A 115,343-nucleotide genomic window follows, 5' to 3' on the forward strand; every position below is an offset into this window, starting at 1 on the left:
GCATTCATGCGTTCCATCCGGCTTCTTTTTTGCATCGAAATAGGCCAGGAAGTGGATTAAGGGTGGTTTTAATACTAGGTTAGTTTTCAACCTAGTTATTTCGATCCCAGGAGAGCACGTGGCCTCGGCAGAACCCAATGACATCATCGAGCTCTACCCTGAAAGCGACCGCGAATGGGCGCAGGACTTCAACATCGCCATGTGGTGGAAAGACCTGAACGATTCCCAGTGCGCAGCAGAACTGGGCAAAGCGCTGGATGCCATCCGCGACAGCGGTCAGAGCGCAGAAGATCTCCTTGGCGATCCCGCTGAATTCGGCGAAGGCCGGGCTTATGCACGCCTGACCCCGCAGCAGCTAGCGGATTCGGAGATGTCGATCAGCAACAGCATGCTGCTCCTGGCTGGCTTCGGGCTCGTTGTTGGCCTGCTGTGCACCGGTTTTGGCACGTGGGTCGGATTACGTGACGGATGGACGTCGAACTCGTGGCGCTTCTGGCAGCTAGCGGCCTTGAGTGCAGGCACGGGAATCGCCTTGTCCGGGCACCTGTGGTGGTTCTACCGGCTGAAGGGCAAATTCACCCGGTCCTGGGTACTTGGCCTGGTCGGAATCGCGGTTTCCATCACCGTGGCCGTGCTCATCGCGGTACCAGGCGGTGAAGAAGCCCTGCCGCTGCCCAACTGGCTAGCACCGATCCTCGGCATTGCCATGGCTGCCGGCGTCTTTTGGCTGCCATTCGCGCGAGAGCCTGCAAAGAGACCCGAGCCTGTCCCCGCTTTCATGGATCCAAAGGCCTGGTTTGCCGAAGCCACGCGATTGCTGCGCGGGCGCTACGGGATGCGAAGCAAGGAAGCGGTGTCCGCTCTGGAACCTGCCCGCGAACACTGGTCGAATATGAGCATGGAGAACGGCGAGGCCAGGATAGCGCATGAGTTCGGCACGCCGAGCGAATTCGTCATCGGCCTGTCAGTGAACACCGGCAAAGCGCTGAAGCGACGCTGGTTGCTGCGTCGCCTGCTGCCGCTAGCCGTGGCGGGCCTGTACAGCATCAGCCTCGTGCCGGAGGTGATTGCCCCGGACCGCAGCGGCTGGGATATGTTCTTCGCAGTATGTCTTCTAATTTTTGCAGCGGTGACCCTCTACGAGTTGCGCCCTGCAAACCGCGCAGAATACGTGGAGTCCAAGCTTGCCGAAAGGCGTGCCCAGGCCCGCGGGCTGGAAGAAGGCCGCGATGAGTGAGCAAGCACCATTCCCCGGCAGCTGGCAGCGTGCGATGCTGCCAATGCTCCTGCTCGCAGAACTCTCCAGCGGCCAGGCCCACGGCTACGCGCTGTCCAAATCCCTGCAGGAACGTGGTTTCGGACCGATCAAGGGAGCCACGCTCTATCCCGCATTGGCCAAGCTGGAAGCCGCGGGCTTCGTGGAAACCCGGTGGCAAGAAGGCCAGGGCGGGCCGGGCCGGAAGGTCTACGAACTAGCCGCTGCCGGCCGCGCAGAACTGGCCGGCCAGCGCGACAGCTTCAGCAAGCTGGCCGCACTCGTGCAATCCACCGGCTCCTAGGCCAGATCGGCCGAATCGACGATCACCGTGAACGGGCCGGAGTTCACCAGCGAGACGTTCATCATCGCGCCGAACTTCCCGGTCTGGACCTGGGCGCCCAGCTCCCGCAGGTAATCCACGAAGTATTCGTAGAGCGGCTGGCTGACCGGGCCGGGTGCCGCATCGGACCACGACGGGCGACGGCCCTTGCGCACCGAGCCGTAGAGGGTGAACTGGCTGATTACCAGCAGCGGGGCCTCGTTGCCCGCGGCTGAGGTTTCGTCCTGCATAATCCGCAGTTGCCAGATCTTCTCGGCGACCTTGCGCGCGGCAGCGTGGTCGTCGTCGTGGGTAACGCCCAGCAGGATCACCAGCCCGGGGGAGTCGAGCCGGCCGGCGATCTCCCCTTCGACTTCGACGTGGGCGGAGCTGGCGACCTGGACGACGGCGCGCATGGAGCAAGTCCTTTCAAAGGCAATGTGTGAGGGCGGCGACGTGTTGGCGTGCACCGCGCGACTACCAGAGTATCGGTAGGCTTAGGGGGTGAGCGATTTGTTCGATTCCCTGTCCGAAGATCCGCAAGATGCGCGTGCCTCCCAAGTCAACCGGCCGCGCCCGCCTCTTGCGGTGCGCATGCGTCCAAAGTCCCTGGATGAGCTCGTCGGCCAGCAGCACCTCCTGGGCCCGGGCTCCCCGCTGCGCCAGCTCGCCGAGAATCCGGAAACCGGCCTGGCTGGCCCGGCCAGCGTAATCCTCTACGGCCCCCCGGGCATCGGCAAGACCACCATCGCCCACGTCATCGCACGCGCCACCGACCGCAAATTCGTCGAACTCTCCGCGATCACCGCCGGTGTCAAGGACGTGCGCCGCGTCATCGAGCAGGCGAAGGATGACCGCGATCTGCGCGGGATCACCACCGTCTTGTTCCTCGATGAGATCCACCGCTTCAACAAGGCCCAGCAGGACGCCTTGCTGCCCGGCGTGGAAAACCGTGTCGTAGTCCTGGTAGCTGCCACCACGGAAAATCCTTCCTTCTCCGTGATCTCTCCGCTGCTTTCACGGTCGCTGCTGCTGACCTTGCGCCCGCTGACCGACGGCGACCTGTCCACCTTGCTCGAGCGTGCCGTGGCCGACGAGCGGGGCTTCAACGACCAGGTGATCCTGGAGGACGAACAGCGCGACGCCATTGTCCGCCTGGCGCAGGGCGATGCCCGCCGCTCGCTGACCGTGCTGGAAGCAGCCGGTGCGGTGGCTTGGAACGCCGCGGGCGCCGGCGTCGAACCGCCGGTGCGAATCACCGCCGACCATGTGCAGCTGGCCATGGACCAGGCGGTGCAGCGCTATGACAAGGACGGCGACCAGCACTACGACATCATCTCCGCGTTCATCAAGTCCATCCGCGGCTCGGACGTGGACGCGGCCCTGCACTATCTGGCTCGCATGCTATCCGCCGGGGAGGACCCCCGCTTCATTGCCCGTCGCCTGATGATCTCGGCCTCGGAGGATATCGGCATGGCCGATCCCACCGCACTGCCCGTTGCGGTAGCTGCCGCCCAATCGGTGCAGCTGACTGGCATGCCCGAAGCGCGGATCATGCTCGGGCAGGCGACGGTTCACTTGGCCACCGCCCCGAAGTCCAACGCTTCCTATAACGCGATCAACGCCGCCCTGGCCGATGTATCCGAAGGCAAGGGAGCGCTGGTTCCCGACCACCTGCGCGACGCGCACTACCCGGGCGCCAAGCAGCTGGGTCATGGCGTGGGCTATATCTACGCCCATGACGCACCGCACTCCATCGCAACCCAGCAGTACCTGCCCGATGATCTGGTGGGCACCAACTACTACACGCCGACCAATAACGGTGCGGAAAAAACCATAGGGTCCCGCCTGTCCCGTTTGCGTGAAATCATCCGAGGCAAGGATCCGCAGCGCTCCAAGGACAAGCGCTAATTGTGCGCTAGGCCTCAGCGAAAGCTGCAGTGGTTTCGTGTAAACTTGATCTTTGGCTGGCAAGCTCTGCCCAGCATTCGATGCGTCGGATGTGGTGGCAGGGTTGAAGTGAAGCAGGGACGCGACGCCCACACACTCTCCCACCTGGAGGCCAGTAGATACCGTCGCTAATCGAAAGGGACACACTATGGCTAACGCCCGTGCCCGCCGCACCGTACGCCTTTCGCGTGCGCTCGGCCTTGCATTGACTCCAAAAGCTGAAAAGTACATGGAGCGCCGTCCATACGGTCCAGGCCAGCACGGCCGCGCCCGTAAGAAGCAGGACAGCGATTACGCAGTACGTCTGCGCGAAAAGCAGCGTTTGCGTGCCCAGTACGGCATCCGCGAAGCTCAGATGCTGAGCGCCTTCAAGGAAGCCAAGCGCCTCGGCGGCCAGACCGGTGACAACCTGTTGGCACTGCTCGAGTCCCGTCTGGATGCCCTGGTTCTGCGTGCAGGCTTCGCCCGCACCATCCAGCAGGCACGCCAGATGGTTGTACACCGCCACATCCTGGTCAACGGCCAGCGTGTAGACCGTCCGTCCTTCAAGGTACAGCCGGGTCAGCTGATCCACGTGCACGAGAAGAGCGAAAAGATGGTTCCATTCCAGATGGCTGCAGCAGGTGAGCACTCCAAGGTGCTGCCAGCCGCTCCTGCCTACCTGGACGTAAAGCTGGAAGCCCTTCAGGCTACCTACCTGCGCGCTCCTGAGCGTGCAGAGATCCCAGTGACTTGCGAAGAGAACCTCGTGGTCGAGTACTACGCACGCTAAATCCGTGCGCTAGTTCCAAGCCCGCAACCGGAAACGGTTGCGGGCTTGTCGCTTAACTACCTATCTTGGCTCTGACTTCGATAAGGTGGACTGGCACCAAAAACCCAAAGCAGAAGAGGAAGCACATGTCGGGTTCGGATATTGCAGGGCTCATCGCCGCCGGCGCGTTTGTCGTACTAGTTGTGCTGCTGGCAGTGCCGATCATTAAGTTGGGCAAGGTGTTCGACGAGCTGCGCAAATCGATCAAGGACCTGGCTGACGGAACCACTCCGTTGATCGGTGAAGTCGCGAACACCGTTGCGACCACCAACGACCAGCTCAAGAAGGTCGATGCCATCACCAGCAACGTTTCTGACACCACCGCCAACGTGTCCGCGCTGTCCTCGCTGGTAGCAGCCACCGTTGGCAAACCGCTGATCAAGGTTGCCGCGTTCACCGAAGGCGTGAAGGTCGCGATGAACACCAAGCCGAGCGGCAAGGCACGTCGCAGCCGCTAGGCAAGCAACGCTGTTTGATCGAACACGTATCGGCGCGCTGAATAGGATACGGCCAACTGGTGGCCGCCAAGGAGACTAGAATGAAAAAGCTCTTGTGGGTTTCGATTGGAGTGGGCGTTGGTGTGCTCGCGTCCAAGAAATACGCTGAAGTTTCATCCGGGGCGGCGCTAAACCGCCAGGTCGGTAAGTACACCGACCGCGCCTCGGAATATTGGGAAGCCTTCCGCCAAGGAATGAGCTCCCGCGAAGAAGAATTACGTTCCGCCTTGGGCGTGGACGCCGCTAAGTGAAGGGATCATCCGTAACACGATGAAAACGCAGGAAATTGCCCGTCGTTGGGTCGACTTTTTCGTCTCGAAGGGCCATACGGCGGTACCTAGTGCCTCGCTGGTCTCGGCCGACCCTTCGCTGTTGTTCACGGTGGCCGGCATGGTCCCGTTCATCCCTTACCTCACCGCGCGCGAAGAGCCCCCGTACTCCCGTGCGACCTCGGTGCAGAAGTGCATCCGCACCGGTGACATCGAAGAAGTTGGCAAGACCGCCCGTCACGGCACCTTCTTCCAGATGTGCGGCAACTTCTCCTTCGGCGACTACTTCAAGAACGAAGCCATCCACTTCGCCTGGGAGCTGCTGACCAGCTCTGTCGAAGACGGAGGCTACGGCTTGGACAAGGAGCGCCTGTGGGTCACCGTCTACGAAGACGGAGACGAGAAGGACCTTGAGGCACGCCGCATCTGGGAAGAAGAGATCGGCATGCCTGCCGAGCGCGTTGTGGGTACCGGCAAGGAAGACAACTACTGGAACACCGGCCAGCCCGGCCCCGGCGGACCATGCTCCGAGATCTACTACGACCGCGGCCCAGCCTACGGTGTCGAAGGCGGCCCCGCGGTCGACGAGACCCGCTACGTGGAAATCTGGAACCTCGTGTTCATGCAGTACCGCCTCTCGGCGGTGCGCTCCAAGACCGACTTCGACGTTGCCGGCGAACTGCCGAAGCGCAACATCGATACCGGCCTGGGCCTGGAACGCCTGGCCATGATCCTGCAGGGCGTCGAGAACATGTACGAGACCGACCAGGTCCGTCCGGTGCTCGACAAGGCCGCCGAGCTGGCCGGCGCCACCTACACTTCCACCGAGGATCCAGCTAACCCGAACCACGCCACCGACGTGCGCCTGCGCATGATCGCTGACCACATCCGCTCCTCGCTGATGCTGATCTCCGACCAGGTCACCCCGGGCAATGAAGGCCGCGGCTATGTGCTGCGCCGGCTGATCCGCCGCGCCGTGCGCGCGATGCGCCTGATGGGCGTGGACACCGAGGTGCTCCCTGAGCTGCTCCCGGTCTCGCGCGACGCCATGAAGGGTGTCTACCCCGAGGTCGAAGCCGATTTCGAGCGCATCGCCCGCATCGCCTACGCCGAGGAGCGCGCCTTCCGCCGCACCATCGCTTCGGGCACCACCCGCCTGGACGAGGCACTGGGCCACGCCAAGGAAGAAGGCAAGAACCTCTCGGGCGACGACGCCTTCGCCCTGCACGACACCTACGGGTTCCCGATCGACCTCACCTTGGAGATCGCTGCCGAAGCCGGGCTGTCCGTTGACGAGCCGCGTTTCCGCGAGCTGATGAACGAGCAGCGCACCCGCGCCCAGAAGGATGCCAAGGCCAAGAAGGCCGGCCACGCCGACCTGTCGGTGTACACCGCGCTGGCCGAAGCCGGCAACGTGCACTTCACCGGCTACGACACCCTTGAAGGCGAATCCTCCATCCGCGGCATCATCCGCGATGGCCAGGTCGTGCCATTCGCTGAGCAGGGCCAGGAAATCGATCTGGTGCTCAACGAGACCCCGTTCTACGCCGAGTCCGGCGGACAGGCAGGCGACAGCGGCCTGATCACCGGTGACGGCTTCGTGCTGGAAGTCACCGACGTGCAGGCCCCGGTCAAGGGCCTGAACGTGCACAAGGTCATCGTGCGCGAAGGCGAACTGCCGGCCGAGGCATTGGTCCGCACCCAGGTTGACGCGGTGCGCCGCCGCTCGGGCGAGCAGGCGCACTCCGCCACCCACCTGGTGCACGCCGCGCTGCGCGAGCTGCTTGGCCCAACGGTCACCCAGGCCGGTTCCTTCAACAAGGCCGGCTACCTGCGCTTCGACTTCTCCTGGGCCGAGGCGCTCTCCGCCGGGGCACGCAGCGAAGTCGAGGAGGTCGTTAACCTGGCCATCGCCGCCAACCACCAGGTCGTCACCAACGAGATGGCACTGTCCGAGGCGAAGAAGCTGGGCGCCATGAGCCTGTTCGGCGAGAAGTACTCCAACGACGTGCGCGTGGTCGAGATGAACGGCGACTGGTCGCGCGAGCTCTGCGGCGGCACCCACGTGGACACCACCGCACGTATCGGCCAGCTGACCCTGCTCTCGGAGGCTTCGGTCGGTTCGGGCAACCGCCGCGTCGAGGCCCTGGTCGGCATGGAAGCCTTCCGCCACGGAGCCGCCGAGCGCGCCCTGGTTTCCGAGCTCTCGGGCCTGTTCCGCGTTCCTTCCAGCCAGGTTTCCGAGCGCGTCAACGACACCGTTGCCAAGCTCAAGGCCGCAGAGAAGCAGATCGCCGAGCTCAAGAGCCAGGCAATGCTGGCCCAGTCCGCAGCGCTGCTGCAGAAGGTCGCCACCATTGGCAGCACCCGCCTGCTGGCCCACAATGCCGGGCAGGTCGACTCGGCTGATGCCCTGCGCACCATGGCCCTGGATCTGCGCGCCAAGCTGGGTTCCGGAGCCGCAGTCATCGTGCTGATCGGCGTGGCCAACAGCCGCCCGCTGGTGCTGGCTGTGACCAACGACGAGGCCCGCGCCAACGGCTTCAAGGCCGGAGCCCTGGTCCGCACCGCAACCGGCGTGCTCGGTGGCGGCGGCGGCGGCAAGGACGATATGGCTCAGGGCGGTGGCCAGGACGCATCGAAGATCGATGACGCGCTGGCTGCAATCCAGGCGGCACTGGCCAATGGCTAATGCCGCTCTCGGCGTCGACGTGGGCCTGGCCCGCGTCGGCGTCGCCGCATCTGATCCCTCGGGAATCCTCGCCACCCCGGTGATGACCCTGCGCCGGGATGCGAAGAAGAACTCTGATCTGCGGATGCTTTTGCGCATCATCGCTGATCGCGGTGTCACCGAGGTATTCATCGGGGAGCCGAAATCCCTGGCTGGCAACTCGACCGAATCCACTAAAATGGCACGTGACTACGCGATTGCCTTGGCTGAAGAAGCTGCAAGCGCTAATATCGAGCTTGAGGTTTTCATGGTCGACGAACGCCTGAGCACCGTCAACGCGCATCGCTCGTTGCACGCTTCGGGCAAGAAGATGGAAGATCACCGCAAGGTGGTCGACCAGGTCGCGGCCACCGAGATCTTGCAGCAAGTGCTGGAAATGCGACGCAACAATGTCCGCGTACAAGCCAGCCGGATTGTGCTGCGCTAGCCCACAACCGCTAGGGCACCACAAAGACCCGAGAGATGAGAGTTGATGCGAGAAGAAGCCCGCCATGAACGGCAACGCGAAACGCATCGCGCGCTATATGAACGCTTTGCCGCCGGCACTGGCTTGCCGATCGAACAACCCTCTGAACCGGAACTGACCGGCACCGAGCACTACCGCCAATCGCTAGCGGCGGCCCCGGAAGGCTGGCAGGCCCCCGCGGAGCTGGACGCTTCGGACGGGGAAGGAACCGACACCAGGTTCCTCCCCGCCCAAGCGTCCGCGGCCTCTGATGCGCAGGCATTTGCCGGGCATGAGGATTCCGCCCAGGAGCACTACCCGCAAGAGCCGCAAGCTGCGCAGCAGGCTGCGGTATTCAGCGGCGAACCCCAAGATGCTCACGCGGCCGCCCACAAGGCCCAGCGGCGCAAGCGCACCAAGCGCAAGCGCAACCTGGTGATGCTGGCCACCGTGCTGATCTTCGCACTGGTGGTCGCCGGCTCGGTCTACTTCGTCAAATCCGTGCTCAAGCAGTTCAACCCGGACGACTATCCGGGCCCAGGCGGCGCCGCGGTGGAGTTCACCGTGGAAGATGGCTGGGGCTTGAAGATCATTTCGCGCAAGCTCGAAGAGCTCGACGTCGTCTCCAGCGATGGCCTCTTCTCCGACGCCGTGGCCGACTCCGAAGCGCAGAACAAGCTGATCCACCCCGGCACCTACCTGCTCAAGAAGCAGATGCCAGCGGCCGATGCGGCAGATATCCTCATCAACCAGCGCCCGGACAAGGTCTTCTACATCGGACTGAAGGCCAATATGCGCCTGGACGCCGCGATCAAGGAGATTGCCAAGGGCTCGGGCCTGAAGGAAAAGGACCTCCAGGCGCTGGCCAAGAAGCCGCAGCAGTTCGGCCTGCCCGCCTCGGTGCCAAGCCTGGAAGGCTGGCTGCACCCGGGGGAGTACCGCTTCCCGCTGAACACCGACGCCGAAGAAGTCCTGGGCGAACTGGTCAAGGCCACCAAGGTTTCCCTGGAGCAGGCGGGCATCACCGGCCTCGAAGAGGGCTACCGCATCCTGAAGGTCGCCTCGATCCTGCAGGCCGAGGCGCGCACCCCGGACTACGCCACGGTCGCCGGCGCGATCGAAAACCGCCTGGACCCGGGCAACCGCGAGACCCACGGGCTGCTGCAGGTCGATTCCTCGGTGATCTACGGGCTGGACCGCTACTCGCTGCAATTCAGCGCGCAGGAGAAGCAGGACGCGTCGAACAAGTACAACACCTATGTGCACACGGGCCTGCCGCCAACCCCCTTGGGCTCGCCGGCAAATTCTGCGATCGAGGCTGCCGCCCATCCGGAAAGCAACGGCTACTACTACTGGGTGACGGTCAACATCGAAACCGGCGAAACCAAGTTCGCCTCGACCTACGCTGAGCACCGGCAGAACCAAGCCGAATTCCGTGCCTGGTGCAACGAGAATCCAGGAGTCTGCTAGCACGGGTTCCCGTGATTGCCAGACGCGTTGCTGCCCCTGTGCGGGCAGCCACAAGCAGAAAGTCCATGAAGCCATGAAGCAGGCAGCCGTTCTCGGCCACCCCATCAGCCACTCCAAGTCGCCGGTGCTGCACCGCGCCGCCTACCAGCTGCTCGGCGCACCGATCAGCTATAGCGCTATCGATCTGGAACCGGGGAAGGTTGCCGGGCATGCGGCCGAATTGCGCGCGGGAAACTGGGCGGGCTGCTCGGTCACCATGCCGCTGAAGGATGCGTTCGTGCCGCAGATGGACGAGTTGTCCGCACGCGTGCAACGCCTCGGTGCGCTGAACACCGTCGTGGTCCGTGAAGACGGCACCCTCTACGGAGAAAACACCGACATCGACGGCCTGGTGCAGGCACTGGCGGATTTCGGGCTCGCCCGCAGCGCGCAGGCGATGGTCCTGGGTTCGGGCAACACCGCGCTGGCAGCCATCGAGGCCGCCGCAGAAGTCGGCGCCAGGCAGCTGACGCTGGTAGTGCGCGCAGCCTCCCGTGCTACCCGCGCCGTCGAATTGGCCCGCGAGCTCGGGATGGAAACGTTCGTCCACGAGATTTCGGGCATCGACGATGCGCTGGCCGCTACGCTCAACGAGATCCCGCTGGTATTCTCCACCCTGCCGCCGCACGCGGCCGATGACTGGGTGCCGGCTATCGGCGCGGGCACCGGATTCCTGCTGGATGTCGCCTACGACCCGTGGCCCTCCGCCTTGGCCCGGGCCTGGCGCGGAACCGTGATCTGCGGGCTGCACATGCTGGTGCACCAAGCGGTGGAACAAGTGCGCCTATTCAGCGCCGAAGCATGGGACGAATCGCGTCGCATGGACGTCACAAATGCGATGTATGACTCTCTGGGTCTGGCCCGACACCAGTAATCAGTTCGTGTCATGGCAAAATAGATGACATGTTGCGTTGGTTGACCGCGGGCGAATCGCATGGCCCGGCACTCGTTGGAATTCTCGAAGGACTACCCGCCGGAGTATCGGTGGATAGCGAAGCAGTGCGAGAGGCACTGGCGCGCCGCCGCCTCGGCTATGGCCGCGGCGCGCGCATGAAGTTTGAAAAGGACCAAGTCACCTTCCTCGGTGGCGTCCGCCACGGCAAGACCCAGGGCGGCCCGGTAGCCATTGAAATCGGCAACACCGAATGGCCCAAGTGGGAACGCGTGATGAACGCGGACCCGGTGGATCTGGATGAGCTGGCCTCGATGGCGCGCAATGCGCCACTGACCCGGCCGCGTCCGGGGCACGCCGATTTCACGGGCATGCAGAAGTACGGCTTCGAGGACGCCCGCCCGATCCTGGAGCGCGCCAGCGCCCGCGAAACCGCGGCCCGCGTCGCCTTGGGCACCGTGGCCTCCCGTTTCCTGAACGACCTGGGCATCCAGCTCGTTTCGCACACCACCGCCGTCGGCGCCGTGTCGGCCCCTGCCGATGCGCCGCTTCCCACCGCCGCCGACGTCGCGGCACTGGATGCCGACCCGCTGCGCTGCTTCCACAAGGAAACCAGCGACGCGATGGTCGCTGAAGTCGATGACGCGCACAAGGCAGGGGAGACCCTGGGCGGCGTCGTCGAGGTGCTGGCCTACAACCTGCCTCCGGGCATCGGCTCCTACGTGCACTGGGACCGCCGCCTGGACGCGCGCCTGGCCGCAGCCCTGATGGGCATCCAGGCAATCAAGGGCGTGGAAGTCGGCGACGGCTTCGCCACTGCCGCCCGCCGCGGCTCGGCAGCCCACGACGAGATCGTGCACGCCGAAGACGGCAGCATCAAGCGCAACTCGAACCGCGCCGGCGGCATCGAGGGCGGCATGAGCATCGGCGAGGTGCTGCGCGTGCGCGCCGGCATGAAGCCGATCGCCACCGTGCCCCGCGCCCTGCGCACCGTGGATACCGCCACCGGCGAGGACACCACCGCGCACCACCAGCGTTCGGATGTCTGTGCGGTGCCGGCTGCCGGCGTCGTGGCAGAAGCGATGGTCGCCCTGGTGCTCGCCCAGTCCCTGCTGGAGAAGTTCGGCGGCGACTCGGTGGCGGAAACCAAGCGCAATATCGAGTCCTACCTGGCGAATATCCCGGGCAACCTGGGTTCGACCGGCGTCTAGGAAGCGCGCTTCGATGATCTACCTCATTGGTCCGATGGCCAGTGGCAAGTCCACCGTGGGCAAGTCACTGGCCACGGCCCTTTCTACCAGCTTTGCGGACTCCGACGCGACCATCGTCGCCCACCACGGAACCATCGCGCAGATCTTCGCCGAGCACGGCGAAGCGCATTTCCGCGACCTGGAAGTCCAGGCGCTGTGCCGGCTGCGCACCGGTGTGGTCGCCACCGGGGGAGGCGCGGTGCTGCGCGAAGAGAACAAGCAGCTGCTTTCGCGCGGCACGGTGATCTACCTGGAGCTGGGCGAACAGGCCGCCGCCGAGCGCATCAAGGGCGATGGGCACCGCCCGCTGCTGGCTGGTGACACAGCCCTCAACAGCTGGATCGCCGTTTTCGAAAAACGCCGCCCCATTTACGAAATGCTCGCTGACGTGCATGTTCTCGTGGACGGAAAGTCCGTTCAGCAAATTGTCGACGAGGTTTTGCCGCAGCTGAAGCAGCTGTGATTAGCCTCACGAGATGCAACTTCTGGCTGAACGCACGCGTACGCTAGAAAAATCACCACCATCAGGAGGAACTAGACTGATGCCTATCGCACCGACCACTATGAAGGTCACCGGAAGCACCCCAGGGGAGTCATACCCTGTCATGGTCGGCAACGGCCTGTTGGGCCAATTGCCCGAACTGCTTGGCCCCGCGGTCAAGAAGGTTCTGGTCATCCACCCGCGAGCCTTGCGCGCCACCGGCGACGTCGTGCGCGACGAACTGGCAAAGTCCGGCCTGGAGGCATTGACCGCAGAGATTCCCGACGCCGAAGAAGGCAAGCACATCCAGGTTGCTTCCTTCTGCTGGGAAGTGCTGGGCAAGAACGACTTCACCCGTTCCGACGCCGTGATCTCCGTGGGCGGCGGCGCCGTGACCGACGTGGCAGGTTTCGTCGCAGCTACCTGGCTGCGCGGCGTGAAGGTCATCCATATCCCTACCTCGCTGCTGGCCATGGTCGACGCTGCCGTGGGCGGCAAGACCGGCATCAACACCGCCGAAGGCAAGAACCTGGTGGGCGCATTCCACCCGCCAGCAGGCGTGCTCGCCGATCTGGACGCGCTGGCCACCTTGCCGAAGAACGAGCTGGTGACCGGCATGGCCGAGATCGTCAAGTGCGGATTCATCGCCGATGAACGCATCCTGGAACTGATCGAAGAAGATCCAGCCGATGCCGTCGAGCCAACCAGCGACCGCCTGCGCGAACTGGTCGAGCGCACCATCGCCGTGAAGGTCGACGTGGTTTCCCGCGACTTGAAGGAAGCCGGCGACCGCGAATTCCTGAACTACGGACACACCCTGGCCCACGCCATCGAGCTGTCCGAGCGCTACCAGATGCGCCACGGCGCCGCCGTGTCCATCGGCCTGGCCTTCGCCGCCGAATTGGGCCGCTCGGTCGGCTACACCTCCGATGCCGTGGCCGATCGCCATGTCGCGATCCTCAAGTCCCTTGGCCTGCCGACCACCTACCGCAATGACCGTTGGGCTGCACTGCTCGATGGCATGAAGCGCGACAAGAAGGCCCGCGGCAGCCAGCTGCGCTTCGTCGTGCTGGAAGAAATCGGCAAACCGCGCATCTACGAAGTCCCCGATAATTCGCTGCTCTTCGCCGCCTACCAGGAAATCGGGGAGTAACTACATGGTCGACCACACCGCATACGCCATTGACGTCGCATCGGTAAACCGCGAAGGTGTCGGCACCGCCGTAGAGGGCGTGCTGATCGACCCGGAAACGCTGAAGCCCTACATCTCCGACGAGGCCGCGGCCGAGCAGCAGCTGCTGGTCGGTTCACCTACCGACCAGGTCATGGTGCTGCTGGCTCGTGGCGAGCTGGCGAAAGCCGGCGAGCTGATCGCCGAATCGCGTTTCGTGGATCCAACCAACGCCCACCTGCGCGTGCTGGACACCGAGCTGACCCGCATGCAGGGTGACTTTGATCGCGCGATCAATCGCCTGCGCAAGCTGGCCGAGGAATTCGCCGGCACCGCATACGAACCGCTGATCCACCACCACGCTGGCCTGTCCTTCTTCGCGAAGGGCGATTTCAAGGCGGCGGCAACCCGTTTCCGCAAAGCCCTGGATCTGCGCATCGCGCTGGACGACGACGCGTACCTGGTCAACGCGGCAAGCACCTGCATGCAAATTGCCGAGGAGCGCGCCGCGCAGTAATGCGCGCCACCGCGCAAAACCCTTTGTGCCGCATGGCGCGTAGGGTAAACTTGGAGATGGATTTTTGATAATGCCGGCGCTAGCTGGCGAAAATAGAGGATTGAGGAACCGTGGCGGATACAACTGACATCAAGAATGGACAGGTCATCAAGATCGATGGCCAGCTTTGGACCATCATTGACTTCCAGCACGTCAAGCCAGGCAAGGGCGGCGCATTCGTTCGCACCAAGATGCGCAACGTCATGACCGGCAAGGTCTTGGACAAAACCTACAACGCTGGCACCAAGATCGAGCTGGCCACCGTTGACCGCCGCGATTACCAGTACCTCTACCAGGATGGCGAAGACTACGTCTTCATGAACCTGGAAGATTACGACCAGATCACCGTTTCCGGCAACACCGTTGGCGATGCAGCAGGCTTCCTGCTGGAGAACCAGGAACTGACCATCGCAATGTACGATGGCAGCCCGCTGTACCTGGAACTGCCAGCTTCGGTCATCCTGGAAATCACCTACACCGAGCCGGGCCTGCAGGGCGACCGCTCGTCGGCCGGCACCAAGCCAGCAACCCTGGAAACCGGCAAGGAAATCCAGGTTCCGCTGTTCGTTGAGCAGAACACCAAGGTGAAGGTTGACACCCGCACCGGCGATTACCTGGGTCGTGTCAACTAGTGAGAGCCCGCGCCAAAGCCCGTCGCCGAGCCCTTGAGTTCCTGTTCGAGGCCGAAGCCCGCGATGTCAATCCGCTGGCCGTAGCCATCGCACGACGGGAAAACTCGGACATCGTACTCAACGAGTACTCGCTGACGATCATCGAAGGCGTAACCGCCCACCTGGACCGCATTGACGAAGTTCTCGAGAGCTACGTCAAGGACTGGACCATCGAGCGCATGCCAGCGGTTGACCGCAGCGCACTGCGCATCGGCGTGTGGGAGCTGCTTTACAACGATGACGTTCCCGATGCCGTAGCCGTGGCCGAAGCCGTGGTGAACGTCCGGGAATTGTCCACCGATGAATCGCCGGAGTTCGTCAATGGCGTTTTGGGTCGCATCCAGAGCGTCAAGGACACCCTGGTCGACTAATTCGATCCTCATCATTCCGAGCCCGGGCCGGAACCCCCTTTTGCGGGGTTCGGGCCCGGGCTTTTTTGCGTTCTGCCCTTGCCCGCAGCTGGCGCAGCGGCGAGGATAGGGCGCATGAACCAGATCCCCGAACGCTGGAGCGAATCCGTACTGGTGCCCGACATGTGGCTGGACCCCGCCCAGGATCCCCGGGAAGCGGGCGAAGCCGATCCGTTAGGGGAACGGGCCACCTGCCAGCGCTATCTGCGCGACTACCGGCTGACCATCGAGCTCAAATGCCAGGGGCTCGATGCCCGGCAGTTGGCCACGCGATCGGTCCCGCCCTCCACGCTCAGCCTGCTTGGGCTGCTGCGCCATCTGGGTGAAGTGGAGCGGGACTGGCGCAACTGGATAACCCGGGGCAATCTTGCAGCCAGGATCTACGGCCCGCCGGAATCCGATTTCGACGGGGCGCGCCCCGAGACCGCCCAGGTGACGCAAGCGCTGCAAATCCTGCATGAGGAGCAGCGCGCCACCGACCTGGCCCTGGACTCCTTCCCGGACCTCGGCCAGCGCGCAGGATCCGAGCAGGTAGTGGTCCGCGAACTGCTGGTGCACCGCATCGAGGAATACGCGCGGCACAGCGGGCACGCGGATCTGCTGCGCGAATGCCTGGACGGTCGCGTGGGCCAGTAATGCAGCAGAAAATCCGTGCCCATGCCACTTCGCCGGTGTGTCGATCGCAACACATCTGCGCGCGGGGCCAAGGCCAACCGTAGGGATCTGCGTGGTTCTGCCGGTCGCACGAAGCCCCCAGCGGATCCCTGTGACCGATCCCATGCTCCATTCAGTGTCATGCATAGGTTTCCGCTAGGGAATCGGCTCCCGCTCGTGATAATTTGAGTTAGCAATATTCCTTTAAATCCCGTCCCGTGAGGCGGAGAAGGGAGAGGTGCACAGCATGAATGAAAATTCAATGCCAGATGCTGCCCGCACGGTACTAACCGGCGACGACATCGAACGTGTACTCACTCGCGTAGCCTTCGAGATCATCGAGGCCAACAAAGGCACCGACGACCTGGTGCTCCTTGGCATTCCCAGCCGGGGTTTCCCGCTGGCACAGCGGTTGGCATCGCGAATCGCGGCCACCGCCCCCGGCAACCTGGACCCGGCATCCCTGGTCGGCCAGCTGGACATCACCATGTACCGTGATGATCTGCGCCACTCCACCACCCGCACCCCGTCGCCGACGCGCCTGCCAGCAGGCGGCATCGAAGGCAAGGTCGTAGTCCTGGTTGACGACGTCCTGTACTCCGGGCGCACCATCCGCGCCGCCTTGGATGCCTTGGCCGACTGGGGCCGCCCGCGCATCGTGCGGCTGGCCGTCCTGGTTGACCGCGGGCATCGGGAACTTCCCATCCGCGCCGATCATGTGGGCAAGAACCTGCCGACAGCGAAAAGCGAAAAGGTGCGCGTGCACCTGGCGGAAATCGATGGGAAAAACGAAGTCGTGATCGAGGGCGCCGCGTGAAACACCTGCTATCCACCGCGGACCTGACCCGCGAAGAAGCCATCGCCATCCTGGATATCGCCGAAGAGATGCGCGAGTCCTCGACCCGTGCCATCAAGAAGCTTCCAGCCCTGCGCGGGCGCACCGTGGTGAACCTCTTCTTCGAGGACTCCACCCGCACCCGGATTTCCTTCGAAGCCGCAGCCAAGCGATTGAGCGCCGACGTGATCAACTTCTCGGCGAAGGGATCGAGCGTTTCCAAGGGCGAGTCGCTGAAGGACACCGCCCAGACCCTGCTGGCCATTGGCGCCGACGCAGTGGTCATCCGCCACCCGGATTCCGGCGCCCCGGCCCGGCTTGCTGCCACGGACTGGATCGGCCTGCCGATCGTCAACGCCGGCGACGGCACGCACGAGCATCCCACCCAGGCGCTGCTGGACGCGTTCACCCTGCGCCGCCAGGTGGCATTGCGCGAAGGCACCAGCCCGGCAGGCCGCGGACTGGACGGGCTGAAGGTCGCGATCGTCGGGGATATCCTGCATTCGCGCGTAGCCCGCTCCAACCTGTGGCTGCTGAACACCCTCGGTGCCGAAGTCACCATGGTGGCGCCACCGACCCTGCTGCCTTTCGGCGCCGAGTCCTGGCCCTGCGCCATCAGCTACGACCTGGACGCAGTGATCGCATCGGGCGTTGACGCGCTGATGATGCTGCGCGTGCAGGGCGAGCGGATGAACGCCGCCTACTTCCCGAACCCCCGCGAATACTCGCGCTACTGGGGACTGGACGATGCGCGCCTGGCCGAATTGGACGCCGCGGGCGCCGAAACCCTGATCATGCACCCGGGCCCGATGAACCGCGGCCTGGAAATCTCCTCGGCTGCCGCGGACTCGCCGCGCTCCACCGTGCTCGACCAGGTCACCAATGGCGTGGCCGTGCGCATGGCCAGCCTCTACATGCTCCTCTCCGGCGACCTGATCTGAAGGAAGAAACCATGAACTACTTGATCCAGCAGGCCTCCATCCTCGGCGGCGAACCGGCCGACGTGCTGATCGCAGACGGCAAGATCGCCCAGCTGGGCAGCATCGCTGCCCCCGGCGATGCCCAAGTCATCGACGCGAGGAATCTCGTGCTCCTGCCCGGACTCGTCGACACCCACACGCACCTGCGCGAGCCAGGCCGCGAAGACGCCGAGACCGTGGAAACCGGCTCCCGGGCCGCGGCCCGCGGCGGCTACACCGCCGTGCACGCGATGGCCAACTCCACCCCGGTAGCCGACACCGCCGGCGTCGTCGAGCAGGTCTACGAATTGGGCCGCAAGGCAGGCTGGGTGGATGTCCGCCCGGTCGGCGCGGTGACCGTCGGGCTGGCCGGCAAGCAGCTGAGCGAGATCGGCGCGATGGCCGATTCCCGCGCCCAGGTGAAGATGTTCTCCGATGACGGCATCTGCGTCTGGGACCCGCTGCTGATGCGCCGCGCCCTGGAATACGTGAAGGCCTTCGACGGCGTCATCGCCCAGCACGCCCAGGAACCGCGCCTGACCGAAGGCGCCCAGATGAACGAGGGCGAAGTCTCCTCCATCCTGGGCATGCCCGGTTGGCCAGCGGTCGCCGAGGAATCGATCATCGCCCGCGATGTGCTCCTGGCCGAGCACGTCGGCGCCCGCCTGCACGTGTGCCACGTGTCCACGGCCGGCTCGGTGGAGATCATCCGCTGGGCCAAGGCCCGCGGCATCCAGGTCACCGCGGAGGTCACCCCGCACCACCTGCTGCTGACCGACGAGAAGGTCCGCACCTACGACCCGGTCTTCAAGGTCAACCCGCCGCTGCGCCGCGAAGAAGACGTGATGGCGCTGCGCGCCGGCGTTGCCGACGGCACCATCGACGTGATCGGCACCGACCACGCCCCGCACCCGTCCGAGGCCAAGGACTGCGAGTGGGGAGCGGCCGCCATGGGCATGACCGGGCTGGAGACCGCGCTGTCCATCGTGCAGCACACGCTGGTCGACACCGGGCTGATGGGCTGGCAGGGCGTTGCCCGCATTACCTCCGAGGTGCCCGCGCAGATCGGCCGCGTTGCCGACCAGGGCCGCCCGATCGCGATCGGCGAGCCCGCCAACCTGACCCTCGTGGACCCGGCAGCCCGCTGGATCGTTGATCCGGCCGCCATGGCCACCAAGGGGCGCAACTCGCCGTTCGCCGGCATGGAGCTGCCAGGATCGGTGCGCGCCACCTTCTTCCACGGCCACGCCACCGTGCTCGATGGCCAGCTGGCTACCCCGAGGACGGCCAATGCCTGAGGGAGCACTGACCCCGGTCATCTGGACGATCGTCGCGATCGTCGCAGGCGTGGGCCTGATCCTTCTCGGGTGGCGGAACCTCAAGGCCCGGCAGTCCGCGATTCCTGAGCCTTTCGAGGACTTCGCCGACCAGGTGGAGCACAGTTTCGCAGGCATGTACGTGGTCACCACCGGATTCGACGACTGGCTGGCCCGCATCGCGGTCCATGACCTCGGTGTGCGCACCAACGCCACCTTGGAACTGGGACGCGAAGGGCTGCACCTGATCCGTTCCGGAGCCCGCGATGTGCACATCCCATGGGAGCACTACGAGGACGTGAAGCGCAGCAACGGGATGATCGGCAAGGTCGTGGAGAAGAACGGCCTGATCGTCATCACCTGGAACAAGGACGGCTTCACCTTCGATACCGGATTCCGTCCCCGCTACCACGAGGACACCCCAAAGATTTATCAGTTGCTGGCGTCGCACAACGACGTAAGCCGAGCAGGAGACAAATAAGTGAATTCCCTGAGCAACCTACCAGCCGTGTTGGTACTTGAAGATGGTCGCATCTTCCGCGGGCGCAGCTATGGCGCCGTGGGCACCACCCTGGGTGAAGCAGTGTTCACCACCGGCATGACCGGCTACCAGGAAACCCTGACTGACCCGTCCTACGCGCACCAGATCATCGTGCAGACCTTCCCGCACATCGGCAACACCGGCGTGAACTCGGAAGACCCGGAATCCACCCGCATGTGGGCTGCCGGCTACGTGGTGCGCGACGCCGCCCGACGGCCTAGCAACTGGCGCAGCGAGCGCACCTTGGATGCAGACCTGGTCGAATACGGCATCGTCGGCATCCAGGGCGTGGACACCCGCGCGCTGACCCGCCACCTGCGCGACGCTGGCGCAATGAAGTCCGGCATCTTCTCCGGCGATGACGCCGCGAAGACCGACGCCGAACTGGTTGCCCTGGTCAAGGCGCAGCCGTCGATGGCGGGACGCAACATCTCCGCCGAGGTTTCGGTGGACACCGCCTACATCGTCGAGCCAGCCGACCACGGCTACGAGGGCGAGGCCAAGCACACCGTGGCCGCGATCGACCTGGGCATGAAGTCGATGACCCCGCACCGCCTGGCCGAGCGCGGCCTGCGCGTGCACGTGCTGCCGTACAACGCCACCCTGGAAGACATCCAGGCCACCGGCGCCGAGGGCGTCTTCTTCTCCAACGGCCCGGGTGACCCTGCCACGGCCACCACCCAGGTGGAGCTGGTCCGTTCGGTGCTCGATGCCGGCATGCCGTACTTCGGCATCTGCTTCGGCAACCAGATCCTGGGCCGCGCGCTGGGCTTCGACACCTACAAGCTGCGCTTCGGCCACCGCGGCATCAACCAGCCGGTGATGGACAAGGCCACCGGCCGCGTGGAGATCACCAGCCAGAACCACGGCTTCGCCGTCGACGCGCCGATCGAAGGCGCCGTCACCGCGCCGGTCGAGCGCTTCGGCAAGGTCGAGGTCTCGCACTACTCGCTGAACGACCACGTGGTCGAGGGCCTGTCCTGCCTGGACATCCCGGCCTTCTCCGTGCAGTACCACCCAGAGGCCGCATCCGGCCCCCACGATGCCGCCTACCTCTTTGACCGCTTCATGACCGCGTTGGATTCCGCCGCAGAAAAGGACAGCAAGTAATGCCTAAGCGCACCGATCTGAAATCAGTTCTCGTCATCGGTTCGGGTCCGATCGTCATCGGCCAGGCCGCTGAATTCGACTACTCCGGCACCCAGGCCCTGCGCGTGCTGAAGGAGGAGGGCCTGCGGGTCATCCTGGTCAACTCCAACCCGGCCACCATCATGACCGACCCGGAATTCGCCGACGCCACCTACGTCGAGCCGATCACCCCCGAGGTCGTCGAGAAGATCATCGCCAAGGAACGCCCCGATGCGATCCTGCCGACCCTGGGCGGCCAGACCGCGCTGAACACCGCCATCGCCCTGGACAAGTCCGGCGCCCTGGCCAAGTACGACGTCGAGCTGATCGGCGCGAACATCGAAGCCATCGAGCTGGGCGAGGACCGCGAGAAGTTCAAGGGCGTCGTGGAGCGCTGCGGCGCCGAATCGGCCCGCTCGGTCATCGTGCACACCCTGGACGAGGCCTTCGCCGCCGTCGAGGAACTGAACTACCCGGTGGTCGTCCGCCCGTCGTTCACCATGGGCGGCCTGGGTTCGGGCATGGCCTACAACCCGGAGGACCTGCGCCGCATCGCGGGCGCCGGCCTGCAGTACTCGCCAACCACCGAGGTGCTCCTTGAGGAGTCCATCCTGGGCTGGAAGGAATACGAGCTGGAGATGATGCGCGACAAGAACGACAACGTCGTGGTCGTCTGCTCCATCGAGAACTTCGATCCGGTCGGCGTGCACACCGGCGACTCGATCACCGTCGCCCCGGCGATGACCCTGACCGACCGCGAATACCAGAAGCTGCGCGACATCTCGATCGCGGTCATCCGCGAAGTCGGCGTGGACACCGGCGGCTGCAACATCCAGTTCGCCATCGAGCCGGATACCGGCCGCGTGGTGGTCATCGAGATGAACCCGCGCGTCTCGCGCTCCTCGGCACTGGCCTCCAAGGCCACCGGCTTCGCGATCGCCAAGATCGCCACCAAGTTGGCCGTGGGCTACACCCTGGATGAGATCCCCAACGACATCACCCAGAAGACCCCGGCCTCCTTCGAGCCGGCCCTGGACTACGTGGTCGTCAAGGTCCCGCGCTTCGCCTTCGAGAAGTTCCCGGCAGCGGACAAGACCCTGACCACCACCATGAAGTCGGTGGGCGAAGCGATGGCCCTGGGCCGCAACTTCACCGAAGCGCTGCAGAAGGCCCTGCGCTCCTTGGAGCAGAAGGGCTCCGAGCTGTCCTTCGAGCCGATCCCGGAAGCCGAGCACGAGGCCGTGCTGGCCTCGATCGTGAAGGGATCGACCGAACGCCTGTCGCTGGTCCAGCGCCTGCTGTTCTCCGGCGTGTCCATCGAGAAGCTGTTCGAAACCACCGCGATCGACCCGTGGTACCTGGACCAGCTGCAGCTGATCAACGAGGTCGCGCAGCTGGTGGCAGCGAACAAGCACCTGCCGGAGCACGTGCTGCGCGAAGCCAAGCGCCACGGCTTCTCCGATGTGCAGCTGGCCCAGCTCACCGGAAAGGCCGAAGCCGTTATCCGCGGCATCCGCCACGCCCTGGGCGTGCGCCCGGTCTACAAGACCGTGGACACCTGCGCCGCCGAGTTCGAGGCCTTCACCCCTTACATGTACTCCTCGTACGATGAAGAGACCGAGCTGGCGCAACACGAGAAGAAATCGGTCATCATCCTGGGCTCGGGCCCGAACCGCATCGGCCAGGGCATCGAGTTCGACTACTCCTGCGTCCACGCGGTGATGGCGCTGCGCGCCGAGGGCTACGAGACCGTCATGGTCAACTGCAACCCCGAGACCGTCTCCACCGACTACGACATCTCCGATCGCCTCTACTTCGAGCCGCTGACCTTGGAGGATGTCCTGGAGGTCATCCACGCTGAAGAGGAAACCGGCGGCGTGCTGGGCGTGTTCGTCCAGCTTGGCGGCCAGACCCCGCTGAAGCTCGCCGCCGAGCTGAAGGCTGCCGGCGTGCCGATCCTGGGCACCTCGCCCGAGGCCATCGACCTGGCCGAGCACCGCGGCGCCTTCCAGCAGGTGCTGGATAACGCCGGGCTGGTGGCGCCGAAGAACGGCACCGCGGTGTCCTTCGCCGATGCCAAGACCATCGCCGACTCCATCGGCTACCCGGTGCTGGTTCGCCCTTCCTACGTGCTGGGCGGGCGCGGCATGGAGATCGTGTACGACGAGGCCAACCTCGAGCGCTACATCTTGAACGCGACCGAAATCACCGTGGACCACCCGGTACTGGTGGACCGCTTCCTGGAAGACGCCATCGAGATCGATGTCGACGCCCTGTTCGACGGCACCGACCTGTACGTCGGCGGCATCATGGAGCACATCGAGGAAGCCGGCATCCACTCCGGCGACTCGGCCTGCACCCTGCCTCCGATCACCCTGGGCGCCGATGTGCGCGACCGCGTGAAGGAAGCCACCCGTGCGATCGCCGAAGGCGTGGGCGTGCGTGGCCTGATCAACATCCAGTTCGCCCTGGCCAGCGACATCCTGTACGTGATCGAAGCGAACCCGCGTGCATCGCGCACCGTGCCATTCACCTCGAAGGCTACCGGCGTGCAGCTGTCCAAGGTCGCCGCGCTGATCGGCGTGGGCCGGACCCTGGCCGAGATGCGCGGCAGCTACCTGCCAGCATCCGGCGATGGCGCGCACCTGCCGGAATCGGCGGCGATCGCGGTCAAGGAAGCAGTCATGCCGTTCGCCCGCTTCCGCACCCCGGAGGGCAAGGTCGTCGACTCGCTGCTCGGCCCTGAAATGCGCTCCACCGGCGAAGTCATGGGCATCGACAAGTACTTCGACACAGCTTTCGCCAAGTCGCAGGCCGCAGCGAATAACCCGCTGCCAACCGGCGGCAAGGTCTTCGTCTCGGTCACCAACCGCGACAAGCGTTCGATCGTCCTGCCGGTCAAGCACCTGGCAGACAACGGCTTCGAGATCATCTCCACCGGCGGCACCGCAGAAGTGCTGCGCCGCAACGGCATCCCGACCCAGGTGGTCGGCAAGCTGCACGAAGGCGGAGAGTCCATTGTCGATTTGATCGTTGCCGGGCAGATCGGCCTGATCCTGAACACCCCGTCGGGTTCGGATGCACGTGGCGATGGCTACGAAATCCGCGCCGCCGCGACTTCGGTCGGCACCCCGGTCATCACCACCGTGGCGGAGTTCAACGCTTCGGTCCAGGCGATCGATGCCCTGCGCGAGTACGAGTGGGATGTCACCAGCTTGCAGGTGCACGACGCCAACCTGAACGCGGCGCGCAATGCCTAAGCCGATCCCATTCGGGCAGCGGCTGCGTTCAGCCATGCAGGCTTCCGGCCCGCTGTGCGTGGGGATCGATCCCCACCCGGCGCTGCTGGAAGCCTGGGGGCTGGAGGATACGGCCGAGGGTGTGCGATCTTTCTCACTGACCGTCGTGGAAGCGATGGCCGGTGCGGCGGCAATCCTGAAGCCCCAGGTTGCCCTGTACGAGCGTTTCGGGTCCAAGGGATTTGCCGCGTTGGAAGAAACCTTGAGTGTGGCGAAGTCCGCTGGACTGCTCACGCTGGCCGACGCCAAGCGCGGGGATATCGGTTCGACCATGGCGGCGTACGCGACTGCATGGCTCGATGATGCTTCTCCGCTGGCTGCAGATGCGGTGACTTTGAGCCCATATCTGGGTTATGAATCGCTGCGTCCGGCACTGGATTTGGCTGCTGAAACCGGCAGGGGAGTGTTCGTTCTCGGACTGACTTCCAACCCAGAGGGGCCGTCTGTGCAGCACGTCGGTGGGGAAAACTCGGTTGCTAAATCAATTATTGACCAAGTCACTGCGGATAATGCATATGCAGAAGATTTAGGACATGTCGGGTTGGTTGTCGGTGCGACCATCGGGGACGCACCGGCCAAGCTCGGAATTGATCTGGCAGCCTCCAAGGCTCCGCTGCTCACTCCGGGACTCGGGGCCCAGGGTGCCACGGCGGCGGATATTGCCAAGTCATTCGCCTCCAGCTACGGCCAGGTATTGGGCACGAGCAGCAGGGACATCCTCAAAGAGGGGCCGAATAAGGCCGCTCTGAGGGAAAAAGCCCTGCGGGTTCGGGACGAATTGCTGGCAGCTAGCTAGCAAAAAATTTGAATAAGTGACATAGGCGCGTTGTGGCTATTAGAGTTTCTAGTAGCCACAACGCGTTTAGTCTTGCAAAAGCAGCGTTAGCTCGCTATGTTTCTCAACATAAGCCTTAGTCCACTACAACTGAAGGATGGCTGAACGATGGTACTGCGAGAACTCTCTGACGAAGATCGTATCCGCGCCCGCGCCAAGGCACTCGCCGCACGCACTCGTCGTGCAGAAATCAAGGCGGAGTTCAGTGCCGGCAAAATTTCCATCACCGAGGTACTAGACTTGGTATACGAAGATGAAGCCGTGGGACGCATGCGTGTCATGGACCTTCTGGAATCGGTACCGGGCGTAGGTGAAGTACGCGCGGCAAACTTGCTGGAGCGACTTGGCATTTCCCCTTCCCGCCGTCTGCGCGGACTGGGACGCAAGCAGCGCACCGCAATCACCGAGCACTTCAAGCAAAGCCCGCCAAAAACGAAAGTGTAGTCAATGACCGCTGCGTCGGTAACTGTTCTAGCCGGCCCCACGGCAGTAGGCAAGGGCACCGTCTCTACCTACATCCGCGATAACTATCCAGATGTCTGGCTCTCGGTGTCCGCAACGACCCGAAACGCAAGGCCAGGGGAGCAGGACGGAGTCCACTACTTCTTCGTGGGCCCCGAGCGCTTCCAGTCCCTGGTTGAGGAAGGCCAGATGCTGGAATGGGCTGTTGTCCATGGCCAGAACAGCTACGGCACGATTCGATCGACGGTTGAAGATGCAGTGGCAGAGGGCAAGAAGGTCCTGCTGGAAATCGATTTGCAGGGTGCGCGCCAGGTCAAGGAGTCGATGCCCGAGGCAAAATTCGTCTTCTTGGCCCCGCCATCATGGGACGAATTGGTGCGCCGCCTTGTGGGACGCGGCACTGAAACGGCCGAGGAACAGCAGCGCCGCCTAGAAACCGCTAAACTAGAACTTGCAGCGGAATCTGAATTCGACGTGACCATCGTCAACGACGATGTCGCACGTGCCGCCGAAGAGCTTGTAGCCCTCATGGGGCTAAAGAACGACAAATAGGGAGTCCTGTGTCCAACCCAGAGGGAATCATTAACCCATCGATCGACTCGTTGCTTGAGACCAACGACTCGAAGTACGCCATTGTGCTGAACTCGGCCAAGCGTGCACGCCAGATCAACGCCTACTACGCGCAGCTGAACGAAGGCCTGTTCGAGTACGTAGGCCCACTGGTAGAAACCAAGCTGAACGAGAAGCCGCTGACCATCGCCTTGCGCGAGCTGGACGACAACCTGCTGAAGGTTACCCCAGCCGAGGTCATCGAGGACTAATCGAAAAGTCGGCGCCCCTAAGCGGGCGCCTTCTTTTTCGTTAAGCTCCTTTTCTCCCGCACCCACCTCATCACCGCACCGAATCCTCGAGGAAGTACTTCGTGAAGCGAATTGTCCTAGGCGTTTCCGCTGGTATCGCCGCCTACAAGTCAGTACTCCTGCTGCGCTTGCTGCGCGAAGCCGGGCACCACGTCGACGTGATCCCAACCCGGAACGTCGCCAACTTCGTGGGCAACGCCACCTGGGAAGCCCTATCTGGAAATCCGGTGACCTCGAACGTGTTCGACGCGGTGGATTCGGTCAATCACGTGCGCCTCGGCCAGCAGGCCGATCTGGTGATGGTCGTGCCGGCCACCGCGGACGTCATGGCCAAGGCCGCTGCGGGAATCGCTGACGACCTTCTCACCGGGACCTTGCTGGCTACGCGGGCTCCGGTAGTGATGGCCCCTGCCATGCACACCGAAATGTGGCAGCACCAGGCCACCGTCGCGAATGTGCAGACCCTGCGGGATCGCGGCGTGCGGGTGATCGAGCCCGCTTCCGGGCGGCTGACCGGCAAGGATTCGGGTCCGGGCCGGCTTCCGGAACCCGATGAAATTTTCGCCGCAATCCAGGATCTGCTCGCCGATCCGGTGCTGGCCGGCACCAAGGTCTTGATCACCGCCGGCGGCACCCGTGAACCGCTGGATCCGGTGCGTTTCCTGGGTAACCGCTCGTCGGGCCGCCAGGGGGTCGCGCTGGCACAGGCTGCCCGTGATGCCGGGGCCGAGGTCACGTTGATCGCTACGCATCTGGAAGTGCCCGCGCCGCATGGCGTGCGGCTGGTGCACGCCTCCAGCGCGCTGGAGCTGCGCGAGGCGGTCTTCGACTGCGCTGAGGGCCAGGATGTGCTGATCATGAATGCCGCCGTCGCCGATTTCCGTCCGGCAAGAATCGAAAACTCGAAGATCAAGAAGCGCGATGAGCATTCGGCGCCGGTCATCGAACTGGTCCGCAACCCGGACATCCTCGCCGAGCTGGTCGGCGCCCGTAGCCGGAATCCGGAACTGCCGCCGTTCATTGTCGGGTTTGCCGCCGAGACCGGGGACGAGCAGGGGACCGTACTGGAATACGGCCGGGCCAAGCTGAACCGCAAGGGCTGCGAAATGCTCGTGGTCAACGAGGTGGGCGCGTCCCTGACCTTCGGGCAGGAAACCAACAGCATCCAGGTGCTTTTCGCCGGTCGCGCCGACTCGGTGCAGGCCTCGGGCAGCAAGCTCGAGGTAGCCCGCGTGGTCATCGAGCAGATTTCGAATGCAACAAAAAGTCATGCAGCTGTAACAAAGTGAGTGGCGCCATACGGTGCTTGTTCACGAAACGTACCAGATCTGCTTACCGGTCCCAGAGACCAGATAGAGTTATACGGTGACTTCAACAACCCCTGAACTTCGTCTTTTCACCTCGGAATCCGTGACCGAGGGCCACCCGGACAAGATTTGCGACCAGATTTCGGACGCGATCCTCGACGCCATGCTGGCGCAGGATCCGGACTCGAAGGTCGCCGTCGAGACCCTGACCACCACCGGGCTGGTGCACGTCGCCGGCGAGGTGACCACCAATGGCTACGTGGAGATCCCCGAGATCGTCCGCAAGACCATCCTGGACATCGGCTACGATTCCTCGGCCAACGGCTTTGACGGTGCGCGCTGCGGCGTGTCCGTGTCGATCGGCCAGCAGTCCCAGGAAATCCACGATGGCGTCTTCAACTCGCTGGAGTCGCGCGAAGGCACGGCCAAGGATCCCCGCGACATGCAGGGTGCCGGCGACCAGGGCCTGATGTTCGGCTATGCCTCGGATGAGACCGAGTCGCTGATGCCGACCCCGATTTTCCTTGCGCACCGCCTTTCCGAACGCCTGACCCAGGTCCGCAAGAACGGCCGCATGCCGCTGCTGCGCCCGGATGGCAAGACCCAGGTCACCATCGGCTACGACGGCGACAAGCCGGTCTCCGTGGACACCGTGGTCGTTTCCAGCCAGCACGCCGCCGAATACGAGCTGGCGACCCTGAAAGCCGACCTGCACGAAGAGGTCGTCACCCCGATCCTGGAGCGTTCGGGCCTGGACACCTCGAACACCAAGATCATCCTGAACCCATCGGGCCCGTTCATCATCGGCGGCCCGGTCGGCGATGCCGGCTTGACCGGCCGCAAGATCATCGTGGACACCTATGGCGGCTTCGCCCGCCACGGTGGCGGCGCCTTCTCCGGCAAGGACCCTTCTAAGGTCGACCGCTCGGCTGCCTACGCGATGCGCTGGGTGGCCAAGAACGTGGTCGCTGCTGGCCTGGCACGCCGTGCAGAGGTCCAGGTGGCCTACGCGATCGGCGTGGCCCGTCCGGTGGGCCTGTACGTGGAGACCTTCGGCACCGAGACCGTTGATCCGGCCAAGATCACCAAGGCCATCAACGAGGTGTTCGACCTGCGCCCGCTGGGCATCATCGAAGACCTGGACTTGAAGCGCCCGATCTACCGCAAGACCGCTGCCCACGGCCACTTCGGCCGCGAGGACAACGACTTCACCTGGGAGAAGCTGGACCGCGTCGACGCCCTGCGCAGCTGGTTCAACGCCTAGGATCAGAGCGTGCAGCAAGATGCCCTCATCTCAGCACCCGAGCCGGCCCGCCTCAAGCGGGTTGCCCGGGTGCTGATTGATTCTTCCCTACCGCACCTGGACCGCTTCTTCGACTACGAGATTCCGCCCTCGATGGCCCAAGACGCCGTGGCGGGGGTGCGCGTCAAGGTGCCCTTCGGGCCACAGCTGCTCTCCGGATTCATCGTTGAGGTGCTCGAGGACCACGCGCCGGAAATGAAGCTGCGGCCGCTGGCCAAACTGGTCAGCACCCAGGTGGCGCTGTACCCGGAAATTGTGTCCGCCGCGCAAGAGATTGCGACCCGCTATGCCGGAACCCTGTGGGATGTGGTGCGTCTTGCCGTGCCCGCCCGCGCGGCCAAGGTCGAAAAAGAGGAACTGGCCACCGTCGCGCCGCTGCTGCCCGAAGCACCGAACCAGCTCTCCCACTACGAGCACGGCGCCCAGGCGCTTGCCGCCTGGGGCGGTGGCGAAACCCTGCGGGCCGTTGCCACCTGGGTGCCGAATTTCTATGGTGCCTGGCCGGGGTTCTTGATGGATGCGGCCCGTCCGGTGCTTGAGCGCGGCCAGCGCGTGCTGCTGATCGTGCCCGATGCGCGCGATCTGCGATTGCTGGGCAGCTACCTCGATGAGCACTTCGGCGCCGAGTCCTATGCGCGCCTGCAGGCCGATGACGGGCCGACCCCGCGCTACCGCAACTTCCTGCGTGCCATCGGAGGTCATGTGCAGATCGTCATCGGCACCCGCTCGGCGGCGCTGTGCCACGTGCCCGGGCTGGAACTGATGATCGTGTGGCAGGACGCGGACCAGTCGCACCGCGAACAGCGCGCACCCTACCAGCACAGCCGCGAGGTGGCGTTGCTGCGCAGCCAGCAAGCCGGCATCTCCATGCTGATCGCTTCGCCATCGCGCTCGGTCGAGGCCCAGCGGCTGGTGGCGACCGGCTGGGCCACCGAGCTGAAGGTTCCCCGCGACCTGTTGCGTGCGCAAACCGCGCGCATTGTGGCCACCACCAATGATTTCGAGCTCGAGCGCGACCCGGTGCTGGCCCGGGCCCGCATCCCTTCGCTGGCCTGGCGGGAAGCCACCAAGGCGCTGGAATCCGGCCCGGTGCTGGTGCAGGTGGCGCGCACCGGGTTCATGCCGGCGCTGGCCTGCCAGGATTGCCGGACTCCGGCGCGCTGCACTGCCTGCCAAGGACCGCTGCACATCGCCGGCAAGGGCTCGCATGTGGCTTGCCGCTGGTGCGCCGAGCAATACCACGACTACCGGTGCGTGCACTGCGCCTCGCCGCGGATTCGGGCCGCCAGCATCGGCGCCGATCGCACCGCCGAAGAACTCGGGCTGGCGTTCCCCAAGGTCAACGTTATTTCTTCCACCGGAGCAAAGCCCGTGGACAAGATTCCCGGCAAACCGGCGCTGGTCGTCGCTACGCCAGGGGTCGAACCATTTGCCGAATCCGGCTACGCCGCGGTGCTGCTGCTCGATGCCGACAAGATGATGGCCCACGATTCGCTGCGCAACGCCGAAGAAGTCATCTCCCGCTGGTTCACCGCCGCCTCCATGGCCCGTTCTGGCGGTGTTGTGGTGCTCACCGGCAATCCGAGCCCTGCCGGGGCCGCGCTGGTGCGCTATGACCCGGCGAGCTTCGCCGAACGCGAATTGGCCGAGCGCCGCGAGGTGGGGTTGCCCCCGGCGGTACGCAGCGCGGTGATTTCAGGACTGGGCGCCGAACGGCTGGTCGCTAATCTTGACCCGGAAACCCGGGAGCGCGTGCAAATCCACGGCCCGACGGTGATAGACGGGCCCCCGGCCCAGCACCGCTACGTGCTCTTCTTCTCCTACGCCGATGGGCCGGCGGTGACCAAGGCGCTGCGCCACCTGCGCGCGAGCATGTCCGCGGCCAAGGACCCGGTCGTGAATATCGCTATCGACCCGGACGACGCGCTCTAGGATCCTGCCGCAGGCTTCTGAGCCCGGCCGGTTGCCAGCAGCTGCAGGAAGCCGTCGATGGCGGCGGCCGTTTCGGGCGCCTTCTCGTAGTGGATCAGGTGCCCGACGTTCTCGAGCATGACCAGTTGGGCGTTGGCGAAGCTGGCCCGCAGCGCCTCCTGGGTCTTCGCGGTGCCCAGTTCATCTTGCATGCCCCCGACCATCAGCGTCGGCATGCCCAGCGCAGGGGAGTAGTCCCCGACTGTTGCGCTGATCGAGGCGCGGTAGGACTGGGCCAATGTGGCACGCGAGTGGAAGCCGCCGAAGTAGGCGCGGTGCTGCTCGCGCACGTAGCCGCGGATTTCCGGGTCCCTGCTCTTGGTCATCACCAGGCTCATGGCGTCGCTGAACAGCTTGGAACGCAGCAGCGGTTCGCCGATGCGGGCCGGAAGCTTGGCGCACACCTCGTAGTAGGCGCTGGTGAGCTTGGCCAGCAGCGCCTGGTCGGACTCCAATGCCAGCTCGGAGATCGGGTTCAGCAAAACCAGCGCGGCAAAGCTGCGGACGGTGGCCAGCTTGGCGGCCACGATCGAGCCGAAGGAATGCCCCAGCAGGTGCACGGAGGAATCCAGCTGCAGCTCTTCGGCCAGCTGATTGAGCACGGCGGCGTACCCGTTGACGTCATGGGCCAGATCCACCATCGAGGTCGACGAGCCGAAGCCTGGAAGATCGGGAACGATCACCGTGTAGTGCTCCAGATGCGAGACGATGCGCGCCAGCCCGTGGTGGTCTCCGCGGAATCCGTGCACGGCATAGATCACCCCGCGGCAGGGCTGCTGGGCCGGGTGGGTGTAGACCCGGATTTCGGCACCGTTCAAATGGTGGGTGGTCACTAGCTGCTGTCGTGGGGCCATGGCTTTAACCCTACCCGTCCAGCAGCGCCAGGGCGGTGCCTTCGTCGATCACCAGGTCGGTGATCAGCCCGCCTTTGAGCGCACCGCGCACGGCCTGGAGCTTGCCGCGGCCGGCGATCACGCAGAAACGGGTCGGCACCTTGCGTAGGGCATCGAGGTTCGGCCCGGTGGAGCGGGCGTTGAGCGAAATGTTCGAGCTGTTCCCGTCCTTGTCGAAGAACACCGTGGCCACGTCGCCGACCACGCCGATCTCGTTGAGCTCTTGGGTCTCCGCCTTGGTCAGGTAGCCGCCGCGGTAGACCTGCGAGGCGACCGCGGAGCCGGCCGAGCCCAGGGAGAACACCGCGAGGCTCATCTCCTTCTGCACCTGCAGCACCCGGCGGATCGAAGTTTCCTCCCACATTGCTTCGCGGGTGGATGCCCGGTCGAAGAAAGCCGGGACCGGGAACTGCTCGGTGCGGGCGGTGAATGCCTGGCCGAAACGCGTGAGGATGTCGCTGGCATAGCGCACGCCGCTGGTCACGGGATTAGCGGCCCCATTGAGCTGCACGATCTTCGTGTCATGGGTCGGATGGGAGCCCAGCGCCATGGACACCGACTGCATGGTCGATCCCCAAGCAACGCCCACGGTCATCGAGGAGGAAACCATGCCACCGAGCAGGTAGGCCGCGTGCGCAGAGACGCGGGCCAGCAGCTCGGAGTCATCCATGTTGCCGTCGGTGGGCACGACGTTGAAGCTGATCCCGTAGTGCTCGGAGAGCTGGTTTCCCAGCAGCGCGGACATGTTGGCGCTGGGGGAGATGCTGATCGAAACCATGCCTGTGCGCTTGGCGTGGGTGAGCAACCGGGAAACCGTGGAACGCGAGGTTCCCAGCTCCTTGGCGATCACTTCCATCTTCATATCCTGCAGGTAATACAGCTGGGCAGCGCGCAGCGCGTCCTTGGCCTTGGGGGTGCTGTGCACAGATGTGCCAGTCGCCGCCCGCTTGTAGGTGCCCCCGGACGAGGATTTCATCATGATTCAGACCACTTCTGCACGTTTGTGCATTTTGTTTGACCGCTTTGCCGTTCAGTAACAAGACTAGCTTCAGACTCATCCATTATTTACATAAGGGGCACAAATCGTGATTCGGGAACAGCTAGCCAAACTGCGTGAACGTCCGCAGGCGCAGGTTCTGGTTGTTGGCGGTGGCATCAACGGCGTAGCGACCTTCCGCTACCTGGCCATGCAGGGGATTGATGTAGCCCTTATCGAGCGCGGCGATTACTGCCAGGGCGCTTCGGGCGCCAGCTCGCACATGATCCATGGCGGAATCCGCTACCTGGAGAACGGCGAGTTCCGCTTGGTTCACGAGTCGGTGCAGGAGCGCAACTCGCTGCTGGAGATCGCTCCGCACTACGTGAAGCCACTGCAGACCACCATCCCCATCTTCTCCACCTTCTCCGGCATCCTCAGCGCACCCATGCGCTTCCTGTCCCACAAGTCGGGCAAGCCAACCGAACGCGGCGCGGCGCTGATCAAGGCCGGGTTGATCATGTACGACGTGTTCGCAGGGATCGGCGGACGCAACACCCCTTGGCATAACTTCAAGGCCGGCAAGGCTGCCCGCCAGGACCTCCCAGCTCTGCGCGATGACGTCAAGTACACCGCCACCTACTTCGATGCCTCGGTGCACAACCCCGAGCGGCTGACGCTGGATGTGCTGCGTGAAGGCCTGAACGCCAATGACGAGGCCCGAGCCAGCAACTACGTCGAGCTGGCCGGCGTTGACGCAGGCACCGCGAAGCTGCGCGATATGCTCTCCGGCGAAGAGTTCGACTTCGAGGCCGACGTCATCATCAACGCCACCGGCGCGTGGGTGGATCTGACCAACAAGGACCTGGGCCGCGATACCAAGTGGACCGGCGGCACCAAGGGTTCGCACATCGTGCTGGATCACCCGGAACTGCTCGCCGCTACCGGCGGCCGCGAAATCTTCTTCGAGCATGAAGACGGCCGGATCGTGCTCATCTACCCGATGCTCGGCCGCGTGCTGGTCGGCACCACCGACCTCGAGCACGACATGAATGAGCCAGCGGTGTGCACCGACGAGGAGGTCGACTACTTCTTCGAGCTGGTCCACCATGTCTTCCCGGGCATCAAGGCCACCAAGGAACAGATCGTCTACAAGTTCTCCGGCGTGCGCCCCCTGCCCAGCCATGACGACACCGCGCCAGGCTTCGTTTCCCGTGATTACCAGATCAAGGAAACCCGCCTGACCGACGCGACCACCATGCTCTCGCTGATCGGCGGCAAGTGGACCACCTTCCGCGCATTGAGCGAGAACCTGGGCGGCAAGGCCTTGGAATTCCTCGGAGCCCGTGAAGTGAAGTCCACCGCCGGCGTTGCCATTGGTGGCGGAAAGAACTTCCCGGCCAACGATGGCGAACTCGCCGCCTGGTACGCGGCGCGCGAGTCCAAGGCCGGCCGCGAACGCTTGCGCGTGCTGCTGGAACGCTACGGCACCGGTGCCGATGCCCTGCTGGAAATCATCGGCGGCAACGAAACCATGCTGGAGCACACCAACGAGCTGTCCTGCCAGGAGTTGGCCTACATGGCGAACCATGAGCAGGTGGGCCGCCTGATCGATGTCTTCATCCGCCGCACCAACCTGGCCTTCCGCGGCCTGGTCACGAAGAATTTGGTAATCGAGGCAGCTAATTGCCTTGCTGAGCCGATGGGTTGGGACCAGTCCCAGATCCAAGCCGAGATCGACCATTCGCTCTCGGTACTCGCAGAAGCCCACGGAGTCACCCTGGTCTAACCTGCATCTTGGCCGGCGGCAAGTCGCCGCTGGCACTCGAAACCACTAAGAGGTCAACGTTGTCCACTCACGTGTTTCTCGCCGAATTAGCCGGCACTTTCATTCTCTTGCTGATGGGCGGCGGCGTCTGCGCGAACGTCGCCCTGAAAGGCACCCTCGGCAGCGCCGCAGGCTGGGTAGCAATCAGCTTCGGCTGGGGCCTGGGCGTCTATTGCGGCGTCTGGATAGCGGGCATCTCCGGAGCCCACCTGAACCCGGCCGTCACCCTGGGCCTGCTGGTCAACCCGGACGTCGCCGAATACGCCCCCGGGGTCGCCAAGACCATGGCCAATACGCTGCTCTACTTCGTAGCGCAGTTCATTGGCGCCTTCCTTGGTGCCGTGGGCACCTGGTTGTCCTACAAGAAGCACCTGGATGATCCGCAGAACGCGGGCAAGCAGCTCGGTGTCTTCTCCACCGGACCGGCCATCCGCTCCTACGGCTGGAACCTGGTCTCGGAGATCTTCGGCACCTTTGTCCTGGTGTTCGTGATCGCCGGCCTGGGGCACACTCCTCATGAGCTCGGCCCGCTGGCTGTCGGCCTGCTGGTTGTTGCCATCGGCCTGTCCCTGGGTGGTGCCACCGGCTACGCCATCAACCCCTTCCGCGACCTGGGTCCACGTGTTGCCCACGCCATCCTGCCGATCAAGGGCAAGGGTTCCTCCGATTGGTCCTACTCGTGGGTTCCGTTGGCTGGTCCAGCTATCGGCGGTATCCTTGGCGGACTTGCCGCCGCGCCAATGTTCTAGAAAGAGAGCAGTGAATCATGAGTGAAAAATTCGTCATCGCCATTGACCAAGGCACGACCAGCTCCCGCGCTATCGTCTTCACCCACGCCGGTGAGGTGCACTCGGTAGGCCAGAAGGAACACGAGCAGATCTTCCCGGCTGCCGGATGGGTCGAGCACGATCCAGCCGAAATCTGGAACAACGTGCGCGAAGTGATCGGCCAGGCCCTGTCCAAGGCCAACCTGACCCGCCACGACATCGAGGTCGTCGGCATCACCAACCAGCGTGAAACCGCGGTGGTATGGGACAAGAACACCGGCGAAGCCGTCTACAACGCGATCGTCTGGCAGGACACCCGCACCCAGGACATCGTCGACGAACTGGCAGCCGACGGCGGCCTGGAACGCTACAAGCAGACCGTCGGCCTGCCACTGGCAACCTACTTCTCCGGTACCAAGATCAAGTGGATCCTGGACAATGTCGAAGGCGCACGGGAGCGTGCGGAAGCAGGCGACCTGCTCTTCGGCACCACCGATAGCTGGGTGCTGTGGAACCTGACCGGCGGCGTGGACGGCGGCGTGCACGTCACCGACGTGACGAACGCCTCGCGCACCCTGTTCATGGACCTGAAGACCCTGGACTGGGACGAGAAGATCCTGGCTGACTTCGGCGTGCCGCGCTCGATGATGCCGCAGATCCGCTCCTCTTCGGAGGTCTACGGCTCCGTGCACACCAACCAGCTGCTGCGCGAGGTGCCTGTTGCAGGCATCCTGGGCGACCAGCAGGCGGCGACTTTCGGCCAGGCGGCCTTCACCGCGGGTACCGCGAAGAACACCTACGGCACCGGTTGCTTCCTGATCTTCAACACCGGCACGGAGATCGTGAATTCGACCAATGGCCTGCTGACCACCATGGCCTACAAGCTGGGCGACAACGCACCGGTGTATGCCTTGGAAGGTTCCATCGCCGTTGCCGGTTCGCTGATCCAGTGGCTGCGCGACAATATCGGCATGATCGCTACCGCTCCTGAGATCGAGGAACTGGCAGCCAAGGTGGAGGACAACGGCGGCGTGTACATCGTTCCGGCCTTCTCCGGGTTGTTCGCACCATATTGGCGCTCGGATGCCCGTGGCGCGATCGTGGGCTTGACTCGCTATGCGAACAAGAACCACATCGCCCGTGCGGCCCTCGAGTCCACCGCTTTCCAGACTCGCGAAGTCCTGGATGCGGTAAACGCCGACGCAGAGGTTCCACTGACCGAGCTGAAGGTCGACGGCGGCATGGTGGCCAATGAAGCCCTGATGCAGTTCCAAGCAGACATCCTCGGCGTGCCCGTGGTTCGCCCGCAGGTCACCGAGACCACCGCCCTGGGTGCAGCTTACGCTGCGGGCCTGGCCGTTGGCTTCTGGAAGGACCTCGGCGAGCTGGAAGACAACTGGGCCGAGGACAAGCGCTGGGAGCCAACCATGGATGAGGCTACGCGTGAGCGCAGCTTGCGCCTGTGGAAGAAGGCTGTCACCCGCACCTTCGACTGGGTCGACGAAGACACCAAGGCCTAAGCGCAACCGTGGCTTGACCGGATCCGATCTGGCCGCAACCGGCAACGCTCGAATCACCCACTGGGCTGGTTCGGGCGTTGCTGGTTTAACCCGCGGGGCGTGTCATCCACCGGACGCGGCGTCCGGGGTTTCGCCCTGGCCCGCTTGTGCAGGTTCCGGCGTGGCAGCACCCTGGCGCGCTGGGGACTCGCCAGCTTGCCGGGCACCCCAATAGGTATTGCGGCGAGGCTTCTGCTCCGGATCGACATGGGCGGGCATGACCACGTGCGGCAGCCCATCGACATCGATGACCTTGAGCTGTCCGGCGTGGCGCTTGTGGTGATCGGGCGTGCACATTCCCGTTCCGGACCAGACACTGGTTTCGCCGCCTTCGGACCAGGGCTTCTGGTAGTGGTCGGTTTCGACATGATCCGGCGGAGCGGTGCAGTCGGGCACGATGCAGCCGCGATCCCGGGCCATGATCGCTTCACGGATCTGCCCCTTGTGGTAGCGCATCTTGCGCCCCATATCCAGTACCTGGCTGTTGCCGCCCAGGACCATCGGGATGATGTTCGCCTTGGCCAGCAGCTGCCGGAGTTCTCCGGGCGGGATGTCGACACCGTTGGCGGTCATGCCGTGCGCGTCAGCCAGGTTCTGCAGATCCGCGAGCCACAGGTAGACCACGAACTTCGGGACGACGACTTTTCGCTTGCCGCCGGCGAATGGTGCGCGCAGCAGCGCCATGAACGCGTTGAGCCGGCGACGATGCAGATCGGGCTGCCCGGTGGCGGTGTCCTCCAACTGCGGCTCGTCGCCTGCCTCTGCTTGCTTTGCGGTGCGGCCGTCATCCGGATGCTCGCCATCGTGAGCTTCTGGTCCCTCTTCGGCCCACGGCGGCATGGGCTGATCGCTGCGCAGCCACGAAGGCGGCTCAGGTGCAGCCTCCCGCCCGGTACCGGTATCCTTGCCTGCTTGGGGGTCCCGACCTGCATGGGTGTCCTGGTCCTCTTGCGTGTTGCTCCCGGTGCTGGATCCCGAACCCGGCGGGCGCTCCTGCTCGGCTTGGCGATCGGCCCGGCCGGCCTTGGTGCGTGGATTGCCAGCCTGCGTGAGCACCGAATGAACCAGCTGCGCGTCGCTGGCATCGGTGCGCAGCGAGAAGAAATGCACGCCGTTTTTCACCGGGCCGATGAACATGCCCAGCCTGGGTGGCAGCTGCTTGCCGTGCAGTTCCTTGTAGGTCCTGATTGCGGAGCTGATCTGCTTCTGCGCGGCCGCAGGTCCTAGGTCTTGCAGGGATTCGGCCGCGGATTGGTCCAGGGTGCGGCCATCGGTGCCCTGAGCCAGCAACTGGACGGGCACGCCGTCAAAGGTCGTGTCCTGCGGTTCGAGCCGTTCAAGGCGCCGCGCGGTGGAAGCGATGGCCCGGCGGTTGGCAGCGCCCTGCGCGTAGAGTCCGGCCAGATGAGGGAAACGCGGCGCGCAGATGCGGCCGTCGGGGGTGCGGCGGCCAATGAGCAGGTGCGCGTCGGCAATGCGCCGTTGGGCCTCGAAGTAGCTGACCCCCAGCCATGCGGCCAGCAGCTGGGCGGTGTCCTTGTAGCAGCAGCGCCCCGTGGCAGCGTGCGGGTCCCCGGCAAAGAGCCCATCGGTGATGGCATCGGGATCATCGGCCGGCAAACGCAGGGCCGCGTAGGTGTCCAGTGCCAGTGCATGGGCGCCGGTGGCCTCGGCATGCAGCGCGCCGGCGAGTTGCTGGCAATGGACTTGCTGGGCGAACCTTTCGGTGAGCTGCAGGTGCGCCAGCACCAGGCGCGGGTCGCCGGCATCGTGCACCAGCTTGCCCAGCGCTGCATACAGGGCCAGGCAGAGGTAGCCCAGGCGCAGCAGCATGGCACCGGATAGTGCCGGTCCGAGGCGCAACGGGGCCTGGCAGGCGGTGCGCAATGCGGCGATCAGGGCTGGCGCGTTCATGGCTCCATGATCGGGCGCTGGAAGGTCCGGCCCCTGAGGGCAGCCGCGGGATGTGGATAACCGCGTGGCGCTACGTTTCCCGCTGTGTCCAATCTTGCGCTTCATCGATGCGCGCGTGGGCAGGGGATATGCGATAGAATCGCGGTATGAATCCGAAGCGCAACCTAGCCTGAGCGCGGCCCGTTGGCCGTACCCCCGAGTGGAAATTTGGGGGCTTTTGTTGTGTCTGGAACCAAGAACAAGTTTTTCCTATCGGAAATTATTCCGCAAAGCGTGTGAGAAGAGCAGCGTGACATCATCGACGAACGAACCCAGGACCTACGACTTCAAGGACATCGAGTCCAAGTGGCTTCCGGTGTGGGACGAACTACAGGTGTTCAAGCCCGCCGATGATGGCAGCCGCGAACGTCGCTACGTGCTGGACATGTTCCCGTACCCATCGGGCGACCTGCACATGGGCCACGCCGAGGCCTTCGCCATGGGCGATGTTGTCGCGCGCTACTGGCGCCTGCGCGGCTATGACGTGATGCACCCGATCGGCTGGGACTCCTTCGGCCTGCCGGCAGAGAACGCCGCGATCAAGCGCAACGCCCACCCTGCCGAGTGGACCTACAAGAACATCGACACCCAGGCCGAGAGCTTCAAGCGCTACGCGATCTCCGCGGACTGGGATCGCCGCCTGCATACCTCGGATCCGGAATACTACCGCTGGACCCAGTGGCTGTTCAACAAGTTCTACGAGAAGGGCCTGGCCTACCGCAAGGACCACCCGGTGAACTGGTGCCCGAAGGACCAGACCGTGCTGGCCAACGAGCAGGTCGTCAACGGCGCCTGCGAGCGTTGCGGCACCGCGGTGACCAAGAAGTCGCTGAACCAGTGGTACTTCAAGATCACCGAGTACGCCGACCGCCTGCTTGAGGACATGGATGCGCTCAAGGGCCACTGGCCAGAGCGCGTGCTGCTGATGCAGAAGAACTGGATCGGCCGCTCCGAAGGCGCCGAGGTGGCCTTCGAGATCGAAGCGCACGAGGACAAGCCTGCGCTGCAGATCCCGGTCTTCACCACCCGCCCGGACACCCTGTACGGCGCCACCTTCATGGTTGTCGCCGCCGACGCCGAGCTGGCCAGCGAACTGGTCACCGATGAGCACCGCGCCGCCCTGGAGGAATACCAGGAGCAGGTCAAGGCCCTGTCCGAGATCGAGCGCCAGTCCACCGAACGCGAGAAGACCGGCGTGTTCACCGGCCGCTTCGGCATCAACCCGCTCTCCGGGGAGAAGCTGCCGATCTGGGCCGCCGACTACGTGCTGGCCGACTACGGCACCGGCGCGATCATGGCCGTGCCCGCGCACGACCAGCGCGACCTGGACTTCGCCCGCGCCTTCGGCCTGCCGGTGCGCGTGGTCGTCGAGACCGGCGCCGAAGACCCGAACGAAACCGGCACCGCCACCGCGGGCGAGGGCAAGCTGGTGAACTCCGGGCAGCTGACCGGCCTGGAGAAGACCGAGGCGATCGCCAAGGCGATCGAGATCGTGGAAGCTGCCGGCACCGGCAAGCACACCATCAACTTCCGCCTGCGCGACTGGCTGCTGAGCCGCCAGCGCTTCTGGGGCACCCCGATCCCGATCATCCACTGCGCCGACTGCGGCGAGGTCCCGGTACCCGATGACCAGCTGCCGGTGCGCCTGCCCGACAACCTGCGCGGCGAACAGCTGGCCCCGAAGGGCACCAGCCCGCTGGCGGCCGTGGCGGAATGGGTCAACGTGCCCTGCCCGAAGTGCGGGGCGGACGCCAAGCGCGACACCGACACCATGGACACCTTCGTGGATTCCTCCTGGTACTTCCTGCGCTTCGTTTCCCCGCACTACACCGAGGGCCCCTTCGACCCGAAGGCCGTGCGCGACTGGATGCCGGTAGGCCAGTACGTCGGCGGGGTCGAGCATGCGATCCTGCACCTGCTGTACTCCCGCTTCTTCACCAAGGTCATCCACGACCTGGGCCTGATCGACGCGACCGAGCCGTTCAGCGCGCTGCTGAACCAGGGCCAGGTGCTCAACGGCGGCAAGGCCATGAGCAAGTCGCTGGGCAACGGCGTGGACCTGGGCGAGCAGCTGGACAAGTTCGGCGTGGACGCCGTGCGCCTGACCATGATCTTCGCCTCCCCACCGGAGGACGACGTGGACTGGGCCGATGTGTCCCCAAGCGGTTCGCAGAAGTTCCTGGCCCGCGCCTGGCGCATCGCCCAGGACACCACCAGCGAGGCCGGCGTGGACTACGCGGCAGGGGACAAGGCGCTGCGCCAGGTCACCCACCGCACCGTCCACGAATCCGCCGCGCTGCTGGATTCGGGCAAGTTCAACGTGGTCATCGCCAAGGCCATGGAGCTGGTCAACGCGACCCGCAAGACCATCGACTCCGGTGCCGGCGCAGCCGACCCGGCAGTGCGCGAGGCCGCCACGGTCGTCGCCCAGCTGCTGAGCATGTTCGCCCCGTACACCGCCGAGGACATGTGGGAAGCCCTGGGCTATGCGCCAAGCGTGGTCACCAGCGCCTGGCCGGAAGTCGACGAGTCGCTGCTGGTCGATGACACCATCACCGCGGTCGTGCAGATCAAGGGCAAGGTCCGCGCCCGCCTCGAGGTCCCGGTGGACATCACCGAGGAGCAGCTGCGCGAGCAGGCCCTGGCCCACGAGTCGGTGATCCGGATGCTCGATGGCAAGGAGCCGCTGAAGGTCATCGTGCGTGCGCCGAAGCTCGTGAACGTGGTTCCCGCCCCGTAAGCTCGGCTCATGACTGAACGCCAGAAAAGCTCGCGCGCGGGCTGGCTGCCCAAGTGGCTGGCCCCGCGCGGGCTTTCGCGTACCCGCATCGGGGTCGTCTCCGATTCGGCTTCCTGCCTGCCCGGGCACTTCGGGCAGCATCCGGACTTCATTCAAGTGCCGATCCCGATCATCGTGGAGAACCACGTGCAGGGCGAGGATCTGCAGGCGCTGATGATGGGCCTGGCCATGGGCAAGGCGGTGAAAACCTCGCGGCCGGCGCCGGGCGAGTTCGAGCGCGCCTACCGGCAGCTGCTCGACGACGGCTGCGAATCGATCATCTCGATCCACATGTCCGGGGCGCTTTCGGGCACCGTGGATGCGGCCCGCTTGGCAGCGCGCGGTTTCGACTCCCCGATCACCGTGGTCGATTCGCGCACCGTCTGCCTGCCCCAGGGGTTTGCCGTGGCCGATGTGCTGGCCGCCCGCTCCGCCGGCGCCCCGCTGGAGATGCTCGAGCAGATCGCCCGCACGGCCACCGCCAACACCGTGTACTTCGCGGTGCCGAGCCTTGAGCAGCTGCGCCGCGGTGGCCGGATCAGCGCGCTGTCTTCCGTGGTTGGCAGCTTGCTGAACTTCAAGCCGATCCTCGGGATCGCCGAGGGCGCGATTATCGCCCTGGAAAAGCCCCGCTCCTTCGCGCGCGCCACCGCACGCCTGGTCGCCCTGGCCCTGCGCGACGCGCGCGAAGCCAATGGCGAGGTGCGCTTGGGGGTGATGCATTTCGGCGCCGAGGAACTGGCCGAGGAAATCGCCACCGAACTGGCGCCGTTCAGCGCCTTGCCGGTCGTGGTCGAATCCCTTCCGGCGGTGCTGGCCGCGCATACCGGGATGGGCGTGATCGCCGTGTGCGTCGCCCCGCGCAATCCACAGTCGGCATCCATCCTGGATAGCCCGCCGGCGCCATAGCCCAGACTGTGGCCCATGGGCCGCCACGACTTCTTCAGCAAGTACGCGCCACGTCCCGGTCGCCTGAGGTTTGCGATCTCGCGCGTGGCCGTGCTGGTGCTGGTTATCGTGGTGCTCGCCTGGATTGCGATCTCCATCCTGCTCGCGCCCCCGCCGGTGGCCCAAGAGCTTGAAACTGTTCCATTGGTCTCCGACCCGTCCGCTTCGGCTCCGGCGAACCGGGAATCGCCGAGCCCGGCCGGTCCCGGGGTCACGGTCCACGTGGTCGGCGCGGTGAAGAAGCCAGGCGTCTACCAGTTGCCCATGGATTCGCGGATTGCCGACGCGGTGGATGCTGCCGGCGGGCTGGCCAAGGGCGCCCGTGCGCAGATGGTGAACCTGGCCGCCAAACTGGTCGACGGACAGCAGGTGGTCCTTCCGGGCGCCGACACGGCCAAGGATCTGACGGCGGCCCCGAGCGCCACGGCGGGCGGGAAGATTTCGCTCAACAGTGCCAATTCCCAGACCCTGCAGGAGCTTCCGGGGATCGGGCCGGCATTGGCTGGCCGGATCATCGACTTCCGCACCGAGAACGGACCATTCAGCTCCGTGGAAGAGCTGGATGCGGTACCGGGCATCGGCCCGGCGCTGCTGGGCCAGCTGAGCGAACTGGTGATCCCGTGAACACCGATTTCCGGGGCCTGTGGCTGCTGGGCGGCGCGTGGACCGCCGCCTATTTCACCTTCCCAGCCTGGTTGCTGTGGGTGCTTTGCGCGCTGATGGCTATCCTGCTGTTCCTGCTATTGCGGCCCCGGCACGACCGCGCCTACGCCGCGCCATGGTTCACCGGTCCCATTATCCTGCTGCTCGGGATGGTGGCCGTCAGCAGCCTGGCCTTCACCGATCCGCAATGCCAGCTGCCGGGCACCGGTGAGCAACAGCGCCGCGCCGTGGTCAGCTTCGAGGACCTGGCCACCGCGCAGGGCCAGGGAACCGCGGCCGGCCGGGCGGAAATCCAGCGGTACTGGGCCAACGGCCAATGGGTCCAATGCCGGGTGCCGGTCTTCCTCACCGTTGACTTCGGGTTGCCGGCCAATGCGGGGGAGTTCGAGACCATCCTCGATTTGGAAGCAGCAGCTGCCGGCTCCTTCGACTGGTGGGCACATGCCGCCAGTGAACCGCAGGTGAGCTCCTGGGCTGAGCCTACCGCCGCGGATTTCCTCAAGGAACGGTTCACCCTGGGCCTGCACGGCCTGCCAAGCAATGCCCAGGCGCTGCTGCCTGGCATGCTCTATGGCGATCGCTCCGGACAGGACGAAGCGTTGAGCGAGGCGATGAGATCCAGCGGGTTGAGCCACCTGACGGCCGTGAGCGGATCGAACATTGCACTGATCGGCGCCATCGTGCTGGTGCTGTTCCGGCTGTTTTCGGTTCCACGGGCGCCCAGTGCAATCTTGATGGTCGGCGTTCTCGGGCTCTTCGCCTGGTTTGTCGGGCCAGATCCCAGTGTCCTGCGCGCCAGCCTGATGGGCAGCATAGCGGTAATTTCGGTGCTGCTCGGCCGTGGCCAAGGCTCCTTGGGGATACTGTGCCTCAGCGGAACAGCCCTGTTGGCCATCGATCGCTCGCTGGGTGCCGAACCGGCCTTCGCCCTGTCGGTGCTGGCGACCTTGGGAATCATCATGCTCGCACCGGCCCTGACCGAAATTCTCCTCCAGGTTCTTCCGGCCTGGTTTGCGCAGCTGACGGCCATCTACTGCGCGGCACAATTCACCTGCCTGCCGGTGGTCATCGCGTTGAACTCGGATTTCAGCCTGTACTCGCTCCCCGCGAACCTCGTGGTGGCGCCGTTGCTGCCCTTGATTACGGCGCTGGGCATGGCCTGCCTGCTGCTGTGCACGCCGTGGCCGGGACTGGAAGCGGTGCTGATCTGGGTTCCCGGGCTCCCGGCGGAAGCTATCGGCAAGGTTGCCCATTTCGCTTCCGGGCTGCCGGGTGCCGCCAGGCCTTGGCCCGAGGGCCTGCCCGGAATCATCTTGGCGGTGATGCTGGCTCTGGTGCTTTGCACCCTGCTGGTGCTGGGCCGGGAAACCGAGCGGCAACGGGTCAGGCAGGTGTCCCTCGGCATGCTGGGAGCGATCTCGGTATTTGCCGTAGCGCTCGTTTTGCCTGCGACCCTGTTCTACAGGGAAGATGTCGCTCCGCACTGGAGCATTGCGATGTGCGATGTGGGGCAGGGCGATGCCTTCGTCATCAATCTAGGGGATTCAGAAGGCTGGCTGATCGATACCGGTCCACCGGATAGCGGGTTGCTGCGGTGCCTGGATCGGCTGGGCATCAGCAACTTGAGCAAGGTCTTCATCACGCACACGCACAACGACCATTTCGGAGCCGTAGGCGAGCTGGAGAATTCGCACGTGCGGATCGGGGAACGCCTGGTATCGACCGGGTTCGACCTGGATCTATGGCCGGGGGCGCGGGCCCTGGAGCCAGGTACGCGGCACACCGCGGGGGATGTGGGCTTCGAAGTCGTGGGCCCCGAAGCGCGCTTCGCGAAGTACGCTGAGCCCAACGATACGTCGCTGGTCATCCGGTTCAGCTTTTCCACCGAGACCGGGACCATCGACCTCTTCACGGCCGGGGATATGGAAACCGAAGCCATGGATCGCCTGTTGCGCCTGCATCCGCAAGGGCATGCAGCGATCTTGAAAGCCTCGCACCATGGGGCACGCAACGGCGGAACAGAAATCATCGAGCAGATCCATCCGCAGATCCTGCTGGTCTCCGCCGGGAAGGATAATTCCTACGGGCACCCGCACCCGGAAACCTTGGCGATGGCACAGCAGGTCGGCGCGAGGGTGATTCGTACGGACCAATCAGGTACCGTACTGCTCACATTTACCAGTCGGGGCGTTCTGGGTACCTCCCTGGGTACTCCAGTTCGGTAGGATCAATATATCGACCATGCACTAAGGAGTTCGATGGCACGCGCCCAAGCAAATCCAGGTATCTCGTGGCGGGAACTTCGCCCGCAACCACTGATCCTGTTGACCGGTTCAGAAGATTATCTTGCTTCGCGCGCCTTCGAACTGCTGCGCTCCCAAGCAGCCCAGCGGGACGATATCCAGCACACCCGTCTTGACGCGGCAAAGTACGAGCCTGGAGAGCTGCTCATGGCCACCAGCTCTTCGCTGTTCTCCACCGCCAATCTGGTCGAGGTCCACGAACTGGCCCACATGAACGAGTACTTCCTCAAGGACGCCCTGGCCTATCTGAAAGATCAGGCTCCCGAGAATGTTCTCATCATGCATTACTCGGGTGGTACCCGCGGCAAGAAGCTGATTGACGCGATCAAAGCTGCCGGAGCCTTGATCGTCAACTGCCAACCGGTGAAAAAGGACTCCGAGAAAATCGACTTCGTTCAGTCCGAATTCAAAGCCGCCAAGCGCCGGATCACCAACGACGCGGTCAAAGCCCTCGTCGCTGCGGTAGGCAACTCGCTGGCAGAGCTTGGCTCGAGCTGCTCCCAGCTGGTTGCCGACACGACGGGAACCATTGACCAGGATACGGTCGACAAGTACTACGGTGGCCGGGTTGAAGCAACAGCGTTCAAGGTAGCGGACGCGGCGATTTCAGGCAACGCCCAGATGGCGCTGCGCACTTTGCGCCATGCGCTGGGTACTGGAACCGACCCGATTCCAATTGTGGCCACCTTGGCGATGAAGGTCCGCCAGATCGCCAAGGTCGCCGGCGTGAATGAACCCGCCGCTTCATTGGCTTCCGAGTTGGGGATGGCGCCGTGGCAAGTTCAGCAGGCCCAGCAGCAGGCCCGCGGCTGGAAGCGCAGCGATCTTGCCCTGTGCGTCGAAGAAATCGCGAATACCGACCGCATGGTCAAGGGCGGCAGCCGTTCACCCGGGTACGCGCTGGAACACGCCATCATGTTTATTGCAGGCAAGGCTCCTGGACGCTAACCCCGTCAGGTTCCTAGTGGGGGCGCGCATGACTGCATCGTGCGCGCCCCCACTGCTCTTTAATGCAAGGTAGCCCTCGGCGCATCCCTGCCGGGGAAGCGTCGAAGAGCAGTTTCGGGCAAAACAAAACCCCCGCACTCGATGAGTGCGGGGGAGTTGATGAAGTCTAAGCTCGGCTTAGAGGGCGTTAACCTTCTTGGCGATAGCCGACTTGCGGTTAGCAGCGTTGTTCTTGTGCAGAACACCCTTGCTTACAGCCTTGTCGATCTTCTTGCCAGCCAGGCGCAGTGCCTCGGTTGCCTTTTCCTTGTCACCGGAGACTACTGCCTCGTTGACGCTACGGATCACGGTCTTGACCTCGGAACGGACAGCTACGTTACGCAGACGTGCCTTCTCGTTGGTCAGGATACGCTTCTTCTGGGACTTGATGTTAGCCACTTTAATAAACTCTCTCGTTTATCGTTTTATACGGTCGGTAGAGGGTTCATCCTTCAGGCCATCGACTGAGCGGTGTGGGGCACCTATGGCGACCCGAAGGGGGCGTGTTGCCCAACCTGCGCAACACACAAAGATTAACTTTATCAGATAGGGAGCCTGACAACGAGTGCTTATGCGCGTTCGTTTAGGGCGTTCACCACATTTGAGAAGCGTTCGCGATCCAGGATGGCGCCTTCGCGGCGAACGGCTTGCTCGCCTACTCGAATAATGCGATCAAGCTTGACCTCGCTCGGGCGACGCTCGCGGTCCCAGTCCCCGGTACCGATGTCCATGTAGTTGCGGTCGCGGTGATCCGAGTTGTTCCTGTCCTTGCTGGTGAGCATCAGGCCCAGCAGCCAACCGCTATCACGGCCGACGATCAGCACCGGGCGGTCCTTGCCCTGCGAATAGTCCTCTTCATAGGGAACCCAGGTCCAGACGATTTCTCCCGGATCAGCGTTGCCGTCCTTCGACGGGTTGTACTCGTAGTGAATCTTGCCACGGTAATCACCCGGGTAGCCGGCGCCCGCTGGAGCATCCGCCATGGAGTAGGCACGAGAGCGGCTTCCGGCAGTGCCCTGGGGCCTGCTGCCCCCGCGGTTGCTGGCTGGGCGCTTGCTTGTCGAATTTGCGCGGACCTTGTTGATTTCCTTAAGCGCGCGCATGACGATGCTAAATATCTTCTGTGGATTCAGTGCCATGGACGACAAACTATCAGTTTCAGGCTGTCGAAATATGAGATGACGCGGAAATCATGACAGAATGGAAGATAATCCAACTATGTCTTTTAGTCAGCTAGTGAGGTCTGTTTAGGTGTCTCCATTGGCCCGCACCGCTCCGGTGCCTGCCGCGACCGATCCGTCGCTCATCCGTAACTTCTGCATCATTGCCCATATCGACCACGGTAAGTCGACCCTGGCCGACCGGATGTTGCAACTGACCGGCGTTGTCGCTGCCCGCGACATGAAGGCACAGTACCTCGACCGCATGGACATCGAGCGCGAACGCGGCATCACCATCAAGTCCCAGGCTGTGCGCATGCCGTGGGGAGCCGAAGATGGCACCCCGTACGCACTGAACATGATCGATACCCCCGGGCACGTCGACTTCACCTATGAAGTCTCGCGTTCGCTGGCCGCCTGCGAAGGCGCGATCCTGCTAGTTGACGCCGCCCAGGGCATCGAGGCGCAGACCCTGGCCAACCTCTATTTGGCTATTGAGGGCGATCTGACGATCATCCCTGTGCTCAATAAGATTGACCTGCCCAACGCGCAGCCGGAAAAGTACGCCGCCGAGCTGGCCAACCTGATCGGTTGCGAGCCAGAAGACGTGCTGAAGGTTTCGGGCAAGACCGGTGAAGGCGTTGAAGCACTGCTCGATGAGGTCATCAAGCAGCTGCCGCCGCCTGTCGGCGATGCCAAGGCTCCGGCACGCGCAATGATCTTCGACTCCGTATACGACACCTACCGTGGCGTGGTGACCTACGTTCGAGTTGTCGATGGCAATCTGTCTCCTCGCGAGAAGATCCAGATGATGTCCACCGGCACCACCCACGAACTGCTGGAAATCGGCGTATCCTCGCCGAACCCCGAGCCCACCAAGGGCCTGGGCGTTGGCGAAGTGGGCTACCTGATCACCGGTGTCAAGGACGTGCGCCAGTCCAAGGTCGGCGATACCGTCACCAACTACCTCAAGCCCGCCAGCAAATCCCTGGGCGGTTACGAAGAAGCCAAGCCAATGGTCTTCTCCGGCTTGTACCCGATGGACGGCACCGACTACCCGGTATTGCGTGATGCGCTGGATAAGCTGCAGCTCAACGATGCCGCGCTGACCTACGAACCGGAAACCTCCGTGGCCTTGGGCTTCGGCTTCCGTGTGGGCTTCCTTGGCCTGCTGCACCTGGAAATCACCCGCCAGCGACTGGAATCCGAATTCAATCTGGACCTGATTTCCACTGCGCCGAACGTGGTGTACGAAGTCATGGGCGAAGACAAGCAGATGATTACGGTGACCAACCCCTCGGAATTCCCGGATGGCAAGATCCTGGAAGTTCACGAGCCAATGGTTGCCGCCACCATCCTGGCGCCAAGCGAATTCATCGGCTCGGTCATGGAACTGTGCCAGACCCGCCGCGGCACCATGCGCGGCATGGACTACCTCTCCGAGGACCGTGTCGAAATGCGCTACCACCTTCCGCTTGCCGAGATCGTGTTCGACTTCTTCGACCACCTCAAGTCCAAGACCCGAGGCTATGCTTCGCTGGATTGGAAGGCCGACGGCGAGCAGGTTGCAGATCTGGTCAAGGTCGACATCCTGCTCCAGGGCGAGCAAGTGGATGCTTTCAGCGCCATTACGCACCGCGACAAGGCCTACAACTACGGGACCATGATGACCTCGAAGCTGCGTGAGCTGATTCCTCGCCAGCAGTTCGAAGTTCCGATCCAGGCCGCGATCGGATCGCGCATCATTGCCCGTGAGAACATCCGCGCAATCCGCAAGGACGTTCTTGCCAAGTGCTACGGCGGCGATATCAGCCGCAAGCGCAAGCTGCTGGAAAAGCAGAAGGAAGGCAAGAAGCGCATGAAGATGGTCGGCCGCGTGGAGGTTCCGCAGGAAGCCTTCATTGCCGCACTGTCCACCGACGAGTCGAAAAAGAAGTAGATGCCTTCAGTTCTGCCTGACGGCGATCCGGCTCCGGCCGATGGTCTGCTCCCTGCCTCATGCGCGCATGAGGCACAGGGGCGGACCATGTCCTTTTATGTGCATATTCCGTTCTGCACCGTCCGTTGCGGTTACTGCGATTTCAACACGTACACCGCCACGGAGCTGGGTTCCGGCTCCAGCCAAGCTACCTACGCTGCCACCGTCAGCAAGGAAATCAGCTTCGCCCGCGGGGTGATGGACCGTTCGGGCCAACCGCACCGCGAAATTGAAACCGTCTTCTTTGGCGGCGGAACTCCCACGCTGCTGCCCGCCGGAGACCTGGTCTCGGTGCTCGGCCGGATTCGCGACGACTTCGGCCTGAAGCCGGGCGCGGAAATCACCACGGAAGCCAACCCGGATTCGGTGACCCGCGAAAGCCTGCAGGAGCTGGCCGACGGCGGGTTCACCCGCGTGTCCTTCGGCATGCAGTCCGCGGTGCCCCACGTGCTCAAGGTGCTTGAGCGTACCCATGATCCGAAGCGCGTTCCGCAAGCTGTTGCGTGGGCGCGCGAGGCCGGCCTGGATGTCAGTGTCGATCTGATTTATGGCACTCCGGGGGAGAGCCTGGAAGATTGGCGTACCAGCATCGAAGCCGCGTTAAGCTACGAGCCTGATCATATTTCGGCGTATGCGCTGATCATCGAGGAAGGCACCAAGCTGGCGGCCCAGATTCGCCGTGGCCAGGTGCCGAATATCGACGATGACGATCATGCCGAAAAGTACCAGTTGGCCGATGACATGTTGGCCGCGGCCGGATTCTCCTGGTATGAGGTCAGCAACTGGGCGAAGTCCCCGGCTAATGCTTGCCATCACAACATCGCGTACTGGAAGGGCGGTGACTGGTGGGGTGCAGGCCCCGGCGCGCACTCCCATGTTGGCGGTCTGCGTTGGTGGAATGTGAAGCATCCAGCCGCCTATCAGCAACGGATCGATGCTGGAATCTCTCCGGGCCACGGCCGCGAATACCCGGATGCTGAAGCTGTGCAGCTTGAGCGCACCATGCTGTTGACCCGACTGGGCTCCGGCATGCAGATTAGCGAGCTCGATGAGACCGGACGCAAGAAGGTCGCCGGCTTGATCGCCGACGAGCTGATTGATGCCAAGGCCGCGTTCGCCGGGACGTTGGTGTTAACGCAGCGAGGCCGGCTCCTGGCCGACCTCGTGGTGCGTGAACTGCTTGATTTCTAAGACCGGGAAACCGGTGCTACTTCATTAGCCGGAGATTGAATTGGTAGCGGTAAGGGCGTCCCTTGTTGGCCTGGATGGCTGCAAGGGCGCCCGAAACCGTCATGAAGACCCATAGGGCCACGGCTAGTACAGCGAAGAGCCAGCCGATGACTGGCAAGACCATGAGCACGTTGAATACGATGGCGAGAATGGTCAGCGGGAACGTGAAATTGAACGCTTCCTTGGATTCCTGCGCAGTGAACGGGCCGCGGTCCCGGAATACGGCAAAGACGATCGCCGATGGAATGCAGCCCAAGATGGCGCCGAAGTGGGCCATCATTGCCCACTGTCGATCTTCCGAAGGAGTCAGCGGCAGCGCAGAGGTCCTGGAACCTTCGAAGCGGGAATTCTCCGATGGCTTCGTCTGGCGTGATGTCACTATTTTTCCTTGTCTTGCTAAGTGTGGTTCCTCTTATCATAGCGACCGTGGCAGAGCGGACGGGGAGATTCGCAGACTAATCTCCAACTATTAGTCAATCGTTAGGAAACCGTAATCTTCGGTCGTGAGAAAATCGATCAATTCTTCAATCCGGCCCAACAGCTGTGGCTCCAGCTGCCCGTAATGCTGCACCGTGGACAAGAGGCGCTGCCATCCGATGCCGATGTCTTCCGCGGTGGCGTGCGGCCAGCCAAAGGCCCGGAGCACACCGGTTTTCCAATCGGTGCCCTTGGGGATCACCGGCCAAGCCTTGATGCCCAGTGTCGCAGGCTTGATCGCCTGCCACACGTCAACGTACGGGTGGCCGAGGATCAGCACGTTTTGTGCCGCGCCCGGGACCTTCATCGCTTCGGCAACGATGCGCGATTCCTTGCTGCCCGCGACCAGGTGGTCAACCAGGATCCCCAGGCGACGCTGCGCGGAAGGGGCGAAGTCGCGGATGGCGCCGGCAAGATCGTCCACGCCATGCAGCGGCTCAACGACGATGCCTTCAACACGCAGGTCGTGACCCCAAACTTTTTCAACCAGCTCAGCGTCGTGCTTGCCTTCAACCCAGATACGGCTGGCCCTGGCTTCCCGGGCCTTCAAGCCGGCGACGGCACGCGACCCCGAGGCGGAGACCAGCTTCTGGGGCGGAGCGGCCTTGGCAACCGGGTCGACGATTTCCACCGGTTCGCCCTCGAGGAAGAACCCGAAGCCCGCTTGGAAGGAACGGGCCTTGCCATGGCGGTCTTCGAGCACGATCACACGCATGCCACCGGATTTTTCGGTACGGATGACTTCTCCTACCCATCCTGAGGTGGCATCTTCGAGAATCATGCCACGTTCAACGGGGACCTGGCGGAGTTTTTTCGGTGCCGGTGCACTCAGATCCCGTGGTCCCCAGGAGTAATTAGTCACGTACTGCCTTTCGCTGTGATCGAATACGCTCGAAATCCAATGCTAGCAACAGCTGAACGTATTAGACTTGGCACTTGACAGGTTAGAGTGCCAAAGCCGGGCACAGGGAATCCAAGGAGGTGCTGTTGTGACAGAGCCGCGACGCCTAGACGTTCTGCGTGCCATCGTGGAGGACTACGTGCAATCTCGTGAGCCAGTGGGTTCCAAAGCGCTCCTGGACCGGCACAACCTCGGTGTCAGCGCCGCGACGATCCGCAATGACATGGCCTTGCTGGAAGAAGAGGGGCTCATTGTCGCTCCGCATACTTCCTCCGGACGCATCCCGACCGAAAAGGGATACCGCCGCTTCGTCGACGAGATCGGCGAACTGAAGCCGCTGTCGCGGGCCGAACGCGATGCCATCAACAAGATCCTGGATAGCTCCACGGACCTCGATGAGATGCTCAAGAGCACCGTTCGCCTCCTGGCGCGTTTAACCAACCAGGTAGCAATGATCCAGGTGCCGCACTACGACACCGCTTCGTTGAAGAACCTCGATCTCGTGGGCCTGGGCTCAACCCAGGTGCTGATGGTGATGATCGCTTCCAATGGCACGGTGGATCAGCGCATGATGCCGGTCCAGCGTTCCTACAGCGATGATGAGCTGGGCGACTTGAAGCTGTGGCTGCTCAATAATTTCGGGGGAGTGAAGCTTGCGGAACTTGCCGGCCGGCTCACCCGCATTGAGCACAGCTCGACGCAGCAGGCCGACCCCTTGGTGGACCTGGTGCTCGGTGCGCTGGAAGAAATGGCCCACGCGGCCAATGCGCAGCGCATCATCATGGCAGGCACCGCCAACCTGGCCCGCGTGGAAGGGGACTTCCCGCTGAGCATTACCCCGGTGCTCGAGGCGCTCGAGGAGCAGGTAGTGCTGCTCAAGCTCTTCTCCGAGCTGGAAGCCGATTCGCGCGGTGTGGCCGTGGCCATCGGCACCGAGCACCACTACGGACAGCTATCGGAAGCCGCCGTGGTCGCCACGACCTACGGCACCGATGTGCGCAACAAGCTCGGGGTCCTTGGCCCCACCCGGATGAACTATCCAACCTCCATGGCTTCGGTTCGTGCGGTGGCACGGTACCTGTCGAAGATTTTGGCTAACTAGCCTCGCTGGGCACCGGCCCAGCACTACCGAATTTCAAGATTCTTAGGAAAGGACACGGCGAATAACGTGAGCTCGCATTACGAGACCCTAGGCGTTGCCAAGGACGCGACCCCGCAGGAAATCAAGAGTGCCTACCGCAAGTTGGCGCGTAAGCTGCACCCGGATGTAAACCCTAGCGATGATGCTGCAGAGCAGTTCAAGCTGGTCACCCGAGCCTACGAAGTCCTTTCCGACCAGACCAAGCGCGCCAACTACGACGCCACTGGCGATGAGAACGGCAATGGCCACCCGGGCTTCGGCGGCGGAGGCCAGGGCTTTGGCGGCTTTGGCGACATCTTCGAGCAGTTCTTCGGTGGCGGGCAGGCCCAGGGCCCGGCATCGCGCACCCAGCCGGGCCGCGACGCACTGATCACCATCACCATCGACCTGGAAGATGCGGTCAAGGGCACGGTCTACCCGCTGGAGATGGAAACCGCCGTTACCTGCAAGACTTGCAACGGTTCGTGCACCCGCGAGGGCACCAGCCCGGTCACCTGCGACATCTGCCATGGCGCAGGCCAGGTCCAGCGTCCGGTGCGTTCATTCCTTGGCCAGATGATGACCGTGGAAACCTGTGCGGCCTGCCGCGGTTTCGGCACCACCATCCCGGACCCCTGCCTGGAGTGCAACGGCGAAGGCCGGGTGCGCGAGCATGTGTCCAAGTCGCTGAACGTTCCTGCAGGTGTCGACTCCGGCACCCGCATCCAGTTGCGCGGACAGGGCGAAGCCGGCCCGGGCGGCGGCCCGAACGGCAACCTGTTCGTCGAGATCGACGTGCGCCGCCATAAGGTCTTCGAGCGCGCCGGCACCGACCTGCACGCCAAGATGAGCCTGCCAATGACCGCCGCGGCGCTGGGTTGCGAGCTGAAGCTGGAGACCTTCGATGGCGGGCAGTCCATCAATGTCGAGCAAGGTGCGCAGGATGGCGACACCGTCACCCTGCCGGGCCTCGGTGTGCCGCGCCTGCGCGGAGGCAAGCGCGGGGACATCATCGTGCACCTGCAGGTGGAGACCCCAACCAAGCTCGACGCTGCCCAGCGCGATCTGCTCGAGCAGCTGGCCAAGCTGCGCGGCGAAGAATTGTCGTCCGGCCGGGTGGAGCACAGCGGCGGCATGTTCTCCCGCCTGCGCGACAAGCTGAACCAGCGCTGAGCATGAGCAACCACAGCTTCGTCATCGACGCCCAGCAAGGCCAGGTCGCAACGGCCGGGGACATTCTCGAACTGGATGGCTCCGAGGCGCACCACGCGGTCACCGTCAAGCGGGTATCCGCCGGCGAGCACCTGGACCTGCTGGATGGCAAGGGGCTGCGCCTGACCGTGGAGGTCATCTCGACCGCCAAGGACCTGCTGCGCGTGAAGGTCCTGCGCCGCGCCGAGGAAGCGATCAGCGATCACCCGGTCACCCTGGTCCAGGCGCTGTCCAAGGGGGATCGCGACCTGCAAGCCGTTGAGTCCGGCGTGGAACTCGGTGTGCTGGCGGTACGCCCCTGGCAGGCCGACCGTTCGATCGTGCGCTGGAACGCGGCCAAGGTCGACAAGGCCATGGCCAAGTGGCGCGCCCAGGTGCGTTCGGCGCAGAAGCAGTCACGCCGCGCCTATGAGCCAGAGGTACTGGACCCGCTGGGTTCCAAGGACCTGGCCAAGGCCATCGCGGCCGATACCGCAAATGGCGCACTGGTTCTGGTGCTGCACGAGCAAGCCACGGATTCGGTGGCCCGGCATGTGCAGTCGTGGCTCGCCGATGCGCGGGCCGGCCAGGAGATCATCATGATCGTTGGGCCGGAAGGCGGCATCTCCGAAACGGAGCTGCAGTCCTTCATCGATGCCGGAGCCCACCCGGCTTTGCTGGGCCAGCATGTGCTGCGCGCCTCGACCGCAGGGCCCGCGGCGCTGGTCTTGATCCGCCATTTGATCGGCGAGATCTAGGTTCGAAAATACCGGTTAGCAGTAGAATTGCTCCGCGAATCCTGGCAGGCGCATGCCCGCAAGGCTTTCGCGGAGCAATTTCGCTTCCGGCCGGCGCCACGAGTTCGAGCCTATGAACCGGCTCGGCTTCGGTAGCACCTATTATCGCTCAGCGCGCCTCGCGCAGACACCTTGGTTCGCCACGGCGAACCAGAGAGACTTGCGGGCATGCCCATGGCAAACCATAAGATGAAGAACCCTCAGACCATCGCGCTAATTGCCACGGGCCTATCACTGGCCTTGTCGGCATGCAGCCCCAGCTGCTCCGCTCTGGGCATCGACGAGGGAGAATGACGAGCCATCTGCACGCCGGCGGACGCGAATAGCGAGATGTTCCTCGCCTTGGATTTCTTTCGCATCCACGGCAGCGCCACCGCAGAAATCCAGGATGTACAGATCCAGGAAGGCGCTAGTTTGAAGATCGTGTAGTTTACAGCGATCCCAGACGATGACCGCGGATCCCGAGGGGTCATGGAACCAGCTGACGCTGCATTGGCTCAAAACCGGCTTGCAGATGCCGATGATGATGCTGTCCTCCAGCTCTGGATGGCCCTTGGAAACGAGGCGGAACCAGGCAACGCGCAGTCGTTGCACGTCAGCTACGCAGATGTAGGCGGTGACCGGGCAAAAGCCCTGTCGACAGCAATGGCACTGAAGATCCTGCCAGCAGGGGAGGTTTGCCAAGTCGCTACTAGTGCAGGAGCTGGACCTGATAGTGGGCGACGAGGATCGTGTCCAGGCCTTCTAGCTGTGGCTTGTACCGCTGCTGCTGAGCTACTCGACGAGGAAGTCGCTGGTGACCTTGCCGACAAGATGGTCGGATCCGGTTTCAACACCCCAGAAGGTCAGCCGGTATGAGCCGGCACGCAGCTCGGTGGTCAGGGTGAAGGAACCGTCTTCGTTGATCTGCCCAGGGTTGACCTGCTTCTGAGCGGTCATCACGGTGAGATTGCCGTCGGCGTCCTTGCGCTGCAAGGAGTAGAAGGTGCCGATGTCGAATTGGGTGGTTCGACCGTTTATCTTGATCGAGCCATCCTTCAAGGTCTTGCCGAACTGCGGATCAATGATCCAGATCGGTGCAATGAACTTGGCATCGCGCTCGTAGACATCCTTGAGCCGGAAGCCGTCGAAGACCGTTGCATTTGCTTGGCCGTCGACCAGGATGCGGACCGTTGCGGGAACGTCGCCCACAACCAGTCCAGTACTGGCGGCAGCTGCCGTTGCAGTGAAGACCAGCTGCTGGATGGCGCGTTCGGATAGACCTTGATCCAGATGGGCGCTGAAAACCTTGTCCGGAAGATCCAACGTGATGACATTCGCGTTATTGATCGAAACGCCGATTTCATCGGTGGGCTTCAAGTGCGTATAGCGCTTCGGCTTCATCGGGTCGGCCGCGAGCAGCGTCCAGATCGCATCGCCGATGGGTTCTTGATGACGGGTGTCCTGGATGTATTCGCGGTACAGGAACACGCCGGTATCGGTGTTCTCCAGCCAGTAGATGGGCAGGTTTGCCGCGATACCGACATTCTCGCCAGCGTCGGTGGCGCTGGGCAGGTTCAGCGATTCGGCCACGGCGGATGAGGGCATCTCATAGGAGCTCTCGCGATTCGTCAGACCGCATCCTGCGGCGACGACGAGAGCGGCAGTGATTCCCAAAACGCCGAATCGGCGTGGAATCTTCCGCATGATCCTTGATTGCACTGCGTACCAATCCGTGGTGATTTTTGCTATTTTGGCCCCTGACAGTATTGGAACCGCTCTCAAGCTTGCCATATTCAAGGCGGCTATCAGCAGAAAAATGGCCCACCTTACTAATCCGTAACCAAATCTATATGTTCGCCACTTGCTCCGATTAGCATCATTCAAGACTACTTTCAGGTATTCCTGCTTACGCTGAGACCTGAATTATCTCCGGATTGGCCTGCGACTCGATAGAATGGTAAGCAGGACAAATCACGATCACCACCAAGCTCGCAAAGGGGCGCCGCGCACTGCATGCAGGTTGAACAGAATAAGGCGACAGCGGAGAACGGATCCGCATCGCTCACCATCAGTTTCGATACAGCTGAGCTCATGATTGCCACCCTAGGTCCCAACGACGAGCTATTGCGTATTCTCTCCGGCGCCTACCCGCAGGTGAGCTTCCGCCCCAACGGCCAATCACTGGCCCTGGTAGGTGAACCGCAGCAAGTCCGCAAGGCCCAGCGCGTCACCGAAGAAGCCCGTTCGCTGGCCACCCGCGGCTCACGCATGAGCGCCGAAACGATCGAGCAAATCATCAAGATGCTCAGCGCCGGCAATCCAGATGCGCCCACCGACGTCCTGGGCTTGAAGATCCTGTCGGGGCGTGGACGTTCCATTCGGCCCAAGACCGTGAACCAGAAGAGCTACGTCGACGCCATAGAGGATTCGACAATCACCTTCGGCATCGGCCCAGCCGGTACCGGCAAAACCTTCCTGGCCATGGCCATGGCCGTCGCCGCCTTGCAGGACAAGCAAGTCAACCGCATCATCCTGACCCGGCCTGCTGTCGAGGCAGGGGAGAAGCTGGGCTTCCTGCCGGGCTCGTTGACCGAGAAGATCGACCCGTACCTGCGCCCGCTCTATGATGCCTTGCACGACATGATCAATCCGGAAACCATTCCGCAATTGCTCGAAGCCGGAACCATCGAGGTTGCTCCGCTGGCCTACATGCGTGGGCGCACCCTCAATGATGCTTTCGTGATCCTGGACGAAGCGCAGAACACCACCAGCGAACAGATGAAGATGTTCCTCACCCGCCTTGGATTCGGTTCCAAGATGGTAGTGACGGGGGATGTCACCCAGGTGGATCTGCCTAACAATGCGACCTCCGGGTTGCGCATGGCCAGCGATGTCCTCGAGGGACTCGACGACATCAGCATCTGCCGACTCGACTCTTCGGACGTGGTTCGCCACCGCCTGATTGCCGACATCGTTACAGCTTACGACCGTTGGGATGACACCCGACGCAAAGAACACAACCGGGGACGCCGCAGCAAATGAGCATTGAAGTAAATAACGAAACCGAATACGACGTCGATCTCAAGGATGTCAATGCCTTGGCGGAATCGGTGATGCTGGCAATGTTCCTGCACCCGGAAACCGAAGTATCGATCGTTTTCATCGACGAGAATGCCATGAGCGCCTTGCACGTCGAGTGGATGGACCTCGAAGGCCCCACCGATGTGATGAGCTTCCCGATGGATGAGCTGCGCCCCGGAACTGCCGGTGCGCCGGGGGAGAACGGCATCCTTGGCGACATCGTCATCTGCCCTTCCGTCGCCGAAGCCCAGGCCAAGGCCGGCGGCCACAGCACCCACGATGAAATCCTGTTGCTGACCACCCACGGCCTGCTGCACCTCATAGGTTTCGATCACATGGAGCCAGCGGAAAAGGAAGAGATGTTTGCCCTGCAGCGTCAGCTTCTGGAGTCCTACACCGGCCGCCCAGCGCCAAAGGAAACGGTGGAATAACCCCGTGGAAATAATCTTGCTGATTCTCGCCCTCGTTTTCATGGCCTTCTCGGCCGTGCTAACTGCCGCAGACTCAGCCTTCTACGCATTATCCCGGCACGCAGCTGAACGCCTGCGCGCCGAGTCCAATTCCAAATCGCTGTCCGCGATCCTGGATGAGACAGAAACCCACGCCCAGGCAGTGAAGTTCTGGCGGATCTGGTTTGAGACCGCTTCGGCTGTCGCTGTTGCCCTGCTCGTTTCGCAGTGGATCGAGAATGTGTGGCTGATCGGCATGATCTCCACTATTGCGATGGCTGCCCTGGGATTCGTCCTGGTCAGCGTGTCGCCGCGACGCTACGGGCGCTCCAACGCCCAGCAAGTCGTGCAGTCCACCGCCACCCTGGTTCGCTTCTTGCGCCTGGTTCTTGGGCCCATCACCACGTGGCTGGCTTCCATTGCCAAGGCACTGAGCCCCGGCGGCGTGGATGGAGACGGCTACCTGGGCAAGGAACGACTGCGTGACCTGGTGGATCGCGCTTCCGAAGGCGAGGACCTGGATGAGGAATCGGCCGAACTGATCTCCTCGGTGATCGACTTGGAGGAGACCAGCGTTCGTTCGGTGATGGTGCCGCGCACCGACATGGTGGTGCTGGATGCGGACCATTCCTTCCACAGCGCCATGGACCTGTTCATCGCCTCGGGCTTCTCCCGCATCCCGCTGATCGGCGAGGACACCGATGACATCCAGGGCATCATCTACCTCAAGGACCTGATCCGCGAGATCCACGGCCTGCAGCAGGCCCGGACCCTGGCCGAATTGGCGCGCAAGGTCCGCTTTGTTCCCGAATCGAAGTCGGCAGCCGACCTGATGCAGGAACTGCAGCAGGAATCCATCCACCTGGCCATCGTCATCGACGAGTACGGCGGAACCGCGGGTCTGGTGACCCTGGAGGACCTGCTTGAGGAAATCGTTGGCGAAATCGACGACGAGTATGATCGTTCGAGGGCCGAATTGATCCAGAACCCTGACGGGTCCATTTTCGCCGTGGCGGCGGCATCCATTGACGATATTGCCGACCACTTCGACATGCACATTGAGGAAGAAGACGTCGACACCGTCGGCGGCCTGCTCTCCAAGGCCTTGGAATCGGTGCCGGTACTCGGTTCCACCGCCGATGTGCACGGCCTTCGCCTAACCGTGGTGGCCCTCGCGGGCCGCCGCAACCGTATCGGCAAAATCCATGTAGAGCGTCTGGAAACAGATGCATCCGACCATATTGAGAACGACGAGGATTCCTCACATGAGTGAAAACCATAACCTGCTCGCATCCAGCGGATGGCCTGAGGGCTTCCGCTCCGGCTTCACCTCTTTCGTAGGCCGCCCGAATGCCGGCAAGTCCACCCTGACCAATGCCCTGGTGGGCCAGAAGGTGGCCATCACCTCGGCCAAGCCGCAGACTACCCGCCACACCATCCGCGGTATCGTGCACCGCGAGGATGCGCAGTTGATCCTGGTCGATACCCCGGGCCTGCACCGTCCGCGCACCTTGCTCGGCCAGCGCCTGAACGACCTGGTCGCCGATACCCTCTCCGAGGTGGACGCGATCGGCTTCTGCATCCCGGCCAATGAGAAGATCGGCCCGGGCGACCGCTACATCGCCACGCAGTTGGCTCAGCTGCAGCGCAAGCCGATCATCGCCCTGGTCACCAAGGCCGACTTGGTGGACCGCGAACAGCTCGCGCAGCAGCTGATCGCCGTCGCCGAGATGGGTACCCAGAACTTCGGCGAGAACGGCTTCGCCGCGATCGTGCCCGTCTCCGCTGTCAAGGAATTCCAGGTCGAAGAGGTGGCCAATGTGCTGGCAGAGCACCTGCCAGTGGGCCCGCCGCTGTACCCGGACGGCGAGCTGACCGACGAGCCGGAAGCCAAGATGGTTTCTGAGCTGATCCGCGAAGCCGCCCTTGAAGGCGTGCGCGACGAACTGCCGCACTCGCTGGCCGTCGTCGTTGAAGAGATGGTTCCCCGCGAAGGACGCAGCGAAAGCAATCCGCTGATCGACATCCACGTTTCGCTCTTCGTTGAGCGCTCCAGCCAGAAGGCCATCATCATTGGCCGTGGCGGTTCGCGCCTGCGCGAGGTCGGCACCAACGCCCGCAAGGGCATCGAGAAGCTGCTGGGCACCAAGGTCTACCTGGACCTGCACGTGAAGGTTGCCGAGGATTGGCAGCGCGACCCGAAGCAGCTTGGACGCCTCGGCTTCTAGGCTGCGCGCTTCAGCGTTGAAAGATGCCCCGTTCGTCCCCCAACACCAGACCGGTTTTGGGGGATGAGCTGGTTAACCGGCTACTTGGCCAAGCGCTTGAGGATCTGTCGGGCCACCAGCCGATCCATGCCGGGAAGATTCGTGGACCGGATAATGGTTCGCCGGATCCACAGGGCCAGCTTGTTCCGCGGGAGAAAGCTGTTCGCCGCACGGCGTCCGGAGGCTTGGGCAGTTGCGATCTTGGGCCGCATCATCTGCTCGTACCGGGCAAGGGCTGGCTGAAGCTGCCCGGGTGCGACAACGCCGCCCAGGGCATCGCCCAAGGCCGCGCCAGCGCAGACGGCCATCGCCCCGCCTTGCCCGGCCAGAAGCGAGACCGCGGCGGCCGCATCGCCGATCAGCACCACTGGACCGGAATACCACGAATCCATGACCACCTGCGCGACAGCATCGTCATAGGGATCTTCTGGACACAGCGCGAGCAACCGGTCCACTTGTGCGCCGCAACCGGCGAAAACGTGGCGGAGCCGGGCAAGCGCGGGGCCGAGCGGCGCGGCATGATCGTGGCGATAGACCAGGAATGATGCCACCTCGTCGGTACGCAGCCCATAGATTCCTGCGGTGCGGTCGAGAGTATCGGTCATGACGAACCGGTTCCTATAGCGCCGGTTGAGTTCGGGCTCCCGGACAATGAAGGCCGCTGCCCTCATCCCCAAGGGGCGCAGGTAATGTTCTTCTGGACCAAAGAACCTGGCGCGGACCGCTGAATGGATGCCATCGGCACCGACCAGCAGGTCCGCGACCTCCGGCTTGCTCCTGCCCCTGATGCGGACATGGACCTGTTGCCCATGGACGTCCAGCTGATCGATATGAACGCCATAGTGGAGGCCCAGACGTGACGGATCGACCTCTTCCAGTGCTTTTCGCGCGGCGGCTTCCATATCCGGCCGCAGCAAGGTGAGCACCTTGCCACCGGCGATTCCGGAGAACTTCGAATAGTCCAGGGACGCCGTCGGCTTGCCCTGCCGATCCACGTATTGCGCGGCCTGCACCTGGTAGGCAACCTCGGCAAGATAGGGGTGCAATCCGATACGCTCGGAAGCTTCTACGCCTGGACCGAAGAAGTCCATCATGTACCCGTCGGGACGCGGGGCGTTCGATCGCTCGAGCACGCGTACTTCCCAGCCGGCAAGGCCCAGCTGGCGGGCGGCCACCAGCCCGGCTATTCCAGCGCCGATGATGATCGCCTTCATCGATGGACCTCCTTGGCGCTTAGCTCCATTGAGCCTATTGTTCGCCTGCGCTTCCATCCTGTCCACTGCTTTGCGCAATGCGGACGTCCAGTATGTGACACGCAAGTGACATAAGTTTCACTTGCCTCCAAAGCGCGGTGTTATGCTCATTTCGTGCATTTCGAGCTTCTACTACTACTTAGCCGCTGCGAGGATCCAAAGGACCGCTAGTGGTCTACAGGCCGACCCCTCGTCGCGGAGTAGCTCTTGTCTGGCCCCACAAACTAAGCACTAATTTTGTCTAGGGGACCCACAGAAATGCAGAACATGCAGAAATCTTCGAACATGCCAATCCACAAGTATGTTCCGTTCCAGGACCAGATCGAGGTCAATCTGCCCGATCGCACCTGGCCCGACAAGTACATCACCAAGGCCCCGCGCTGGTGCGCGGTCGACCTGCGTGATGGCAACCAGGCGCTGATCGACCCGATGAGCCCAGAACGCAAGCACAAGATGTTCGACCTGCTGGTCGAAATGGGCTTCAAGGAAATCGAGGTCGGCTTCCCATCGGCTTCGCAGACCGACTTCGACTTTGTCCGCCAGCTGATCGAGCGCGGCATTCCCGATGACGTGACCATCCAGGTGCTCACCCAGTCCCGCGAGCACCTGATCGAGCGCACCTACGAAGCACTGGAAGGCGCCAAGCAGGCCATCGTCCACCTGTATAACTCCACCTCGATCCTGCAGCGCGAAGTCGTCTTCCGCCAGGACGAGGACGGCATCGTGGACATCGCCGTCCAGGGCGCCCGGTTGTGCAAGAAGTACGAAGAGCAGCTGACCGGCACCAAGATCACCTACGAGTACTCGCCAGAGTCCTACACCGGTACCGAGCTGGCCTTCGCCAAGCGCATTTCCGAGGCCGTGGCCGAGGTCCTGGAAGCGACTCCGGAAAACAAGATGATCTTGAACCTGCCGGCCACCGTGGAAATGGCTACCCCTAACGTGTACGCCGACTCCATCGAGTGGATGCACCGCAACCTGGCCAACCGCGATTCGATCATCCTCTCCCTGCACCCGCACAACGACCGCGGCACCGGAGTAGCCGCTGCCGAGCTGGGCTACCTGGCTGGTGCCGACCGCATCGAAGGCTGCCTGTTCGGCAATGGCGAACGCACCGGCAACGTCGACCTGGTGACCTTGGGCATGAACATGTTCGGCCAGGGCATCGACCCGCAGATCGACTTCTCGGACATGGACCACATCCGCCGCACCGTCGAGTACTGCAACCAGCTGCCAGTGGCCGAACGCAGCCCCTACGGCGGCGACCTGGTCTTCACCGCCTTCTCCGGTTCGCACCAGGACGCGATCAAGAAGGGCCTGGAAGCGATGGAGGCCAAGGCTTCGGCTGAAGGCAAGGACATCAACGACCTGGTCTGGGCTGTTCCCTACCTGCCGATCGACCCGAAGGACATCGGCCGCTCCTACGAGGCCGTGATCCGCGTGAATTCGCAGTCCGGAAAGGGCGGGGTCGCTTACCTGCTGAAGAACGACTACAACTTGGATCTGCCGCGCCGTGCGCAGATCGAATTCTCCGGCGTCATCCAGCGCAAGACCGATACCGAAGGCGGCGAGATCTCCTCGCAGCGCATCTGGGACGTCTTCCAGGACGAGTACCTGCCGGTGAGCGAAGATTCTTCCATGGCCGCTTGGGGCTACTACCAGATCGCCTCGGCTACCGCGGCATCGGCGGAAGATGGCAGCTTCCAGCTGGATACCAAGATCATCATCGACGGCGTGGCCCACGAGCGCAGCGCCCAGGGCAACGGCCCGGTCTCCGCACTGGTCAAGCTGCTCAACGATGATGGCGTGGATCTGCGCGTGCTGGACTACTCCGAGCATGCCATGAGCGAAGGCGGCAACGCCCGCGCCGCGGCATTCGTCGAATGCGCTGTGGGCGATCGCATCCTGTGGGGCATTGGCCTGGACACCAACACCAACATTGCAGCACTGAAGGCCGTAGTTTCGGCCGTCAACCGCGCAATCCGCGACAGCAAGTAGGTCTCCGGCAGCACCCTGTCGCCAGCTCGACGCCACGGCCAGCCTCACCTCGCTGGCCGTGGCGTTTTGCCTAACCCGGTACTGCCAGGGCGGTCGGCAAGCAAGCGCCAACGAGGAAAGTGAAGAGCTTTGCCCGGATTCATCGGTGAGATCCGCATGGTCCTCATAAGGCATCCGGCAGCTCAGGGAAGTTTAGCTGCAGCGTCTAATTCGACGGGAATGCAGGCGATTGCCAAGGGACCGCAATCGCGGAAGCCGGGTCTGGCGGACTGGAGTCGACCGATGGCAGTGGTCGTAGCCGATGTTCCCGAACTGCGTGGCTGTCGGCTTTCCTGCTCAATTTAGGTCCGGGGACGCCTTGAACCGTTTTTCTTCGGGCCCTGCAAATGCCCGATTGCTCCTGCAGCTACCTCGCCCGGGGACGAATCGACACCCATGGGAATCGACGGATTCAGAACTTTGGGAGTTGAAGTGGGAGAATATTGTCCGTGTCCAGATCAGGTTTCGCCTCCAAGAGCTACCACACCCGTGGTTTGGTCCTGCGTACCCACAAGCTGGGAGAAGCCGACCGTATCATCACCCTGCTGACCCCCAAAGGGATTGTCCGTGCGGTGGCCAAGGGCGTACGCCGGACTTCCTCGCGGATGGGCGCCACGCTGGAACCGTTCATGGAAGTCGACGCGCTTCTGGTAATGGGTCGCAACCTCGATATCTTCTCGCAGGCGCAGCTTCGAAATCCTTACGGCCAACTGCTGGTCATGGACTACCCGAGCTACACGGTAGCCAACGCCATGTCGGAGATCGCTGAAAAATTGCTGGAAACAGAAAGCGATTCGGCCCACCAGCAGTACCAGCTCTTCCACGGTGCGATCGCCCTGTTATCCAAGCAGCGAGTCGATTCCGGTGCTGTGCTGGATTCCTACATCTTGAGGGCCCTGTCGGTTGCTGGTTGGGCACCGTCCTTTACCGACTGCGTGCGCTGTGGCAAGCCTGGCCCGCATCAAGCGCTCCACGTCCAACTTGGTGGCGTCGTCTGCCCCGATTGCCGCCCCTCTGGATCGTTATCGCCACACCCCATCACCATTGAATATCTGCAGGCCCTGCTCGAGGGTGACTGGTCCACCGTGGCAGAAGCAGGACCACGAGCTCGCAAGCAAGCGGCAGATATCGTGGCCAACTACTTGCAGTGGCACCTTGAGCGTGCCGTGAATTCCCTACGTCTTGTGGAGAGAAATTGAAGAAGCTTCCTAAGATCACCGGCCGCCGAGGCCCTGTGGCTCCTTATGCGCATCCTGATAATCCGCAGATGCCCACCATTCCTCAGGAACTCATCCCTGAGCACGTGGCTATCGTGATGGATGGCAATGGACGTTGGGCGAACCAGCGGGGACTGCCTCGTACCGAGGGGCACCGTGCAGGCGAAGCCGCTCTGCTTGATGTGGTGGCCGGAGCCGTGGAGTTGGGCGTCAAATATGTCTCTGTCTACGCGTTCTCAACCGAGAACTGGAAGCGCAGCCCTGAGGAAGTGCGCTTCCTGATGGGCTTTTCACGTGATGTCCTGCGCCGCCAACGCGATACGTTGAACTCGTGGGGTGTTCGCATTCGTTGGTCGGGTCGAGAACCCAAGCTCTGGAAATCGGTTATCAATGAGCTCAAGGAAGCCGAAGAGCTCACCAAGGACAACTTAGGCTGCCAACTGACCATGTGCGTGAACTACGGCGGGCGCGCGGAACTAGGCGACGCTGTCAGCACCATTGCCCAGGACGTTGCCGCCGGCAGGCTTCGCGCTAGCTCGGTTGGCGAAAAGACCATCGCGAAGTACCTGCATGCTCCGGAACTACCTGATGTGGATCTCTTCCTTCGAACCAGTGGCGAGCAACGCACAAGCAACTTCCTGCTGTGGCAGTCGGCATATGCAGAGATGGTCTTCCTGGATCAGCTTTGGCCGGATGTTGACCGACGGACGCTGTTTACCGCCGTAGAAGAATATGTCAAGCGCGATCGCCGTTACGGCGGAGCTATCGATAAGCCACAGGCCTAAGATGTTTTTAGCGTTGTACCCACCATGCGCAACCAGAGACTTAGGTCTCGATATGCTGCGGCCCTGGCGGGTTCAGCGGAGGTGAACACATCGTGCATCGCGCCGGGAATTTCGGACAAAGTGACAAAGCTACCGAGCTTCAACGCCCGCAGGCGCGTTTGCTGAACGTCGAGTACCGAATCGCAGTGCTGCATATCGGGGGAGTAGCTCGTACCGATATGGGTGCGATCCGAGGTGAGGACAAAGATCGGCTCTTGAAGCTTCAGCCCCTTTGCAACTAGGGCATGGCCATCAAATATCGTTTTCAGCCATCCTGCGGTGTTCGGAAAAGCGATTCGTGGTCGCCAGAGTCGATGAACGTCCCATTGGCCGTGGCTATCAGTACTTAGCGATTGCCAGTAATGGTCGAATTCTGGTCCGCTGAGTTTCCTGCGCGGATTCGTTCGGGTGATCGCTTCCATAAGACCGTGAAAAGGAATGCGCAAGAAGGCCGTTCCCTGAAACTCGAGCCACGGAGCATTCAGGACCAGAGCTTTAATGCCTGGCGCTTGGCGTGCAAGCCATAAGCTCAGAATCAGGCCGCCCGTCGAGTGCCCTTGGGCAACAACCGGTAATAGTGGATGCTCATTGCGCAGTAGTTCCAAACTCGCATTGAGCTCTTCATCGAAGTCCGCTAAGTCATCGACATAACCCGGCAGAGCATGTTCGGCTCTCAGGCTGCGTCCATGCCTGCGTAGATCCAGTGCGTAGAAGTGATATCCATGGTGATGCCAAAAAGCTGCCAGTTCGCGGTTGTAAAAATAATCGCTCCAGCCATGCACGCTCAGAACTATTCCTTGGGCTTTACGTCCGAGGCGATTCCTGAGTCCTGACGGGCGATAGCGAATCAAGGTCGCGATGGCCGGTCCCTCTGCATCGACACCGAAATCCAAGGTTTGGTGCTCAAAATCAGGCCCGAGCGGATCTTCGACCCATTGCCCCGGCCGAGTTGAGGACATAAAGTCTGGCCAACTGCTGCTTTCTGGAACAACGAAGTGCTTCATATCTTGAATACTACCCATCTCAAGTTGTCTGTTTCGGGTTCTTCACGGGAAAATGGTTCTATGCGCATATACCCACTGGTCTTCAAGCACGTGTTCACCAAGATGGACCCTGAACAGGCTCACCATTTTGCATTCAACGCGATCAAGATTGCGCAACGCGCAGGGCTCACTAGGGCAGCTCGCAAGTTTTTCGCTCCGGCTCCTAAGCTGAAGCGCACCGTTATGGGTATTGACTTCCCGTCGCCTTTCGGATTGGCTGCTGGTTTCGACAAGGGAGCCACCGGAATCCTGGCGTTGAGCGACATCGGATTTGGCCATGTTGAAATCGGGACAGTCACCGGTCAGGCCCAGTCCGGCAATCCGCAACCGCGACTCTTCCGCTTGGTTGAGGACCGCGCGGTGATCAACCGGATGGGCTTCAACAATGAAGGTGCCGAATGCGTTGCTGCCCGTGTCGCCGGTGCTCGCCAGGAGCTCAAGGCAGGTTACGCTGAAACTCGCCCCGTCATTGGCGTGAATATCGGCAAGACAAAGGTCGTGGAGCTGGAAGACGCAGTAGGGGATTACCTGGCATCCACCCGCCAGCTGGCGATCCATGCCGATTACCTGGTCGTCAACGTTTCCAGTCCAAATACCCCGGGTCTGCGCCTGCTGCAGAGCGTTGACTCTCTTCGCCCGTTGCTTTCGGAAGTCGGCCAACTGGCTGACAAGGTTGCTGGCCGCCACATCCCGTTGCTGGTCAAGATTGCTCCCGATCTTAGCGATGATGATGTCGCTGACGTTGCACGCTTGGCCATTGAGCTTGAACTCGACGGCATTATTGCCACCAATACGACTATCGGTCGCGAGAACTTGAGCAGCGATGCGTCCAAGGTCGAAGAAATTGGTGCCGGCGGCCTATCTGGTGCTCCGCTCAAGCAGCGATCACTTGAAGTTCTTCGCCAGTTGCGTTCACTCGTTCCAGCCGAAATGGCTTTGATCGCCGTAGGCGGCGTGGAAAATGCCCTGGATGTGAAGGAACGCTTGGACGCAGGCGCGGACCTGGTCCAGGGCTACACCGCATTCCTCTACGAAGGTCCGTTCTGGGCACGTTCGATCAATAGGGACCTGGAGCGCATGCTCTAGCTCGTTGGCATGCAAAACCCCAAAATGCTCCTGTGCGGCCCCGATTCGAAACGAGTCGGGGCCGTGCTGCTTTAATTGCACACATCTTCTGCCTACGGTCCGCCTGCAACAGCTGTGAACTCAGGTTGGTTCAGGTGGGGAAGGCAGGGATGGCGCGTGCTATGGCAGAAGCTGGCAAATAACGACTGCCAAGCGATATGAATCCTTGTATCAGCGTCCACAAGACTGCATGCAGCAAGCAAGTACAAGTCCTTGTAGAAATGCACAGCGACAACGTCATTCCGGACTCGGAATTTACTTCTTCTTGTACTCCGAATCACAAGCTTTGAATTTTGTCATATTGTCGAGCAATTAACTAGAAAAGGGGCAAGCTCATGCGAGCTTGCCCCTTGCGGTCTAGCGGGTCGACTAATCGATATTTGCGCCGCGCTTGACCTGTGGCTTTGGCAGGCGCAATTTGCGGAACTGCATTCCGCGCATTGCCGCGTACATGCGTACGCCCTTCTCCATGCGACCGAACTTGGCGACCAGGCGCTTCTTCAAGAGGACGGTGGTCACGATTGCTTCGATGATGATCAGTGCGATAACAACCCAGAGGGCAGTCTGCACGAACATCTGAATCTGGAGGTTGCGCTGGAATACCAGAGAGACAACCAAGAAGGCCAAGATGATGAACATCATGAACTCTCCGAACATCCAACGAGAGTCAATGAAGTTACGGGTGTAGCGCTTCTGCTCACCCTTGTCGCGTGGCATCAGGTAGCGTTCATCGCCAGTTTCGTTGGCTAAGCGCAAACGATTCTGCGCTTCAATTCGCTGTTGACGCTGGGCCTCCTTAGCGGCCTTGCGATCTGTAGGAACCAATGGGCGCTGACGGTTCGCCTGCTGCGCACTGCGCTTGGGCGTTGGTCCAGTCTTGCGGCCGTCGGTTGTTTCCGGGGCCTGCTGGGCAGACTCCACATTTACGGGGGATTGAGGTTCATCCTTCTTACGTCCAAACACCCCTCTATTCTAGCCGGAAATAGTTAGCGGCGTGACATTCGCTACGCGAGGAATTGCTAGGCTGAAGACATGACCGAAAATACTACCTTCGACTCTGTTGCAAACGACGTCGATATTGCCGCGCTAAAAAGCCACATCGAAACGAACTTCGAGAAGATCCTCGATGAGCTCACCTCCTTGGTCGCAATCCCAAGCATTGCCTGGGAATCCTTCGACCCGCAGAACCTGGAAAAGTCGGCTGAAGCAGTAGCCGAATTGGCCAAATCGGCCGGCATGGAAACCGTGGAAATCCTGCGCGAGCCTGCGCAGAACGGCGCTATGGGCGCGCCTGCTGTCGTAGCCCAGCGCAAAGCAGCGCCCGGAAAGCCCACCGTGCTGCTGTACGCACACCACGATGTCCAGCCTCCGGGCAACGAGGAGGACTGGAACACCCCGGTCTTTGAAGCCACGAAGGTAGGGGATCGGCTGTTCGGTCGCGGTGCCGCTGACGACAAGGCCGGCATTATGGTGCACATTGCGGCCATGCGCGCCGTGCTGGACCTCGTTGGCGATTTCGGCGTCGGCGTGACCTACTTCTTCGAGGGGGAGGAGGAAGCAGGGTCCCCATCCTTCCGCAACTTCCTCGAAGCCCATCAGGACAAGCTGGCAGCAGATGTGATCGTAGTTGCCGACTCGTCCAACTGGTCGGTTGGAACTCCAGCATTGACCAGCTCGCTGCGCGGCATGTGCGCAGCGGAGATCACCGTTCGCTCGCTGAACCATGCGGTTCACTCGGGCATGTTTGGCGGACCAGTTCTCGATGGCCCGGTCCTCGCGGCCAAGTTGATTTCCAGTTTCCACAACGAAGATGGTTCTGTTGCCGTCGCCGGCCTGATTGCCAACGACGTCGCTGAAGTCGACTTTGACGAAGCCGAATTCCGCAGGGACTCCGGCGTTCTGGATTCCTTCCAGCTTGCCGGCACCGGAAAGATCACCGACCGCTTGTGGAATAAACCAGCACTGAGCGTGATTGGAATGGATATCCCAAGTGTTGACCACTCGTCGAATACCCTGCTGCCGGCAACGCGTTTCAAGGTATCGATGCGCCTGGCCCCAGGACAGAATCCTGCAGATGCGCTCAAGGCCCTTGAAGCTCACGTCAAGAGCGTTGACCTTCGCGGCGCCGAGGTTGAGTTTGTCGCCACTGAAGCAGGAAACGCCTACAAGGCCGACCTGGACGCTTCGGCGAATGACACTGCACGCTGGGCGCTAGAACAAGCCTGGGGCGTTGTTCCGGTGAATATGGGCTTGGGTGGATCAATTCCATTCATCGCAGATTTGCTGGACGTCTTCCCGAAGGCGCAGATTCTGGTGACCGGTGTCGAGGATCCTGATTCGCGCGCGCACTCGGCCAACGAGTCGTTGCATCTAGGCGACTTCCAGCACGCGATTGAGGCTGAAGCCCTAATGCTGGCGAGGATCAACGCCGAAGGACTATGAACCGTGTCATACGGAGAGACGCAAGGGGAGAAATCTTCAGCGTAGCGACGTAGGATAGAAGCAAGAACAGAGGTGCCAGTTCCAGTAACAAATCTGGAGCTTGGTGCCGCATCGAGCAGTATGGGAGGAAAATCATGACTGCATCTGTTGACCAGACCAAGGGCGACCCAACCGAGGTGCCAACCCACGAAGTAGAGATTTCAGACGTGGCAGCGGACAAGGTTCGCTCGCTTCTGGAACAGGAAGGCCGGGATGATCTTCGTCTCCGCATCGCCGTGCAGCCAGGTGGCTGCTCGGGCCTGATTTACCAGCTCTACTTCGATGAGCGCATGCTCGACGGCGACGCGGTTCGCAACTTCGATGGCGTTGAGGTCATCGTTGACAAGATGAGCGTCCCGTACCTCGCTGGCGCGTCCATTGATTTCGAGGACACCATCTCGAAGCAGGGCTTCACCATCGACAACCCGGCCGCATCGGGTTCCTGCGCCTGTGGAGATTCCTTCCACTAGGCCGTAGGGAACTAACGCCGCTGTTCAAACGTTGAAGAAATTTCTCGTTAGCACAGCGGCGTTTTTCGGCATTCTGACCCCAAAGAGGGTAAGCTCTACATTAAGTAGTAAAACTATGTTTCCCTTCGTGAGCCACCTCACCGTGCAACTCGTTTAAACCACGAGGTGACTTATGAAGACCACATTCTGCACCAACAAAGAGGAAGGGCCGTCTGTGAGTTCGCAAGACCGAACCGGCAGTCGCGGGTCCGCTAAAGCCAAAGTACTGGCTTTAGTCGGCACTGGCGCATTGCTGTTGACGGGATGTACAGCGGAGGCAAAACGCGGTTGGCTCCCAAACGTGGAGCGCGACACCACCAACCACACCGGGGCAATCCAGGATTTCTGGGTTAACTCGTGGATCGCTGTTATTGTCGTCGGCGTATTGACCTGGGGATTGATGCTCTGGTGCGTCATCGCCTACCGCCGCCGCAAGAACGATACGGGTTACCCGCGTCAGCTGAGCTACAACCTGCCATTGGAGATCTTCTACACGGCCATTCCTTTGGTCCTTGTTCTAGTCTTCTTTAGCTTCAACAACAACCTGGAAAAGCAGATCAACGCCCCTGTTGATTCTGAGGTTGTAGTAGATGTCCGAGCCAAGCAGTGGTCTTGGGACTTCAACTACAGCTACCAGGGCACCGAGAAGTACTACGCCGGCGAACAGGCTCACTTGAACACCGATGGCTCGGAAGGCGTTCGCGAAGAACTGCCAACCCTGTACCTGCCAGCTGGCAAGTCGGTAACCCTTGAGCTGAATAGCCGCGATGTCATCCACTCCTTCTGGGTACCAGCCTTCTTGCAGAAGCTGGACATGATCCCAGGTAAGACCAACTACATCTACCTGACTCCACAGGTTGAAGGTAGCTACGACGGTAAGTGCGCCGAGCTTTGCGGCGAGTACCACTCCGAGATGCTCTTCAACGTCGAGGTTGTCAATGAGTCCGAGTTCAAGGCTCAGCTGGCAAAGATGGAAGATGGCCACATTGGTGAAGAATACGACCGTCAGCCAAATGCAGTTAACGGCGTCGTAGTAGAGCACGGGGAAGGAGAGTAATCATGACAACGTTTGAATATGCAACTGACGACGTGAAGTCGATTGCCCCCGCCGTAGTGCCGAAGTCTAAGGGTCGTCTATTCGTCGACTACATTACTTCGACCGACCACAAGAAGATCGGGTACATGTACCTGATCAGCTCGTTCATCCTGTTCTGTGTCGGTGGCGTTATGGCGCTGCTGATTCGTGCAGAGCTGTTCGAACCTGGCATGCAGATCCTGCAGACCAAGGAACAGTACAACCAGCTGTTCACCATGCACGGCACCGTCATGCTCCTGATGTTCGCGACCCCGCTGTTCGCAGGTTTCGCCAACGTCATGATGCCCCTGCAGATCGGTTCCCCGGATGTGGCCTTCCCGCGTCTGAACGCATTGGCCTTCTGGTTCTTCTCGCTGGGGTCGCTGATCGCTCTGGCCGGCTACCTCACCCCTCAGGGGGCAGCTAGCTTCGGTTGGTTCGCTTATGCTCCTCTGTCGAACACCACTTTCTCGCCTGGCATCGGCGGAGACCTCTGGGTCTTCGGCCTTGCACTGTCGGGCTTCGGTACCATCCTTGGTGCCGTCAACTTCATCACCACGATCATCTGCCTGCGTGCACCTGGCATGACCATGTGGCGCATGTCGATCTTCTCGTGGAACACCCTGATCACCTCGTTGCTGGTCCTGATGGCTTTCCCGCCGCTGGCAGCTGCGCTGTTCGCTCTGGGTGCAGACCGCCGCTTCGGTGCCCACATCTTCGACCCGGACAATGGCGGTGCCGTACTGTGGCAGCACCTGTTCTGGTTCTTCGGACACCCTGAGGTCTACATCATTGCGCTGCCGTTCTTCGGCATCGTCTCTGAGATCTTCCCAGTGTTCTCGCGCAAGCCGATCTTCGGCTACAAGGGTCTGGTCTTCGCGACCATCTCGATCGCTGCACTGTCGGTTTCCGTGTGGGCGCACCACATGTACGTCACTGGCTCGGTAATGCTGCCGTTCTTCGGCTTCATGACCATGCTTATCGCGGTTCCAACCGGTGTGAAGTTCTTCAACTGGATCGGTACCCTGTGGCGCGGCTCGATCACCTTCGAAACCCCAATGCTCTGGAGCATGGGCTTCATGATCACCTTCCTGTTCGGCGGTTTGACCGGTATTATCCTGTCGGCTCCGTCGCTGGACTTCCACGTATCGGATACCTACTTCGTTGTGGCTCACTTCCACTACGTAGTCTTCGGTACCGTTGTGTTCGCGATGTTCGCTGGCTTCTACTTCTGGTGGCCAAAGTGGACCGGCAAGATGCTCAACGAGCGCCTTGGCAAGATTCACTTCTGGATGCTGTTCATCGGCTTCCACGGCACCTTCCTGATCCAGCACTGGCTGGGCGTTATGGGCATGCCACGTCGCTACGCCGACTACATGCCTGAAGATGGCTTCACCGCCATGAACCAGGTTTCGACCGTCTTCGCATTCATTCTGGGTGCATCGATGATTCCATTCTTCTGGAACGTGTGGGTAACCCATCGAAACGCCAAGAAGGTTGAAGTTGATGATCCATGGGGCTTCGGCGCATCGCTGGAGTGGGCAACCTCTTGCCCTCCACCACGCCACAACTTCCACTCAATCCCTCGCATCCGTTCGGAGCGTCCGGCACTGGATCTGCACCACCCGGAACTGAGCGGACGGGTAACCCCCGAAGCCCCGGTTGCGAAGATCTTCGGCTCGGCTGACCAGAAGGACGTGTAACAATGAAAGTTGAATCCTGGATTTTCCTGGGTGGCGTCTTCTTCTTCACTCCGGTAGCGATTGTCTACGGTTACATGACCAACTGGAGCGAATGGGTCGGATTCCTGGCATTGCTTATGCTGGTCGGGCTGTCCGCGATGGTAGGCGGATACTTGCTATTCACCGCTAAGCGCGTTGGCAACCGTCCAGAGGACCGCGTGGATGGCGAAATCCACGAGAACGCCGGTGATATCGGAATGTTCTCCCCATGGAGCTGGTGGCCATTGGTCCTGGCTTCGGCTGCAGCGATTGGCTTCCTTGGCCTCGCTGTCGGCTGGTGGGTCTTCTTCATCGGCGCCGGTTTGGCCGTCGTCGGTGTGACCGGCTGGGTTTACGAATACAGCCGTGGCGATCACGCTCACTAAGCAGTAACCCTGACGGGGCGACAAGCAATTTTGCTTGCCGCCCCGTTAGTCTTTTAACAAGGGTTCCTCGATGGCATTTGGCCGTCAGGATATTCAGATCGAGGAGAAGCAGCATGCGCCACGCACCGCAGCCACATGTTCAGGCGCACCTTGATCCGGCCAGTAAGCAAAGCAAGTACCGGCAGATCCGCGAGATTCTCAAGACCCATGCGCGCGAGGCCTGCAAACCCGGCTACAAGCTTCCGCCCGAACGCGTGCTCGCCGAGCACTTCGGCGTGGCCCGCAAGACCATCCGCCAAGCCATCGATGCCTTGGTGGACGAACAAGTGCTCAAACGCGTGGTGGGAATCGGCACGTTCGTTGTGCCCGAGAAATTGGACCTTCGCGTCCGCCTGCATTCCTACTCCGAGGATATGATGCGCCGTGGCATGGTTCCCGATGCCCACGTACTCGAATTCGCGGAGATCAAAGCCAGTGCCAACCTGGCCTCGCAGCTGATGGTGGAGGAGGGCACAGCAGTAGTCCAGTTCAAACGCCTGCTGCTGGCCGATGGCACCCCCATGAGCTTGGACGAGAACTATATGCCTGCCGATCTCGTGCCAGGCTTTGTGGACGGCGAGCCACCTTCGAAGCTCTATCAGGCATTGCATGAACGTTATGGCATCTTGCTCGAATGGGGTGAGGACCAAGTGGAAAGCACTGCGGCGAGCAAGCGGCAAGCGGTGCTCTTGGGCGTAGAACCAGGCTTCCCGCTCTTGCAGATCACCCGATATGCGTACATCGGTGATCGACTGGCTGACTACTCGGTCTCGCTCTACCGGTCAGACCGCTACAAGCTCTTCGTGCCGTTGCAGCGGGTGGGCACACGCACCCCTCGCTACACAGATACTTTCTAGGCCTAGCCTGCTCGCTCTGCGCGCTGCTTCGAATTCAGCGCGCAAGCAGCAAGCAACCGGGCCAATCCTCCACGGCGATGCCGCAGATGCCGCTCAAAATGATTGCGGGCATCAACGACTAAGCCAGCACTCCCGCGACCCCGTTTGCCGGGATGGAGCCACAGCTGGAGCACGCAAGTCTTTCGCAACCCGGAGAAGATCTCGGCCCAAGCCCAATGACGATTCAAGGCGGCAGGAAGTCGGATCCTTCAACCGCCCTGTCCAATGGGGAACCAGCAACTCGGGAGCGGCAAATACTAGCGAAGATTCAAAGTCTCCCAGCGGTAGTTCGGCCAATCCTGTTGCCTCGTGATTCTGCCGGCTGTTCGATGCGTCCGGTTGTTCCGTCATCCAATTCAACCGGTTTAGAAGCAGCCTTAGACGGCACGGGTCTTCTCGAGCATTCCCCGTGGCAGGGGAGCAACTTGTAAGAATGCCTTCGGTAGCGTCACGCCCACTGCGAATGCGCAACAGAGGCCGAGAACCGTCGAATCGAGGCTTTGGGGAACTGATAACAGAACTACTGAGCTCGGCGTTAGCCATGACGCCCTGCGTGGATATTGGTTGTTCCCGAAGCGCTGGAGCTGATGCCCAGGCCATTGCGCTCCACGGCAATCGAATATTTCCCAGGAATGCTTCCGCCGAGGATATTTGACCGGCTGGCTGGAATGGCTTTCACTGGGGGACAAATGCAGTGAGCTGAAAGCCGTTGCGGTTCGGCCAGGTCCGAATCGTGGAACCGGGCACCTGCTTTGCAGCAACTGGCATTGAGTTGCCTCATGCGGCTTCAGAGCCAAACCAGAGTAGCTGCGATGCGGGCGTCCGGCCGTGTTCAGTCAGGTACGGCTTTTCTGGCGGCATCGAGAAAATAGCATTGGGAGTTGCGGAGGCTAGATCTAAACAGCCATGGCCAAATAATTTCCGTCCCGGAACAGCGCGGCCCGATACGCGGCGTAGGGGAGCAGGAGATTGGAGACCTTTCATCCGCGGACACCCGCAGCGCCAGAAGCCGTTCTAAGCCACTGGAATATCGACGGACGGCACCCCATGCGCAATCGAAGCGCTATCCGGCCCACAGCCTCCCTGGAAGGCGCAGGAAAGCTGGGTTAACGAAAGGAGGGACACACCTTGCGGTGTGTCCCTCCTTTTGTGACTAACTCGGGTCGCTATTACTTAGCGATCGAGTCCTGCTTGTCACCCTCGACCTCATGGTGGCCGTGGGCTGCATGAGCAGCTTCCAGCTCCGATGGGGTTACCGGGGCGACGCGATCTTCGAAGAAGAACTTCGAGATTGCCGCACGACGCTTCTCCGAACCGGAAACGTGTCCTGCTGCATCAGGCTGAGCCGGGATGTACTGTCGATCAACGTAGTTGGTCAGCAGGTAACGCTTGTAGACGTCAACTTCCTCGTGCTTCTCCGAGAAGCCGCCCTCAGGCGACATCTGGATGACGCCAGCTTCGCGGCCGTGCAGGACGATCTCGCGATCCTTGCGCTGCAGCGACAGGCAGATGCGGCGAGTCAACCAGAAGGCGAAGATTGGGCCCAGGAAGAACAGCGTACGCAGCCAGTAGGTGACATCGTTCAGCGACACATGGAAGTGGGTCGCGATCAAGTCGGAGGAGGCAGCAGCCCACATGACGCAGTATAAGACTACGCCGGCAGCGCCCATTGCGGTACGGAATGGAGCGTTGCGTGGACGGTCGAGCAGGTGGTGCTCGCGGTTGTCCTTGGTGACCCAGCGTTCGATCCATGGCCATGCGAACATCACTGCGAACAGTGCGCCTGCAGGAACCAGTGCTGGCAGCAGTACCGACATCACCAGGGTGTTATCGCCCCATGGGAACGGAATGATCCATTCGAAGCTGAAGTTGCCCAGGTAGCCTGGCATCAAGCGCAGCGCGCCATCGACGAAACCGATGTACCAGTCCGGCTGGGTACCAGCCGAAACAGGGGATGGGTCATATGGACCGTAGTTCCATACCGGGTTGATCTGGAACAGGCCAGCAATGAATGCCACGATGCCGAAGACGATGAAGAAGAATCCGCCGGCCTTGGCTGCGTATACCGGACCGACAGGGAAGCCAACAACGTTGTCGTTGGTGCGACCTGGGCCTGGGTACTGGGTGTGCTTGTGGGTCACAACCATGAACAGGTGCACCACGATCAGCAAGATGATGACCGCCGGAACGATCATGATGTGCAGCGAGTACAGACGCGGGATCACCGTATCGCCTGGGAACTCTCCGCCGAAGAAGAACATCGACAGGTAGGTACCAACGATAGGCAGTGCCTTCATAACACCATCGATAATGCGCAGACCGTTACCGGAAAGCAGATCATCTGGCAGGGAGTAGCCGGTGAAGCCGGCAGCAAGACCCATGATCAGCAGCACGCCGCCGACAACCCAGTTCAGTTCACGTGGGCGACGGAATGCGCCGGTGAAGAATACGCGCAGCATGTGCACGGACAGGGAAGCGACGAACAGCAGTGCCGACCAGTGGTGTACCTGTCGCATGAACAGGCCGCCGCGTACGTCGAAGGAGATATCCATGGTCGAGGCCATAGCCGTCGACATGCCGATACCCTTCATCGGTACGTACGAGCCGTTGTAGATGACGTGCGCCATCGACGGATCGAAGAAGAAGGTCAGGAAGGTGCCGGAGAGCAGCAGCAGTACGAAGGTGTACAGTGCCACTTCGCCGAACATGAACGACCAGTGGTCAGGGAAGATCTTGCGACCGAATTCCTTGACCATGCCCGATGCGCCAACGCGGGTATCCACGAAGTTCGCGATGCGGCCGGTAGCGGACGATGCTTGGTACTCGTTAGCAGCCATGATTAACCACGCTCCCAGTACGATGGGCCAACTGGTTCGTGGAAGTCACTCTGAGCTACCAGGTAGCCCTCGGAGTCCACGGTAATTGGCAGCTGCGGCAGTGCGTGGCCAGCTGGGCCGAAGATGACCTTGCATTCCTGCGTCAGGTCGAAGGTCGACTGGTGGCATGGGCACAGCAAGTGGTGGGTGTGCTGCTCGTACAGAGCAATCGGGCAACCAACGTGGGTGCAAATCTTGGAGTACGCGACGATGCCGTCGACGTTCCAGGTTTCGCGTCCCTCGGAGATCTGCATTTCCGCTGGATCCATGCGCATCAGCAGAACGACGGCTTTGGCCTTTTCGTTCAGCGGGTGCTCGGCCTCGTTCAGGCCCTCTGGGATCACGTGGAATGCGGAACCGATCTGCACATCCGAAGCCTTGATCGGGGTACCGGATGGGTCGCGGGTAAGACGGATGCCCTTGTCCCACATGGTGTGGCGCAGGGAATCAATCATCTCGTTCGCGGTGTTACCGGTGCGATCCAGGTCGCGGAACATGAAGATTGCCGGGATTGGCGCCAAGGCAATGGCACCGATCAGGGTATTGCGGATCAGCGGACGACGCTTGATGCCGGATTCTTCGAGAACGGTATCGATAATTTCGACGGCATCCTGGCGATCTTCTTCCGAGCGGATCTCGTGGCGCATTTCCATGAGCTCGTGATCCGGCATCAGGGTCTTGGCCCAGTGAACAATACCCACACCGATACCGAGCATCGCGAAAGCGGTGCCCAGTCCCAGTGCAGCGTTCTGCACACGCAGTTCAGCGAAGGTCATCTCGCCCAGGTGGCCCAGGACGAAGTAGGCCACGAAGAAGAAGAGCGTGCCGATGATGGAGATGGTAAATAGGAGCGCTACTTGACGCTCATGTCGCTTGGCTGCGCGCGGATCGCGGTCTGCGAGACGCGGACGATGGGGTGGTAAGCCCGGATCTGGGAAACGATCCTGAGCTACATCGTCAGCCTTAGCAACGGTGCCCGAGTTTTCGGGACTGCCGTGACTATGGTCGCCCATGTTTCTCTCTCATCCTTCTGTTAGGAATTTATGTACGTAGTGATGGTTACGGCCGAGGCCGTGGGTTGCCTTAGGAAGGACGCGAGGTCAACCAAATGGTGAAGGCAATGATGATACCCAGACCTGCGGTCCAGGTGAACAGGCCTTCAGCAACTGGACCCAGGGAGCCCAGGGCTGCACCGCCAGCGGAACCATTGGCTTCAATGGTCTTCAGGAAGGTGATAACGTCACGCTTCTCTTCTGGGGTGATGTTCGAGTCGTTGAACACTGGCATGTTCTGTGGGCCGGTAGCCATCGCTTCGTAGATGTGCTTCTCGGATACACCGGTCAGGGTTGGTGCGAACTTGCCGCGGGTCAACGCGCCACCGGCAGCAGCCGCGTTGTGGCACATTGCGCAGTTCACACGGAAGACGGTGCCACCGTGGGCGGCGTCGCCCTGGGTGGTATCCAAGTATTCCTCATCAGGGATCGCTGGGCCTGCACCCAGGCTTGCAACATACGCTGCCAGCTGGGAGATCTGCTCGTCGTCGAACTGTACTGGCTTGACCTGGGCCTGTGGGCCCTGCATCTGCATCGGCATACGGCCGGTGCCGACCTGGAAGTCAACAGAAGCCGCGCCAACGCCGATCAGCGATGGACCGGAGTCAGAGCCTTCGGCATTCATGCCGTGGCAAGTAGCGCAGTTGGCGACGAAAAGCTTCTGACCTTCTTCTACATCGGCCTGCGATGCAGAAGTGGTCTCAGCTGCCTTCGCTTCGCTGATGTTACCGGCTGCAGTGTAGAGACTGCCGGTAATCAGCAATCCGAACAGAAGCAGGGCCACAGCGGCGAGCGGGTGGCGGCGCTTTTTCGAAAGAGCCTTCACTTGCTGGTTCCTCACTTAGTTTCTTTGGTGTGGTGTTGCCGTACTTCTTGTTGAGGCAACTAATGAATTTAAGTTGCTACTTCAAGAAGTAGATGATCGCGAACAGGGCGATCCAAACAACGTCAACGAAGTGCCAGTAGTAGGACACGACGATGGAGCCGGTTGCTTCGAAGTGACCAAACTTCTTAGCCAGCATCGCACGACCAATGATCAGCAAGAATGCAATCAGACCACCAGCGACGTGAATGCCGTGGAAGCCGGTCGTAATGTAGAAGGCCGAAGCGTAGGAGTTCGAGTCGAATGCTACGCCCTCGCTAACGAGGACAGCGTATTCGTAGGCCTGGACCGAAACGAAGATCGCACCAAGGATGAAGGTAAGAATGAACCATTCAATCATTCCCCATTCCTTGAAGTTGAAAAGCCCACCGGAACGGCGAGGCTTGAATTCTTCGGCACGGAACACGCCTAGCTGGCACGAGAACGAGCTGGACACCAGGATGATGGTGTTAATCAGCGCGAACGGTACGTTGAGCTTGGCAGTTTCAGTCGCCCATAGTTCGGGCGCGGCAGCCCGAAGGCTGAAGTACATGGCGAAGAGGGCGGCGAAGAACATGAGCTCGCTGGAGAGCCACACCATCGTTCCCACCGACACCATGTTTGGGCGGTTCGGCGCATGTGGCGCCGTCGTATTTGGGGCATGAGTCGCAGTTGTCACACTGACATTATGTCTCTAAATGCCCCTCAGATACCAATGCAAAAGCGGGTTGGTAGAGGTTTGTTGCGCCACATCTTGGCAACATCCGCGGAAACATGCGGAAGTACAGAGAAAACTCTTTCTACAATTCGTAGAGCTTCATCCGGCGAGTCTCACGAAACAATCATTTATGCAACGAAAGTGTTTCGTATTTAACCCTATAAACTCGGCGATTTTAGCGACCTGAGCCACATCATCTAACGACATGAATTGGGTAGCACACCAGTGTCTGGATAGGCTTTCCCATGTGTCAACGAGCCTTGTAAACGAAAAGTTCCCGACGTGGCCAGATCTATTGGCCACCCTGATTAACGGTGGCGATCTCAGCCGCGAACAGGCCGCTTGGGCAATGAATGAGATCATGTCCGGCGAGGCGAGCGACGTGCAGATTGCCGGGTTCCTGGTTGCGCTGCGATCCAAGGGTGAAACCGTGGCCGAATTGACCGGCTTGGTGGACTCCATGGTGGCCAACGCAAGGCCATTGACCATCGATGCACAAACCTTGGACATTGTAGGAACGGGTGGCGATCGCCAGAACACCGTCAATATCTCCACGATGGCCACCCTGGTGTGCGCTGGCGCCGGCGTGAGCATAGTTAAACACGGCAACCGCGCATCCTCTTCCTCCTCGGGCTCCGCCGACGTGCTTGAAGCCTTGGGAGTCCGTCTGGAGGTACCAATCGAGCGCCTTGTAGAGGTATACGACAAGGTTGGGATTGCGTTCTGCTTCGCTAACGTCTTCCACCCCTCGATGCGCCACGTGGCCGGAGCGCGCCGCCAATTGCGCATTCCAACTGCATTCAACTTCATGGGCCCGTTGACCAATCCCGCACTGCCAAGCGCCTCCGCCATCGGCTGCTCCGACCTGGTTATGGCACCAATCATGGCTGGCGTTCTTGCAAGCCGCGGCGTGCGTGGCCTGGTATTCCGCGGGGACGATGGCCTGGATGAATTAACCACCACTGCAGCTAACCGCGTCTGGGAAGTTCGCAACGGCAAGGTCACCGAGTTCACTTTCGATGCCCAGGACGTTGGATTTGCCCGTGCGACCCTGAATGATCTGCGCGGCGGAGATGCGCTACATAACGCAGGGGTTGTACGCGAGGTCATCTCGGGAGCCACCGGACCCGTTCGAGATGCGGTTCTACTGAACGCGGCTGCTGGCATGGTTGCTTACAGCGATACGGCCGAAGGCAGTTTTGAAGATCGCATGCGCGCAGCCATTGCGAAAGCTGCACATTCCATCGACTCCGGCGTGGCGAAATCGACCTTGGACGCGTGGGCCTCAACGACTCAGGCAATCGTAGGGGAGTAGCACCACCAGATAGCAACAAAGCCGGTCTTTGGTTCGCGACTTTACAATCGCTGAACCGAAGACCGGCTATGTTTTTGAAAACTCTCTAGTCACCTAGGCCAAGGGAAAAAGCCGCTTCAAGATCATGTTCCGAATATGCGCGGAATGCGATGTGGGTCTGGGTGCCGCGAATGCCTGGGATCTTGGAAAGCTTATTAGCAATGACTTCGGCGAGGTCCTCGTGCTTGTTGACTCGCGCAATTGCAATCAAGTCCCAGTCGCCTGCTACTGAGTAGACTTCGCTGATGCCCGAGATTGCGGAGATCTGCTTGGCGCACTCGGGGATACTGTCAGTTGCAGTCTGGATCATGACGAATGCGGTGACCATCACTGTGCCTTTCGGTTCTAACTTATCGCCTGGCAAGAGGCGGCTGATCTGGAATCAACTCTAGTCGAAAAGCAGCGAATGGGAGGCATAGGCGCATCACCCCGCTTAGCATAGTACAACCATTTTAATTTGTAGATATGAATACAAAGTTTTATAATTGTTCCATGATTGTCTTGACCATTGACCAGCGACGTTCCCGTTCCACCGAAGATAAGGTGGAGGCACTAGTCAAGCAAGCTAATGCTACCGTTCCCGTGGTCCGCCCCTTCCAGCGAACCGCCGGCGATGAGGTCCAGGCTGTCTTGGATAATGCCAATGAAGCAATTCGCTTGGCGGTGATGATGGCAGCTTCCGGGGATTGGAGCGTTGGCATTGGCTTCGGGCAAGTCGAAACGCCACTGCCCGAAGAAACCCGTGCTGGCCGTGGGCCTGCCTTTGAATATGCTCGGGTCGCTGTGGAGCGGGCAAAGAACACCAATGCGCACCTAGCTGTTCATGGACCGTCGCATGAAGCTACCCGTCTGGAAGCCGAGCTTCAGCTGACTGCCTGCATAGTTTCCAAGCGACGGGCCACGGCATGGGAAGCTGGCACTCTGGCCGACGAAGGCCTGACCCAGCAACAGATTGCCCAAGAATTAGGAATCACCCAGCAGGCTGTCTCTTCTCGTCTGTCGGCCGCGCTATGGTTTGAAGCGAACCGGATGATGGATGAAGCTGCCAAATCGCTGAATCGACAGCTGAAGATGCTAAAGGAGCAGTAAATGCTTTGGATTGCGTGGGGGAGTCTGAGCCTGGCGGCATTCGTCTCTTGCATAGCTGCCTACCTTGGCTATGCCATGGGCAAACGAGCTCGTGTACGCGACTGGCTAGTTGTCGGGGCTGCCCTGTTCGCCATTCTCTCGGCGGTCCTGGCAGTTGCCTCTCAAACGTCACTGGAGCAGAAGGGGCTTTCGCCGGTGTACGCGATCGTCCTGAGTTCCATTTTTGCTATTAGTTTCGGCGGGCCGTTTACGGAACTCGTTTTCCGGCTTGCTGCTAAGAATGATGTCGAGCTCCAAAAGGAGGAGTCCGATCCTTCGCCGCTTCGAGGTGGGCTTTGGATCGGACTCCTAGAACGCACAGCGATCGTAGGAAGCCTCTGGGCCGGTTGGCCAGAAGGCATTGCCGTCGTCTTGGCGGTTAAGGGACTCGGCCGGTTCTCTGAACTGAAAAACCACCGCGCTGCCGAACAGTTTATTCTGGGGACTTTCGCCAGCGGTCTTGTCGCTGCCGGTTCCTACGGGCTGGGCCTGCTATTTACCTAACCGCTTAGCCACCATCGACGTAACCAGGCGACGCCCCATCAAGAACGCGCCCAGAACCAATGTCGCAACGATGATGAAGGGGAGAGCCGCGGTGGAATCCAGGGCAACGCGAAGCGCAAGGCCAGCTGCTACGGTACCCACCCAGACCAATACACCAGCAGGGAAGAGCTTGTTGATCGTGATCCATGGCTTGGACAGCAAGGTCATGACGACGTAGGCAACCAAGAACGGCAGGGCGGTCATCAAGATGCCGCCAATGCTCAAAGCATGTTCGTGTTCACGTCGACCGAGCAGGGCGAATAGAACAATGAGAACAGCGTCGACAGCCATCCACAGCGGCCACTTACGAATAGAATCCTTCATGTACTCATCATAGGTTTACCCCGGTGTCCGTGAATAATTCGACGCTGGCGGAATCGTTGTCGGTTCAGACACAGAACGGCGCAGTCGAGGCTCGCCCGAATGAGCTCAGGGGCATGGCGGCTGCCGCAATTGTTCTAGCATTAGTCCTATGAAGATCTGGCCTGGCAATGCATGGATGCAAGCGCACCAGATCGCCCTCTATTTATCCGCGATCACTGCCGGTTGCGTTCTCGGCCTGGCCTTGCCTGCCGCAAGCAAGATTCTCGAGAACTCGGTTAATCCGTTCCTTGGGTTACTGCTCTACGCTACTTTCCTGGGCATGCCGCTGACCCGTTTTCCGGAGGCCTTTCGGGACACTCGATTCATGGGTGCACTGTGCGCGATCAACTTTGCCGTGGTGCCGCTCGTGGCGTTCGGTCTATCGCGGATAGTGGTGGGGGACCAGGGGTTGCTCTTCGGCGTGCTGCTGGTCTTGCTAGCGCCCTGCATCGACTACGTTATCGTCTTTACCGGCTTAGCCGGGGGAGACAGCCAACGGCTGCTGGCCGCCACACCGCTCCTGCTGATCTTGCAAATGCTGCTCGTGCCGGGATTCCTCTATATATTTGCTGGACCCTCAGCGATCAGCGCGATCGTGCCAGCTCCTTTCCTGGGGGCGCTGCTGGGACTGATCGTGCTCCCACTGCTGGCAGCAGCACTCACCCAGGAACTCGCCAAGCGATTTGCTTGGGCAGAGCCCATCGGGGATTGGGCCGACTACCTTATGGTTCCGTTGATGATGGGAACACTATTTTGCGTGGTCGGCTCCCAGATCTATACAGTTCGGGCTGGCCTGGGTCAATTGGGGTTGGCCATCGTCGTTTTCGCCCTGTTTATCTGCATCATGAATGTCCTCGGATACTCTGCGGGAAAACTCTTCAAGCTGCCCACCGCCTCGCTACGGGCAGTTACTTTCAGCGGCGTCACACGCAATTCGCTGGTGGTGCTTCCCCTGGCCTTGGCTCTGCCGGCGGGGCTGGAAATAGCCTCCGCCGTGGTCGTTAGCCAGACCCTGGTAGAGCTGGTTGGCATGTTGGTGATGGTTCACCTCGTACCGAAGCAGAGCACCACCGTGTAGTTCCAGCCTTACCCCGCTAGGTTCGGATTAAATAGAATTTGCCTGGCCAGGAACACATGGAAGTGATCTGGCCAGGCATTTTCGCTCGGGGAGTGAAGGCATTCAGTGATGCCCAGGCGAAAGCAGCCTGTTCTTCCAAGACTTATTGCTTAGTGCTCGCCGCCTGGAGGGCCAATGACAAGCATGGTCGAGAAGATACCGACGATAAGGACGAATAGCAGGACCGTGGTCAGCGCCGGGCGGGCAACAAGCCAACGCATCGTTGCATCGGTCCACTTACGGTCATCTGGATGATCGGTTGCTTCGGTACGCCAGGTACCTTCCAGCTTTCCATTGCGTTCCAGCCACTTGTCATAGGGAATGGTCAGGTATGGGACGACGGCGGTGGCGGCAGCGCCAATGATCAGCGACTTCCTCCAGCGCTGATTCATGCCGATGAGCACAGCCATCGTTGCATAAGTGAGGAAGACGAAGCCGTGGACGAAGCCGGCAATGGAAACTGGCCAATCACCAACCTTGAGGACGTACTTCAAAATCAATGCGATGATCAGCATCGTCCATGTGACAGCTTCAGCGCGGGCGACTAGGCGATACAGGGCGCTTGGAGACATAAGATGTTTTCTGTCCTTGAAGATAGTTAGGGGAGTAGTCCGGGAATTCGGTCAAGTACTAGCCTAGCTGGCTCCAGGGATACCGTTGCCATCCAGCACTGGGCATAGAGCTCCCTTTTGACCCAGTACGTACTTGAATTCTGGACAGGCCCTCGCTGCAGGAAAGGAAGCGCATGCGATTGCCCTCGAGTGCCCCCATGCGCCAGAATCTGGCAGGATGTCCCTATGATCCACGCAGTAGTTTTCGACTTGGACGGAGTGATCCGGAATTTTCCCGAGTCCGCTACCGCTGACATTGAAATCGAATATGGGTTGAAATCGGGCACCTTGAATGCAGTGGCTTTCGACCCTGCTCTCTTAGAACTTCTGACTACAGGGAAAATATCCCGTTTGACATGGATCAAGGAGATTGGGCAGAGAGTTGGCTCAACAGAATCCGCCGACGCGTGGGGTCGCATAGAGCCCGTTGTAGATCACGATGTGCTGCAGCTAATCGACGATCTTCAACATGCAGGTATCACCACCGCAATTCTCACGAACGGCAACGACACCATTGACATCGAACTTGAGCGGCAGGGAATCGCCGCCCACGTCGCCCACGTATTCAATTCAGCAAAAATCGGTTATTCGAAGCCAGACCGACGAGCATTTCTGCATGTCATCGATGCTCTGCACCTACGTGCAAGCGAGATACTCTTTACCGACGATTCCGCTGCGAAGCTCCTCGGGGCTACCCGCCTCGGGATCCACACACATCACTTGGCTTCCGCTTCAGCTTTGAGGGCGATATTGACCGAGCGCGGAGATCTTTGACCGGATCGATAAACGTTTGGAATAACATCAAGGGGAGTGGCCCGAGGAAAGCGCCCTAGCTCTCGAACACTTCCCGATAAAGGTCCCAGAAATGGCCCATCGACCGCGGAGCCCCAAGCAGGACGGCCTCCAGATACATTAGATGCGTTTGCCATCCCGCCAGGTAATTTGAGACGTCAACGCTGAGTTTTGAGTGGCTCAGCGCAAGTTCAACTCCGATGTTGCTCGGCTGCAGAGTCAAACTAACCTTCGACGCAGATTCCTCCGGAAACTTCCAGGACATCAAGAGCGCGGATCCCGGTTCCACCTGTTCAATCCGGCTTTCGCAGATATAGTCTTCCGCATGCTCGATCTTCACAGTCGATCCCACGTCAAGGCTGCCAGCGACGTGCGTTCCCAGCCAGAGCGGCAATGCCTGACGATCAATCATCGTGTCCCAAAGACGGTTAGCCGACACATTGAAGGACCATCTAAGACCCACAGAACCCGCCGAAGCGTCAGCGAACTTTTGAATGAGTGGCATAGAAGGAGACTACTTCGATAAACGGGGGCAGCCAATAACAATAACTGGCCTGGAGCCCGCCGTGGGGAGTCGTGGATTTCCACTACTTTACATAATGTAGATTATCGGCTTATCGATAACATGGTCAAAAGTGGCCGTATTCGCACATTTACTCCGCAGATCTCTAAGGCCGTTCGTGATCTGCAGGTTGGTGCTTATCCTGCAAATCCAGCCGATGCCTCGCGAAGTCCAAGGTCTGCCGAATGAACTCTCGCGATCGTTCATCATGCATCGAGTAGATGACATGCCGCCCAGACTTCCTCGTTTGCAATACACCCGCAGCTCGCAGCTTGGACAGCAATTGGCTGGCGACCGTTGGGCTGACGCCAATTAGCTGAGCCAGATCAGACAGGGAAAGATCTTCCATGGACAATGCCCAGAGCATCTGGAGCCTTGCCGGATCGGACAAGGTCTTGAGTACGGTTACCGACATGTCCAAAAGATCACTGGAGACGATCCCGTCTTCAGTCGTTGGGACAATGAATTCGCTGGTCATCTCACGTGCTCCCTCTCCGCAATTCGCCCGTACTGGTGCAATTCAACCGTTTCGGCCCAGCTCCACGGGTGTGTCCATTATGGCCACGGATCAGGATAAAGCGATAGGTATGCTCGAAATTCACAAGGTCGGCCAGTGCTCAGAGCATTATTTGAAGCACTCCCCTAGTTAAATCATCCATCTAGATATAAACCTAATACCGCTTGACCAGTCATTTTGCAATCAGGGGCGCACTGCATGGTCACTTTGCCATCTGGAATGGTGGCGATTGCATCACAGAAGATTGGTCGCGTCACTGCTCAGTGGCAAAATTTAGATATGGCTAAACCGTTGCTACGCATTCCTCACGGGAATAAGTACGCTCTTCAGATCCGCGAAGCTCTCAAGCTGCAACATATCGAAGTTGACCCGGTGCAGAGCGATCTGATCGACCTTCTAGGACGTACTTTGCGTTCGACGTTTACGGCAAAGCACCCTGGTGTCTACATTTACGGTCCTCCAGGTCGTGGCAAAACCCTCATCATCAACACCCTGGTATCGGTGTTGCCAGAAACCACCACGGCGCGCCTCCATTTCCACGAGTTCTTCCAGCGCTTGAATTCCCCGATCAACCGCGTCCCCGGCCAGCCGTTGGGCGCGATCTTCTCGGAAGGGCTCGAGCGCGAACTAGCTGGCCTTGAGTTACTGGTCTTTGATGAGTTCCATTGCACCGAACCTGGCGATGCGATGTTCATGGCCAAGCTCATCCGGCATTGCACGGAACACGAGATCCAGCTGATCACTACGTCAAACTATGGCCCGGAGAAGCTGCTTGACGATGACACGTTCCATCACCTGGTTCAGCCAACTATTGACCGGATCCAACGGGACTTCACCATTTTTTCGCTGGATCATTCCGTGGACTACCGACGGCTCGCCACCGATACCGAGCAGGTTCTAGACGGGTATCGGAAAGGCACGCTAAACCTCTTCGAGGCACCAAGCGAAATGCCGGTTCACGATACGATGATCCAGATCGGCTACGACGAAATCGGGCCAGTGCATTTGAATGCGGATGAGATCTGGATCAGCTTCGAGCAGATCTGCCGAACCCGCCGCAACACTGCCGATTATCTAGATTTAGCAAGCCGGTATTCTTGCTGGCATGTAACCTGCATCCCAGCTAGTGCCACCATGCCGATGGATGAGGAACGCCGATTGGCGAATCTTATCGATATCCTCTACGACAAGAACGTAGAAGTTCATCTGTACGCCGCAGACAATCTGGGCAATCTTGGACACATGCTGCATGACACTGAGAAGGCCCGACTCACCTCGCGCTTGGCTCAACTTCAGCTCAACGAATACGAACGGACAAACGCCTCCCGATGAACACCGAGTACACCGCACAGGACATCGAGAACATCGTTCGAGAAGTCCTAGAGACTGCAGATGAGAACCTCATATTGCCTATTGTCCAACTAGGACATCCAGTTCTCCGCCAGCAGGCGGTGGCCTACGAGCACCAGCTGCCGCAGGAACTGCTCGAAGAACTCCTGGAAGCAATGCGCCAGACCATGTACGACGCACCTGGCGTGGGCCTCGCCGCCCCTCAGGTAGGTATCCCCCTGCAGATTGCCGTGCTCGAAGATCTCTATCCAATTCCGGAGGAAGCCGCCTCGCAACGAGAGCGTGAACCGCTGGAGTACTTCGAGATCTTCAACCCCGTTTATACCGCAACGACAGAGCGCGAGGCAGTCTTCTATGAAGGTTGCCTGTCCTTCGATGGATTCCAAGGCGTAGTTACCCGGCCCGCCGATATCACCGCCACCTTTAAGGACAGAGACGGCCAGGAAATAACCCGCGGGTTCTCCGGTTGGCAGGCCCGCATTGTCCAGCACGAAACTGACCATCTGTCGGGCACCGTCTATATCGACAAAGCCGTGACCCGCTCCTTGATCAACGAATCCGAACTGTGGCGCCATGAAAGCATGGACGTTGCAACTGCACAAAAGGTTCTGAAATTCTAATGTCCTCCGGCACCACGAACGTTACCTGCCCGGTCTGTGAACAACCCCTAGGCTACAAGGGCACCCGGGATAGGACCCTGAGTTGCGAAGCCGGGCACCGTTTCGACGCCGCCAAACAGGGTTACTTCAACTTCCTTACTGGCAAAGGAACGAACTTCCTCGAAGACACCTCGGCCATGGTCCAGGCACGCGATGCTTTTCAGTCCAAGGGATATTATGAGCCTCTGGCGCTGGCGCTGTCCGAGCTGATCAACAACCATCACGGTGGCCACTCGCTTGACGTGCTGGATGCGGGCGCAGGTACCGGCTATTACCTGGCGAAGATTCTAGAGAACTCCCCCGCTGCTGAACTTGATGCTTTGGCTCTGGACATCTCCCGCTATGCCATGCGTCGTGCCGCGAAGGTTCCAAGCACGCTCGCCGTGGTTTGGGATGTCTGGCGCAAATTGCCTACTGCCGACCGATCACGCGATGTAGTGCTCAACTGCTTCGCACCGCATAACCCGGCAGAGTTCCAACGTGTGCTGCGTGCCGGTGGATTATGCATTGTCGTGACCGGTGAACCAGATCATCTCAACGAAGTCGTCGAACCGCTGGGCATGCTCTCCGTGGCACAGGGCAAGCAAGCCGCCCTGGTGGAAAAATTTGCCGCTGAAGGACTTCGCCATGTCGAATCCAAGAATCTGTCATATCGGATGAACCTGAATGCCGACGATCTCTATAATCTTGCATTCATGGGTCCGTCCGGGCACCACCTCTCCCCCGAGCTCCTCCATCAGCAAGCCCTAGCACTGGGCACCCAGCCAGTAACAGCTTCCTTTGGAGTACACGCATTCGTCACGCGGGGCTAGAAGATACCCCAAAATGACTACACCTTTTATCTGCCTTCTACGGCAGAATGTAGGAAAGACCAGTTACGACTGGTCAGTGTCCTAACAGAATTTAGGTGAATGCCATGACAACAGCCGAATGGATCATCAGCAACGCTTGGGTGATCTGGCTGGCACTGTTCTTGCTGCTGGCGATCATCGAGATGCTTTCTCTTGATCTCTACTTCATCATGCTCGGCGTAGGGGCCCTTGGTGGTGTAGCGGTCGCACTGTTCAATGGACCCATGTGGTTGCAGGTCCTTGTTTTCTGCGTAATTTCATTGTTAATGATCTTCTTGGTTCGACCTATTGCGGTCAAACACTTACGGAAATCACCCGAGGGGTTCCGCACGAATATCGAGCGATTAATCGGTGCGGATGCACTTATTCTTGAACCGACCTCGCGCATGTCGGGTTCGGCCAAGATCCATGGAGAGATCTGGACCGCCCGTGCTGAATCGAGCGTTCCGACCATGAATCCCGGCACCTATGCCGTGGTTTCACGTATCGACGGGGCAACTGCATACCTGACCGCGAAGTCCCCTGACCCTGCAAACGGCTAACTAGCCTGACGCCCCCAAATTCATCACTACTGCACAAGGAAAGAGAGTACGAACCATGAAATCAGATGGTTTTGGCTTGACTATTGTGCTTGTCGTTCTGGCAATCTTCGTGATTGTCGTCCTGCTGCGCAGCGTGCGCATCGTGCCGCAGGCACGTGCTGGCATCGTTGAGCGCCTCGGCAAGTACAACCGAACCCTAAATCCCGGTCTGACGATCCTGATTCCCTTTGTGGATCGCTTGCTGCCGCTGCTGGACCTGCGTGAACAAGTTGTTTCCTTCCCGCCGCAGCCGGTTATTACCGAAGACAACCTGGTAGTTTCGATTGATACCGTGGTCTACTTCCAAATCACCGAGCCGCGTGCTGCGACGTACGAAATCGCTAACTACATCCAGGCCGTAGAACAGTTGACCACCACTACGCTTCGTAACGTCGTCGGTGGCCTGAATCTGGAAGAAGCCCTGACTAGCCGCGATCAGATCAACGGCCAGCTGCGTGGTGTACTTGACGAGGCAACCGGCAAGTGGGGCATCCGTGTTTCCCGTGTCGAGCTGAAGGCTATCGACCCACCGCTGTCCATCCAGGACTCGATGGAGAAGCAGATGCGCGCCGAGCGTGACCGCCGTGCAGCCATCCTGACCGCTGAGGGCACCAAGCAGTCCTCCATCCTGACCGCGGAAGGCGCCCGCCAGGCTTCCATCCTCGAAGCCGAGGGCGACGCTCAGGCAGCAATCTTGCGCGCTGACGGCGAGTCCCAGGCTATCCAGAAGGTCTTCGATGCAATTCACGCCGGCAAGCCGGACCACGAGTTGCTGGCCTACCAGTACCTGCAGACTCTGCCGAAGCTTGCCGAAGGCACTTCGAATACCCTGTGGGTCATTCCAAGCGAACTGACCGAAGCACTCAAGGGCATCGGCGGAGCGCTGGGCGGCACCGGATCGAGCAACAAGCCTGCAGCTCCGGAATCGCCATCGGCCCCAGGAAGCAACCTGTAGCAACAGCTGGTTTAGAACCGATTAGCCGTCTGCGGCGAGGTGCATACAATGCACCTCGCCGCAGACGCGTATAATGGATGTTTTGGCACCAAGAATTATCTTCACCTCTAGTCGGAGGGAATTATTTCCGGGTGCCAAACGTTGGTACGTGTAGCGAATTCTTCAATCATCGCGGAGGGAAAACATGAGCGATCGCAGCCTACGAGGCATGCGCCTGGGTGCACAGAGCATGGAATCTGAGGCAGGTGTGGAGCCGGCTGCCCGTCAGCGTGTGGAATACCGTACCGAAGAGGGCGAGACCGTCTTCGTCGTCTTTGCAGCCGAAGCTGAAATTCCAGCAACCTGGCACACCAAGACCGGTAAGGAAGCCAAGCTCGTCCACGGCGAAGCCAAGGCCGAAGAACCGGGCAATGAAAAGCCTGTCCGTACCCACTGGGACATGCTTCTTGAGCGCCGTTCCGAAGAAGAACTGGAAAAGACTCTGGCAGACCGCCTACAGCAGCTGCGCGCTGCGCGTGGGGAAACTGCCTAATCTCCCCCACGCACGGTTCCATGCTGTCTTAGCATGGCCGTAAGGGCTTAGTTGAGGGCTGGGTTTGATAACTGTTGGTTATCAAACCCAGCCCTCACTCTTTTACCTGGCTGTCCGGGGACTGATTGTCCATGCGCCGGCAGTAAGTGACATCGGTTGAAAAGGCGGCCTGTGCTGCACGGCTTCCTTCCTGCGGTCGGTGCACGAGCAGCATTCAAAGTTTGGACGCATATCTGGTACGTCAGGCTGCCAATTCAAATTCTTGCAAAGGTCTCGACGCTAAAGCTACCGCAAGCAATGATCGGGGCTACGCAATCGGTCCGGAAACGAACTCACCGCAAGGGTGCTCCCGATTGCCGCGGACACAGGGATATGGAATCACCAATGACATCGCTGGTGCCTCAAGCGTTCGGCAATTCTCGCCGAACTCGGTCCTGGCCCCCTTGCCAACGGAGATCAAGGTGAGCTGGACAGACTGTTCGGGCAGGACAGCATGCACGTTGTGCAAGTGCGCAGAAGGTCCTTGCCCGGGCCCTTCCCTCCTGAAACTGGATGAGGTGATTGCCGCAGAGTTCATGCCATTTGTACGAGCAGCCAACTGCCCATTGGTGACTTCATCGTCCAGCCCCTGCCTCATCACTGAACGCGCTTGGCCAAAGCCAGTGGTTTCTGCGGGTTCAAGAAGTGCACGAACTGCCACTTGTGGATCCTCGATCGAAATACGCCTACTTGTTCGCCATTTCGCTTTTGCCAGGTGGCTTGATCTCGGACGAGATCTTGTGCGCGAACCAAGTCACGCTCAGTATCTTCAACTGGGTCAAAGTACCTGCATAAAATAGTGCTGCTGTGGTCGGCGAGACTTAGCTGCTTCCTAAAAGCTATCTTCATCCTGCACAGTCCGCTTTTTGGGGCGGCGGGTTAGTTTGGATTTCGCTGCCTGCCCGAGACTTGATGATGAATCCCGGTTTAAGCGAACTGGCGTGCAACGATTGATCGTTGCACGCCAGTTCGCATAAACCCTGGTATTACTTCTTGGAAGTCAGCTTCTTCCACCGGGCGCCCAGGCCCCAGCGGGTGACATTCCACATTGCTTCGAAAACAATGTTGCCGCTCATCTTCGACGCGCCCAGTTCGCGCTCTACGAAGGTCACGGGAACTTCAACGATCGTCTTGCGCAGCATGGCCACGCGGAAGGTCATGTCCACCTGGAAGCCGTAGCCGCGCGACTCAACGGCGTCGAAATCGATAGCTTCCAGGGTTTCGCGCTTGAAGGCACGGTAGCCTGCGGTGATGTCGCGCAGAGGCAAGCCCAGCATGGTGCGCGAGTAGAAGCTGCCGCCGCGGGAGATGATCTTGCGCAGCATTGGCCAGTTCACGACTTCGCCGCCCTTGACCCAACGCGAACCGATCACGAGATCGGCGCCCGCGGCGCTGGCATCCAAAAGGCGTGGAAGCTGCTCTGGCATATGCGATCCATCGGCATCCATCTCTACGAGAACGTCGTAGTCGCGAGCCAACGCCCACTCGAAACCTGCGATGTAGGCGGCTCCCAGGCCTTCCTTGCCGGTACGGTGCAATACGTGGATGTTCGAGTCCTCAGCAGCCATCTTGTCTGCTAGTTCTCCGGTGCCGTCAGGCGAGTTATCATCGACGATCAATACATCCGAGTCAGGAACTGCGGTACGCAAGCGTCCTACGGTCAGCGGGAGCGACTCCAGTTCGTTGTAAGTCGGAATGATTGTAATGACGCGCACGCGGCGGCACCTTTCTTGGTATACAACACAAAGCTTCTTGCCTGCTCGGCTTCGACTGCATGGCTTCTGCAGGATTCCGGGCCGAAAAGAGTTAATCCAAACTCAAAGTATAGTCATCATTTACCAGCCAGCGAGCTGGAGACACCGTGTTAACGAACGATCCTCAGTGACTTCGGCCCTATTCTCCACGTCAAAAGGCACAGAGAATGTTATCTAAGGTCACTGAGGATCGTTGTTTAAATTGCGTAGTTTCCAACGCAATGCATGTGCATCTCGAAGAGGCGCTTAGACCAGCCTAGTGGGTACCCCACCTAGGCTGTCAACCATCAAATGACTTCACTCTTTACCTAGACACCACTAGTCAGGGCAAAATTCGTGAAATTATTCTGCTTATTGAGCAACTGTTTCGCTTTAAGCCGATTCACTTGGCTCAAGGGTATTGAAAAGCGTGATTCCAGCGCGTACTGTACGCAGGCACTGCGGAATTTCCTCATCAACCACCGGAAGCATCGGAGTTCCAGCTCGGGCATCGGTACTCCACGAGCTGATTCGGACGTCCGGAGTTTGCACAGCAAGTTCAGAGGCAGTCCACACTGCGAAAGTCGCCGGTGCGCCGATCACGAGCTGCCCAGCGAATGGGTTCATCTCGCCCATGGCACGATAGGTGGATCGGGTCTGAGCCAGGAAGGCCGCACGCGCCGAGATGCGAGCCTCCGCATTTGCCATGTTCATGCCGGCACGAATAACCTGCCAGCCATCAACCTCGGTTACCGGAGCATCAGAGCCAAGCACCATTGGCACACCAGCCGAAAGCATGGCAGAGAGGTTGTTCATCGAAGCTGCGCGCTCCCCCAGGCGCTGCGCGTACATGCCGTTCGAGCCGCCCCATGCCTGGTCGAAGACCGGCTGCATCGAAACCATGATGGCGTACTGCAGCAAGCGGGCTCGCGAGGCTTCATCAACCATTTCAACATGCTCCAGACGGTGCCGGCACACCTGCAGCTTAGCTACCCCAATCTGCTCAGCAGCCAGGTCAAAACCTGCCAACACCTCGTCCAGGGCGCCGTCACCGATCACATGGAACGAGGCCTGGATCCCCCGGGAACTGCAAGCGACCAGGTGGTCCGCAATTTCGTCGCGCTTCAGATACAAGGTGCCGCGTTCTCCCGGCTGATCGCTGTAGTCTTCGCGCAGGTACGCCGTGTGGCTGCCCAGGGAACCATCCACGCGAAGGTCGCCACCCAAGCCCAACATCTTTCCCGTTGGGAAGGACGCGACCAGTTCCTGGGCGATGTCTGCATCGCTAACCAGTTCGCCCCAGTAGGCATAGACTTGCGGCAGTTCAGGGTTGTCGATGGCCAGCAACTGCTCCAGTGCCTCTCGGCCCTCAATATGCGGGGCCGCCATCTCTACGACGCTGGCGAAACCACGCGAGGCATAGTGCTCTAGTGCCAGGCGCTGGTATTCCTGTTCGGCCTTCTGCGCGCTGGTGAGCGCTTCACGCACTGCGTCGTGATCCGCACCCGAAATGATGCCAGCGGCGAGGTGCCCCAAGTCCAGCAGATCCAGCAGTTCCCGATTGACCAGGGCACTGTGCGCATCGCGACGCGCCAAGTAGTAGCCGCGGCCTTCTGCGGCACTGGTCAGGTCGGTTTCCTCGGGCAGTTGCTGGTTAGTCCAATCCGAGTTGTCCCACCCCTGAGCCAGAACCAGCTTGGTCGACTTCTGCGCCTGCTCGGCGACGAGGGAAAGCAGTGACGAACCCGAGGTTGCTGCACCCAAATCGGCTCCCGAAAGGGTACGGCCCAAGGCGGCAAGGTGCGTGTGGGATTCAACGAACGCCGGGGTGACCAAACCGCCCTTGAGGTCGACCACTTCGTCGACGGCGGACGCGTGGCGCTCAGCTGCGTCCTCACCGCCCAACCACGAAATGGTGTCGCCGTCCACCACCATTGCGGTCGCAAATGGATCGGCCGCCGAATAGATGGACCCGTTTCGGTAGAGTGTTTTTGCCATCAGCGTCTCCCTTTTCTCGTGCACTGACTAATAAGTTTTTTCCGCTGGACCTGCTGGCTAATCCAGCACGTTCGAGTAGGCCACGACGCCGCGCTTGACTTGGTCTACTGCCTTGTAGGCATTGCGAACCAGCAATGGCGGAAGGTCTGTATTCTTTGCGAACTGGTCCAAGGTATCGATAACCTGCTTGGCCCAGCGCACGAAGTCACCCGGCGCCAGATCGGTACCGCGCAGCGCGCTGTTCAGGCTCGATCCACGGGCCCACTTGTACATTGGCCAAATCAAACCGGATTCGGGTGGAGCAGTCGGGTCAAGGCTCAAGGCCTCTTCAGCATCAGAGAGCTCGCCCCAAATCTTGATGGTGCTATTCCAGATGTCATCAATCTTGCCCGTTGGCATCTTCGGATCGGCACGATCCCCATCGCGGCGTGCCTGGTAGACCAGGCTGGCGACAACCGCGCACAGTTCTTCTGCATTGAGCTGGGTAAGCTTGCCGGTCTCCAGGATCTGGCTGGTGAGCAGATCGCGGTCGCCATAGATGCGGCGCAGTCGACGGCCGGAGTCGGTCAGCGCGAAATCTTCGCCCCCATTGGTTGCAACGAGGTATTCGAACTGCTCCAGCACTTTGCAGACCTTGTCGAACTGCGTGGCAATGGTATTGGTTCGCCCGCGGATGGCGCGACGAGCCTTATCCGTGTCCTTCTTCAGCTTCCAGTACCTGTCGGCCCAGCGCATGTGCTGGTCCTTCTCCGAGCAGGCGTGGCAAGGATGGTCCTTGAGTTCCAGGCGCAACGCGTTAATTTCGCGCTCGAAAGAATCCGAACCTTCAAAATCAAAGCTCTGGGCGTCCTGGCGTGGAGGACGCGACTCGTCAATCGCGTTGCGCAAGGATGAAGCCAGGTCCCGGCGCTCCTTCGGTGTGCGCCCGTTGAAACCCTTGGGGATCTTGATCCGCGAAATGATCTGCACTGGGCCGTTGAGGTCTTCCACGGAGAGCCGGCGAAGCTGCGCTTCTTCGGTCAGCACGGTATGGCGTGGGTTGTACATCGCCTTGTCAAGTTCGACGACCACGGCACGACCGAAGCGGCGGCCACCGGGAAGGTCCACCACATCGCCGCGGATCACGGCCTGCAGGGACTGCTCGGCTGCCGAACGGCGCTCGTGGCGGCGGTCCTTTGCAGCATTCTTCTCGACCTGGGCCAGGTTTCGTTGCAGTTTCAGGTACTCGGTGAAATCTCCGAGATGGCATTCCATCGACTTGGCGTAGCCGGCCAGGGATTCTTCCTTGGAACGCACCTGGCGCGCCATGCCCACCACGGAACGGTCCGCCTGGTACTGCGCAAAGGAGGTCTCGAGGATTTGCCGGGTCTGCTCACGGCCAAACTGTGCCAACAAGTTGGTGGACATGTTGTAGGTCGGACGGAAAGAGGAATTCAGCGGATAGGTACGCTTCGAAGCGAGTCCTGCCAAGGATTCCGGCTCCAGGTCGGGGTTCCAGACGACAATTGAATGACCTTCAATGTCAATGCCGCGACGCCCGGCACGGCCGGTGAGCTGGGTGTACTCCCCCGAAGAGATCTGCACGTGGGATTCGCCGTTGAATTTCACCAGTTTTTCCAGCACGACCGAACGTGCTGGCATGTTCACGCCCAGTGCCAGGGTTTCGGTTGCGAACACCACCTTGATCAGGTTTCGCGCAAAGAGGTCTTCAACGATTTCCTTGAAGATCGGAAGCAAGCCTGCGTGGTGGGAAGCGAAGCCGCGAACTAGCCCATCGCGCCAAGACCAGAATTCGAGGACGTCCAGGTCTTCGCTGGGGATTCGGTACGCGACTTCATCCAGCGCCTGCGCGATCTCGGCGGCTTCTTCATTGGTCGTCAGGCGCAGGTCAGCCATGGCGCACTGCTGGACGGCCATATCGCAGCCCTTGCGGGAGAAAATGAAGAAAATAGCTGGCAGCAGAGCGGCACGGTCGAGCTTGCCGATAACCGCTGGACGGTTGATGCGATGGCCCATGCCGGAGCTGCGCTGGGGACCGCGTCCACCGCGCCCCCGTCCGCGCTGCACGCGACCGCCGGGGCTCTGGGAGCGTACGAGTTTTCGCAGCTCAGGATTAACCGAGGCCTTTGAATCGTCTTCCGCAACCTTGTCGAAGGCCACGTCTTCGGCAAATAGATCTACCACGTTAGGGCCGACCATTACGTGCTGGAAAAGTGGCACCGGACGATGCTCGGAGACAATGACGTCGGTCTGGCCTCGGACGGTATCCAGCCAGCCACCGAATTCCTCGGCGTTGGACACGGTAGCCGAGAGTGAAATGATCTGCACGTTGGACGGCAGATGGATGATGACTTCTTCCCATACGGCACCACGGAATTTATCGGCGAGGTAGTGAACCTCATCCATGATCACGTAGCCCAACCCGTCGAGGGTTTGGGAGTCCGCGTACAGCATATTGCGCAGCACTTCGGTAGTCATCACGACGATCTGTGCTTCGGAGTTGATCGAGGTGTCGCCGGTCAGCAACCCGACCTTCTGCGCTCCATAGCGATTGACCAGTTCCGAATACTTCTGGTTGCTCAGCGCCTTGATCGGCGTGGTGTAGAAAGCCTTGCGGTTCTCGCCTAGAGCCTGGTAGATGGCGTATTCGCCAACTACAGTTTTTCCGGCGCCGGTGGGTGCAGCGACCAGTACGCTGTGCCCTTCTGCGACTTTCTGGCAAGCTTCGGCCTGGAATGGATCCAGGTCGAAGGAGATGCTTGCTCGGAATTCAGGAAGTGCAGTGCCGTTTTCGACCTGCCGTGCCTTGGAATTCGCGTAGCGTTCCGCGGGTGAAGTCACTTGTGGTCGTTCACTTTCTTGCCCTGATTCAGAGCTGGGATTTTGGTTCGTCAATCGAGCTAGGGGTTTCAATGCCAGAGGATTCACCGGCTGCCAGGCGTTCATTCTCGGCTTCCTGTGCCGCCAGCTTCTTTGCGCGCTTCTTGTCGTTGAAGTGGCAGATCAAGGTAGCAAGGGCGAAGGTGAGGAACAACGGTCCAGCCAACGCGAACATGGTGATTGCATCGCCGCCTGGTGCTGCCATAGCGGCAACCAGGGCAATGAGGAAGACGGTGATACGCCAGTTCTTCAAGATGAGCTTGGCTGGCAGGATGCCGACCATGTTCAGGCCAACCATCAATACCGGTACCAGCATGGCCAAGCCGAATGCCAGTAGCAGGCGGAAGATAAACGGTAGGTACTCGGAAATGTTCAGTAGGTTATCCGAGTTCTCCGGCGACAGGCTAATGAAGAATTCCAGCGCGAACGGGAGAACGAAGTAGGCCATCGCCACGCCGCCAAGGAACAGCGGCACCGCGGCTGCTACGAAGCTGTAGCTCAATCGGCGCTCGTTCTTTTTCAGTCCCGGGACGATAAATGCCCACAGCTGGTAGAGCCACACCGGTGAGGAAACGATCAGTCCGACGAATAGCGCGACCTTGATCATGATGTCGAAGGGTGACATCACCGCGGTGAATACTACCGAGCCGCCTGCAGCCTTCACCGGTGCGATCAGCAAGGCAAGCAGCCAGTCGTAAACGAAGAAACCGGCTACCGTACCCAAGGTCAGCGCAATGAGCGACTTGAATAACCGGTTGCGTGCTTCAATCAGATGCTCTTTGAGAGCCATCCGACCTTCATCGTCCTTGACCCGCTTCTTCTTGCTGCGCGGGTTCTTGTCTTTATTTGTTGCCACTGAAGAGGTCTACGAGTTGTTCTTTTCGTTGGGGTTCGGTTCATTGATGGTGCCATCAACGGTTTCAGATTTAGGATCATCGTCCTTCATCTGGCGAACCTCGGACTTGAAGATACGCAGCGACTGACCCATCGAGCGAGCCAAGCCTGGAAGCTTTGGAGCGCCGAATAGCAGCAGTGCAAGCACGATAATGATGACCAAATGCCATCCCTGTAAGCCACCCATGTGGATTCCCTTCTCTCTTTCTAAAGTCTACGTCAGAACAGGCGAAGATCGCGCATGTTCTGAGCCTGGCCGCGCTGTGCGCGACGTGCGACGCGGCGAACTCGACGCGCCTCGATTCTTTCGGCTTTGCCCTTATGGCGAAGCTTTTTGATCTTCTCCGGGTCCGCATGCGTGGCATCGGTTCCGTGCGGGTAGCGACGAGGGTTCGCAGCGTACTCAACGACGGTGCCCTCCTGGCTTAAACCGTCGCTGATGTGATCGGCAGCGTCGCCTAGGCCCTCGACGACAGCCATTCCCCGTTTGAACAAACGGAAGCCGGCAATTGCCGCAACGAGTACTGTCGCCAAAATGAGCACAGTCCACAAAAGTACCCAGAACCACCAAGGAAGCATCTATTAATCCTCATACATTGCGATAGCCTCGTCCAACCAATTCACTACATGTTCGCGCGTAGCGTCAGGAGAGACCACAGTCAGTTTACCGCTATGGCGAGCCACTAGCGGCGCAGCTACTTGGTGATCCGAGAACCGGACATTGGCCAGATACCCCGTACCGACCTTTCCCGTGGACCAGGAAAGAGGATGGAAAGCTTCGATAACCGGCAAGATCTCGGCGTCAACATAGACCATGACCTCCAAGTCGTCGTCGCTGGACTCATACCGAATCTGGACATCTTGCTGGTCTTCATGCCGAGCCGCCAACTCGAATTGTTCACCGACAGTTTCCACACTTAACATCCGGTCCACCCGGAAGGTTAATAAGCTTTGGCGCTTTCGGCACCAAGCCCGCAGGTACTGCACCGCTCCGTCTTCAATGAGTCGGATCGGTTCCGCATCGCGAATCTGGTGAGTACGCGAACTGGCCGAGTAGTAATCGATGCGCACAACGTCTTGGGAACGAATCGCCTGAATCAGCTGCTGCGGAATATCGTTCTCGCGCGCCTTGGACAGCGCGAAGCCCAGCGCCCCGCTCCAGCCATCAAAGCGGGCCACAGCGGAATTGATCTTGGCCAGTGCGGCGTCGAGCACCTGCCGGTGCTCGAACTCGGGAATGCTCGCCAGGGCGTTGAGCCCGCCGAGCACGGCTACTGCTTCCAGCGGTGCCAGCTTCTGCGGCTCAGCCAGCAGTGCTGCATTGGAGATCGTGACGGTATCGGATTCAACGTCGCCGTCGTTGACGTTGATCAGCTCATCGTGCTGGCCGTACGGGACACCGCACATCATGATCATGGCCAGCTCTTCACGGACCTTGGCAACGCTCATGGAGTAGCGTTCTGCCAGCGCCTCAATTTCTACGACACCATGGGCGTGCACATACTGGATCATGTCGATATTGCGCATGACCTGAGTCGTGGTGGTGCCGCGGCCGGTGGCGCGATGCGGACGGAACTTCACATCAGCATAGGCATCCTGATGGTCCTGGTCGGTCTGGGAGCTGCGCGCGCCGCTGAGAATCCGACGCACCTGGGCCACCAGTTCGGTGGGCCCCAGGACTTTCACCGCCGGACCATAGGCGGCCAACTGCTGGGCGAATGAATGCGGATCCGCATAGCCGATCTGCAGCTCATCCTGGTCGCTGCGTCCATTCACTGCCTGGGCGCGCAGCGGGATTGCTTCATCGCCCAGGAGCCGTACCGTTGCCATCAGTCCCGGATTCTGCAGGTCGAAGTCCTGCAATACCTGGGTCATGTCGAAATCTTTGGGGCGAGCATGGTACTGCCCGTCGGCGATAGCGCCACTGTGCCGGTAATTGGTGAACTTGCCCTGCACTCGCGAGAGGCGGAAGACGCGGGTGTCTTTTCGCGTGCGGTCGTAGCCGGTGAAGTACCAGTTGCCGTAGCGCTGCCCAATCCCCCACACATCAACTATGCGGTCGCTGCGCGCGCCGTTCGAGGAGGTATACGCGAACTTCAGCGTGTTGCGGTTGAAGACCGCGAGGGCACATTCACGGAAGTTCGGTTCATCCATGGATAGGCGCGGAACCAGTGAGCCGGCCAACGGCGCGACCGGAGAGCCGTCGCCATCATGGCCAGTGACTCGGGCCGCGGCGTTGAGCCCCAATGACTGCAACTTGGTGTCTTTCCAAAGGCTCGCGGCCAATGCAACCAGGCCAGCTTCTGCGGGGCTGAATTCCACCGGCGGCAAGAACCAATCGGTCGTGTCGATGCTGTAGTAGGTGACATCGTCGATCACTTCCTTGTTCAGCTGCAGCCCGAAGTCATTGCGGATATCATCTTTGAGTCGATCCAGTGCCTTCTCGCGGGTCTCCTTGCTACCGTCTGGCACCAAATAGGATCCAATGCGATCGGCGTTGAACTTCCGTGATTTAGTTGCCAGCGCGTAGATGAGGCTGGTCAGGCGTTCTGCCTTGCTGGGTCCCGAGGATTGCTTTGTGCTCACGTGCCTACACTAACCAATTTTCGCCTGCAAGGATGACTTTTAAGACAGCAATGGCCCCGATTGTTTAATCGAGGCCACTGCCAGCACTTGGAATTACTTGGTGCCCATCAGGTCAACAACGAAAATCAGTGCTTCGTTAGGGGCGATGGCGCCTGGTGCGCCACGCTCGCCGTAGGCCAGGTGCGATGGGATATCCAGACGGCGACGTCCGCCGACCTTCATGCCCACCAGGCCCTGGTCCCAACCCTGGATAACCATCCCGACACCCACTGGGAAGTCGAGGGTCTGCCCACGGCCCCAGGAAGAGTCGAACTCTTCGCCGGTGGACCAGGCGACACCCACATAGTGCGCTTCAACGGTGGTGCCTGGGGTGACCTCAGCGCCGGTGCCCTCGACCAGGTCGGTGATGACCAGTTCTTCAGGAGCGTCGGTGCCCGGGAAATCGATCTCCGGCTTGGTGCGGTCGTAGTTGCGTTCTCCGAACGACATAGTCACGGCCTTTCTGTTACTTGCTTTCGCTTACCTTGTCTAATTCTACGTAGAAGACCAGTGGTCCTGCAGGACGCCCCTGGGCTTCAGCGGTGTCGCCGTAGGCCAAGTCCGTCGGGATCGTCAGCAAGACCTTGCTGCCTTCCTTCAGGCCCTGGAAGCCCTGCAGCCAGCCCTGGATCACTCCGCCGGCCATATCGGCTTCGAAGCCTTCTTCGTTGCCGAAGTTGCCGTCGAACTTCTTGCCGTCTTCCCAACGCACGCCGTGGTAGTGGGCAGTGACCTTGGACGCTTCGCCAACGGCTGGTCCATCTCCTTCTTCAAGGACATCCACTGCCAAGCCTGCTGGGGCTTCGGTGTCCTTGGGGATGGTGATCTTTGGATCGCCCTTGCCTGTCTTCACGGTGGGGAGCTTGCCATCGTCCTTGAGCTGCTGGACTTCATCCTTGCCCAGCGTCTGGCTTGGGCTCTTGGAGTCCGCAATCTTGATCACGATCAGCCGTTCGGCACGCGAGCCTTCGGCCGGTTCGGCAACGGAACCGTCGGGCTGCTGCACGCCTTCGATGGCTGCGTAGGCGATCCAGTCGCCAATCTGGGACTTCAGCAGGGTTTCGTAAAGCTCGGGCATCTGCCCCTTGAGCGTCGCGTCAACCTTCATGGGAGCCGGATCAGCCGTGAAATTCTCGTTGGTCAGCAGGCCGTCGATGGTTTTGTACAGTCCCGACTGGATCTGGATGGTGTCGCCTTCCTTGATATCGGAACCCTCACCCTCCACCACGGTGACAGCTTCTGCCTTTTCAGTCAGGAGCGGCGCATCGAATTCGACCTCTGGTGCGGTCTTGTTATCTGTTGCTGGCTTGACGTCGATGTCGCTCAGGGATGACGAACCCGAACCGCAGGACGCCAGGGCAAGGATGGACGCGGTGGCGCATACTGCCAAAACTTTTCGCACGAATCTTCTTTCCGGTTGGACTAGTTGGTCTTGCATTGCGGGCTTGCCTGTGGCAAGGCTCGTAATGATCTGCGTCCAGCTTAGAGGTTTTTGCTGTGTAAATACTTGTTTCCAGCTAGTTAAAGCTGCTGGCCCATCAGCTCAATGAGCTCGTCAATCTGTGAATTGGTGGTTGCAAACGGGTCCTTGCACAGCACAATACCGCCCGGGCCGTCCTCATACTTCATGTGGACCCAATCCGCGCTGTAGCGTCGGCCATTGGCTCGTGCGGCGCGAATGAATTTGCTTCGCAGCGCCGCGCGTGTCGTGGCCGGCGGGTTGTTCACGGCCGCCATGATTTCAGCTTCGGAGACGACTGCGCTGGCCAGGCCGCGGCGCTTGAGCAGGTGGAACAGGCCGCGCTGCGGGTCGATGTCATGGTATGTCAGGTTCAGCTGCGCGATCCGTGGTGCCGAGAGCTCCAGGGAGTTTTTCTGCGCATATCCCGTCAGCAACTTGTGCTTGATAGCCCAGTCGATGTCCCGGTCGATCAGCGAGAAGTCCTGGCTTTCCACTGCGTTCAGCGTGCGTTCCCACAATTCCAGGACGGTGTCTACCTGGTCGTGGTGCGCGCCGTGGCGGGCGATGAATTCCTTGACGGATTCGAAGAGGATCCACTGGATCTGCAGTGCGGTCGGCTCGTCGCCGCCCATAAGCCGCACGACGGTCTGGCCAGTGAAATCGTGGGAGATCTGGCGGATCGAGCGAATCGGGTTTTCCAGTCGCAGATCGTGGTAGATTTCTCCGGATTCGATCAGGCGCAGCACCAGATCGGTGGCGCCGATCTTGAGCAGCTGGGTGGTTTCGCTCATCGTCGAGTCGCCCACTATGACATGCAGCCGGCGGTGGTACTCGGCATCTGCATGCGGCTCATCGCGGGTGTTGATGATCGGACGCGAGCGCGTCGTGGCAGAGGAGACCCCTTCCCACATGTGATCGGCGCGCTGGGAGAAGACGTACTTGGTCTGCTCTTCATCGGTGATCAGATGCCCGGCGCCGCACAATAGCTGGCGGGTGACGAGGAAAGGGATGAGCATGTCAGCGAGGCGCTTGAACTCGATTTTGCGTGGAATCAGGTAATTCTCATGACAGCCATAGGAGTTCCCGGCGGAGTCCACATTGTTCTTGAACATGTAGATGCGGCCTTCGTGCCCTTCTTCGGCCAGCTGGTCCTCTGCCTGGTCGACGAGGTCGAGCATGAACACCTCGCCTGCACGGTCATGGGCGATCAGCTGCTTGAGCTGGTCGCATTCTGCGGTGGCGTATTCCGGGTGCGAACCCACATCCAGGTAGAGGCGCGAGCCGTTCTCCAGGAACACATTTGAGCTGCGTCCCCAGCTGACTACGGGCTTGAACAGGTGCCGTGCGGCATCCTCCGGGGTGAGCCGTCGCCCATCCGACGGGACATAATTCAGTCCGAATTCGGTTTCCAGACCAAAAATTCTGCGATCCACGCGAAGCTACTTCCCCTCAACTGCGGTTCTGCCGCATTGGGCAGAACACGACTTCCAAAGCTGTCTGCCCGTTCGGGCTTACTGGCCACCCTTTTGCACGAATCCGCGTACGAACTCTTCAGCGTTGGATTCCAGCACCGAGTCGATTTCATCCAGCAGGTCATCCACGCCGGCGGACTGGCCGGTGGTGTTCACCTGGACCTGCTCTGCTTCGGCCTGCTGGTTCTGGGTGTTGCGGCGGGCCGAGAAGCTTTCCTGAGTCATCGTTTTCTCCTAAGTAGTCGTGAATCCCGGAATTACGCGCCGAGACTCATACCTATTCTGCGCCGATTAGCGACGCCTTGCCAATTCGTCGATGAATTCCGCAATCTCCAGCTGGGCGTCGAAGAGTTCGCCAACCTGCGCACGGGTTCCGGCAAGCGGCTCGGACATGTGGAAGCGGCTGATCTTGCGTGCGCCGGGAACGGCGAAGGACAGTGCATCCCAGTTCGCTGCGACCACGTAGGGCGCATAGCGCTGCAGGGTCATGCCGCGCAGGTAGGCGCGGGTATCCTCCGGCGGGGCGCCCACGGCTTGGTTGATCTCCTGCTGGCTGAAGATCCTCTGGATTGCCCCGCGTTCGGCCATGCGGTAGTACAGGCCCTTGTCGGTCCGCAGATCAGCCCATTGCAGGTCCAGCATCGCCACGCGTGGATCGGTAAGCTCAAGCTGGTGGCGCTGGGCGAAGCCGTTGACCAGCTTGTATTTGGCGATCCAGTCAATCTGGTCTGCAGCTTCCATCGGGTCGCGCTCGAGCAAATCCAGGATCTGCGCCCAACGACTGAGGATCTCGGTGGTGTCCGGATCATCTATGCCACGTGCCGCACAGTAGTTTTCCGCCGCATGCAGGTAATGGCGCTGGATTTCAATGGCCGTGAGCTGGACCCCGCCGCGCAATCGCACCTTGGCCTTCAGGGTGGGGTCGTGGCTGATTTGCTGCAAGGCCAGGACCGGCTCGACCAATTCCAGCTGCGGGGCCATCCCCGCTTCGATCAGCGAGAGCACCAAGTTGGTGGTGCCCACCCGCAGCAGGGTGGAGATCTGGCCGAGGTTGGCATCCCCGATGATCACGTGCAGGCGGCGGTACTTGTCCCAGTTCGCGTGCGGTTCATCGCGGGTATTGATGATCGGGCGGTTGATGGTGGTTTCCAGGCCCACTTCCGCCTCGAAGAAGTCGGCACGCTGGGAGATCTGGAAGGCGGCGCGCTCGTTGAGCATTCCCTGGCCCACCCGCCCGGCGCCGCAGAAGATCTGCCGGCTGGCAAAGAACGGGGTGAGCCCGCGGACAATCGAAGAGAACTCGATGTCGCGCGGCATCAGGTAGTTCTCATGCGAGCCGTAGGAGACCGACTTGTTATCGGTGTTGTTCTTGTAGAGCAGCAGTTCCCCGCTGCCCAGGCGCTGGGCGGCGGCCGCGGCGCGGCGCATCACTTCATCGCCGGCTTGGTCCCAGAGCACCGCATCACGCGGGGTCATCGATTCCGGGCTGGAGTATTCCGGGTGGGCGTGGTCAACGTAGAGGCGTGCGCCGTTGCCCAGAACCATATTCATCACTACATCCGTGGATTCCTTCTCCTGGTAGAGCGTGGAGCCCACATGCGCGTCATTGCCATCCAGCGCAATGGATTCGGCGGTCCAGATGCCTTCATCTTCCAGCCCCGGTTCCAGGTCGGTGAGCTGGCTCGGATGCGCTTGGGCGCGGTCCATGGCAAACCCGCGCGCATCTTGCAGCGGGGATTCGTCGCTGTAGTCCCAGCGCGCAGCCTTGGCCGCCGAATCCTGTTCGGCTACCAATTGCGCGTAGGCATCAACGATCTGCGCCGAAAGCACCGTGGCATTGGCCTTGGGCATGTTCGGGCGAATAATTCCGTATTCGGTTTCCAAGCCGACCAGCCGACGTGCGCTCATTTGCTGGCCTGCTGCTGGACCAGGGAACGGATGTTGCTGATCCGTTCGCCCTTGCGCCCGGAAATCCGGGCCCAGTCATCGGGGTTGGTGGTATTGGGCATGTCTTCGTGCTCGGCGAATTCTTCGCGCACCGCACGCAGCAGGTACTCCATCTTCAGGCCGCGCTCGTTCTGCGTGATCAGCGCCTTGATGGCGTGCTTCTTGGCGCGGTCCACGATGTTGTGGATGACCGCGCCCGAGGCAAAGTCCTTGAAGTAGAGCACTTCGGTAGCACCGGTAACATAGGTGACTTCGAGGAATTCGTTGATCCGCTCGGTGGAGTACATTGCCTGGACAGCCCCGCGGATCATGCGCGCTATGGTTGCGCCGGGATCCCCCGCATCGGCACCGAGCTCATCGGCGTGCAAGGGCAGTTCGGTAGTCAGGTACTTGCTGAAGATTTCGGTGGCGCCCTCTGCATCGGGGCGGCGGATCTTGATCTTGACATCCAAGCGCCCCGGACGCAGGATCGCCGGGTCGATCATGTCCTCGCGGTTGGACGCGCCGATGACAATCACGTTATCCAGGCGCTCTACGCCGTCAATTTCGGCCAGCAGCTGCGGCACAATGGTGGTTTCCACATCCGAGGAGACGCCGGTGCCACGGGTACGGAACAGCGCTTCCATTTCGTCGAAGAACACCACAACCGGATCACCGTGCAGCGCCTTTTCGCGGGCGCGGGCGAAGATCAGGCGAATATGGCGTTCGGTTTCACCCACGTACTTATCCAGCAGCTCCGGGCCCTTGATGTTCAGGAAGTAGCTGCGGTTGCTGGTGCCTTCCTTGCGCTCGACGACGCGCTGGGCCAGGGAGTGCGCCACGGCCTTGGCGATCAGGGTCTTGCCACAGCCTGGAGGGCCGTAGAGCAGGATCCCCTTTGGCGCGCTCAATCCGTGTTCGCGGTACAGCTCCGGGTGGGTGAAGGGCAGCTCCACCGAGTCCTTGATGGCTTCGATCTGCGAGTTCAGGCCGCCAATGTCCGAATAGGCAATATCCGGGACCTCTTCAAGCACCAGGGACTGCATGTCGGTGAGCTGGACGCGGGATACCGCCATGCCAGAACGCGAATCAATGGACAGCTGGTCGCCAACGCGCAGGTGCATGTCCCGCAGCGGGCCGGCCAGCTCAATGACGCGCTGGTCATCGGCACGGGCCATGACTACAGCGTGGTGATTTTCCAGCAGTTCCTTGACAGTGACCAGTTCACCGGTCTCCTCGAATCCCAGGGCCGCGACGATCACGAGTGCTTCATTCAGCAGCACCTGCTGGCCGATGACCAGCTTGTCGAAATCCATCAGCGGGCTGACGGAAACGCGCATCTTGCGGCCGGAGTAGATGACATCTGCCGACTGGGCACCGGTGGATTCGATGCCGAGCCCGGGTTCGGGGTGCTTGCGTGGGTGCTTGGCCACGATGGTGCCGTGGCTGAATGGGGTGTCTCCGTCTTTTTCCAGCGCGGACTTCAGGTTGATGATCTGCTCGCGGGTGGTTTCCAGCAGGGCAACCAGGCGCTTGTTATTGCCGCTGATCCCGGCGAGTTGCTTGTCGAGGTTGCGATTCTTGTCGCGCAGCACGTTGACCTGGCGTTCGGTCATCTGCAGCCGCTCGGCCAATTGTTCTGCCTCGCGATTATCGTTCACGTTCCAACCTCCAACATCCAACGTCACCGGGCCGGTTCTTGCGCCCTGATGAGGTTTTTTCCGATGCTTGGCGCACCGTCTTACTTCCATCCTAGGAAGTGAAGGCCCCGAGTGCAGAACACCCGGGGCCTTATGTCACATAATGAGACGCGAAATCTCAATATATGGTTACAGCTTATGCTTCGCCGCCAGCGCCTTCGGCGCCTTCTTCAGCAGCACGAACACGCACGGACTGGTTGGCATCGCGGGCGGCACGACGCAGCTTCTTATCCGACAAGCCACGCTCGCCCAAGGCTTCGGCGGTCCACTCGGCGTCGGCGTGATCGCGGGTCCACGCGCTCAGATCCTCATCCGAGTACGAATGCTCCTTGATGCGCTTGGCCTTCGGGATGCCATCGGCGGAATCGGCCAAGCGGCGGCAGGTAATCAGGAATGCGGTGTGCGCCACCATGCGGTGGTCCGGGCGCACTGCCAGGCCATCGACGTGCCAGCCACGCACCAGGGTTTCGAAGCACTCGGGCTCGGTGAACTGGCCGGAAGCGCGAATGGCTTCGACCACGCGGGACATCTGGGTCACCGAGGAAACGTAATTGGTCCACACGCCGCCTGGCGCCAGCACGGTAGCTACCGCATCCAGGCACTCCCAGGGGCTGAGCATATCCAGGACCACGCGGTCGATGCTGCCAGGTTCTTCCAGCTCGACGACCTTGTCCTGGAAGTCGCCGATTGAGATCTGCCACGACGGGTGCTCGCCACCGAATACGGTGGAGATGTTGCCCCGAGCGATATCGGCGAATTCCTCGCGTCGCTCGAAGGAGTGCAGGAAGCCCTCATCGCCGACCGCGCGCAGCAGCGAGATGGACAGCGCACCGGAACCGACACCGGCTTCAACTACGCGGGCGCCCGGGAAGATATCGCCGAACTGCACGATCTGCGCGGCATCCTTCGGGTAGACCACGGTGGCGCCGCGCGGCATGGAGAGCACGAAGTCCTTGGCCAGCGGGCGCAGGGCCTGGTAGCGGAAGCCGTCGATATTCTCGATGACCGAGCCTTCGGGCAGGCCGATGATGGCCTCGTGCGGCAACACGCCCTTGTGCGTGTGGAACTCTCCACCGTGCTGCAGGGTGATGGTGTTGATCCGGCGCTTCTCGTCGGTCAACTGCACGCGGTCGCCGACACGGAAGGGGCCGCGACGGGCTGCCGCGCCGTGTGGCGCCTGGCTCTTAGCTTCGCTCACTGATGTGATCCTTTTCTTGGTGCTTTTCAGTCTGTATAGAGTTTACTTGCGGCGTCCGGTGACGGCGTTGACGATCTGCCGCTGGTTCAGCAGGCCCACCACATGCCCGGTGGAACTGATCACCGCGTATTCGGCGCTGTCCACGCTGGCCAGGTAGTCAATCAGTGCGCGGCCATCCGAATCCTCGGCCACGATCGCGCCCTGGCCCAGGGCACGGGAAACGGCCAAGGCCGGAACCTGGGCTGCCTGGCTCGGATCTACCCGGGACAGTGCTTGCGCATCGATGACACCGACCGGCATCCCCTTCGGGTCGACCAGGATGATCTCTCCCCCGCGAGCGGCCTGGCGGGAGAGCACGTCGGCAACGGTTGCGTGGGAAACCATGGCCGAGGCCGGGCGCATCAAGTCGGTGGCGATCACTGTTGGCAGGTTCAGCATCATCTTGGAGTGCGCGATCAGCTGCGTGGTGGCTTGCCACATGAACATCGCTACCATGATGCCGACCACCACCGTGATGATCTGGGGCTGCTCGCCGCGTACCAAAGGATAGATCACGAAGTAGAAGATCAGGCCCACGGCGATCGCCCGGCCCACCCAGCTCGAGGCGATGGTGCCCTTGAACTGGGATCCGGTGGCCTTCCAGACGATGGACTCGACCAGCCGCCCGCCATCGAGCGGAAGCCCGGGCAGCGCGTTGAAGGCGCCCAGCAGCAGGTTGGCATAGACAAAGAAGTCCAGCAGCAGGTTCGGGTACACGCCCAATGCCACGTTCTCGATCACCAGCCAGCCGATTCCGGCCAGCAGGAAGTTCGACAGCGGTCCGGATAGCGCCACCCAGAGCGAGGCGCCGGGCTTGGCCTTGAAGGAACCGAACTGGGTGTGCCCGCCCATCAGCGTCAAGACGATGTGCGCATCGGGCCATTTGAAGGCGCGGGCGGTCATCGCGTGCGCCACCTCGTGGATGAGCACGGCCACGGCGATAGCCACCGCGCAGGCCAGGCCCATCAGGTAGGCGTTCAGCGGCGGAATGATCCCGCCGCGCGAAAGCTGGATGCCAACGCTGAACGTGATTACCGCGGTGATGATGAACCAAGAGCTGGAGAGGTAGACCGGTACGCCGCCGATACGCCCCAGCTTGATTCCAGGGGACTTTTCCTGAGTGTCGCTCACGCGCTAACCTGCACCAACCATCGAGTCATTTCATTTACATCTACGGATGCCAAGCTGTCGATCCGGCGCCAATTGCCTTCGCCAGGATCGGTGGCGTTGGGAACCAGCACCGCATGCAGCCCGGCCGCGGAAGCCGAAGCGATGCCCGGCACCGAATCCTCGAAGCCAATGCACTTGGCTGCTACCAGTTCTTGCCCGGTGCAGTCGCCAAGCAGCTGCATTCCAGCCAGATAAGGCTCCGGGTGCGGCTTGCCGTTGGCAACCTCTTCACCGGTAACGCTGGCCTGGAAGGTGCCTTCCGGGATGCTGAGCATCAGTTCATCGACAATGCTGCGCTCGGACATGGTCACCAAAGCCTGAGGGATGTCTGCCTGCTTGCACGCCGCGAGCAATTCGCGGGCCCCCGGCCGCCAGGGGATTTCCCGACGGATACCGGCAACCACCCGGGCAGATAGCCAGTCGATGATCTCGCGGATCTCCAGCTTAACCCCGGCCTGCTGCAGGGCCCGGGCGCCATCTGGCAACGCGTTGCCGACCAGGGCCAGGCCTTGTTCATGGCTCCACGTCCCGCCATGGGAAGCCACCAGCTCAGCTTCGGCAGCCAGCCAATAGGGTTCGGTGTCGATCAGCGTACCGTCCATATCCCACAGGACAGCTTGCGGGGTTGCGGGTTCGGTTCCGGCGGCAAAGTCAAAACTGGTGCTTGGCATGAGTCCATTCTAGATGGAAGAGTGGGGCTAAGCCGCTTCGGCGAGCCACGCCGATAGCATCGAGTGCTGCCAAGGAGTCTTCAATGAACGAGGAATACCACGCCCCGACGCTGAATAGCTATATCGCCAAGACCCAGCATGAGATTCGCCCCACCATCGTCTTGGCTGCCTTCGAGGGTTGGAACGACGCCGGTTCGGCGGCCACGGACGCAGTCCGCCTGCTGCTCGAGTCCAACGCCTATGAGCATGTGGCCACCGTGGGCGAGGACGACTTCTACGACTACCAGTTCACCCGGCCCAAGACCCGGCGCACCGGGACCGGGCGCGTAGTGGAATGGCCACGCACGGAGATCTTCAAGATCCTGTTGCCGCAGGCGGCCGCCGACCTGTTGGTGGTGCTGGGTGTCGAGCCGACGTTCAAGTGGCAAACCTTCTGCTCGCGGATCATCAAGGTGGCGCAGTCCCACAACGCCCATGCCGTGGTCACCTTGGGCGCCTTGCTGGCCGATGTGCCGCATACCCGTCCGGTGCCGACCTCGCTGGCCAGCGACGATCCGCGTTTCCAGGAGCACCTGAGGATCAGCGCCTCCACCTACGAGGGCCCGACCGGAATCCCCTCGGTGCTCGGCGTGGAGTTCGAACGGTACGGGATCCCGAGCCTGTCGCTGTGGGCGCAGCTCTCCCACTATGTTGCGCAGTCCCCCAGCCCGCGGGTGCAACTGGCCATCATCGAGCTGCTGGAGGAAGTCATCCCGATCTCCGTGCTGGACCAGAAGCTGCGTGAGGATGCGCTGGCCTGGAAACATGGGGTGGACGAGCTCGCGGCAGCGGATCCGGATGTGGCCAAGTACGTTGAACAGCTGGAGCAGGCAACGGACACCAGCGAGCTTCCCGAGGCCAGCGGCGAGTCCATTGCCCGGGAATTCGAGCGCTATCTGCGCCGCCGCGGAAAGTACCGCACAGACGGCCCAGGGTCCGACTTCGATATCTGAAGCCGGACCCCGGGATGCTTGGCGCAGTGCTGACTAGAGCTTGAGCCCCAGCAGCGCGTCAATGCCGTTGCGCAACGCTTCGGCGCCGTCGCCATTCGAGCCGGCAGGCTGCGCAGCCCACCGGTCGAGAGCCTCCAGCGCGGACGGTGCATCGATGTCATGGGCCATGTGCTCGCGGATGCTTGCCACCACCTTGGCTGCCTCCTCGGTGCTGGTGGTGGCCAGGGCCTTGCGCCAGGCGGCCACACGCTGCTGCGCTGCGGCCAGCAATTCCTCGGTCCAGAACCAGTCGCTGCGGTAGTGCTGGGAGAGCAGCACGGCGCGGATCGCTACCGGCTCGACGCCAGCTTCACGCAGTTTGGAGACCAGCACCAGGTTGCCCAGGGACTTGCTCATCTTTTCGCCGTCCAGGCCCACCATGCCGGTGTGCACATAGGTCTGCGCGAGTTCCGCGTTATCGCCAGCGGCTGCGTGGGCCGCGGAAAATTCGTGGTGGGGGAAGATCAGGTCCGAGCCGCCACCCTGGACGGTGAACGGGGCCGGCAGGGTCTTGCGGGCAATCACCGAGCATTCGATGTGCCAGCCTGGGCGGCCTGCACCGAGCTTGCCGCCATCCCATGACGGCTCGCCCTCGCGGGCTGCACGCCACAGCAGCGGGTCCAGCGCATCGCGCTTGCCGGCACGATCCGGGTCCCCACCGCGTTCGGCGAAGAAGCCGAGCATGGTCTCGCGGTCGTAGTTCGAAACGGCGCCCAGCTTCCAGGCATCGTTCTGTGCGGCCATGGTGTCGAAGTACACGTCGCCTTCTACCCCATCGGCACCGGCCGGCACGCGGTAGGCCAGATCCGCATCGAGCAGCTGCTCAACGACCGGGACCAGCCAGTGGATGGATTCCACGGCACCGATGTAGTTCTGCGGCGGGATGACATTCAGGGCTTCCATGTCGTCGCGGAATAGCTGGATCTGCGACTCGGCCAGTTCGCGCCAATCGACGTTGGTGGCTTCGGCACGCTCGAGCAGCGGGTCGTCCACGTCGGTGATGTTCTGGGTATAGGCCACGGTTCGCCCGGCATCGCGCCAGGTGCGCTGCACCAGGTCGAAGGTGACATATGTGGCGGCGTGGCCCATATGGGTGGCGTCATACGGGGTGATACCGCAAACGTACATGCTTGCCGGCGCAATAGCTTCTTCCGCTGGCGCAGTGGCCTGCTGGGTACCGGTGGCGGTGTTGAAAAGTTCCAGAGTCGGTGCTGAACCAGCCACCTGAGGTACCTCAGGGTTATTCCACGCGTGCACTTATGGACATCCTTTCGCAGATGCGACGTATTTCTTCCTTTAACTCCAAGTGAAGCAAGGCAAGGTTTATTCCCGTTAACTGCAAGATGTCCGTGAAGCAGTCCACGGACATCTTGGAAAACATGAATCAGGCGGCCATCCAGCCTAATCCGAGAGCGACGAACAGCACCAGGCCCAGCAGGATGCGGTACCAGACGAAGAAACGGTAGGAGTGGGTGGAAACGAATCTCAGGAACCAGC

At 61.2% G+C, this 115,343-nt stretch carries 109 protein-coding genes (1 of these 109 running past the window's edge); 69 read left to right on the forward strand and 40 right to left on the reverse strand.

The window, feature by feature from the left end:
* Window positions 1–118: 118 nt before the first annotated feature.
* Window positions 119–1,237, forward strand: a complete 1,119-nt coding sequence (locus ACRDT3_RS06660; RefSeq protein ID WP_431492230.1) for a hypothetical protein — start codon at window positions 119–121, stop codon at window positions 1,235–1,237.
* Window positions 1,230–1,559: a PadR family transcriptional regulator gene (locus tag ACRDT3_RS06665; RefSeq protein WP_431492231.1), complete on the forward strand. Its 330-nt coding sequence runs from the start codon at window positions 1,230–1,232 to the stop codon at window positions 1,557–1,559. Before ACRDT3_RS06660 ends, ACRDT3_RS06665 begins: the two co-directional genes overlap by 8 nt.
* Here ACRDT3_RS06665 and dtd read toward each other — a convergent pair.
* A complete protein-coding gene (gene dtd / locus ACRDT3_RS06670; protein WP_431492232.1) occupies window positions 1,556–1,993 on the reverse strand; it encodes a D-aminoacyl-tRNA deacylase in 438 nt (145 codons plus the stop codon). The two genes, ACRDT3_RS06665 and dtd, sit on opposite strands and share 4 nt — an antisense overlap.
* 88 nt (window positions 1,994–2,081) lie before the next feature.
* Here dtd and ACRDT3_RS06675 point away from each other — a divergent pair, with 88 nt between their 5' ends.
* The 28 genes from ACRDT3_RS06675 to ACRDT3_RS06810 all read left to right on the forward strand — a co-directional run bounded on the left by ACRDT3_RS06675 (window position 2,082) and on the right by ACRDT3_RS06810 (window position 30,651).
* Window positions 2,082–3,488: a replication-associated recombination protein A gene (locus ACRDT3_RS06675; RefSeq protein WP_431492233.1), complete on the forward strand. Its 1,407-nt coding sequence runs from the start codon at window positions 2,082–2,084 to the stop codon at window positions 3,486–3,488.
* 187 nt (window positions 3,489–3,675) lie between these two features.
* Entirely contained in the window at window positions 3,676–4,299 is a 624-nt protein-coding gene (gene rpsD / locus ACRDT3_RS06680; RefSeq protein ID WP_431492234.1) for a 30S ribosomal protein S4, read from the forward strand.
* Window positions 4,300–4,424: 125 nt separating this feature from the next.
* A complete protein-coding gene (locus ACRDT3_RS06685) occupies window positions 4,425–4,796 on the forward strand; it encodes a DUF948 domain-containing protein (protein WP_400289118.1) in 372 nt (123 codons plus the stop codon).
* A gap of 80 nt (window positions 4,797–4,876) precedes the next feature.
* A complete protein-coding gene (locus ACRDT3_RS06690) occupies window positions 4,877–5,086 on the forward strand; it encodes a hypothetical protein (RefSeq protein WP_105658293.1) in 210 nt (69 codons plus the stop codon).
* A 19-nt stretch (window positions 5,087–5,105) separates the two neighbouring features.
* Window positions 5,106–7,796 (forward strand): alanine--tRNA ligase, encoded by a 2,691-nt coding sequence (gene alaS / locus ACRDT3_RS06695; protein WP_431492235.1) that lies wholly within the window; start codon window positions 5,106–5,108, stop codon window positions 7,794–7,796.
* On the forward strand, window positions 7,789–8,262 hold the full coding sequence (gene ruvX / locus ACRDT3_RS06700) for a Holliday junction resolvase RuvX (protein WP_431492236.1): 474 nt from the start codon (window positions 7,789–7,791) through the stop codon (window positions 8,260–8,262). Before alaS ends, ruvX begins: the two co-directional genes overlap by 8 nt.
* A 45-nt stretch (window positions 8,263–8,307) precedes the next feature.
* Window positions 8,308–9,750, forward strand: a complete 1,443-nt coding sequence (gene mltG / locus ACRDT3_RS06705) for an endolytic transglycosylase MltG (RefSeq protein ID WP_431492237.1) — start codon at window positions 8,308–8,310, stop codon at window positions 9,748–9,750.
* A gap of 73 nt (window positions 9,751–9,823) precedes the next feature.
* Entirely contained in the window at window positions 9,824–10,663 is an 840-nt protein-coding gene (locus tag ACRDT3_RS06710; protein ID WP_431492238.1) for a shikimate dehydrogenase family protein, read from the forward strand.
* 29 nt (window positions 10,664–10,692) lie between these two features.
* Window positions 10,693–11,892: a chorismate synthase gene (aroC, locus tag ACRDT3_RS06715; protein ID WP_431492239.1), complete on the forward strand. Its 1,200-nt coding sequence runs from the start codon at window positions 10,693–10,695 to the stop codon at window positions 11,890–11,892.
* 13 nt (window positions 11,893–11,905) lie between these two features.
* Window positions 11,906–12,394, forward strand: coding sequence for a shikimate kinase (locus ACRDT3_RS06720; RefSeq protein WP_431492240.1), 489 nt, complete (start codon window positions 11,906–11,908; stop codon window positions 12,392–12,394).
* A gap of 79 nt (window positions 12,395–12,473) precedes the next feature.
* Window positions 12,474–13,565: a 3-dehydroquinate synthase gene (aroB, locus tag ACRDT3_RS06725; protein WP_431492241.1), complete on the forward strand. Its 1,092-nt coding sequence runs from the start codon at window positions 12,474–12,476 to the stop codon at window positions 13,563–13,565.
* Window positions 13,566–13,569: 4 nt separating this feature from the next.
* On the forward strand, window positions 13,570–14,100 hold the full coding sequence (locus tag ACRDT3_RS06730) for a tetratricopeptide repeat protein (RefSeq protein WP_431492242.1): 531 nt from the start codon (window positions 13,570–13,572) through the stop codon (window positions 14,098–14,100).
* 110 nt (window positions 14,101–14,210) lie between these two features.
* On the forward strand, window positions 14,211–14,771 hold the full coding sequence (gene efp, locus ACRDT3_RS06735; RefSeq protein ID WP_431492243.1) for an elongation factor P: 561 nt from the start codon (window positions 14,211–14,213) through the stop codon (window positions 14,769–14,771).
* Window positions 14,771–15,181 (forward strand): transcription antitermination factor NusB, encoded by a 411-nt coding sequence (gene nusB / locus ACRDT3_RS06740; protein WP_105658302.1) that lies wholly within the window; start codon window positions 14,771–14,773, stop codon window positions 15,179–15,181. The genes efp and nusB overlap by 1 nt, the downstream gene beginning before the upstream one ends.
* Window positions 15,182–15,295: 114 nt before the next feature.
* Window positions 15,296–15,856 (forward strand): DUF664 domain-containing protein, encoded by a 561-nt coding sequence (locus tag ACRDT3_RS06745; RefSeq protein ID WP_431492244.1) that lies wholly within the window; start codon window positions 15,296–15,298, stop codon window positions 15,854–15,856.
* 265 nt (window positions 15,857–16,121) lie between these two features.
* Entirely contained in the window at window positions 16,122–16,691 is a 570-nt protein-coding gene (gene pyrR / locus ACRDT3_RS06750; RefSeq protein WP_431492245.1) for a bifunctional pyr operon transcriptional regulator/uracil phosphoribosyltransferase PyrR, read from the forward strand.
* Entirely contained in the window at window positions 16,688–17,650 is a 963-nt protein-coding gene (locus tag ACRDT3_RS06755; protein ID WP_431492246.1) for an aspartate carbamoyltransferase catalytic subunit, read from the forward strand. Before pyrR ends, ACRDT3_RS06755 begins: the two co-directional genes overlap by 4 nt.
* Window positions 17,651–17,661: 11 nt before the next feature.
* Window positions 17,662–18,966, forward strand: coding sequence for a dihydroorotase (locus ACRDT3_RS06760; RefSeq protein ID WP_431492247.1), 1,305 nt, complete (start codon window positions 17,662–17,664; stop codon window positions 18,964–18,966).
* Window positions 18,959–19,465, forward strand: coding sequence for a hypothetical protein (locus tag ACRDT3_RS06765; RefSeq protein WP_431492248.1), 507 nt, complete (start codon window positions 18,959–18,961; stop codon window positions 19,463–19,465). Before ACRDT3_RS06760 ends, ACRDT3_RS06765 begins: the two co-directional genes overlap by 8 nt.
* Window positions 19,466–20,635 (forward strand): glutamine-hydrolyzing carbamoyl-phosphate synthase small subunit, encoded by a 1,170-nt coding sequence (gene carA / locus ACRDT3_RS06770; protein ID WP_431492249.1) that lies wholly within the window; start codon window positions 19,466–19,468, stop codon window positions 20,633–20,635.
* A complete protein-coding gene (gene carB / locus ACRDT3_RS06775) occupies window positions 20,635–23,913 on the forward strand; it encodes a carbamoyl-phosphate synthase large subunit (RefSeq protein WP_431492250.1) in 3,279 nt (1,092 codons plus the stop codon). Before carA ends, carB begins: the two co-directional genes overlap by 1 nt.
* A complete protein-coding gene (pyrF, locus tag ACRDT3_RS06780; RefSeq protein ID WP_431492251.1) occupies window positions 23,906–24,748 on the forward strand; it encodes an orotidine-5'-phosphate decarboxylase in 843 nt (280 codons plus the stop codon). Before carB ends, pyrF begins: the two co-directional genes overlap by 8 nt.
* A gap of 147 nt (window positions 24,749–24,895) precedes the next feature.
* Window positions 24,896–25,231, forward strand: a complete 336-nt coding sequence (mihF, locus tag ACRDT3_RS06785) for an integration host factor, actinobacterial type (protein WP_013349055.1) — start codon at window positions 24,896–24,898, stop codon at window positions 25,229–25,231.
* A gap of 3 nt (window positions 25,232–25,234) precedes the next feature.
* Window positions 25,235–25,801: a guanylate kinase gene (gene gmk / locus ACRDT3_RS06790; RefSeq protein ID WP_431492252.1), complete on the forward strand. Its 567-nt coding sequence runs from the start codon at window positions 25,235–25,237 to the stop codon at window positions 25,799–25,801.
* Between the two features lie 8 nt (window positions 25,802–25,809).
* Complete coding sequence (gene rpoZ, locus ACRDT3_RS06795; protein ID WP_431492253.1) at window positions 25,810–26,070, forward strand: DNA-directed RNA polymerase subunit omega; 261 nt, start codon at window positions 25,810–25,812, stop codon at window positions 26,068–26,070.
* A 101-nt stretch (window positions 26,071–26,171) separates the two neighbouring features.
* The gene (coaBC, locus tag ACRDT3_RS06800) at window positions 26,172–27,398 is read left to right on the forward strand and encodes a bifunctional phosphopantothenoylcysteine decarboxylase/phosphopantothenate--cysteine ligase CoaBC (RefSeq protein ID WP_431492254.1); all 1,227 of its coding nucleotides are present in this window, start codon (window positions 26,172–26,174) and stop codon (window positions 27,396–27,398) included.
* A gap of 76 nt (window positions 27,399–27,474) precedes the next feature.
* Window positions 27,475–28,680, forward strand: a complete 1,206-nt coding sequence (gene metK / locus ACRDT3_RS06805) for a methionine adenosyltransferase (protein ID WP_431492255.1) — start codon at window positions 27,475–27,477, stop codon at window positions 28,678–28,680.
* A gap of 9 nt (window positions 28,681–28,689) precedes the next feature.
* Window positions 28,690–30,651, forward strand: a complete 1,962-nt coding sequence (locus ACRDT3_RS06810) for a primosomal protein PriA (protein ID WP_431492256.1) — start codon at window positions 28,690–28,692, stop codon at window positions 30,649–30,651.
* Here the strand turns inward: ACRDT3_RS06810 and ACRDT3_RS06815 are convergent.
* Window positions 30,648–31,544, reverse strand: a complete 897-nt coding sequence (locus ACRDT3_RS06815) for an alpha/beta fold hydrolase (RefSeq protein ID WP_431492257.1) — start codon at window positions 31,542–31,544, stop codon at window positions 30,648–30,650. The genes ACRDT3_RS06810 and ACRDT3_RS06815 overlap by 4 nt on opposite strands.
* 10 nt (window positions 31,545–31,554) lie before the next feature.
* Window positions 31,555–32,562, reverse strand: a complete 1,008-nt coding sequence (locus ACRDT3_RS06820) for a sugar-binding transcriptional regulator (RefSeq protein WP_431492258.1) — start codon at window positions 32,560–32,562, stop codon at window positions 31,555–31,557.
* A 106-nt stretch (window positions 32,563–32,668) separates the two neighbouring features.
* On the opposite strand from ACRDT3_RS06820, the gene ACRDT3_RS06825 reads away from it, so the two are divergent.
* From ACRDT3_RS06825 to glpK, 3 genes are read left to right on the forward strand one after another with little or no spacing between them, the layout of a single operon-like run.
* Window positions 32,669–34,348 carry an FAD-dependent oxidoreductase gene (locus tag ACRDT3_RS06825; RefSeq protein WP_431492259.1) on the forward strand — a complete coding sequence of 560 codons (1,680 nt, stop codon included), beginning with the start codon at window positions 32,669–32,671 and terminating at the stop codon, window positions 34,346–34,348.
* Window positions 34,349–34,407: 59 nt separating this feature from the next.
* Window positions 34,408–35,136: an MIP/aquaporin family protein gene (locus ACRDT3_RS06830; RefSeq protein ID WP_431492260.1), complete on the forward strand. Its 729-nt coding sequence runs from the start codon at window positions 34,408–34,410 to the stop codon at window positions 35,134–35,136.
* Window positions 35,137–35,153: 17 nt separating this feature from the next.
* Window positions 35,154–36,674 carry a glycerol kinase GlpK gene (glpK, locus tag ACRDT3_RS06835; RefSeq protein ID WP_431492261.1) on the forward strand — a complete coding sequence of 507 codons (1,521 nt, stop codon included), beginning with the start codon at window positions 35,154–35,156 and terminating at the stop codon, window positions 36,672–36,674.
* Window positions 36,675–36,776: 102 nt separating this feature from the next.
* Here glpK and ACRDT3_RS06840 read toward each other — a convergent pair whose 3' ends face one another.
* Complete coding sequence (locus tag ACRDT3_RS06840; protein WP_431492262.1) at window positions 36,777–38,627, reverse strand: hypothetical protein; 1,851 nt, start codon at window positions 38,625–38,627, stop codon at window positions 36,777–36,779.
* Between the two features lie 289 nt (window positions 38,628–38,916).
* Here ACRDT3_RS06840 and leuS point away from each other — a divergent pair, with 289 nt between their 5' ends.
* From leuS to holA, 5 genes are read left to right on the forward strand one after another with little or no spacing between them, the layout of a single operon-like run.
* Window positions 38,917–41,406, forward strand: coding sequence for a leucine--tRNA ligase (leuS, locus tag ACRDT3_RS06845; protein ID WP_431492263.1), 2,490 nt, complete (start codon window positions 38,917–38,919; stop codon window positions 41,404–41,406).
* A gap of 9 nt (window positions 41,407–41,415) precedes the next feature.
* Entirely contained in the window at window positions 41,416–42,354 is a 939-nt protein-coding gene (locus ACRDT3_RS06850; protein ID WP_431492264.1) for a DegV family protein, read from the forward strand.
* Window positions 42,355–42,369: 15 nt separating this feature from the next.
* Window positions 42,370–43,017, forward strand: a complete 648-nt coding sequence (locus ACRDT3_RS06855; protein ID WP_431492265.1) for a helix-hairpin-helix domain-containing protein — start codon at window positions 42,370–42,372, stop codon at window positions 43,015–43,017.
* A complete protein-coding gene (locus ACRDT3_RS06860) occupies window positions 43,014–45,281 on the forward strand; it encodes a ComEC/Rec2 family competence protein (protein ID WP_431492266.1) in 2,268 nt (755 codons plus the stop codon). Before ACRDT3_RS06855 ends, ACRDT3_RS06860 begins: the two co-directional genes overlap by 4 nt.
* A 33-nt stretch (window positions 45,282–45,314) precedes the next feature.
* Window positions 45,315–46,307, forward strand: a complete 993-nt coding sequence (gene holA, locus ACRDT3_RS06865) for a DNA polymerase III subunit delta (RefSeq protein WP_431492267.1) — start codon at window positions 45,315–45,317, stop codon at window positions 46,305–46,307.
* Window positions 46,308–46,484: 177 nt separating this feature from the next.
* Here the strand turns inward: holA and rpsT are convergent, their stop codons facing one another.
* Window positions 46,485–46,745, reverse strand: a complete 261-nt coding sequence (gene rpsT, locus ACRDT3_RS06870) for a 30S ribosomal protein S20 (protein WP_431492268.1) — start codon at window positions 46,743–46,745, stop codon at window positions 46,485–46,487.
* A gap of 170 nt (window positions 46,746–46,915) precedes the next feature.
* Entirely contained in the window at window positions 46,916–47,449 is a 534-nt protein-coding gene (locus ACRDT3_RS06875; RefSeq protein ID WP_431492269.1) for a type II toxin-antitoxin system PemK/MazF family toxin, read from the reverse strand.
* A gap of 148 nt (window positions 47,450–47,597) precedes the next feature.
* Here ACRDT3_RS06875 and lepA point away from each other — a divergent pair, with 148 nt between their 5' ends.
* Both lepA and hemW read left to right on the forward strand, forming a co-directional pair.
* On the forward strand, window positions 47,598–49,445 hold the full coding sequence (gene lepA, locus ACRDT3_RS06880; protein ID WP_431492270.1) for a translation elongation factor 4: 1,848 nt from the start codon (window positions 47,598–47,600) through the stop codon (window positions 49,443–49,445).
* The gene (gene hemW, locus ACRDT3_RS06885) at window positions 49,446–50,675 is read left to right on the forward strand and encodes a radical SAM family heme chaperone HemW (RefSeq protein ID WP_431492271.1); all 1,230 of its coding nucleotides are present in this window, start codon (window positions 49,446–49,448) and stop codon (window positions 50,673–50,675) included.
* Window positions 50,676–50,691: 16 nt separating this feature from the next.
* Here hemW and ACRDT3_RS06890 read toward each other — a convergent pair whose 3' ends face one another.
* Together ACRDT3_RS06890 and ACRDT3_RS06895 are read right to left on the reverse strand one after the other, a co-directional pair.
* A complete protein-coding gene (locus ACRDT3_RS06890; RefSeq protein ID WP_431492272.1) occupies window positions 50,692–51,093 on the reverse strand; it encodes a DUF4870 domain-containing protein in 402 nt (133 codons plus the stop codon).
* A 90-nt stretch (window positions 51,094–51,183) separates the two neighbouring features.
* The gene (locus ACRDT3_RS06895; protein WP_431492273.1) at window positions 51,184–52,053 is read right to left on the reverse strand and encodes a DUF3097 domain-containing protein; all 870 of its coding nucleotides are present in this window, start codon (window positions 52,051–52,053) and stop codon (window positions 51,184–51,186) included.
* A gap of 127 nt (window positions 52,054–52,180) precedes the next feature.
* Between ACRDT3_RS06895 and hrcA the strand changes: the two genes are divergently transcribed.
* The 3 genes from hrcA (at window position 52,181) to ACRDT3_RS06910 (ending at window position 55,161) form a co-directional block, all read left to right on the forward strand.
* Window positions 52,181–53,194 carry a heat-inducible transcriptional repressor HrcA gene (gene hrcA / locus ACRDT3_RS06900; protein ID WP_431492274.1) on the forward strand — a complete coding sequence of 338 codons (1,014 nt, stop codon included), beginning with the start codon at window positions 52,181–52,183 and terminating at the stop codon, window positions 53,192–53,194.
* A 66-nt stretch (window positions 53,195–53,260) separates the two neighbouring features.
* Window positions 53,261–54,385 carry a molecular chaperone DnaJ gene (gene dnaJ / locus ACRDT3_RS06905; RefSeq protein WP_431492275.1) on the forward strand — a complete coding sequence of 375 codons (1,125 nt, stop codon included), beginning with the start codon at window positions 53,261–53,263 and terminating at the stop codon, window positions 54,383–54,385.
* 2 nt (window positions 54,386–54,387) lie between these two features.
* Complete coding sequence (locus ACRDT3_RS06910; protein ID WP_431492276.1) at window positions 54,388–55,161, forward strand: 16S rRNA (uracil(1498)-N(3))-methyltransferase; 774 nt, start codon at window positions 54,388–54,390, stop codon at window positions 55,159–55,161.
* A 270-nt stretch (window positions 55,162–55,431) separates the two neighbouring features.
* Here the strand turns inward: ACRDT3_RS06910 and ACRDT3_RS06915 are convergent, their stop codons facing one another.
* Window positions 55,432–55,794: a hypothetical protein gene (locus ACRDT3_RS06915; protein ID WP_431492277.1), complete on the reverse strand. Its 363-nt coding sequence runs from the start codon at window positions 55,792–55,794 to the stop codon at window positions 55,432–55,434.
* Window positions 55,795–55,974: 180 nt separating this feature from the next.
* On the reverse strand, window positions 55,975–56,886 hold the full coding sequence (locus tag ACRDT3_RS06920) for a GerMN domain-containing protein (RefSeq protein ID WP_431492278.1): 912 nt from the start codon (window positions 56,884–56,886) through the stop codon (window positions 55,975–55,977).
* Between the two features lie 309 nt (window positions 56,887–57,195).
* On the opposite strand from ACRDT3_RS06920, the gene ACRDT3_RS06925 reads away from it, so the two are divergent.
* Genes ACRDT3_RS06925 through era form a run of 4 tightly spaced genes read left to right on the forward strand, consistent with a single transcriptional unit; the run spans window position 57,196 to window position 60,940 of the window.
* Window positions 57,196–58,224: a PhoH family protein gene (locus ACRDT3_RS06925; RefSeq protein ID WP_431492279.1), complete on the forward strand. Its 1,029-nt coding sequence runs from the start codon at window positions 57,196–57,198 to the stop codon at window positions 58,222–58,224.
* Window positions 58,221–58,694, forward strand: coding sequence for an rRNA maturation RNase YbeY (ybeY, locus tag ACRDT3_RS06930; RefSeq protein ID WP_431492280.1), 474 nt, complete (start codon window positions 58,221–58,223; stop codon window positions 58,692–58,694). The genes ACRDT3_RS06925 and ybeY overlap by 4 nt, the downstream gene beginning before the upstream one ends.
* Window positions 58,695–58,698: 4 nt before the next feature.
* Complete coding sequence (locus ACRDT3_RS06935) at window positions 58,699–59,985, forward strand: hemolysin family protein (protein ID WP_431492281.1); 1,287 nt, start codon at window positions 58,699–58,701, stop codon at window positions 59,983–59,985.
* Window positions 59,978–60,940: a GTPase Era gene (gene era / locus ACRDT3_RS06940; protein WP_431492282.1), complete on the forward strand. Its 963-nt coding sequence runs from the start codon at window positions 59,978–59,980 to the stop codon at window positions 60,938–60,940. The genes ACRDT3_RS06935 and era overlap by 8 nt, the downstream gene beginning before the upstream one ends.
* An 80-nt stretch (window positions 60,941–61,020) precedes the next feature.
* On the opposite strand, the gene ACRDT3_RS06945 is transcribed toward era, so the two are convergent.
* On the reverse strand, window positions 61,021–62,193 hold the full coding sequence (locus ACRDT3_RS06945) for an FAD-dependent monooxygenase (protein WP_431492283.1): 1,173 nt from the start codon (window positions 62,191–62,193) through the stop codon (window positions 61,021–61,023).
* Window positions 62,194–62,490: 297 nt separating this feature from the next.
* Here ACRDT3_RS06945 and leuA point away from each other — a divergent pair, with 297 nt between their 5' ends.
* The 3 genes from leuA (at window position 62,491) to ACRDT3_RS06960 (ending at window position 66,271) form a co-directional block, all read left to right on the forward strand.
* Window positions 62,491–64,230, forward strand: coding sequence for a 2-isopropylmalate synthase (gene leuA, locus ACRDT3_RS06950; RefSeq protein ID WP_431492284.1), 1,740 nt, complete (start codon window positions 62,491–62,493; stop codon window positions 64,228–64,230).
* Window positions 64,231–64,718: 488 nt separating this feature from the next.
* Complete coding sequence (gene recO, locus ACRDT3_RS06955) at window positions 64,719–65,468, forward strand: DNA repair protein RecO (RefSeq protein WP_431492285.1); 750 nt, start codon at window positions 64,719–64,721, stop codon at window positions 65,466–65,468.
* A complete protein-coding gene (locus ACRDT3_RS06960) occupies window positions 65,465–66,271 on the forward strand; it encodes an isoprenyl transferase (RefSeq protein ID WP_431492286.1) in 807 nt (268 codons plus the stop codon). The genes recO and ACRDT3_RS06960 overlap by 4 nt, the downstream gene beginning before the upstream one ends.
* On the opposite strand, the gene ACRDT3_RS06965 is transcribed toward ACRDT3_RS06960, so the two are convergent.
* On the reverse strand, window positions 66,268–67,314 hold the full coding sequence (locus ACRDT3_RS06965; RefSeq protein ID WP_431492287.1) for an alpha/beta hydrolase: 1,047 nt from the start codon (window positions 67,312–67,314) through the stop codon (window positions 66,268–66,270). The two genes, ACRDT3_RS06960 and ACRDT3_RS06965, sit on opposite strands and share 4 nt — an antisense overlap.
* A gap of 60 nt (window positions 67,315–67,374) precedes the next feature.
* Here ACRDT3_RS06965 and ACRDT3_RS06970 point away from each other — a divergent pair, with 60 nt between their 5' ends.
* Window positions 67,375–68,439 carry a quinone-dependent dihydroorotate dehydrogenase gene (locus ACRDT3_RS06970; RefSeq protein ID WP_431492288.1) on the forward strand — a complete coding sequence of 355 codons (1,065 nt, stop codon included), beginning with the start codon at window positions 67,375–67,377 and terminating at the stop codon, window positions 68,437–68,439.
* Between the two features lie 408 nt (window positions 68,440–68,847).
* On the opposite strand, the gene ACRDT3_RS06975 is transcribed toward ACRDT3_RS06970, so the two are convergent.
* Window positions 68,848–69,441 carry a DUF3043 domain-containing protein gene (locus ACRDT3_RS06975; RefSeq protein WP_431492289.1) on the reverse strand — a complete coding sequence of 198 codons (594 nt, stop codon included), beginning with the start codon at window positions 69,439–69,441 and terminating at the stop codon, window positions 68,848–68,850.
* A 69-nt stretch (window positions 69,442–69,510) separates the two neighbouring features.
* Here ACRDT3_RS06975 and ACRDT3_RS06980 point away from each other — a divergent pair, with 69 nt between their 5' ends.
* The 6 genes from ACRDT3_RS06980 to ACRDT3_RS07005 all read left to right on the forward strand — a co-directional run bounded on the left by ACRDT3_RS06980 (window position 69,511) and on the right by ACRDT3_RS07005 (window position 75,546).
* Window positions 69,511–70,920, forward strand: a complete 1,410-nt coding sequence (locus ACRDT3_RS06980) for a dipeptidase (RefSeq protein WP_431492290.1) — start codon at window positions 69,511–69,513, stop codon at window positions 70,918–70,920.
* Window positions 70,921–71,054: 134 nt separating this feature from the next.
* Window positions 71,055–71,429: a HesB/IscA family protein gene (locus tag ACRDT3_RS06985; RefSeq protein ID WP_105658344.1), complete on the forward strand. Its 375-nt coding sequence runs from the start codon at window positions 71,055–71,057 to the stop codon at window positions 71,427–71,429.
* A gap of 214 nt (window positions 71,430–71,643) precedes the next feature.
* Complete coding sequence (gene ctaC, locus ACRDT3_RS06990; protein WP_431492291.1) at window positions 71,644–72,525, forward strand: aa3-type cytochrome oxidase subunit II; 882 nt, start codon at window positions 71,644–71,646, stop codon at window positions 72,523–72,525.
* Between the two features lie 2 nt (window positions 72,526–72,527).
* The gene (gene ctaD / locus ACRDT3_RS06995) at window positions 72,528–74,246 is read left to right on the forward strand and encodes an aa3-type cytochrome oxidase subunit I (protein ID WP_431492292.1); all 1,719 of its coding nucleotides are present in this window, start codon (window positions 72,528–72,530) and stop codon (window positions 74,244–74,246) included.
* A gap of 2 nt (window positions 74,247–74,248) precedes the next feature.
* Window positions 74,249–74,650, forward strand: coding sequence for a cytochrome c oxidase subunit 4 (locus ACRDT3_RS07000; protein ID WP_332504116.1), 402 nt, complete (start codon window positions 74,249–74,251; stop codon window positions 74,648–74,650).
* A gap of 113 nt (window positions 74,651–74,763) precedes the next feature.
* Entirely contained in the window at window positions 74,764–75,546 is a 783-nt protein-coding gene (locus ACRDT3_RS07005; protein WP_431492293.1) for a GntR family transcriptional regulator, read from the forward strand.
* A 1,208-nt stretch (window positions 75,547–76,754) separates the two neighbouring features.
* Here the strand turns inward: ACRDT3_RS07005 and qcrB are convergent.
* The 4 genes from qcrB to ctaE all read right to left on the reverse strand — a co-directional run bounded on the left by qcrB (window position 76,755) and on the right by ctaE (window position 81,054).
* Window positions 76,755–78,422, reverse strand: a complete 1,668-nt coding sequence (gene qcrB, locus ACRDT3_RS07010; RefSeq protein ID WP_431492294.1) for a cytochrome bc1 complex cytochrome b subunit — start codon at window positions 78,420–78,422, stop codon at window positions 76,755–76,757.
* Between the two features lie 2 nt (window positions 78,423–78,424).
* Window positions 78,425–79,474, reverse strand: coding sequence for a cytochrome bc1 complex Rieske iron-sulfur subunit (qcrA, locus tag ACRDT3_RS07015; protein ID WP_431492295.1), 1,050 nt, complete (start codon window positions 79,472–79,474; stop codon window positions 78,425–78,427).
* A 70-nt stretch (window positions 79,475–79,544) separates the two neighbouring features.
* Window positions 79,545–80,339: a cytochrome bc1 complex diheme cytochrome c subunit gene (gene qcrC / locus ACRDT3_RS07020; protein ID WP_105658352.1), complete on the reverse strand. Its 795-nt coding sequence runs from the start codon at window positions 80,337–80,339 to the stop codon at window positions 79,545–79,547.
* Between the two features lie 76 nt (window positions 80,340–80,415).
* Complete coding sequence (ctaE, locus tag ACRDT3_RS07025) at window positions 80,416–81,054, reverse strand: aa3-type cytochrome oxidase subunit III (protein ID WP_431492296.1); 639 nt, start codon at window positions 81,052–81,054, stop codon at window positions 80,416–80,418.
* A 286-nt stretch (window positions 81,055–81,340) separates the two neighbouring features.
* Between ctaE and trpD the strand changes: the two genes are divergently transcribed.
* Window positions 81,341–82,408 (forward strand): anthranilate phosphoribosyltransferase, encoded by a 1,068-nt coding sequence (gene trpD, locus ACRDT3_RS07030; RefSeq protein WP_431492297.1) that lies wholly within the window; start codon window positions 81,341–81,343, stop codon window positions 82,406–82,408.
* Window positions 82,409–82,493: 85 nt separating this feature from the next.
* On the opposite strand, the gene ACRDT3_RS07035 is transcribed toward trpD, so the two are convergent.
* Complete coding sequence (locus ACRDT3_RS07035) at window positions 82,494–82,775, reverse strand: Lrp/AsnC family transcriptional regulator (RefSeq protein ID WP_105658354.1); 282 nt, start codon at window positions 82,773–82,775, stop codon at window positions 82,494–82,496.
* A gap of 164 nt (window positions 82,776–82,939) precedes the next feature.
* Here ACRDT3_RS07035 and ACRDT3_RS07040 point away from each other — a divergent pair, with 164 nt between their 5' ends.
* Together ACRDT3_RS07040 and ACRDT3_RS07045 are read left to right on the forward strand one after the other, a co-directional pair.
* Window positions 82,940–83,536 carry a sigma factor-like helix-turn-helix DNA-binding protein gene (locus ACRDT3_RS07040; protein ID WP_105661274.1) on the forward strand — a complete coding sequence of 199 codons (597 nt, stop codon included), beginning with the start codon at window positions 82,940–82,942 and terminating at the stop codon, window positions 83,534–83,536.
* The gene (locus ACRDT3_RS07045) at window positions 83,537–84,079 is read left to right on the forward strand and encodes a hypothetical protein (protein ID WP_431492298.1); all 543 of its coding nucleotides are present in this window, start codon (window positions 83,537–83,539) and stop codon (window positions 84,077–84,079) included.
* On the opposite strand, the gene ACRDT3_RS07050 is transcribed toward ACRDT3_RS07045, so the two are convergent.
* Window positions 84,068–84,442 (reverse strand): DUF3054 domain-containing protein, encoded by a 375-nt coding sequence (locus ACRDT3_RS07050; protein WP_431492299.1) that lies wholly within the window; start codon window positions 84,440–84,442, stop codon window positions 84,068–84,070. The genes ACRDT3_RS07045 and ACRDT3_RS07050 overlap by 12 nt on opposite strands.
* 148 nt (window positions 84,443–84,590) lie before the next feature.
* Between ACRDT3_RS07050 and ACRDT3_RS07055 the strand changes: the two genes are divergently transcribed.
* Complete coding sequence (locus ACRDT3_RS07055; protein ID WP_431492300.1) at window positions 84,591–85,559, forward strand: arsenic resistance protein; 969 nt, start codon at window positions 84,591–84,593, stop codon at window positions 85,557–85,559.
* Window positions 85,560–85,708: 149 nt separating this feature from the next.
* Here the strand turns inward: ACRDT3_RS07055 and ACRDT3_RS07060 are convergent, their stop codons facing one another.
* Window positions 85,709–86,170 carry a DUF3817 domain-containing protein gene (locus ACRDT3_RS07060; protein WP_431492301.1) on the reverse strand — a complete coding sequence of 154 codons (462 nt, stop codon included), beginning with the start codon at window positions 86,168–86,170 and terminating at the stop codon, window positions 85,709–85,711.
* A gap of 225 nt (window positions 86,171–86,395) precedes the next feature.
* Between ACRDT3_RS07060 and ACRDT3_RS07065 the strand changes: the two genes are divergently transcribed.
* Window positions 86,396–86,983, forward strand: a complete 588-nt coding sequence (locus ACRDT3_RS07065) for an HAD-IA family hydrolase (RefSeq protein WP_431492302.1) — start codon at window positions 86,396–86,398, stop codon at window positions 86,981–86,983.
* 55 nt (window positions 86,984–87,038) lie between these two features.
* Here the strand turns inward: ACRDT3_RS07065 and ACRDT3_RS07070 are convergent, their stop codons facing one another.
* Window positions 87,039–87,506, reverse strand: a complete 468-nt coding sequence (locus ACRDT3_RS07070) for an SRPBCC domain-containing protein (RefSeq protein WP_431492303.1) — start codon at window positions 87,504–87,506, stop codon at window positions 87,039–87,041.
* Window positions 87,507–87,669: 163 nt separating this feature from the next.
* Window positions 87,670–88,041: an ArsR/SmtB family transcription factor gene (locus ACRDT3_RS07075; RefSeq protein WP_431492304.1), complete on the reverse strand. Its 372-nt coding sequence runs from the start codon at window positions 88,039–88,041 to the stop codon at window positions 87,670–87,672.
* A gap of 237 nt (window positions 88,042–88,278) precedes the next feature.
* Here ACRDT3_RS07075 and zapE point away from each other — a divergent pair, with 237 nt between their 5' ends.
* The 6 genes from zapE to ACRDT3_RS07105 all read left to right on the forward strand — a co-directional run bounded on the left by zapE (window position 88,279) and on the right by ACRDT3_RS07105 (window position 93,008).
* Window positions 88,279–89,412, forward strand: coding sequence for a cell division protein ZapE (gene zapE, locus ACRDT3_RS07080; protein ID WP_431492305.1), 1,134 nt, complete (start codon window positions 88,279–88,281; stop codon window positions 89,410–89,412).
* Entirely contained in the window at window positions 89,409–90,050 is a 642-nt protein-coding gene (gene def / locus ACRDT3_RS07085) for a peptide deformylase (RefSeq protein WP_431492306.1), read from the forward strand. Before zapE ends, def begins: the two co-directional genes overlap by 4 nt.
* A complete protein-coding gene (locus tag ACRDT3_RS07090; protein ID WP_431492307.1) occupies window positions 90,050–90,901 on the forward strand; it encodes a putative RNA methyltransferase in 852 nt (283 codons plus the stop codon). The genes def and ACRDT3_RS07090 overlap by 1 nt, the downstream gene beginning before the upstream one ends.
* Before the next feature lie 104 nt (window positions 90,902–91,005).
* The gene (locus ACRDT3_RS07095) at window positions 91,006–91,482 is read left to right on the forward strand and encodes an NfeD family protein (RefSeq protein WP_431492308.1); all 477 of its coding nucleotides are present in this window, start codon (window positions 91,006–91,008) and stop codon (window positions 91,480–91,482) included.
* 55 nt (window positions 91,483–91,537) lie between these two features.
* Complete coding sequence (locus ACRDT3_RS07100; protein WP_431492309.1) at window positions 91,538–92,476, forward strand: SPFH domain-containing protein; 939 nt, start codon at window positions 91,538–91,540, stop codon at window positions 92,474–92,476.
* Window positions 92,477–92,660: 184 nt separating this feature from the next.
* A complete protein-coding gene (locus tag ACRDT3_RS07105) occupies window positions 92,661–93,008 on the forward strand; it encodes an RNA polymerase-binding protein RbpA (protein ID WP_105657848.1) in 348 nt (115 codons plus the stop codon).
* Window positions 93,009–94,033: 1,025 nt separating this feature from the next.
* Here the strand turns inward: ACRDT3_RS07105 and ACRDT3_RS07110 are convergent.
* The 16 genes from ACRDT3_RS07110 to ACRDT3_RS07185 form a co-directional block, all read right to left on the reverse strand.
* Window positions 94,034–94,762, reverse strand: coding sequence for a polyprenol monophosphomannose synthase (locus ACRDT3_RS07110; RefSeq protein ID WP_431492310.1), 729 nt, complete (start codon window positions 94,760–94,762; stop codon window positions 94,034–94,036).
* A 411-nt stretch (window positions 94,763–95,173) separates the two neighbouring features.
* Window positions 95,174–96,778 (reverse strand): amidohydrolase, encoded by a 1,605-nt coding sequence (locus tag ACRDT3_RS07115; protein WP_431492311.1) that lies wholly within the window; start codon window positions 96,776–96,778, stop codon window positions 95,174–95,176.
* Window positions 96,779–96,835: 57 nt separating this feature from the next.
* Window positions 96,836–99,619 (reverse strand): DEAD/DEAH box helicase, encoded by a 2,784-nt coding sequence (locus tag ACRDT3_RS07120; RefSeq protein ID WP_431492312.1) that lies wholly within the window; start codon window positions 99,617–99,619, stop codon window positions 96,836–96,838.
* A 28-nt stretch (window positions 99,620–99,647) separates the two neighbouring features.
* The gene (tatC, locus tag ACRDT3_RS07125; protein WP_431492313.1) at window positions 99,648–100,514 is read right to left on the reverse strand and encodes a twin-arginine translocase subunit TatC; all 867 of its coding nucleotides are present in this window, start codon (window positions 100,512–100,514) and stop codon (window positions 99,648–99,650) included.
* A 9-nt stretch (window positions 100,515–100,523) separates the two neighbouring features.
* On the reverse strand, window positions 100,524–100,739 hold the full coding sequence (tatA, locus tag ACRDT3_RS07130) for a Sec-independent protein translocase subunit TatA (protein ID WP_431492314.1): 216 nt from the start codon (window positions 100,737–100,739) through the stop codon (window positions 100,524–100,526).
* 32 nt (window positions 100,740–100,771) lie between these two features.
* Window positions 100,772–101,131, reverse strand: coding sequence for a hypothetical protein (locus tag ACRDT3_RS07135; RefSeq protein WP_431492315.1), 360 nt, complete (start codon window positions 101,129–101,131; stop codon window positions 100,772–100,774).
* Window positions 101,132–101,134: 3 nt separating this feature from the next.
* Entirely contained in the window at window positions 101,135–103,138 is a 2,004-nt protein-coding gene (locus ACRDT3_RS07140; RefSeq protein ID WP_431492316.1) for a helix-turn-helix transcriptional regulator, read from the reverse strand.
* A 93-nt stretch (window positions 103,139–103,231) separates the two neighbouring features.
* Window positions 103,232–103,627, reverse strand: coding sequence for an FKBP-type peptidyl-prolyl cis-trans isomerase (locus ACRDT3_RS07145; RefSeq protein ID WP_431492317.1), 396 nt, complete (start codon window positions 103,625–103,627; stop codon window positions 103,232–103,234).
* A 16-nt stretch (window positions 103,628–103,643) separates the two neighbouring features.
* Window positions 103,644–104,579: an FKBP-type peptidyl-prolyl cis-trans isomerase gene (locus ACRDT3_RS07150; protein WP_431492318.1), complete on the reverse strand. Its 936-nt coding sequence runs from the start codon at window positions 104,577–104,579 to the stop codon at window positions 103,644–103,646.
* Window positions 104,580–104,698: 119 nt separating this feature from the next.
* The gene (gene pafA, locus ACRDT3_RS07155) at window positions 104,699–106,072 is read right to left on the reverse strand and encodes a Pup--protein ligase (protein ID WP_431492319.1); all 1,374 of its coding nucleotides are present in this window, start codon (window positions 106,070–106,072) and stop codon (window positions 104,699–104,701) included.
* Window positions 106,073–106,150: 78 nt separating this feature from the next.
* Window positions 106,151–106,336: a ubiquitin-like protein Pup gene (locus ACRDT3_RS07160; RefSeq protein ID WP_431492320.1), complete on the reverse strand. Its 186-nt coding sequence runs from the start codon at window positions 106,334–106,336 to the stop codon at window positions 106,151–106,153.
* Between the two features lie 66 nt (window positions 106,337–106,402).
* Window positions 106,403–108,019, reverse strand: a complete 1,617-nt coding sequence (gene dop, locus ACRDT3_RS07165) for a depupylase/deamidase Dop (protein ID WP_431492321.1) — start codon at window positions 108,017–108,019, stop codon at window positions 106,403–106,405.
* Window positions 108,016–109,653 (reverse strand): proteasome ATPase, encoded by a 1,638-nt coding sequence (gene arc, locus ACRDT3_RS07170; RefSeq protein WP_431492335.1) that lies wholly within the window; start codon window positions 109,651–109,653, stop codon window positions 108,016–108,018. The genes dop and arc overlap by 4 nt, the downstream gene beginning before the upstream one ends.
* 220 nt (window positions 109,654–109,873) lie before the next feature.
* Entirely contained in the window at window positions 109,874–110,935 is a 1,062-nt protein-coding gene (locus ACRDT3_RS07175; RefSeq protein ID WP_431492322.1) for a tRNA (adenine-N1)-methyltransferase, read from the reverse strand.
* A gap of 42 nt (window positions 110,936–110,977) precedes the next feature.
* Window positions 110,978–112,105, reverse strand: coding sequence for a site-2 protease family protein (locus ACRDT3_RS07180; protein WP_431492323.1), 1,128 nt, complete (start codon window positions 112,103–112,105; stop codon window positions 110,978–110,980).
* Window positions 112,102–112,815, reverse strand: coding sequence for an HAD family hydrolase (locus ACRDT3_RS07185; protein ID WP_431492324.1), 714 nt, complete (start codon window positions 112,813–112,815; stop codon window positions 112,102–112,104). Before ACRDT3_RS07185 ends, ACRDT3_RS07180 begins: the two co-directional genes overlap by 4 nt.
* A gap of 83 nt (window positions 112,816–112,898) precedes the next feature.
* Between ACRDT3_RS07185 and ACRDT3_RS07190 the strand changes: the two genes are divergently transcribed.
* Entirely contained in the window at window positions 112,899–113,807 is a 909-nt protein-coding gene (locus ACRDT3_RS07190; RefSeq protein WP_431492325.1) for a proteasome assembly chaperone family protein, read from the forward strand.
* A gap of 33 nt (window positions 113,808–113,840) precedes the next feature.
* Here ACRDT3_RS07190 and mshC read toward each other — a convergent pair whose 3' ends face one another.
* Window positions 113,841–115,103 carry a cysteine--1-D-myo-inosityl 2-amino-2-deoxy-alpha-D-glucopyranoside ligase gene (gene mshC / locus ACRDT3_RS07195; RefSeq protein ID WP_431492326.1) on the reverse strand — a complete coding sequence of 421 codons (1,263 nt, stop codon included), beginning with the start codon at window positions 115,101–115,103 and terminating at the stop codon, window positions 113,841–113,843.
* 127 nt (window positions 115,104–115,230) lie between these two features.
* Window positions 115,231–115,343, reverse strand: the 3' portion of a protein-coding gene (locus tag ACRDT3_RS07200) for an undecaprenyl-diphosphate phosphatase (RefSeq protein WP_431492327.1). 712 nt of this gene lie beyond the right edge of the window; the window shows 113 of its 825 coding nt (coding positions 713–825); its start codon lies beyond the right edge, outside the window — the gene reads right to left on this strand; its stop codon occupies window positions 115,231–115,233.

It is taken from the genome of Glutamicibacter sp., assembly GCF_050701915.1.
Taxonomy (GTDB): Bacteria; Actinomycetota; Actinomycetes; order Actinomycetales; family Micrococcaceae; genus Glutamicibacter.

Bases quoted from the DNA above. Each gene is read 5' to 3' on its own strand.
- aroB (WP_431492241.1), top strand. From the start codon at position 12,474: ATGCCTATCGCACCGACCACTATGAAGGTCACCGGAAGCACCCCAGGG.
- ACRDT3_RS06970 (WP_431492288.1), top strand. From the start codon at position 67,375: ATGCGCATATACCCACTGGTCTTCAAGCACGTGTTCACCAAGATGGAC.
- ACRDT3_RS06850 (WP_431492264.1), top strand. From the start codon at position 41,416: ATGACTGAACGCCAGAAAAGCTCGCGCGCGGGCTGGCTGCCCAAGTGG.
- pyrR (WP_431492245.1), top strand. From the start codon at position 16,122: ATGAATGAAAATTCAATGCCAGATGCTGCCCGCACGGTACTAACCGGC.
- ACRDT3_RS06820 (WP_431492258.1), bottom strand. From the start codon at position 32,562: ATGATGAAATCCTCGTCCGGGGGCACCTACAAGCGGGCGGCGACTGGC.
- ACRDT3_RS07035 (WP_105658354.1), bottom strand. From the start codon at position 82,775: ATGGTCACCGCATTCGTCATGATCCAGACTGCAACTGACAGTATCCCC.
- ACRDT3_RS06765 (WP_431492248.1), top strand. From the start codon at position 18,959: ATGCCTGAGGGAGCACTGACCCCGGTCATCTGGACGATCGTCGCGATC.
- ACRDT3_RS07145 (WP_431492317.1), bottom strand. From the start codon at position 103,627: ATGTCGTTCGGAGAACGCAACTACGACCGCACCAAGCCGGAGATCGAT.
- ACRDT3_RS06710 (WP_431492238.1), top strand. From the start codon at position 9,824: ATGAAGCAGGCAGCCGTTCTCGGCCACCCCATCAGCCACTCCAAGTCG.
- ACRDT3_RS06690 (WP_105658293.1), top strand. From the start codon at position 4,877: ATGAAAAAGCTCTTGTGGGTTTCGATTGGAGTGGGCGTTGGTGTGCTC.
- ACRDT3_RS06945 (WP_431492283.1), bottom strand. From the start codon at position 62,193: ATGAAGGCGATCATCATCGGCGCTGGAATAGCCGGGCTGGTGGCCGCC.
- ACRDT3_RS07060 (WP_431492301.1), bottom strand. From the start codon at position 86,170: ATGTCTCCAAGCGCCCTGTATCGCCTAGTCGCCCGCGCTGAAGCTGTC.
- ACRDT3_RS07075 (WP_431492304.1), bottom strand. From the start codon at position 88,041: ATGACCAGCGAATTCATTGTCCCAACGACTGAAGACGGGATCGTCTCC.
- carB (WP_431492250.1), top strand. From the start codon at position 20,635: ATGCCTAAGCGCACCGATCTGAAATCAGTTCTCGTCATCGGTTCGGGT.
- ACRDT3_RS07040 (WP_105661274.1), top strand. From the start codon at position 82,940: ATGATTGTCTTGACCATTGACCAGCGACGTTCCCGTTCCACCGAAGAT.
- ACRDT3_RS06925 (WP_431492279.1), top strand. From the start codon at position 57,196: ATGCAGGTTGAACAGAATAAGGCGACAGCGGAGAACGGATCCGCATCG.
- ACRDT3_RS06920 (WP_431492278.1), bottom strand. From the start codon at position 56,886: ATGCGGAAGATTCCACGCCGATTCGGCGTTTTGGGAATCACTGCCGCT.
- gmk (WP_431492252.1), top strand. From the start codon at position 25,235: ATGACCGCTGCGTCGGTAACTGTTCTAGCCGGCCCCACGGCAGTAGGC.
- pyrF (WP_431492251.1), top strand. From the start codon at position 23,906: ATGCCTAAGCCGATCCCATTCGGGCAGCGGCTGCGTTCAGCCATGCAG.
- tatA (WP_431492314.1), bottom strand. From the start codon at position 100,739: ATGGGTGGCTTACAGGGATGGCATTTGGTCATCATTATCGTGCTTGCA.
- mihF (WP_013349055.1), top strand. From the start codon at position 24,896: ATGGTACTGCGAGAACTCTCTGACGAAGATCGTATCCGCGCCCGCGCC.
- dtd (WP_431492232.1), bottom strand. From the start codon at position 1,993: ATGCGCGCCGTCGTCCAGGTCGCCAGCTCCGCCCACGTCGAAGTCGAA.
- mltG (WP_431492237.1), top strand. From the start codon at position 8,308: ATGCGAGAAGAAGCCCGCCATGAACGGCAACGCGAAACGCATCGCGCG.
- ACRDT3_RS07160 (WP_431492320.1), bottom strand. From the start codon at position 106,336: ATGACTCAGGAAAGCTTCTCGGCCCGCCGCAACACCCAGAACCAGCAG.
- ACRDT3_RS07045 (WP_431492298.1), top strand. From the start codon at position 83,537: ATGCTTTGGATTGCGTGGGGGAGTCTGAGCCTGGCGGCATTCGTCTCT.
- ACRDT3_RS07000 (WP_332504116.1), top strand. From the start codon at position 74,249: ATGAAAGTTGAATCCTGGATTTTCCTGGGTGGCGTCTTCTTCTTCACT.
- ACRDT3_RS07105 (WP_105657848.1), top strand. From the start codon at position 92,661: ATGAGCGATCGCAGCCTACGAGGCATGCGCCTGGGTGCACAGAGCATG.
- arc (WP_431492335.1), bottom strand. From the start codon at position 109,653: ATGACCGAACGCCAGGTCAACGTGCTGCGCGACAAGAATCGCAACCTC.
- ACRDT3_RS06985 (WP_105658344.1), top strand. From the start codon at position 71,055: ATGACTGCATCTGTTGACCAGACCAAGGGCGACCCAACCGAGGTGCCA.
- ACRDT3_RS07095 (WP_431492308.1), top strand. From the start codon at position 91,006: ATGACAACAGCCGAATGGATCATCAGCAACGCTTGGGTGATCTGGCTG.
- ACRDT3_RS07115 (WP_431492311.1), bottom strand. From the start codon at position 96,778: ATGGCAAAAACACTCTACCGAAACGGGTCCATCTATTCGGCGGCCGAT.
- def (WP_431492306.1), top strand. From the start codon at position 89,409: ATGAACACCGAGTACACCGCACAGGACATCGAGAACATCGTTCGAGAA.
- ACRDT3_RS07070 (WP_431492303.1), bottom strand. From the start codon at position 87,506: ATGCCACTCATTCAAAAGTTCGCTGACGCTTCGGCGGGTTCTGTGGGT.
- ACRDT3_RS06760 (WP_431492247.1), top strand. From the start codon at position 17,662: ATGAACTACTTGATCCAGCAGGCCTCCATCCTCGGCGGCGAACCGGCC.
- ACRDT3_RS07100 (WP_431492309.1), top strand. From the start codon at position 91,538: ATGAAATCAGATGGTTTTGGCTTGACTATTGTGCTTGTCGTTCTGGCA.
- qcrA (WP_431492295.1), bottom strand. From the start codon at position 79,474: ATGGGCGACCATAGTCACGGCAGTCCCGAAAACTCGGGCACCGTTGCT.
- ctaD (WP_431492292.1), top strand. From the start codon at position 72,528: ATGACAACGTTTGAATATGCAACTGACGACGTGAAGTCGATTGCCCCC.
- ACRDT3_RS06815 (WP_431492257.1), bottom strand. From the start codon at position 31,544: ATGGCCCCACGACAGCAGCTAGTGACCACCCACCATTTGAACGGTGCC.
- ACRDT3_RS07005 (WP_431492293.1), top strand. From the start codon at position 74,764: ATGCGCCACGCACCGCAGCCACATGTTCAGGCGCACCTTGATCCGGCC.
- ACRDT3_RS06730 (WP_431492242.1), top strand. From the start codon at position 13,570: ATGGTCGACCACACCGCATACGCCATTGACGTCGCATCGGTAAACCGC.
- ACRDT3_RS07050 (WP_431492299.1), bottom strand. From the start codon at position 84,442: ATGAAGGATTCTATTCGTAAGTGGCCGCTGTGGATGGCTGTCGACGCT.
- ybeY (WP_431492280.1), top strand. From the start codon at position 58,221: ATGAGCATTGAAGTAAATAACGAAACCGAATACGACGTCGATCTCAAG.
- ACRDT3_RS07135 (WP_431492315.1), bottom strand. From the start codon at position 101,131: ATGCTTCCTTGGTGGTTCTGGGTACTTTTGTGGACTGTGCTCATTTTG.
- ACRDT3_RS06965 (WP_431492287.1), bottom strand. From the start codon at position 67,314: ATGAAGCACTTCGTTGTTCCAGAAAGCAGCAGTTGGCCAGACTTTATG.
- dop (WP_431492321.1), bottom strand. From the start codon at position 108,019: ATGAGCGCACGTCGGCTGGTCGGCTTGGAAACCGAATACGGAATTATT.
- zapE (WP_431492305.1), top strand. From the start codon at position 88,279: ATGGTCACTTTGCCATCTGGAATGGTGGCGATTGCATCACAGAAGATT.
- ACRDT3_RS06745 (WP_431492244.1), top strand. From the start codon at position 15,296: ATGAACCAGATCCCCGAACGCTGGAGCGAATCCGTACTGGTGCCCGAC.
- alaS (WP_431492235.1), top strand. From the start codon at position 5,106: ATGAAAACGCAGGAAATTGCCCGTCGTTGGGTCGACTTTTTCGTCTCG.
- ACRDT3_RS06855 (WP_431492265.1), top strand. From the start codon at position 42,370: ATGGGCCGCCACGACTTCTTCAGCAAGTACGCGCCACGTCCCGGTCGC.
- ACRDT3_RS07090 (WP_431492307.1), top strand. From the start codon at position 90,050: ATGTCCTCCGGCACCACGAACGTTACCTGCCCGGTCTGTGAACAACCC.
- ruvX (WP_431492236.1), top strand. From the start codon at position 7,789: ATGGCTAATGCCGCTCTCGGCGTCGACGTGGGCCTGGCCCGCGTCGGC.
- leuA (WP_431492284.1), top strand. From the start codon at position 62,491: ATGCAGAACATGCAGAAATCTTCGAACATGCCAATCCACAAGTATGTT.
- ACRDT3_RS06685 (WP_400289118.1), top strand. From the start codon at position 4,425: ATGTCGGGTTCGGATATTGCAGGGCTCATCGCCGCCGGCGCGTTTGTC.
- ACRDT3_RS06720 (WP_431492240.1), top strand. From the start codon at position 11,906: ATGATCTACCTCATTGGTCCGATGGCCAGTGGCAAGTCCACCGTGGGC.
- era (WP_431492282.1), top strand. From the start codon at position 59,978: ATGAGTGAAAACCATAACCTGCTCGCATCCAGCGGATGGCCTGAGGGC.
- ACRDT3_RS06840 (WP_431492262.1), bottom strand. From the start codon at position 38,627: ATGAACGCGCCAGCCCTGATCGCCGCATTGCGCACCGCCTGCCAGGCC.
- aroC (WP_431492239.1), top strand. From the start codon at position 10,693: ATGTTGCGTTGGTTGACCGCGGGCGAATCGCATGGCCCGGCACTCGTT.
- ACRDT3_RS07065 (WP_431492302.1), top strand. From the start codon at position 86,396: ATGATCCACGCAGTAGTTTTCGACTTGGACGGAGTGATCCGGAATTTT.
- qcrB (WP_431492294.1), bottom strand. From the start codon at position 78,422: ATGGCTGCTAACGAGTACCAAGCATCGTCCGCTACCGGCCGCATCGCG.
- ACRDT3_RS06910 (WP_431492276.1), top strand. From the start codon at position 54,388: ATGAGCAACCACAGCTTCGTCATCGACGCCCAGCAAGGCCAGGTCGCA.
- ACRDT3_RS07055 (WP_431492300.1), top strand. From the start codon at position 84,591: ATGAAGATCTGGCCTGGCAATGCATGGATGCAAGCGCACCAGATCGCC.
- ACRDT3_RS06665 (WP_431492231.1), top strand. From the start codon at position 1,230: ATGAGTGAGCAAGCACCATTCCCCGGCAGCTGGCAGCGTGCGATGCTG.
- glpK (WP_431492261.1), top strand. From the start codon at position 35,154: ATGAGTGAAAAATTCGTCATCGCCATTGACCAAGGCACGACCAGCTCC.
- ACRDT3_RS06875 (WP_431492269.1), bottom strand. From the start codon at position 47,449: ATGCGCGCGCTTAAGGAAATCAACAAGGTCCGCGCAAATTCGACAAGC.
- ACRDT3_RS07185 (WP_431492324.1), bottom strand. From the start codon at position 112,815: ATGCCAAGCACCAGTTTTGACTTTGCCGCCGGAACCGAACCCGCAACC.
- ACRDT3_RS06980 (WP_431492290.1), top strand. From the start codon at position 69,511: ATGACCGAAAATACTACCTTCGACTCTGTTGCAAACGACGTCGATATT.
- holA (WP_431492267.1), top strand. From the start codon at position 45,315: ATGGCACGCGCCCAAGCAAATCCAGGTATCTCGTGGCGGGAACTTCGC.
- hemW (WP_431492271.1), top strand. From the start codon at position 49,446: ATGCCTTCAGTTCTGCCTGACGGCGATCCGGCTCCGGCCGATGGTCTG.
- rpsD (WP_431492234.1), top strand. From the start codon at position 3,676: ATGGCTAACGCCCGTGCCCGCCGCACCGTACGCCTTTCGCGTGCGCTC.
- ACRDT3_RS07190 (WP_431492325.1), top strand. From the start codon at position 112,899: ATGAACGAGGAATACCACGCCCCGACGCTGAATAGCTATATCGCCAAG.